This window comes from Streptomyces sp. NBC_00390 (genome assembly GCF_036057275.1).
Classification (GTDB): domain Bacteria; phylum Actinomycetota; class Actinomycetes; order Streptomycetales; family Streptomycetaceae; genus Streptomyces.
In genome coordinates this window covers 5,904,398-6,017,606 of record NZ_CP107945.1, presented here as the reverse complement: position 1 = coordinate 6,017,606, position 113,209 = coordinate 5,904,398, and the positions used below count along the sequence as shown (strand labels likewise).

Below are 113,209 nucleotides of genomic sequence, written 5' to 3'. Positions count from 1 at the left end.
CCTGTACGTCGAGGAGTCGGATCTGGTCGGCGGGCGCGGCGTTCAGTTGGGGGCTCCAGAGGAATCGTGGTGGGAGGACCAGGGGTCGGTGACCGTACGCGAGACATGGACCCGAAGGCCCCAGCCGTGCCGGTCGGAAATCTCGTCGAGCTGGGCGGCCGCCTGCTCGCACCAGGGCCATTCGGTGGCCCAGTGGGCGGCGTCGACCAGCCCGAGCGGTGAGTGCTGGGTGGCTTCGGAGACCGGGTGGTGGCGCAGGTCGGCGGTGAGGAACGCGTCGACCTCGGCGGCGCGCACGTGGTCGAAGAGACTGTCACCGGAGCCGCCGCTGACGGCGACGGTGCGTACGAGCAGGCCGGGGTCGCCCGCGACACGGATGCCGTGGGCGGTGGCGGGCAGCCGCTTGGCGGCGCGCGCGGCGAACTCGTCCAGCGTCTCGGGGTGGTCGAGCTCGCAGATCCGGCCGAGGCCGCGGCGGCCGCTCGGGTCCGTGGGGTCGGGCACCAGGGGCCGTACGACCCGCAGGTCGAGCGCACCGGCGAGGGCGTCGGAGACGCCGGGGTCGGCGGTGTCGGCGTTGGTGTGGGCGACGTGCAGCGCGATGTCGTTCTTGATCAGGGTGTGCACCACCCGGCCCTTGAAGTGGCCGGCGGCGACGGTGGTCGTACCGCGCAGATAGAGCGGGTGGTGCGTGACGATCAGGTCTGCGCCGAGCCGGATCGCCTCGTCGGCGATCTCCTGCACGGGGTCGACGGCGAACAGCACACGGGTGACCTCGGCATCGGGGTCGCCGCACACGGTGCCGACGGCGTCCCACTGTTCGGCCCGCTCGGGGGGCCAGAGGGCGTCGAGCGCGGCGATGACTTCAGACAGACGGGGCACGGAAGAAAGGCTACCGTTCCTTCGCGCCCCCATGGTCTGCGCGCCCCTGCCCGGTCCCGGGGCCGGTGTCCGCGGACGTCCGGGGCCCACACGGCGGCGGAGGTGTGCTCCGGTAAGGACCGGGGGCCGACTCCGGTGCGCCTGACCTCAGGCATCGGCTCACCCAGCCAGCACATCCGTCACCTCCCCCTCAGGCAAATCAGGGCATGGCCACCCTTATGTGTGAACAGGAGTGGCTCGCATTGTTCGGCAGGAAGTGCGATACCTAGCTTCGGTAGCTGGAGGTGACGATTCGATGACAGCCTGTGCCATCGAGGCCGCCGCGCGGGACACTGCGGCGGCGCGTACGGGAACGACGGGTACGGAACCTGCGAGCGCGGCACGCCCCGGGATCACGGTCACCGCGGACGGTACGTACGCGGCCCGGCTGGCCGGAACCGGCGAAGCGCTGTTCGCCGAGCGCTGGACACTCGACGGCCCCGAGCCGTACGCGGTGCCGCTGCCGATGGACCAGCCCGAGGAGCCCGAGGCGGATGTGCTGCCGATGGCGGACGGGCAGGTGCTGATCCGCCGCCGGGTCGCGGGCCGGCACACCTTCTCGCTGCTGTACCCGACCGGCCCCGGTACGGGCGAACGGCTTCTCGGCGGCCTCGAGTCGGCCCGGCTGACCCTGGTGCCGCCCTCACCCGACGGGGTGTGCGTCTACGCACTGACGCCGGGTGAGGCATCCACCGGCATCTGGCGGGTGGCGGGCGGGGCGTTCGGCCCCGAGCATGTGGCGGATGTGCCGGGCCACTGCTCGGGCGGCGTCTGGCTGGACCGCACGGGGCGCATGCTGGCCCTTGACCGCCGGCCGCCCGGCGGCGGCCCGGTGAAGGCGGTCGCCGTCGACCTGGAGCGCGGCGGCGAGGTGACACCGCTGCTGCAGATCACCCAGGACAGCCACGACCGGCTGCTGCTCGCCGACCCGGACAGCGGGCTGCTGGTGATCCGCTCCGACGCCCCCGGACCCGGCCAGGGCCGGCTGGGCTGGGGGGTGCTGGGCAGTCTGCTTCCGGTGCGCTTCCCGCCCTGCCTGTGGCTGCCGGACGCCGTGCTGACGCCGTTCGCCGTGCAGCCGGGACAGGTGCTCACCCCGGAGAGCTGCGCGGTGGCCCTGAGGATCGACGGGGCTGCTGGCAGCTGGCTCGGCGTATGGCGGCCCTCGGCCCGGCGCCTGCACCAACTGGCCCCACCGGAGGGCTGGTTGGCGGGTGGCGGGGTGGTCAGCCGCGAGGGCGTACTGCAACTGCCGTACACCACCGGGGCGGTGCCCTGCGGAGTGGCGCGGATGGACGCGTCGGACGTGCCCCTTCCCGCGGCGGCCGCAGCACCGGCACAGATGGAACGCGCAGGTGGGGAACCGTGCGACGGTGTCGGCAGTCCTGTTGTGTGCAGGCCGGTCCCCTTGCAGCAGGCCCCTCTCACCGACCACTCGGCCGGTGGATAGACTCTCCGCGGGGGCTACGCAACCGCACCGGCCGTGTGCCGACAGTGACGGGGTGCGTCTTGTTTGCCGGCCCCGCGACATGTCAGCAGCGATCACGACGGGGTGACTTCCCACATGTCTGAAGCCCGAACCGACACGACCCAGACGCGTCCGCAGGCAGCCGCTGCCGTGGCCGGCGCAAGGGTCGACGCCGGCCACGCAGGAAAGCACCGGGGCGGGGCGGCCGCGGTGGAGGACCTGACGACCGAGGCGCACGGCCGCCACCGCCGCCCGGTTCAGGCGGGCGACGCCGCCTGAGGCGTCGGTACGCGGAGATGAGCGAAGGGGCCGCACCCGGTGGACACCCGGGTACGGCCCCTTCGCCGCGCCGCGGCAACGGCCTCCGGCCGGGCCCACTGGATGTGCCCTCCAGTGCCTGTCCGGGCCTAGGTGCCCTGTCCGGGCGTGTTCGAGGATCAGCCTGCGGCGTCGGATGCATGGGGCCTCCCCAGGCCCGCCAGGCCGAGGCATGCGGTCTCCCCAGGCCCACCAGGGCCGAGACATGAGGCCTCCCCAGGCCCACCAGGGCCGAGGGGACGTATCGCAAGCCGGTAGGGGTACCCGCCCGGCCGGAGGCCGGAGGAGATCGCCCTCGTACCGGACGCACCTGGGCGACTCCGACAACACAGCGAGGTGCCGTAGCCGGGGGTACCTCCTGGAGGTCCCCCCGGACGGAGTCCTGGGGGAGAAGCTCTGGGGGAGCGTCGCAGGCCCGACAAGATCGCCCGGACCGGGCCTAGCCGCGCCTGAGCGCCAGGACTTCGGCCGCCGCGAAGGTCTCGTTCGCCGGCCGGTCCTCGTAGAACGGGGAGAGCAGCGCGTCGAGTTCGTTGTAGGAGAACGTCTCCTTCGCGGAGTCGAACTTGGCCGCCACCCTGGGGCGTTCGACGACCGCGACCATGCCCCCGTGGACCACCAGCAACTGGCCGTTGACGCGGGCCGCGGCCGGTGAGGCGAGGTAGCCGACCAGTGGGGAGACATGTTCCGGCGCAAGCGGGTCGAGTTGTCCGTCGCCCGGCTCGGTGCCGCTCCTGAACTCCGGAACGGCAGCGAAGACGTCTGCGGTCATCCGGGTCCTGGCCCGCGGGCAGATCACATTGGCCGTGACCCCGTACTTGGCCAGCGCCAGCGCGGTGGACGTGGTCAGACCGACGATCCCGCCCTTGGCCGCCGCATAGTTCGGCTGGCCGGCCGAGCCCGCGAGGAACGCCTCCGAGGAGGTGTTGACGATCCGGCCGTAGACCGGCCCGCCCGCCGCCTTGGAACGCTCACGCCAGTGCACCGAAGCGAAGTGCGTCGTGTTGAAGTGGCCCTTGAGGTGGACCCGGACCACCGAGTCCCACTCGGCCTCGCTCATCGAGAAGACCATCCGGTCGCGCAGGATGCCCGCGTTGTTGACCAGGATGTCCAGCTTCCCGAAGGTGCTGACCGCCAGTTCGACCAGGCGGCGGGCCGTGTCGAAGTCGGCGATGTCGCCGACGTGGGAAACGGCGCGTCCCCCCTCCGCGCGGATCTCGGCGGCGACCTCCTCGGCCGGGGCGGCCGAGGTCTCGCCGGAGCCGTCGCGACCCGGCCGGCCGTAGTCGTTGACGACGACCGCGGCGCCCAGCCGGGACAGTTCCAGGGCCTCGGCCCGGCCGAGGCCACGGCCGGCGCCCGTGACGATCGCCGACAGGCCCTCCAGTGGCAGAGACATACAAGTCCTCTCAGATCACGATGGGCCGGCTCAGAGCTCGATGCAGGTGCGCAGCGCCTCGCCCGTGCGCATCTGGGCCAGGGCGTCGTTGATCCCGGCGAGCGGTACGCGGTGAGTGATCAGGCTCTCCAGGTCGATGCGCCCGGCGCGCCACAGCGCGATGGCCCGCTCGTAGGAGCGCAGCACGTCCCCGCCGCCGTACATCGAGGGCAGGATCCGCTTCTCGTCGAAGAACAGCTCGAACATGTTGAGCTGAAGGAAGTCGTCCATCGCCCCCGCGCCGACGATGCACAGGGTGCCGCCGCGCCGGGTCGTGTCGTACGCGGTCCTCGCGGTCGCGGACCTGCCGACGACCTCGAAGACGTAGTCGAAGCCCTCGCCGGCGGTGATCCGCTGCTTGGCGTCGGCGAGTTCGTCCGGGGCGACCGCCTCGGTGGCGCCGAACCGCAGCGCCGCCTCGCGACGCGAGGCCACCGGGTCCACCGCCACGATCTGCGCCGCACCCTGGAGACGGGCGCCCTGGACGGCGGAGATGCCGACCCCGCCGCAGCCGATGACGGCGACCGACGAACCGGCGGCGACCTGCGCGGTGTTGATCGCCGCGCCCAGGCCGGTGGTGACGCCGCAGCCGATGAGGGCGGCGATGTCGAAGGGCACGTCCTGAGGGATGGGCACGGCGCAGCCGGCGTCGACGACGACCTCCTCGGTGAAGGTGCCGGTGCCGGCGAAGCCGAACACATCGCCGCCGGGGCGCTTGAAGTTGGGCGTGCCCGCGTTCATGAACCCGGCCAGGCACAGCTGCGTCTGGCCGCGCTTGCAGGCCGGACAGGTGCCGCAGGCGGGCAGCCAGCACAGCAGCACGCGATCGCCCTGCTGGACGCTCGTCACCCCGTCGCCGACATCGATGACCTCGCCGGCGCCCTCGTGCCCGGGGATGAAGGGCGCGGGCTGCGGCAGCACGCCGTTCATCGCGGACACGTCCGAGTGGCACAGCCCGGTGGCGCGGATGCGTATCTTCACCTTGCCCGGTCCGAAGCCCACCGCCTCGACGTCGTCGAGGACTTCGAGTTTGTCCTGGCCGATCTCGTGCACTACGGCTGCGCGCATGGTGCGGCTCTCCTCACATGGTCACGAATGGTCGACGATGGTGTCCGTGAGCACCGGCGCGTCGTCCCGCTCGACGGCGGTGACCGACGTGTGGACCGTGCCGTCCTGCTGCCACATCCGGATGCGCAGGGTCTCGCCCGGGAACACGATTCCGGCGAAGCGTGTGCTGTAGGCGCGGACGCGGGTGACGTCACCGCCGAGCAGGGTGTCGACGACCGCCTTGAGCGTCATCCCATAGGTGCACAGGCCGTGCAGGATGGGGCGTTCGAAGCCCGCCATCTTGGCGAACTCGGGGTCGGCGTGCAGCGGGTTCCAGTCGCCGGACAGGCGGTAGAGCAGTGCCTGGTCCTCGCGCACGGTGCGCTCGACGATCTTGTCCGGGGCGCGGTCCGGCGGCTCGAGCCGTACGGAGGGCCCGCGTTCGCCGCCGAAGCCGCCTTCGCCGCGGGCGAAGATCTCGGTGTCGCTCGTCCACAGCGGGCCGCCGTCGTCGACGGCCTCGGTACGCACGACGACGACCGCGGCCTTGCCCTTGTCGTACACGGCGGCGACGCGGGAGGTGGAGACGGCCGTGGCCTTGACGGGGAGGGGGCGGTGCAGCTCGATGCGCTGGCCGCCGTGGAGGACGGCGGCGAAGTTGATGTCCAGCCCGGGCGCGGCAAGTCCACTCGCGACGGCCATGCCCGCTCCGGCGACGGTGGCGAAGCTCGGCAGGACGTGCAGCGCGGACTCGAGGGTGTAGCGCAGCTCGTCGGGGTCGGTGGCGGGCGTACCGGCGCCGAGGCCGAGGTGGTAGAGCTGGATGTCCTTGTGGTCCCAGGCGATCTCTGTCCTGCGGGGTTCGGCGGCGAGGGCCCTTGCGGGATCAATGGGCATGGGGCTGCTGCTCCTCGATGAGTGGAAGACCTCGGCGCGGCCGTCCGCACCGTCGGCCGCACCGAGGTCGTACGGGACGGGCGCGCGAGCCCGTTCTAGAACGCGTTCTAGGCCGATGGCCCCTATGTATAACGCAGCCCTCATGACTTGTGAAGAAGGCTGACACTACGTCAGATACGCGTCGCGCGGCACCCGGGACATTTGTCACCGCCAGCTCCGTACAAGCGGATCTGCCGGGCCGCCCTCCGGCTCCGTAGCGTCATCACCATGACGAAGACGGAAAAGAACTGCGAGGGCACGGGCCGCTCCGGGCCGCCCAACGGGTTCGCACTGCTGCCATGGCTTCTGATGGGCATGGGCGCGGTCTCCAACCTCCTCCAGGGCGAGACCCCCAACCCGTGGATCGGCGCTGTCGGAGTGCTGGCCTTCAACTCCCTGTACGTCGCCATCGTGTTCCGGGCCTTCGACGGACGGCGCCGCGAGGCGCCCGCCACCTGGTGGCTGCTGACCGCGCTCGCCTCCGTCACCTTCGCCCTCGCCATCGGCTACGGCGGCGCATGGCTCCTCTTCTTCCCCCTGCTCGGCCTGGCCGTCGGATCCGTGCTGCGCGGCCGCCGACTGGTCCAGGTGGTCCTTCCGCTCTGCGTGGCCGTGGGCACGGTCGCGGGCGTGCGGGACGGCTGGGGCGCGGTCGACGTCGCGTACGGCACGTTCGTCTCCTCGATGGTGACCGCCGCGCTGCTCGCCCTGTCCGAGACCGTGCGGGAACTGCACCTCACCCGGCAGGAGCTGGCGCGCATCGCAGTGGACAGGGAGCGGCTGCGTTTCTCCCGGGACCTGCACGATCTGCTGGGCCACACGCTCTCGGTGATCGTGGTCAAATCGGAGGCCGCCCGCCGTATGGCATCGCACGACGTCGACGCGGCGCTGGCCCAGATCTCCGACATCGAGTCCGTCGGCCGGCAGGCACTGACGGAGATACGCGAGGCGGTCACGGGCTACCGAGAGGGCAGCCTGACCGCCGAACTGGACCGCGCCCGAGACATCTTGACCACGGCGGGCATCACACCGTCGATCCGCCTGGCAGGCCCCCTTCTGGAGCCGCAGACGGAGACTCTGCTGAGCTGGGTGGTCCGCGAATCGGTCATCAACGCCGTACGGCACTCCGGGGCATCGCACTGCGACATCTCATTGACCTCCGCGGCGGACCATGTCCACCTGGAGATCACGGACGACGGCCGCGGCCCGGGCCCCGGCCCTTCGGGCAGCGGTCTGCGGGGCCTTTCGGAACGGCTCGTCGCGGCGGGCGGCACGCTGGGAACGGGCCCCGGCCCGGCGGGAGGGTTCCGCGTGGTGGCACGGCTTCCGGTGGCATCACCGCAGGCGGAGCACGGGACGGAGCAGGCGGCGGCGGGCTGACCGGCGCGGGCGGGCGGCTGGGAGAGGTCACCCGGTCCGGTGAAAGCGGAGGAACCGCGTAACCATTCGGGCTCCACGCATGTCAGATATTCCGCCCACCCTCCGAGGTGGCCTGCACCGCGGATATCGGGGCATCTGCACGTCGGCTTCTCCGGCAGCCGGGACTGCGGCACCCCTACGTCTCGACGTCCCCCCTCCCCCGCCACGCCCCCGCGCCGACCCCCAGCAAGGACCTGAGCCATGAACACCCCAGCCCCTGGCCCGCGCACCACCGAGCCCGCCGGCTCCGTGTGCCCGGAGTCCCACCAGCACGTGTCCCACCAGCCCGAGCAGGTCTGATGTCCGCCGGCCGCGCCCTGGGCGCCCTCGTACCCCTCGTCTTCCTCACCGTGCTCGTCGCCGGGCTGGTCTGGTACGCCCGTAACCGTGACAAGGAGTAGTGCCTGGTCCGCCGCTCTTCTGCACTGTCCGACCTGGGCGTTGGCCGTAGCCTTGACGCGTGGAAGAAATGCCGCAGGACCAGCGCCCCACCACAAGCATCCGCGTACTCCTCGCCGAGGACCAGGGCATGATGCGCGGCGCACTCGCGCTGCTGCTCGGGCTGGAGGCGGACATGGAGGTGGTTGCGCAGGTGGGGCGTGGTGACGAGATCGTGGATGCCGCGCTCGTGGCGCGCCCCGATGTGGCGCTGCTCGACATCGAACTGCCGGGGCGCAGCGGGCTCGACGCCGCTGCCGATCTGCGCGACGAGGCGCCCGACTGCCGGGTGTTGATCCTCACCACCTTCGGGCGGCCCGGTTATCTGCGGCGCGCGATGGAGGCCGGGGCCGCCGGGTTCCTCGTCAAGGACGGGCCCGTGGAGGAGCTGGCCGCGGCGATCCGGAAGGTGCTGACGGGCGAGACCGTCATCGATCCGGCACTGGCCGCGGCCGCACTCGGCGCGGGGCCGAGCCCGTTGACCGCGCGGGAGCGCGATGCGCTCAACGCGTCGGTGGACGGGGCGACGGTCGCCGACATCGCGGCCGCGCTGCATCTGTCGGAGTCGACCGTACGGAACTACCTCTCGTCAGCGATCGGCAAGACGGGCAGCCGCAACCGCATGGAGGCGGTACGGGCGGCCCGTCAGCAGGGGTGGCTCTGACCGGCGTCAGGGAGCCGACTCCCGGGGCTTCTCGGGTATGCGGTCGAGGAGATCGGCGAGGACGTCCAGCGGCAGCGAGCCGCGGTGGACGTCGATGCGCCCGAAAGTGCCCTCGGGCAGCGGCGGGAACTCCGCCCCGTGCCGTTCCACGCCGAGCGCCGCCAGTCGCCCAAGAATGCGATCCTGGAATTCCGTGGGCCATATGAACGGGCAGACGACGTCCTTCGGGTCGTACACACACCACTGGAGCTCGTCCTCGTCGGTCGGCACGTCGAACCAGACCTTGCTCTCCTTCGCGGGGTCGGGCAGCGGGGAGCGCATCACGACGAGCGACCGGGCCCAGCGCACGACACTGCGCGACAGCACCCCGCCCGCTCTGGACGCGTCGAACGACATCGGCGGCCGGACGGCGAGATAGCCGATGCCCTTGGTCCGAGCGGGGCGCCTGGCGTCCTTGGCGACCACGTAGGACCGGTCCCCGTCCCACCGCCACAGGCGCCTGGACTCACTGATCCGCATGATCGTCAACTGCGGCTCCCGATCGCGCTTGTCACGCACGCGCACGATGTACAGCCCGCCCGGTGTCAGCTCCGACCACTTCATGGTGTCCCCCTCGGCCGGACGTGGCGCCGGCCCGGTTCTGCTCAGGTCCCGGCCAGGCTATCGGCGGCCTATGACAGTGCCCGGCCCCCGCCGGCGCCGGTTCGCGGCAGCCACAGCAGCATCAGCACCGCGGCGGCGAGCAGTACGCCCGTACCCGTACGGAAGGCCAGCGCATAGCCCTCCGCCAGCGCCTCGGGTCCGGTGCGGCCCGCGGTGCGCGAGGCGGCGACGGTGGTGAGGATCGCCAGGCCCAGCGCGCCGCCCATCGTGCGGGAGGTGTTGATCAGACCGGAGACCAGTCCCGCGTCGCCGGGGCCGGCGCTCGATGTGGCCAGCGTCGCGAGGGGAGTCATCGCCAGCCCGACGCCTGTCATCATCAGGATGCCGGGGCCTGCGATCGCCGTGAGGAAGCCGCCGTCGGCGGTCATCGTGGACTGCCAGCCGAAGCCCACCGCCGCGATCAGCGCACCGAGGACCGCGACATTGCGCGCGCCTCCCTTCGCCATCAGCCTCGGCGCGATCTTCGAGCCGAGGACGACGCTGAGCGAGCTGGGGATCAGGGCGAGTCCGGCCTCCAACGGCGTGTAGTCCAGCACGTTCTGGGCGTAGACCGTCATGAAGAACCACATGGCGAAGGACGCCGAACCGCACACCGTCATCGTCACGTTGGCAGCCGTGACCGCCCGGGAGCGGAACACCTTCAGCGGCATCAGCGGCGCCGCCGTCCTCGCCTCCACCGCGACGAACAGCCCCAGCAGCGTGAGTCCGCCGAGCAGCGGCAGCACCGTCGCGCCCGCCGTCCACCCCGACTCCTCGGTCTGCACGATGCCGTACGCGACGGCGGCCAGTCCGCCGGTGACCAGGACAGCGCCCGGCAGGTCGAGGCGGCGGCTCCCGCTCGCCCGGCCCTCGGTCAGCCAGGCCGCCGCGGCGACCAGCACCGCCGCGCCCACCGGCACGTTGATCAGCAGCACCCAGCGCCAGGACAGCAGATCGGTCAGCACTCCACCGACCAGTCCCCCGGCCGCGCCGCCCGCCGCGCCGACCGCCGCCCAGGTGCCGATCGCTCTGGTCCGCGCGGGCCCCTGCGGCACCGCGGCGGTGATGATGGTGAGCGTCGCCGGGGCGAGCACGGCCGCCCCGAGACCCTGTACGGCGCGGGCGGCCAGCAGCTGCCAGCCCTCCACCGCGAGTCCCCCGGCCACGGACGCGGCGGTGAACAGACCGAGCCCCACGAGGAACATCCGCTTGCGCCCGAAGATGTCGGCCGCCCGCCCGCCCAGCAGCATGAAGCCGGCGAAGGCGATCGAGTAGGCGTTCAGCACCCACTGCAGCCCGGTGGCGGACAGCCGCAGGTCGGCGCGCATGGACGGCAGCGCCACATTGACGACGGAGACGTCGAGCACGACGAGGAACTGCCCCGCGCACGCGGCAAGGATCGCCGCCCAGGTGCGCGGGGACCGCGCGGTGCCGGGCGACGGTGCGGGCATCTCGGTGTGCGGGCGGGCTTGGGCCATGGGTGTCATGGTCGCAGCCGTCGCACGGTCCTGACATCCGGATTCCGATGTACGGACGGGGCCCGGCGGTCCTAGGACCACCGGGCCCAGTGGTCCTAGAACCTCCGCAGCAGCGTCACCACGGCCGCCCCGCCGAGCCCGATGTTGTGCGCGAGCCCCACCCGGGCGCCGGCCACCTGCCGGGGCCCCGCCTCGCCCCGCAGCTGCCGCACCAGCTCGGCCGCCTGGGCAAGACCCGTCGCACCGAGCGGATGCCCCTTGGAGATCAGGCCGCCGGACGGGTTGACCACCCACCGGCCGCCGTAGGTCGTCGCCCCGCTCTCCACGAGCTTGCCGGACTCGCCGTCCGCGCACATGCCGAGCGCCTCGTAGGTCAGGAGCTCGTTGATGGAGAAGCAGTCGTGCAGTTCGACGACGTCCACGTCCTCGATGCCGAGCCCTGAGCTCTCGTACACGGCGCGGGCCGCCGCCCGTGACATGGGCTTGCCCACGGCATCGATGCAGGAGCCGGACGCGAAGGACTCCTCCGTGTCGGTGGTCATCGCCTGGGCCGCGATCTCCACGGCCTTGTCGTGCAGACCGTGCCGGACGACGAAACGCTCGGAGACGACGACGGCCGCCGCGGCCCCGTCGGAGGTGGGCGAGCACTGGAGCCTGGTCAGCGGCCGGTGGACGCTCTTCGCGGCCAGGATCTCGTCGACCTCGTACACGTCCTGGAACTGGGCGTCCGGGTTGTTCGCCGAGTGCCGGTGGTTCTTGGCTCCGACGGCGGCGAGCTGTGCCTCGGTCGTGCCGTAGCGCTCGATGTGCTCGCGCGCCGCGTTGCCGAAGATCTGGGCGGTGGGCGGGGTCGTCTCGAAGCCGTGGCGGGCCGCCATGACGGCGTAGTGGCGGGCGACGGGTGACGCCTTGAAGTCTCCCCCGTCCGCGCCGGACCCCAGGGAGCCGCGGGACATCTTCTCGAAGCCCAGCGCGAGTACGCAGTCGCAGGCGCCTCCCTCGACGAACTGCCGCGCCAGCATCAGCGCGGTGGCCCCGGTCGCGCAGTTGTTGTTGACGTTGAAGACGGGTACGCCGGTCAGGCCCAGTTCGTAGACGGCACGCTGCCCGGCGGTCGAGGCCTGGAAGCAGTAGCCGACGGGGACCTGCTGCACCTGCTCGTACGGGACTCCCGCGTCGGCGAGCGCCCGGGTGCCGGCCTCCCGCGCCATGTCCCAGTACTGCCAGTCCCGCGTCTCGGGCTTCTCGAACTTCGTCATCCCCACGCCGACGATGTACGCCTTCATCTCCGTGCTCCTTCAGTCTCGCGGCAGGCCGAGGATGCGCTCGGCGACGACATTGAGCTGGACCTGCGTGGTGCCGCCCGCGATGGTCAGGCAGCGCGACATCAGCAGCTCGTGCACGGCCCGTGCGCCCGCGCCCTCGCGCACCGCACCCGCCGGGCCGAGCAGTTCGAGGGCGAGTCCGGCGGTCTTCTGCTGGTGCGTGGTCTGGATCAGCTTGCGTACGGAGGCCCCGGCGCCCGGTTCGAGTCCGGACACCTGCTGCAGCGTGGTGCGCAGGCCGATGCAGGCGAGGGCATGTGATTCGGCAACAAGGGCGCCGATACGGGCGCGTTGTGCGTGGTCCAGGTCGCCGGCCCGGGCGAGCAGGGCCTCGATGCCGGTGGTGAAGGACATCTGGTCGGCCATGTGCACGCGTTCGTTGCCGAGCGTGTTGCGGGCGACGCGCCAGCCGTCCCCCGCCTGCCCGACCAGGGAGTCCGGCGGCAGCAGCGCGTCGTCGAAGAACACCTCGTTGAACAGCGACTCCCCGGTGATCTCCTTCAGCGGTCTGATGTCGATCCCCCGGGTGCCCGTCATGTCGACGACGAAGTAGCCGAGCCCCCGGTGTTTGGGGGCGTCGGGGTCGGTGCGGGCGAGCAGGATGCCGAAGTCGGCCGTACGCGCCGAACTCGTCCACACCTTCTGCCCGTTGACCCGCCAGCCGTCCTCGGTCAGTTCGGCCCGGGTCCGCAGGCTCGCCAGGTCCGATCCGGCGCCCGGCTCGGAGAACAGCTGGCACCAGCGCAGGTCGCCGCGGAGCGTGGGCAGCAGATAGCGCTCCTGCTGCTCCTTCGTGCCGTGGGCGAGGAGCGAGGGCACCACCCAGGCGGCGATGCCGAGGTCGCTCAGCCGCACCCCGGCAGCGGCCAGCTCCTGCTGGACGGCGAGCTGCTGGAGCGGGCCCGCGCCCAGGCCGTAGGGCGCGGGCAGGTGCGGGGCCGCGTAGCCGGTGGGCGCGAGGGCACGGCGTGCGGCAGACGGGTCCAGCCCGCGTACGGCACCGATGACGTCGCGTGCGGCCGCCCGGTGGGCGTCCGCCTCCTGTGGCAGCTCCAGGGTCAGCTCGCGGCGCGCCCCGGAGGCGGCGAGGGCGACGGCCCGGAGCCGGTGGGTGTCGCCCGGTCCCAGCAGCTGCCGTGCCACCAGGGCCCGCCGCAGGTACAGGTGCGCGTCGTGTTCCCAGGTGAACCCGATCCCGCCGAGCACCTGGATGCAGTCCTTGGCACAGCTGTACGCGGCATCCAGCGCGGCCGACGCGGCGAGGGCGGCGGTGAGAGACCGGACCTGCGGCGGGGCGGTGCCGGCGGCCCGCGCCGCGTCCCAGGTCAGCGCGCGGGCCTGCTCCAGCCGTACGAGCATGTCGGCGCACAGGTGTTTGATCGCCTGGAACCGCCCGATGGGCCGCCCGAACTGCTCGCGCACCGCGGCGTATTGGGCGGCGGTCTCCAGTGCGCGCGCCGCGACGCCGCACGCCTCCGCCGCGAGCAGCACGGACGCCAGGTCGTGCACGAGGTCCGGCTCGATGTCGAGCGTGTCCCGTACGAGCACCCCGGCGGCACTCACCTCGGCGGTGGGCCGGACCGGATCGGCGCTGTCGTGGGCGCGCACGGTCAGCGCGACGGCGTCGGCCACGGCCCAGACCGTGCCCTGCCCGGACATCGCGGGAAGCAGCAGCAGATCGGCCTGCGCCCCCGCGAGGACGGGCGGCGCGGTCCCGTCCAGCACGTAGCCGTCTTCGGCCGGTACGGCGGTGAGGCTGCCGGCCGTGAGGGCGACGGCCCCGGTCCGGGTCCCGTCGGCGAGCGTCGCGGCGAGCTCACCGCGCCCGGTGCGCCGCAGCACTTCGGCGGCGAGGACGCTCGGGAGATACGGCCCCGGCAGGAGACTCCGCCCGGTCTCCTCGACCACGACGGCCAGGTCGAGCAGGGTGCCGCCTCCGCCGCCGTGCTCCTCGGGCAGATGCACCCCGAGCAGCCCCTGCGCCGCGATCCCGTCCCAGTAGGCGGGCCGTCCTGTGGCCGAGGCGGGCACGTCCAGACACTTGCGCACATACTCCGGCGGCGCGGCCCGCTCCAGCCCGCCCCGTACCGCTTCGGCCAACTCCCTTTGTTCCTGCGTGATTCCGATGCCCATGCGCATCCCCAGGTCGATCGCGACGGATCGGGACGCGGGCAGAGTAGAACACGTTTCAATCTGATGGAAGGTCAGAAATACTGCGGATCTGCGGATGCGTTCAGGCGCCGGGGGTGTCCGGTCCCAGTGAGCCCCGCGAAGTCCGGGCACGGGTTGCGAGGGATCCCGCGAGGTCCCGCGTCACCTTGCGGACGAACCTGGCGTCAGGCCACCCGGTGTACCGGGGAGCAGTGATCATTGGCCTACTCGGCCGTCGATCCGCTCGCGCAGGAAGTCGGCGTGGCCGCAGTGCCGCGCGTACTCCGCGATCTGCGCCACCAGGACGTCGCGGAGCTGCTCGTCCCCACCGGGTTCGGGGCCGAGGTCGGAGGAGCCGGCGTTCCGGGTGCCGAGGTCGGTGACGCCGGCCAGGAACCGGTCGGCGAGTTCCACCTCTGCCCGCCACTGCCGCCAGGCGTCCTCCACGACCGCCGGGTCGGCGATCGCGCCGTTGAAGTCGCCGTCGCGGTCTTCGTCGGTGCGGTACAGCTTCGGCGCGTCCTCACCGGCCATCACCCGGCGAAAGCGCCGTTCCTCCTCGGTCAGGTGCCGTACCAGCCCGAGCAGGGACATCGTGGACGGCGGTACGGAGCGCCGGGCCATCTGTTCGGCGTCCAGGCCCGCGCACTTCATTTCCAGGGTGAGGCGGTAGCTGCGCAGGTGGTCGAGCAGGATGCTGCGTTCATCGACAGCTCTGACATCCGTCTCGCGCGGGTCGTCGTCCGGGTCGACCCACATGTCGGGATAGATGGTCGACCGCGTCCACCGGGTCACCGCTTCGTCGCCCGCGTGCTCATCCAAGTCCATGCGGGCATCATCACGGGCCTCGACACTGTCCACCACCAGATATCGGGCATCTGCGTCCGCCGGCGGCCGGCGCCGCGTCCCGCCTGAGCAGCGTCACCTCTCGCAAAGGTTCAGCAGGACAGGACATTCAGGCGCCGGGGGCGCCGCCCATGGCGCGGAGCATGCCCACGCCGCCGGTACGCCGAGGAGGGACACGACGGTGGACTTGCGGACCACCGCCTGCACGACGGCGGACAGTGTGAAGCCCAGGATCAGGGCCCAGGTGATCTCCCACGCCATGGACCCGGTGAGGGACAGGGCGTGCCGTACGGCGTCGAGTGCGGCATCCATGCCGCCGAGCTTCCCGTTACGGGGTGGCAGCTCCGCCCGCTGACACGAGGGTCCCCCGTATGGCGGCCCACGCCGCCCCGGCATCGCGTCAGACGACGCCCTCGGCCGCGGCTGCGACGAAGGCCGCGAAGGCGGCGGGGGTGGCGAGGAAGGCGGGGCCGTCGGGGTTCTTGGAGTCGCGGACGGCGATGTGGGGGGTGAGGGGGGCGACTTCGATGCAGTCGCCTCCGGTGTCGCCGCTGTAGGAGGACTTGCGCCAGGCGGCGGCGCCGAGGGGGGCGCACTCGATGCAGTCGCCGCCCGTGTCGGAGCTGTACGAGGACTTGCGCCAGGCGGCGGTGCCGAGGGGGGCGCACTCGATGCAGTCGCCACCCGTGTCGCCGCTGTAGGTCGACTTACGCCAGCATGCGCCCGTCAGGCCCAGGTTGGTGTCCATACCGTTCCTCCAGTACGCGGGCGATCAGTGCCGCGGAATCCTCCACGGAGAGCGCGGCGGCCTGCAAGTGATCGTAACGGAGTGAACCCTCCCTGAGAGCCGCCGGATTGGCCGTCATATGACCCTGGACGAAGTCCTCGGTGTAGACGAGGTCGGGGTCGTCCTCGAAGCGCAGCAGGTTGAACGTGCCCGGCAGTCCGGCATGCGCCCCGGTCTCGAAGGGAAGGATCTGCACCTTCACCCATTCCCGCCCGCGCAGCCCCAGCAGGTGGGCGAGCTGGTTCCGCATGACCTCGCGGCCGCCGATCCCCTGGTGCAGCACGGCCTCGCTGAGCACCACCCACATCAACGGCGGCGTCTCACGGTCCAGGATGCGCTGCCGCTCCATGCGCGCCGCCACCTTGGCGTCGAGGCCGTCCACCGACCGCACCCCGAGCACGGCGCGCGCGTACTGCTCCGTCTGCAACAACCCGTAGACCAACTGCGCCTGATACGTGGAGATGTACGCCGCCTTCGACTCCATCTCCGCATAGGGCTGGAACCAGTTCGGTAACTGGCTCCGCAGCACCAGCCCCACCAGCCGCGAGAACAGCCCGTCCGTCCCCAGCGCCGCGTCCACCCGCTCGCTGAAGTCCCGCGTCGGAACCTTCCTCGCCGTCTCGATCTGGCCGACCAGCGAGCCTGTACAGAAGATGATCGAACCCAGCTGCCCTTGTCTGAGGCCCGCCTCTTCCCGCCGGCGGCGCAGCTCGAAGCCGTAGTAGTCCAGCGGCGAGGCGCTGGGATCGAGGTCGCGAATGTGGACCATGGCGACGGTCACCCCCGTTGTGCTTCTGACTCGTCGCCGAGCGTAACCAAAGCGCTGCGCGCAGGTGATGTGAATCACGCAACCGACCTCGACCCCGGAAGCCACCCGCCCGTAGGGCACCATGGCCCAACCCGCACCACCCGCTCAGGAGGACCCACGCATGGCCGCCGCCACCCCGAAGCCCGAGATCCTCGCCGCCTTCGAGGCCGCCAAGGGGTTCATGCCCGTCGGCGAAGGGCTCGCCCTGTACGCCGCCGCAGCCGACGCGGGCACGCTCGGGCTGCCGCTGCTGGAGGTCGGGACGTACTGCGGGCGGTCCACGATCCTGCTCGCCGACGCGGCCCGCGAGGCCGGGACCACCGCGATCACGGTCGACCACCACCGGGGCAGCGAGGAGCAGCAGCCGGGCTGGGAGTACCACGACCCGACGGTCGTGGACCCGGAGGTCGGCCGCATGGACACGCTGCCCACGTTCCGCCGCACGCTGCACAAGGCGGGCCTGGAGGATCACGTGATCGCCGTCGTGGGGCGCTCCCCGCAGGTCGCGAAGGCATGGGGCGGCAAGGTCGGGCTGGTGTTCATCGACGGCGGCCACACCGACGAGCACGCCACGAACGACTACGAGGGCTGGGCCCCGCACGTCGCCGAGGGCGGGCTGCTGGTCATCCACGACGTCTTCCCCGACCCGGTCGACGAATGGACCGGCCAGGCCCCGTACCGCATCTACCTGCGGGCGCTGGAGTCCGGAGCGTTCACCGAGGTCTCGGCGACCGACTCCCTGCGCGTCCTGCGCCGCACGGGCCAGGGAATCTGAGCCACCGGGTCAGCGCCCGGCTAGCATCGCGAGCGTGTCGTACGACGAGAACCACAGCTCTGCCACCGGACCGCGCCGCTCCCGGCGCGGTCTCCTCATGGCCGCCGCACTGGTGCCCACGGCCTTGGTGGGCTGGCTGGCGTGGCAGGCGGTGAGCGGCCCCGGGGGAAGCGAGTCCCCCAAGGGGACGACGATCCCGACCACTGCGGGCAAGCCCGGTGACACCACGCCCCCGGCGTCCCCGTCCCCCACCCTCGTCGCCCCCACCTCCACCCCGGCGCCCTCGAAGGTCACGTCGGGGCCACTGGCCGGCAAGGTGGTCGTCATCGACCCCGGACACAACCCCGGCAATTTTCGCCATTCCCAGGAAATCAACCGTCTCGTGGACATCGGCACGAACAGCAAGGAATGCGACACAACCGGCACGGCCACGAATGCCGGGTACACCGAGGCCGAATTCACCCTCGATGTTTCACACCGCCTTCGCAAGCTCCTGGAAAAGCAGGGCGCACGGGTCGAATTCACCCACGACAACGACCGCCCCTTCGGCCCGTGCGTCGACGAACGAGCACGATTCGGCAACAAGGCCGAGGCCGACGCGGTGATCTCCATTCACGCCGACGGCTCGGCGGTCGGCAACCGCGGCTTCCATGTGATCCTCCCCGCCCTGGTCACGTCCGGCACCGCGGACACCTCGAAGATCGTGGGCCCCTCGCGCGATCTGGGCGAGCGGATCGTCGGAAAGTTCGTACGGGCGACGGGCAGCCAGGTCTCCAACTACGTGGGCGGCAACACTGGGTTGGACGTGCGCAAGGATCTCGGCGGTCTCAACCTGTCCGACGTGCCCAAGGTGTTCATCGAATGCGGCAACATGCGTGACCCCAAGGACGTTGCCCTGCTGACCGACCCGGGCTGGCGGCAGAAGGCGGCGCAGGGAATGGCGGACGGTATCAGCAGCTACCTCGGCCAGTGACGCGGTAACTGCGATACCCGGCAGACGGCCGGAACCGGCAGGCGATAGATTCACCTCTACGATGGGGAGTCACCCCCGAGCTCCACGTCCGTGCACACCGCCGCACAGGCGGCAGCGACGACCGCCCCGATGAGACGACGACGAAGGAATTACACGTGAACATCCGCTCCCTCACTCGAGGCGATGGCGTGGTGATCGGAGCAGCGGTGGTGCTGTTCATCGCCTCGTTCCTTGCCCTCAACAGCGTGGACTGCCCCTCGGGTGTCGACTGCTCGGACTTCGACAGTGCCAACGCCTGGGACTCCCTCAGCCTCCTGATGAGCATGTTCCTCTCGGGAGTCATCGGCGCAGCTCTGATCCTCGTGGGCCGCGGCATGCCGGGTCGCAAGGTTGCCGGCCTTGACCTCGGCCAGTTCGGTGTGGCCTTCACCGTGTTCGCGGTCTGGACGGCGTTCTGGACCATCATCGACATGCCCGGCGACGCGGGTGCAGGCATGATCCTCGGCCTGCTCTCCACCATCGCCCTCGCTGGCGGCGCCGTCGCCTCCCCGCTCGTGGCCGCTCTCAAGGCCCCCCTCGTCGGCGCCCCCCGCCCCGCCGCCCCGCAGCCCTACGGCGCGCAGCCGCAGGCCGGCGGCTACGGCTACCCGGGTGCCCAGCAGCAGCCCTACGGCGCCCAGCCTGGTGGGGCCCAGCCGTACGGCGGCCAGCCCATGGGCGGTCAGCCGGCTCCGGCCGCTCCCGAGCCGCAGCAGGGCGGTGCGCCCTCGGACTTCACGCCGTTCTGGTTCGCGGTGCCGGTGGCCCGTCCGCTGTACGGCGAGGACGGTTCGCCGAGCCCGATCGCCGAACTCGCCCCGGGTACCTGGTACCTCGCGGTGGAGCAGCGCGGCCCCGGCCTGGTGGCCCAGACGCAGGACGGCCGTCGTGGCGTCCTGCAGGACACCACGGGCATCCAGCGCGGCTGATCCCGCAGCGACACCTCACGGCCCCTCGCCCTTCCGGGCGGGGGGCCGTTGGCGTACCCTGACGCACCGTCAAAGGTGGCAAGCGGGAAGGACCGGCCATGCGACTCGGACTCGCGCTCGGCTACTGGGGCCGCGGCCCCGACCCCTCCCACCTCGCCCTGGCCCGCGAGGCCGAACGGCTCGGCTACCACTCGGTGTGGACGGCCGAGGCCTGGGGCTCCGACGCCTTCACCCCGCTCACCTGGATCGCCGCGCACACCTCGCGTATCCGGCTGGGCACGGCGGTGGCGCAGATGGCCGCCCGTACCCCGACCGCGACCGCGATGCACGCGCTGACGCTGGACCATCTGTCCGACGGCAGGATGATGCTGGGGCTCGGCCTGTCCGGGCCGCAGGTGGTGGAGGGCTGGTACGGCCGCCCGTTCCCGGGCAGTCCGCTGACCGCGACCCGTGAGTACGTCGACGTCATCCGCCAAGTCCTCGCCCGCGAGCGGCCGGTGGAGCTGTCGGGACGCTTCCACACGCATCCGTACGCGGGGGATGACGGCACCGGCACCGGAAAGCCGCTCAAGGCGATCACCCATCCGCTGCGCGCCGATCTGCCGCTGCTGCTGGGCGCGGAGGGCCCGAAGAACATCGCGCAGACGACACGGATCGCCGACGGCTGGCTGCCGTTGTACTGGTCTCCGTTGCGGACGGATGTGTACACGGCCTCGCTCGCCGACGTACGGGACGGTTTCATGATCGCGCCGATGGCCCGGGCCAGGGTCTGCGACGACATCGCCGAGGGCCTTCTGCCGGTGAAGGCGATGCTCGGCTTCTACATCGGGGGCATGGGGCATGCGAGCCGTAACTTCCACGCCGATCTGATGGCGCGCATGGGGTACGAGGCCGAGGCCCGCCGGATTCAGGAGCTGTTCCTGGCGGGCCGGAAGCAGGAGGCGGTACTGGCGGTGCCGGACGCCTTCGCGGACGAGATCTCGCTGGTCGGACCGCGTGAACGCATCGCGGAGCGGCTGGAGTTGTGGCGCAAGGGACCGGTCACGGATCTGCTGGTCACCGCCCCCGACCCGGACACGCTGCGGGTCCTCGCCGAGCTCAACAGCTGAAACGAACGCGTCATCCGCCGAGTTGGGACGTGGTCGGGATCCGGTCGGTGACCGTGGCGCCGGCGCTCCTGCCCGCTTCCTTCACACCGTTGATGACGGACTCGAAGGCACCGACGTCGGCCGCGCTCGCCTGGCCGCTGCGCAGCTTGGTGCCGAGCTCCTTCAGCGACTCGATGCCGGCGGTCAGCGGGGCGACGGCCTTGGAGAGGAGGGGGTCGGCCTTGGCGTTCGCGGTGGCGGCCTTGAGCCGGTTGTACGCGAACGTGCCCGCGAGACCGGCCTTGACCAGGGCGAAGGTGCGGCCCTCGGCGCCCTTCTTGAACTTGCCCTCGCGGTAGGGCTTCACGATCCACTGGTACGTCGCCCCGGCCGCGAGGCCCGCGTTGGCGACGAACCGGGTCTTCGCGAACTTCTGCGCCTCCGCCGACGCGGTGGGGCTCGCGGACGCGCCCGCGTCGGATCCGTCGCCGCCGCACGCTGTTGCCCCGCCGAACAGGGCGCAGCACAACATCAGCGCCACGAGGGCGCGGCGTATCGGTGCGTTCGGTGTACTGGGCACGGGCACGGCCGACCTCCGGGGCAGACTGCCTTCGAGGCTCTCCCCGGGGCCGCCGGAGTGCCACCTGGGTTCACCCGTACGGGTTTCACACGCGCACAAGCGGCAAGACGAGGGCCATGAGTACACGTCAAAGCAACGGATTGCTCGCGGCCAGAATCATCGTGGTCGTCGCGGACGTCATGGCCGTCATCATCGGCCTGTGGATTCTCATGTACCTGCTGGACGCCAACCGCGCCAATGCGCTGGTGGGCTTCGTGCAGGACTCGGCCCGCTGGCTGGCCGGTTGGTCGTACGACCTGTTCACCTTCGACGAGGCATGGGCGCGGGTGGTGTCCGGCTACGGTCTCGCGGCGGTCGTGTACCTGTTCGCGGGGCACGCGGTGGCGGGGCAGCTGCGGAGGCGGTAGCGGTAGGGGGTGCCTTCCCCCACCCCGCCCTCCCCCTACGGCCTGGCGGCCGTGGGAGGTGCCCCCACCCCGAACTGGGGCTCCGACCCAGACCCCGCGCCTCAAACGCCGGCGGGGCTGCATTTTGTCGGCGCATCCGGCAAAAGCAGCCCGTCCGGCGATTGAGGACACTCCCCCTACGCCCTGCGGGCGTGGGAGGTACCCCCACCTCAGGCCGTACGGGGGTCTGGGGGCTCGCCCCCAGTTCGGGGAGGGCGGGGTGGGGAACAAGCCCCGCGCAGCGGCCCCGCCCTACCGCACCGCCCCGGCTCAGCCCACTCCGCAGCAGTCCGGCGCCAGCCCCCGCGGCAGGCGCTCGCCGCCGAAGACCGCCGTCGTGGCCTCGTCGCCGCCCAGTACCGCGACCGCGAGCAGCAGCGAACCTGCCGTCCAGGTGGTCAGTTCCTCCGGCCACATCGCCTGGTTGCCCTCGAAGACGTACCCCGTCCAGTACATGCCGCCCTCGGCGCGCAGGTGCTGGATGGACTGGAGGATCTCCAGCGCCCGGTCGGACTCGCCCATCGCCCACAGCGCCAGTGCCAGTTCACAGCTCTCGCCGCCGGTCACCCACGGGTTGGGCAGGACGCACCGCACGCCGAGGCCGGGTACGACGAAGTCGTTCCAGCGCTCCTCGATACGGGTCGTGGCCGCGGCTCCCGTGACCGCGCCGCCCAGGACCGGGTAGTACCAGTCCATGGAGTAGCGGTCCTTGTCGAGGAAGCGCTCGGGGTGGTGGCAGATCGCGTGGGCGAGCGCGCCCGCGGCGAGCTCCCAGTCGGGCTGCGGCTCCTCGCGTTCCTCCGCGATCGCCAGTGCACAGCGCAGCGCCTGGTGGATCGAGGAACTGCCGGTCAGCAGCGCGTCGTTGACGGCCGTGCCGTCCGGCTCGCGCTTCCAGCCGATCTGGCCGCCGCTCTGCTGCAGCTCCAGCACGAACTCGACGGCGGCGTACACGACGGGCCACATGCGGTCGAGGAAGGCATCGTCGCCGGTGGACAGATAGTGGTGCCAGACGCCAACAGCGATGTAGGCGACGAAGTTGGACTCGCGACCGAGGTCGGTGGGCTCGTCGGCGTTGCCGTCGTGGTAGGCGGCGTACCAGGAGCCGTCCTCGTTCTGGTGCCGGGCCAGCCACTCGTACGCGCGGGCCGCCGCCTCGTGCTCGCCGGCCACGTCCAGGGCCATGGCGGCCTCGGTGTGGTCCCACGGGTCGAGGTGGTGCCCACGGAACCACGGGATCGCACCGTCGGTGCGCTGCCCGGCGAGGATGCCGGCGACGGTCTCGGCGGCCTGCTCGGCGGTCAGGACGCCGTCCAGCACGAGGTGTTCCGTCTTGGCCAGGTCCGTGGCCGACCGGGCCGGGGGCACGGCCGGCTGCTGTCCGGTGGACGGATTCCCCGGGGTGCTGCCGGGGCGGCGCGAGGTCGTCACGCGCCGACCTTCGGCAGGTGCGGCTTGGTCGCGTACGCCACGAAACTCTTGCCGATCAGGGGGTTCAGCGCCTGCTCGGCCACGCGCGTCGCCAGCGGCTTCTTCATGATGTCCCAGACCAGCAGCTTGTGGTACGCCCGCACCGGCAGCGCCTTGTCGTTGTCCACGCCGAAGGCGCACTTGAGCCACCAGTACGGCGAGTGCAGCGCATGCGCGTGGTGGGTGCCGTAGGGCTTCAGGCCCGCCTGCTTCATCTTGCCGAGCAGTTCGTCGGCCCTGTAGATACGGATGTGGCCGCCCTCGACCTCGTGGTACGCGTCGCTGAGCGCCCAGCAGATCTTCTCGGGGCCGTAGCGCGGCACGGTCACGGCGATCCGGCCGCCGGGCCGCAGGACCCGGACCATCTCCGCGAGCACGCCCTTGTCGTCGGGGATGTGCTCCATCACCTCGGAGATGATGACGACGTCGAAGGACTCGTCCGGGAACGGCAGGTTGAGCGCGTCGCCCTCCATCGCCGTCGCCGTCGCGCCCTCGGGGGCCTCACCGGCCTCCTTCATCGCGGCGAACCACTTGGCGACCTCGCGGATCTCCTCGCCGTTCTGATCCAGGGCCACGACCTGCGCACCGCGCCGGTAGCACTCGAAGGCGTGCCGGCCTGCGCCACAGCCCAGGTCGAGCACGCGGTCGCCCGGGGCGAGCGGGAAGCGGGAGAAGTCGACGGTCAGCACGGGGGTCTGCCTTCCTGAGGGGCGGAGCTGGGGGGTGCGGGCGGTTCAGCGGGTACGGGCGAGAGTGACGCGCCGGGAGGTGGCGATGGCCTCCCGATAGCGTTCCGCGGTGCCGATCGCGGCCTGCTTCCAGGTGAACCGTGACAGCGCCCGGGCGCGGCCCGCGGCGCCGAGCCTCGCCCGCAGGTCCGGGTCGGCCAGCAGCCGGCGCAGTGCGGCGGCCAGCGCTTCGGCGTCGCCGGGCGGCACCGCGAGGCAGGTCTCGCCGTCCGCTCCCGCGACCTCGGGGATCGCGCCACCGGTGGTGGCGACCAGCGGGGTGCCGGTCGCCATGGCTTCGGCGGCAGGCAGCGAGAAGCCCTCGTACAGCGAGGGCACGCAGGCGATCTGGGCGCTGCGCACCAGGTCGACCAGTTCGGCGTCCGAGATGCCCTTGACGAACCGGACGGCGTCGGCAAGGCCGTACCGCTCGATCAGCTGGGCCACCGGGCCGTCCTCGGCGCGCTTGCCGACGACGACGAGATGGGCGTCGGGGTTCTCGGTGCGCAGTTTGGCGAGCGCCTCGACCAGGAACACCAGCCCCTTGAGCGGGACGTCCGCGCTGGAGGTGGTGACGATCCGGCCGGGGACCTCGGCGACCGCCGGATTCGGCGAAAAGAGGTCGGTGTCGGCGCCGATATGGACGACGTGGATCCGTTCGTTCCGGACGCCGAGGTGGTCGACGATCTCCTGCTGCGAGGAGCCGGAGACGGTCACGACGGACGGCAGGCGGCGGGCGACCCGCTTCTGCATCCGGGTGAAGCCGTACCAGCGGCGCACGGAGGCGCGGCGCTTCCAGTCGGCCGCCGCGTCCAGGTCCAGCTGCCGGTCGACGGTGATCGGGTGGTGGATGGTGGTGACCAGCGGTGCGCCGAGGTCGCCGAGCAGTCCGTAGCCGAGGGTCTGGTTGTCGTGGATGACGTCGAACGCGCCGCGGCGGGCCCGCAGATGCCGGCGCGCCCGCAGCGAGAAGGTCAGCGGCTCGGGGAAGCCGGCGGTCCACATGGTGGCGACCTCGAGCGCGTCGATCCAGTCGCGGTACTCGTCGCGCCCGGGGGTGCGGAAGGGGTCCGGACTGCGGTACAGGTCGAGGCTCGGCAACTCGGTAAGCGGAACGCCCTCGTCGAGCACGGGGTAGGGCTGCGCGCCGATCACCTCGACGTGGTGGCCGAGGCGCGCGAGCTCGCGCGACAGATGACGGACGTAGACGCCCTGGCCGCCGCAGAACGGGTTCCCCTTGTAGGTCAGCAGAGCGATGCGCAGCGGTGCGTCATCGCCGCCGGACGTGCCCGCACGGGGGCCGACCTCTATGGCCTCTGCGGTCACCCACGGCCCCCTTCTCACTGCGTTTTCGCCGGAGCGTAATAGCTCACGGTAATCTAGAACAAGTTTCAGACTTGATCGGCCGGAGGCTTTGAATCTACCGGCAGGTAGCGCGACTGTGACCGGCGGATCAGGTGATTCGCGCCACGGCGGGAGCCCCTGCCATGCTGTGCGATCCGGAATCGTCCAGGGAACAGGACACATGACTGCGGAAGCCAGGTCGGCAGGGCCCACATCAGCGCCCCTGACAGAACGGCAAGAGGCGCGCCGCCGTCGCATCCTGCACGCCAGTGCCCAGCTGGCGAGCCGGGGCGGCTTCGACGCGGTGCAGATGCGCGAGGTCGCCGAGTCGTCGAGCGTCGCCCTCGGCACGCTCTACCGCTACTTCCCGTCCAAGATCCATCTGCTGGTCGCCACCATGCAGGACCAGCTCCAGCACATGCACACCACGCTGCGCAAGCGCCCGCCGGCCGGGGAAAGCGCGGCGGAGCGGGTCGCCGAGACGCTGATGCGGGCCTTCAGGGCACTGCAGCGCGAGCCGCATCTCGCGGACGCGATGGTGCGGGCGCTGACCTTCGCGGACCGCAGCGTGAGCCCCGAGGTGGACACGGTCTCGCGGCAGACCACGGCGATCATCCTGGACGCCATGGGCCTGGAGAACCCCACGCCCGAGCAGCTCTCGGCGGTGCGGGTGATCGAGCACACCTGGCACTCGGCGCTGATCACCTGGCTGTCGGGGCGGGCGTCGATCGCCCAGGTGAAGATCGACATCGAGACGGTGTGCCGCCTGATCGACCTGACGGCTCCGCCGCCGGCCGCGCCGGGCGCGACCGCGAGGGGACGCAGCCGCGCGTAGCCGGCGCCCTACGACTTCTGCTTCTTCGCCAGTTCCTCGTTGATCGCCTTCTCGCACTCGGCGCTGTTGTCCGAGGCGTTGAACATGATCACCAGGAACGTGTCGGCCCGGCCGTGGGAGCTCGCCGTCAAAGTCCAGCCGCTCTTGCGCATGGACGTGATGACCGACGTCTTCTCCTTGTGTTCCCGGGTCTGCTTCCAGCCGCCCTTCTCCAGGGCCGCCAGCGTCGCGTCGTAGGACTTCTGCGGGTCGGCGGCCTTCTTGACATCCGGGAGCCAGGAGACCGCGCACTTCTTGAGGGAAGCCGGGACACCCTCCGACGGCTCCTCGGTGAAGCCTGCCGCCGTGGCCGCGTCCTCGATCTCCTTGGCGGCCGCGGCGGCGTCCAGGCTCCCGCCCGCTTCCGCCGGAGCGGCGGACGAACCGGAGCGCGACGTCCCGGGCTTGTCGTCCTTCGCACCGCTGCATCCCGCCAGCAGAAGCACCACACCGGCGGCCGCGGCCGCCCACCTCGCCTTGCGCACAGATCTCCCGATTCACATCGCGCACGGGCCCCCTGCCCGCGCGGCCGAGGGAGCAGTCTGTCACGGATGATCGCGCGGGCATTCGCACAGGCCGACTCCGGGCGGTGGGGGACGATGGAGCGACGGTGGAGCGGACGGTGAACCGGACCGGACCGCGCGGCCGACCGCGGGGCTAGGCCCTGTCCGGGCGATCTTGTCGGGCCCGCGGCGACAGCTACGGCACCTCGCTGTGTTGTCGGAGTCGCCCAAGTACGTCCAGTACGAGGGCGATCCTCCGCCTTGCGATGCACCGCATCTGACGCCACAGGCTGATCCTCGAAGATCGCCCGGACAAGGCCTAGTCCTCGGGCGGGAAGACCGGCTCCCCGCTCGCCAGCAGGGTGATCATGATCGCCTCGACGGGGCAGTTCTCCGCCGCGGCGAGGATCTTCTCGTTGGCGTCCGCGACGTCGGCCTGCGGGCGCGACTGCCGGGCGGTGTCCAGCCGGAACCCGTCCGGCGCATGGCCCACGCACATGCCCGAGCCGATACAGACACCCCGGTCCACCTCGACGTGCCAGCGGTCCCCCATCACTGCGCCCCGTAGCCGGCGGGCAGATGGATCATCTTGTGCTCCAGGTACGAGCCGTACCCCTCGGGCCCGAACTCCCGCCCCAGACCGGAGTTCTTGTACCCGCCGAACGGCCCGAGCATGTCGAGGCTGAACGTGTTGACGTTGTACGTCCCCGTCCGCACCCGGCGCGCGAAGTCGATGCCGTGCTCCACGTCGGAGGTCCACACGCTGCCGCTGAGCCCGTACTCGGAGTCGTTCGCGATCGCGGCCGCCTCGCTCTCGTCCCCGTACGGCAGCAGACAGATCACCGGCCCGAAGATCTCCTCGCGGGCGATGCGCATCGTGTTGTCCACGCCGCCGAAGAGCGTCGGCTCGACGTACCAGCCGCGTTCCAGACCTGCGGGGCGGCCGCCGCCGGCGAGTACCTTGGCGCCCTCCTCCTGGCCGATCCCGATGTAGTCCAGCGAGCGCTGCTGCTGACGGGCGGCGACGAGCGGGCCGACCTGGGTCGCCGGATCCAGCGGGTCGCCGACGACCAGCGCCGAGGCGGCGGCGGCGAAGGCCTCGGCGATCTCGTCGTACCGGCTGCGCGGCGCGAGGATACGGGTCTGGGCCACGCACGCCTGCCCGTTGTTCATCCACGCCGCCGGGACGATGCCGTCCACGGCCGTCCGCAGATCCGCGTCGGGAAGGATCACGGCGGCCGACTTGCCGCCGAGCTCGAGGGTGACGCGGGTGAGGTTGCGGGAGGCGACCTCCATGACGCGCTTGCCGGCCGCGACCGAGCCGGTGAAGGAGACCTTGTCGACGCCGGGGTGCCCGACCAGGTACTCGCTGACCTCGCGGTCCGCCGGGAGGATGGACAGCACCCCCTCGGGCAGCCCGGCCTCCTGGGCGATCTCGCCGAGGATGTACGCGTCCAGGGGCGATTCGGGCGACGGTTTGAGGACCACGGTGCAGCCCGCGAGCAGCGCCGGACCGAGCTTGGCGGCGGCGGTGAACTGCGGGACGTTCCACGGCACGACGGCGGCGACGACCCCGACGGGCTCGCGGCGCACCAGGATCGGGCCGAGCACGCCGTCACGGCGCTCCTCGTGCGCGAAGCCGCGTGCGACGGTGATCGCCGAGTCCCACACCATCATGGCGCCGAGCGCCTGGGCGAGAACGCTCCAGGAGTAGGGGGAGCCGTTCTGCGAGCTGATGGACCTGGCGATCTCCTCATGGCGTACGGCGATCGCGTCCTTGATCCGGCTGACGACGGCGATCCGCTCGTCGAGCGTCGCGCGCGGCCAGGGCCCCTCGTCGAAGGCCTTGCGCGCGACGGCCACCGCCCGGTCGACATCCGCGCGCGAGGCGTGCGGGACGCGGCCGATGACCTGCTCGGTGTGGGGGGAGACCACCTCGATGGCGTCGCCGCCGAGGGGGTCGGTCAACTCTCCGCCGATGAACAGTTTTCCGTGGTCGATGAGCTCGGTCATGACTGCTGCCTCCCGCTGGGCCGCACTATCTGACACTGTTTCAGAACTGAAGAACTGATACCAGTTCTAGTTGAAGGAGTCCACGGCAAGAACGAAATGGCCCCCGACCAGTGGTTTCCCGCCGGGCAGGGCTACGCGAGCAGCACGGGGCCGTCATGACCGTGCCACAACCGCGCCAGATCGGGCGGGGAGCCACGGGGGAACCGCGGTCGCCGACAGTGCGCGCAACCCGCCTCCGTCGAAGTCGACATGCCGCAGGTCGGGCATCAACTCGCCCCACATCGCTCCCAAAGCGAGTGTCACAGATTCACATCCCGCCAGGGATATTCTCGGCGGGACAGCATCTCGTCGGGGGGACCGGGGTATGAACACGCCCACGCCGCATGGCGCTGGAGGCTTCCTGGTCTTCGGTGTCGCGTTGGCCGCCGCCGTCCTCGTCACCGTGTGGTGGGGATTCGCAGGGTTGGGTACCGAGGACTTCGGGAGCAACTGCCACTTCTACTTTGGCGAAACCGGACCGCAAGCCGAGCACTGTCACCGAGTGAACGACCGGGCGGAGGCATGGCTCCCCTGGCTGGTGTCCGTCGCGTGGACCAGTGCGGTTCTGAGCCTCTTCCTGCCGCGTCGGTTTCCTCCCGGGCGGCGCACGGCCGCCGGCCTCGCTGTTGCCTGCCTGGTCGTCGCCGTGGTGCTCGGGGTCCATGCCATGGCCGTCTCCACGCCGTTGAGCAGTGAGCCAGCCGTACAGCAGCGGAGTACAGCAACCAGCATGACGGCAGCCGACCATCAGCAGCTCCAAGCGGCCGAGTAACCAACCGAGAAGACCTCAGCGACCGCCCCGCCGGTAGTTCGGGACGAAGAGCAGACGTGCCAGATGCGTGCCAGAACGGGCGGGCAGTTGTGATCAGGCCGGTGCTTCCCAAGCTCACAGCGCGGGTTCGACCCGTCACCCGCTCCAACGATGAAGGCCCAGGCCAGGGGCATGATCCCCGACCCGGGCTTTTGTGTTGTCCAGACCCGTCCAGGGTCTGTGCACCAGTCTGGCAGCGCGCGCATCTGCAGCCGCCCCAGCTGCTGCAGCAGTCTGCCCTCCGGGCCGGCGGGGCACCTGTGGCGTCCACGGAGTCGATCGGCTGGGTTCGGGCGGAGTGTTCACCTGCCCTGCAGTGACCCGTCCCGGCCTCAGAAGCCTGGGGCATCTGAGTGTCCGTCACGCGATCTCGACTCTCCGGCCGGCGGGGACACTCGACCCCGCCGGCGTCATGAGTTCACGGACTGCACGATTCTGCGGACACGCTCTGGTGCCGGTGTTGTTATGGGGTGTTGTCGGCGCAGACGGCGTAGGGGGTGACGGTGATGTCCTGTGTGGTGGGGTTGGTGAAGGAGACCAGCCAGGTGTCGTTGACCGGTTTGCTGGTGAGGTTGCTGGGTGCGGGGCCGGTGAGTTCGAATCCGCCGCCGGTGATGACGCTGCCGACGGGGCAGGCAGCTGTCGAAGCGGGGACTAGTGCCACCGCCACCCCGGCGGGGTCGGTGCCGACGGGGACCGTGGCGGTGACCGTGTTCGTGCCCGTGTCGATCACCGACACATTGCTCGAACTGCCGTTGGTGACGTAGGCGAAGGTGCCGGCCGGGTTCACCGCCACCCCACTGGGGAAGGTGCCGACGGGGACCGTGGCGGTGACCGTGTTCGTGCCCGTGTCGATCACCGACACATCGTTCGAATTGAGGTTGGTGACGTAGGCGAAGGTGCCGGCCGGGTTCACCGCCACCCCGAAGGGGCTGGTGCCGACGGGAACGGTGGCGGTGACCGTGTTCGTGCCCGTGTCGATCACCGACACATCGTTCGTGCTTTGGTTGGTGACGTAGGCGAAGGTGCCGGCCGGGTTCACCGCCACCCCACTGGGGTTGGCGCCGACGGGGACCGTGGCGGTGACCGTGTTCGTGCCCGTGTCGATCACCGACACACTGTTCGAACCGAGGTTGGTGACGTAGGCAAAGGTGCCGGCCGGGTTCACCGCCACCCCGGTGGGGAGGCTGCCGACGGGGACGGTGGCGGTGACCGTGTTCGTGCCCGTGTCGATCACCGACACACTGTTCGAACCGAAGTTGGTGACGTAGGCAAAGGTGCCGGCCGGATTCACCGCCACCCCGAAGGGGGCGGTGCCGACGGGGACGGTGGCGGTGACCGTGTTCGTGCCCGTGTCGATCACCGACACATTGCCCGAACCGCCGTTGGCGACGTAGGCGAACGTGCCGGCCGGATTCACCGCCACCCCATTGGGGCCGGTCCCGACGGGGACCGTGGCGGTGACCGTGTTCGTGCCCGTGTCGATCACCGACACACTGTTCGAATTGAGGTTGGCGACGTAGGCGAAGGTGCCGGGATCGGCAGCTGCGGGCGTGGCCGCCGCGACCGGGAGGGCCAGGCCGGCCAGCACCACAGCCACCGCGGCAACGCGGGCCCGTACCCGCACCCACCACAAACCCTCACGCCTGCGGCGCGGCACCGCAGCCGACTCCCGCGGCACCTCAGCGACGGCAACACCCGACATCAAGACCTCCTCAGCACACCGCACCGCACTACTCGACCCGACCCCGACCGGAATCCCTGACAGGAAAACGACACGACAATCCGCAACCGAACGACACAGCTCACCCACACCAGGCATCGGCGAACCGTGCCGACGCTAACCCCGGCGAACGGCAGCAGCCACGCTCAACCGTGCGACACCCCCCGCATTCCGCCGGATGGTGCCCCGCCAGGTGACGCAGACATCCGAAGCGGCGCGGAAACAGGAACGTCGAGGCCGACGCCGGAGCCGCGCCCGGCGGAGCGGAGCCGGGGCTTGATGAAGTAGGGCAGGATCTACCCCGCTCGGATCCGCCGCTTGCCGTAGAGGCCGCGGACGCCAGGGCACCAGAGGTGTCCGGACTGTCCGGACAGAGCTCCGACCCGCGAGAACCACCCGGACACTCGGAACAGGGGCTGTCCGGGGTGTCCGGTTGCAGACGGCTGCACCATGGCCATCCGAGCCCTGCGAGTGGTCCGCCGCTCCGCGGTCAAGGCCCGCACCCAGACCCTCAACCAGATCCGCACCCTCATCGTCACCGCACCCGGCCCCGTCCGCGAACGACTGCGCACCCTGCACACCGCCGAGCTGATCAGGCACCTGGCCCGTTCCCGCCCCGGCGCGGACCCCAGCGACCCGGCCTGCGCGGTCCGCACCGCCCTGCGACGCCTGGCCCGCCGTTACCAGCACCTCAGCGAGGAGACGCCGACGCCGAACTGGAGCCCCTGGTTGCCCAGGCCGCCCCCTGGTCGCCCTACCCGGAGTGGGCACCGAGACCGCCGCCCATCTCCTGATCATCGCGGGCGACAACCCCGACCGGCTGAAATCGGAAGCGTCCTTCGCGCACCTGTGCGCGGCCGCACCCGTCCCCGCCGGCTCGGGCCGCACCCACCGACACCGCCTCAACCGCGACGGCGACCGACGGGCCAACCACGCCCTCCACATGATCGCCCTGGTCCGCATGCGCTACGACAACCGCACCAAGGAATACGTCGACCGCCGCACCGCCGAAGGGATGTCGAAAAGAGACATCCTGCGCTGCCTCGAACGCTTCATCGCCCGCGAGGTCCACCAACACCTCGCCCGCCCAAGTCCCATGCCCAAGAAGCTCCTTCAGACCACTTGACGGTCTATAGGAGCTTCATCAACGACGCCGGACAGCAGCAGCCGCAAGTAGCCCGCGACGACCACGCGTCCTGCGTCTTCCAGTGTCGTGACGCCCGTCTGATCGAACTTACAAAGCAGATGTCGGCGGCGGCCCGCGTGCCAGATCCGTGCCAGATCGAGCGGTCAGCCACGGTCAATCGGAGCATCTGGGAGCGCAAACACCCGTCAGCAGGCCCGGCGTCGTTGTACATCTGTTGACCAGCAGGAACCGGCTCGCGGTCAGTGCCAGGCTTACAAAGCAGCGGTCAGTTGCACGCTGCACAGCAGGGCGGGTTGGCGGTCAGCCAGGCGTCACGCCGGACGCGACAGACACGGCGCCTGGTCAGCCAACTCGACATGCTCGGCCATCAAGTGCCCCTCCAATCCGCGGAACCGGCCTGAACTGCGGTGTCGGGGGATTTTCGGATCAGACTCCACCGACCTCGGTGTCTGCGCTACACCACTCGGAACTGAGGGATGCTCCCAGCCGGGCAGACCATCACTTCATCGGGGCCGTGCAGCACGAGTGCCCGGCCGCCGTTCTCCATCAGGTATTGCCTCAGCTTTTCTCCCAGGTCCATGCGGAGGCCGTCACCCGTCAGGTTCTGGTCCGGTTCCAAGGAGAGCCATGGCTCCTTGAATGCGGTGATGCGGGTTACCTCGAGGTGTCGGCCATCGGCCATCAGGGCTGTTACAAGTGCTTGGCTCATGTGCTCCACTCTGTCCTCCGAGGCAGCTCTGCGCCCATTTGGCTGAGCCAGCCGGCGTACGGAGGCGCCGTGGCGCGAGGCAACGTACAGCAGCGAATGCAGCATCTACAGCAACCGACGGCGACCGACAACGGCCACAAGCCCACGGCTGACCAGCCCGGGAGACCTCAGCGACCTCCCCGCCGGTGGTTCGGGACGAGAGGCGCAGCCCGTGCCTTACGGCAGCCAAGCGCAGCAAACCAGCGAGCGCACCCGAACGTCAGCCGCCGTCACGCCGGTAGTTCGCATCGAGACGCACACGGCGCAGCACCCCCGGTCGGGCCGTCTCTGCGGGGGTGCTCAGCGATGACCAACGACGACAACCGTCGACAGCGCATCCACGGCTCAGGCGATCGATCGACAACTCAGGCCCTGGTCAGGAACCTGGCGCGTCACTTCTAGGTCCACGGCAAGAACGAAATAGCCCCCGACCAGTGGTTTCCCGCTGGTCGACCGGCTCGGCGCATCCTTCCTCAGGCACGCAGACGGCGCCGCCTGGACCGAGTTGGGAGCATGCCCAGACCTTCCTGCCGACGGCAGCGGCCCACCGCATTGCGCAGCGCCTCTCCGTTGACGTTGCCGTCGACCAGTGCCGTCACACCATGCCGAAGCCCCGCCAGGAGACACCTGACGGGGCTTCGGGTGCATTTGCGAATTGCACCCTCGGCTGTTCAGACCCCGAACATCAGAGCATCTCTGCCCATCTCGTAGATCTCGATCGCACCAGGAGAATGCTCCGTGAACTCCTCCCAGAATCCGGGCGATTGCCAGGCAGCAGGAGCAATCGTGAGCGATCCGTCCCACTCGACCGACGTCGTCCACGACGGATGCATGGTGCGATCGACTACTTCAAAGAGCCGTGAGTCGAAGAGGGGTGGAAGCTCACCCCTGCGAAACTCGATCCTGAAGTAGTTCGGACCCTCCGTCTGGCAGTACACCTCAAGGACCACATACACCTGCCCTTGACGCAAGGCATCCGCCCCCTGGCGAACGCTCTGCTCATGGCCTTGGGTGCCGGTGAATCTCACTTTCACGAGGCGCTCCCTCTGCGGTTCATGACGACCTTGTAGTCAAAGTCGTACATGACCTCGCCCGACACTCGATTCCTGTAGTAGTGCACCTGAAAGTCGCCGTAGGGCCCTTGGTGAGTCTCGGTGCTGTACTTGCCCCACTGCGAAGCCCCTCCGCGTTCTGCGAATCGCGCCTGAAGACCCTTGTTCCCCATTTTCGTTCCAGGCATCACCAACCTGGAACCCGCAATCGCATCCGGCGTCAACTCTCCACTCCGAGTGAACGGCGAGTTCGCTGACTCCAATCGCAGCTTCTGCGCGAGCTTCTCCCCTTGGAGAGAGCCAGATGGAACATAACAGTTGCTGTTGTGAACCAGGACCGGCGTCTGGCCCGCCAGTACATAGTACGAGTGGACATCGCTGACCGTGAGGTCGTGCGTGCGCTGCCGGCCCCGCTGGTCGAGGACTGCGGTCACCGGGAGGGGCGAGCCCGTCGAGCTGCGCAGTTCGTCGCCGACCCGGACATCCTCGGCGTCCGTCCACCGGTTGGCGTCCGCCAGCCAGAACGGATGGTTGTCGGTAGCTGTGATGGTGGCGGGACCTCGGTCGGTGGTGACGGTGAGCCGCGTGAAGTCCTTGTCGTCCTCGGTGGTGATCACGTTGGTCACCGGCCGTGCCGATGTGAGCCGGCGGTCCGGTTCGGTGGCGACCACTCGGTCCCCGACGCGGATGTCTTCGATGGCCCGGTGGGTTCCGTCGGCGAGGAGGACCTGTGTGCCGGACGGGAAGCTGTGGGGCTTCGCACAGTTGGCGGCGTCCCGTTCCCACCGCACCCAGTCGACGAGTTGCTTCACCTCCACGGCCGCCAGGGCGCGGGCGTCGATCAGGGTGTTGGCTCGAAGCGGAATGCTGTAGCGGACCGGCCTCCCGCCGCCGGCCCGGGACTGGGCCTCGGCCTGGGCCTTGTACTTCGCGGCGACCGAGGTGTAGACCGCTCCGGCGCCCGGGTCGGAACAGGTCAGCGTGCCGGAGACGCTGTTGCCGGTGACCGGGAAGGTGCCGCGTCGGCTGGTGCACCGGCCGGCGGACTGGCCGCCGATGGAGAAGTCCGCGCTCAGGACGGCGGTGACCTCGCCCTTGGTGATGCGCCCCTTCGCCCTGCTGGAGACCTGCCCGGTGAACCTCTGGTTGGCGGTGCAGCCCGACGAGCCGCAGTTCATGTCCCCCGAACCGTCGAGGCTGAAGTTGATGCCGTGGTCGCTCGCGTCCTTGAGTTGCCCGGTGTGAGCCAACAGGGTCTTGAACATCGCGTCCACGGCAGCACCGACGACCGGAGTCAGGTCCATCCCCTCGGAGTCGCCCGCTGCCAGCGGCCCGGTGGTCACCCGCGGGATCTCGGTCGCCGTCTCCCCGTTCCGGACCTTGTCGACCACCTCGGACAGGTCGTAGGGCTCCAGACGCAGCACCCGGTACGGCTCCTGCTTGGTCACCAGCAACCGGCCTGCCGAGGTGTCGACCCCGAGCGCGGGCGTCCCCTCCACGGTCAGGGGGCGCTGCCGTGAGTCGTCCGCCGACGGTGCCTCGTCCACCTCGCCCAGGGCCTTCGACAGCACCTCCGCCAAGCCGGACGGGGTTGGCATGCGCTTCAGCGCGTCGCCCAGGAGTTGGGAGCCGTCGTCCATCCCGAGCATCCACTCGCTGGGAGTCTTCGTACCGGGCTCGACGTCCGGGCCTGGGGAGGGATCCTCCTGCCACCGCATGAAGGTCTTGCCACCGACGTGAAGGACGTCCCGGCCGTGCTTTTCGTTACCGGAGCCCGTGGTGCCGAACTGGCTTCCGCCCGCGGTGACAGTGATCTCGTTCTCCGTGATACCGGCGAACGACGTGTCCTGGTAACGCAGCCCGGGAGCCTGGGCCAACGCGTCGACGGCCCGTATGAACGGCTTCAGGTTCCGCTTGGCCACCCTCTCGCCGGCGTCGGAGTCGGAGTCGTTCCCCCACGCCAGCAGCCCGGCCACCAGCGCCAGGACCAGCGCCCCCGCCCCGCCGAGGAGCAGCATGCGCTGACGTCCCGTCAGCACTTGGAGCCTCAGCATCCACGGACGACGCACGGGAGCCGGGGGGTGAGCAGGCGGTGGCGGCACGAACGCCGCACCTGACGGCGGCCGGCCCTCGGGGGATCCGGCCCGGCGCGACGCCATCAGTCGGCCCGCACGAAGCTGAGCAGGACACCGGTGCCGAGCCACGGCTCGACCCCACAGCACTGCCAGCCCGTGCCCTCAATGGCCCTGATCACTTCGTCCACTCCGCGGTCCATCCGCTTGACGGCCCGTTTCCCGTACACCGGCCGATTGAGGAAGAGCTGCACCGTGTGCGTCGTCATCCCCGCTTCCCGCGCCTTGCGGGCCTCTCGGGCCAGGCTCCACAGGTGGCGCCGCTTCATGCTCGTCATGTGATACCTCCGTGTCGTCTCGGCGGGACGGACCCCTGCCAGGTCCTCCCACACGGCGTGATCGGCGACCGCGCACACCGCCGCGTTCCGGCTGGGCAGGTCGGTGGCGACCAGGACGTGACGGCCGTCGTGCCGCCGCGCCCGGGCGCTCCAGGCACCCGCGCCGCCTTCGACCCGGCCGACGACCGGACCGCCGGCAATGCAGATCCGGCAGCTGCCGTCGGCCAGGCCGTACAGAACGAGGCCGCAGCGGCCCAGGAGCAGCGCAACCTCAGGGGTCATGGCACCTCCGTGGGCCGGGCGCGCGGCGCCGGGTCGCAGGCCGCGGCGTGCGGTGCCGCCCCCCGTACGGCACCGCAACGCCGCGGTTCCTGCGCTGACTTGCCAACGGTGGTGGACGCCGCTGCAATAGCGATGAAATTCTGATGATCCGTGATGACCCAGGGGGTCGGATGGCCATGGGGGCGCTGCCGGAGGAGCTGCACATCGCGTTACTCGGCCCGGTGCAGGCACGGCGCGGCGGCCGGGAGGCGTCCATCGGCCCGGCCCGCCGGCAGGCGGTGCTGACGGCGCTGGCGCTGCGCGGCGGCCGGCTGGTCAGCCACGAGCAGTTGATCGACGGAGTGTGGGGCGAACGGCCGCCGCGGACGGGCCGGCGGGTCCTGCCCAGCTACGTGTACGCGCTGCGGCAGGCCCTTGACGTGCCGGGTGCGGGGCAGGACGAATCGGTGATCCGCGGCGGGTCGGGCGGCTACCGCTTGGCCGCACCGGTCCGCCTCGACACCGCGCGCCTGGCCGAACTCGCCGCGGGGACAAGCCGGCTGCTGGACTCCGGTGACCCATCGGGGGCGCTGGCCTCCGCTGAGCAGGGCCTGCGCCTGTTCCGCGGGGAACCGCTCGCGGGGCTGCCCGGCCCGTTTGCGCTCGGGGAACGGCAGCGGCTGCTGATCGAGCGCCGGTCCTTGCAGCAGCAGCGGCTGGAGTGTCTGCTGCGGCTCGGCCGCGGCAGCGAGGTCCTCGCAGACCTGGCTTCCCCGGACGCCGCTCATCCGCTGGACGAGCAGGTGCTGGCGCTGAGGATCCGGGCGCTGTACGGCACGGGCCGGCAGGGCGAGGCGCTCGCCGCGTACGAAGGGCTGCGGCGGCGGTTGCGACAGGAGTTGGGGACGGCACCGTCCGCGGCCCTGCGGGACCTGCACGCGGCAGTGCTCCGTCACGACGACACGGCCGTGGTCGGCGGCTCGGCCACCGCCGACAGCTCTGTCGTCCCGGACGCGGCACCCGCCTCGATGGCCCCCGTGGCAGCTGCCTCGCGGCGTCCCCGGACATCGCCGCCGCCGGTGTCCGCGCGGGTCCGGCCGCATCGCACGGTGAATGAACTGCCTGGAAACGCGGGTAAGTTGGTCGGCCGTCTCGCGGAGGTCGCCGCACTGACCGCGCCCGCCCCCCAGGACGCCGTCACCGTCGCGACGGTGGACGGGCCTGCCGGGGTCGGAAAGACGTCGCTGCTGGTGCACGCGGCGTGGACGCTTCGCCCCCAGCACCCGGACGGCGTCCTCTTCCTCGATCGGCTCACGCACCACTCACCGGCGGCCGACCGGCCTTTGACGAAGCGGCTGCTCCAGCGGCTGCTGCGCACGCTCGGCATGGCCGACGCGGACGTGCCCCAGGATCGCGACGACCTGATCGCCTCATGGCGCGACGCCACCAGCGGGCTGCGGCTGCTGCTCGTGCTCGACGACGTGGGAAGCGCCGCGCAGGTGCGGCCACTGCTGCCTGCCGGTCCGGGCAGCCGCGTGCTGGTGGCGGGACGGCGCAGGCTGACCGGACTGGACGCGGACCGGTGCGTGACCCTGGACCCACTGCCGGCCACCGACTCGATCGGTCTGCTGCGCCGGCTGATCGGCGAGGCGCGCACCGACGCCGACCCCGAGGCGGTCACCGACCTGGCGCGGCTGTGCGGGGGCCTGCCGCTGGCCCTGCGGATCGCGGGCGCGCGGCTGCAGCACCGGCCGTCGTGGTCGCCGGCCCACCTGGCGGCGCGGATGGCAACGGAGGAGCGGCGGCTGGGCGAGCTGAGCGCCGGGGACCGCAGCGTGGAGGCCGCTTTCCACATGTCCTACGAGCAGTTGAGTGAGGCCCGGCAGCGGGCGTTCCGGCTGCTCGGGCATGCGCCGACGCCTGAGTTCGACGCGTGGACGCCGGCGGTGATGCTCGGTGTGGGCGTCGACGAGGCGGAGCTCGTGCTGGAGGAGCTGTACGACGCGAGCCTGGTGCTGCAACCCGGCCCCGGGCGGTATCGCCTCCACGACCTCGTGCGGGTCCACGCCCGGAAGCTGGCCGACGCCCGGCCCGAGGAGACGGCGCAGGCCCGCCGGCAGGTACTGGAGCTGTATGTGCAGGCGGGCCGGCTCACCGGTGACGACGGCCGGGCACCGGACGGGGCCCCGCAGCGGTTCGACTCCGCGCGGGACGCGGCGCGATGGCTCGACGGGGCGGGGCCGGACCTGGCGGACGTGCCGGGGTATGCGGTGGCGCACGGCGAGGACATTCTGGCGACACAGCTGGGGGTGGCGCTGCGGGACTACTTCCTCCACCACGACCGCTACGACGAGGGACGTGCGGCGCTGACGACGGCGCTGCAAGCCGCGGAGCGGACCGGGGACCCTGCGCTGCGGGTCCTGGTGACGGCGTCGCTCGGGCTGCTGGACTACCAACAGGGCCGGACCGCGCAGGGTGGGGACTGGTTCCGGCAGGGGCTGGAGTGCGCCCGCGAGAGCGGCGACGAGACATTGGCGGCCCAGCCTCTGCTCGGTCTGGCCATCCAGGACTTCCTGCCGGGGCGGTACGACGCGGTGGCGGCCACCACCGACGAGGTGCTGCCGGTCCTGGAACGGGCCGGCGACGAGTGGGGAGTGTCGCTGGCGCTGGCGATGCGGTCGATGAGCCGCTTCATGCGGGGGGAGGTGCAAACAGCGTTTGCCGACGCGCGGGCGGCGCTCGCCGCGGCGGAGCGCAACGGCCGCCCGATGCCGATCAGTCAGCGCCTGCTCTCCCTTGCGGACGGGCATGCGGCGCTCGGCGAACGGGCGGAGGCGCGGGCGGTGCTGCTGCGGGGTGAGGAACTGCTGCGTGAGGCCGGCGACCCGCTGTTGCTGGCGTTGACGCTGACACGGCTGGGATCGGTCGCGGACGACCTTGCGGAGGCGGAACGCCGCCATCGCCAGGCGCTGGCGCTGCACGCGGGCATCTCGCGGCGTTCGGAGCCGCACCGCACGCGGCTCGAGATGGAGATCCGCCGCCGCCTGGGTCAGTCGTACGCGGCGGCAGGAGCGGCGGCACGGGCACGACGGGAGTTCCGTGCGGCACTGGCCCTGGAGCGAGCGGCAGAACACCCGCAGCTGCAGGAGCAGTTACGGGCTTCGCTGGCGGAGGTGGACAGTGAGTGGGCCGGTGTCACCGGCGGGACGCCGGGCGTCACCGGCCGGTAACTGCGCGCAGGTTCCCGGCCGGTGCGGCCGAGGACCCGAATGGTGGAACTTCGACGGAGACTGCGGCAGGCCGGCCGGAGCCGGTTCACCCCTTGCGGACATTTCCGCAAGGGCTTCCCTGCGGCGCCCCCGCACGCCATCCTGACGGTGCATCAGTTCCACGTGACCACAGGGGGGCAACGGGCGTGCCGTCGACGAAGGACGAAGCGGGACACGAGCCGAGAGGCGAACGGACGAGCGCGCCGGAAGGCCGTTCCTCCACCACCCGGACGACCGACCCCCACGTGACCGACCACGGCGGTGGCGTGCGCTCCCTCCGGGTGCCCATTCCGGACAACCCCCTCGGGCACACCCTGGTCCATCTGCTCGACACCGACCGCGGACCCGTCCTCATCGACACCGGCTGGGACGACCCCGCGTCCTGGGACACCCTCACCGCCGGCCTGACCGCGTGCGGCACCTCGGTCGCCGAGGTCCACGGTGTCGTCGTCACCCACCACCACCCCGACCACCACGGCCTGTCCGGGCGGGTCCGGGAGGCGTCCGGCGCCTGGATCGCGATGCACGCCGCCGACGCCATGGTGGTGCGCCGCACCCGGGAGGCCGAGCCGGGGCTGTGGCTCGACTACCTGGCCGACAAGCTCACCCGCGCCGGCGCCCCCGAGGAGCACACCGCCCCGCTGCACGCCGCCCGCGCCGCCGGGCACACGGGCAGCCTCCCCGGGCTGCGCGCGGCCCTGCCCGACCGGGAGATCGTCCCTGGCGAGCTGCTCGGCCTCGCCGGCCGCAGGCTGCGCGCCCTATGGACCCCCGGCCACACCCCCGGCCATGTCTGCCTGCACCTCGAGGAGACCCATCCGGCCCGGCTCGCCGGCAACGGCCGGCTCTTCTCCGGCGACCATCTCCTCCCCGAGATCACCCCGCACATCGGCCTGTACGAGGACCCGGACGACGCCACCGTCACCGACCCCCTCGGCGACTACCTCGACTCGCTCGAGCGCATCGGCCGCCTCGCCCCCGCCGAGGTGCTCCCCGCGCACCAGCACGCCTTCACCGATGCGGCCGGCCGGGTCAGGGAGCTGCTCGTCCACCACGAGGAGCGCCTGGCCGGCCTGCTCGCCCTGCTGGCGCGGCCGCTCACCCCGTGGCAGGTCGCCGAGCGGATGGAGTGGAACCGGCCTTGGGACGAGATCCCCTACGGCTCGCGCAACATCGCGGTCTCGGAGGCGGAGGCCCATCTGCGCAGGCTCGTGAAGCTCGGCCGCGCGGAGGCGGTGCCGGGCAGCGCACCCGACCTGTACGTGGCGTCCGAACCGTGACCTTGCCCTGTGACCTGCGCCCCGCCGCCGCCCGGTGACCGGCCGGTACAGTAACCATGTCGTCATCATGCCCGTACGGGGGGAAGCCGGTGCAAATCCGGCACTGACCCGCAACCGTGAGCCGCCGTCACCGGCGGTGAGTCGGAATGCCTCGTACGCGTTCATGACCGGCTCGTGCCCACCGGGACCCGCCCGGTGGCCGGCACCGTCGAGGGATACGGAGCCGAGCCTGGTGCCTCAGTGTGCCTGCGCCCGGCCCTGAAGCAGGAGAGGCACCACCCGCCATGACCACCGTTCGCCGCTGCGCAGCAGCACTCGCCGTCTCCGCCGTGCTCGGACTGGCGGTGGTACCGGCCGCCTTCGCCGCGCCGAGCCCCACCCCGTCCGCCGCGCTGCCGTCCGGCCTGTACGGCACGGGCGACCCCACGTACGACGGTGTCTGGCGGCAGTCGCTGGCGCTGCTCGCCCAGGACACGGCCGGTTTCGTGCCCGCCGAGGCGGCCGTGGACTGGCTGACCGGGCAGCAGTGCGCGGACGGCGGCTTCCCCTCGTACCGTGCCGACGCGGCGAAGGCGTGCGACGCCAAGCTTCCGCTGGACACCAACGCGAGCGCCGCCGCCGTGCAGGCGCTCGCCGCGCTCGGCGGGCAGGACGCCGCCGTGGACAAGACGGTCGGCTGGCTGAAGTCCGTACAGAACAAGGACGGCGGCTGGGGCTACAACCCGGGCGGGGCCTCCGACGCGAACTCCACCTCCATCGTCATCGGCGCGCTCGCCGCGGCCGGTCTGGGGCCGGCCGACGTGACGTCGAAGGGCGGCAAGACTCCGTACGACGCGCTCCTGACGTTCGCCAAGCCGTGCGGCGGCAAGGACGGCGGGGCGTTCGTGTACCAGGTCAAGAGCCCCGGCATCGTCGCCGACTCCACCGCTGCCGCGGTGCTCGGCGCGCACGGCAAGGGCCTCGTCGTGACGGCGGGCACGAAGGACGGCAAGGGCACGGCCTGCGAGAAGGCGACGACGATCGAGGGCGCGGCCCACAACGGTGCGGCGTACCTCGCGAACGGGCTTGCCAAGACCGGGTACTTCAACACGCCGCCGATGCCGGGCGCCGAGGACTCGGCGCCCGAGCCGGACTTCGGGAACACGGCGGACGCGGTCGTCGCACTGACCGCACAGGGCCTGACCGAGCAGGCGAAGAAGCCGCTGACGTGGCTGGAGCAGAACGCTTCCGCCTGGGCCAAGGAGAGCGGCCCCGCCGCCTATGCCCAGCTGATCTTCGCGGCTCACGCGGCCGGCGCCGACCCGGCCGACTTCGGCGGCCAGAACCTGGTGACCGCGCTCAACGCGACGGGCCCCGCGCCGAAGAAGGCGTCGCCGTCGCCCGCCCCCTCCTCGCGTGACGAGAAGAAGGGTGAGGAGTCCGAGTCCCTGTCCATGTGGTGGATCGTGGGCGCGATCTTCGTCGCCAGTGTCGGCGCCGGCTTCCTGATCAGCGGCCGCAGGAAGCCGCGGCAGTGATGCGCACGCGTTTCCTGGTGCTCGTGCTCGGCGCCGTCCTCACGGTGCTGAGCGCTGCGCCCGCACAGGCGGCCGGCTACCGCTACTGGTCGTTCTGGCAGAGCAGCGGGGCGAAGTGGACGTACGCCACCGAGGGCCCGGCCACGGCGCAGCCCGCCGACGGGTCCGTGAACGGGTTCCGGTTCTCGGTGAGCGAGGACAGCGGGGACTCGGCGCAGCCGCGCCGGGGCCCGGACTTCGCGGCGATATGCGCGAAGACCCCGGCGAAGGCCGGCACGAAGCGGATCGCGCTCGTCATCGACCCCGGCACGGCGGGCGACGCCCCTCAGGGCGAGGCCCCGCCCGCGCTGCGCACGGCGTGCGCGCAGGTCGCAGACGGCGCGACGAGCGCGGAGGCGCTCGCGGCGGTGGCGAAACCGCTGCGCTACAACAGCCAGGCGCTGCTGTGCGCGATCTCCGGCTACCCGAAGTCGGGCTGCGGCGAGCAGGTCTCGGCGCAGGAGCCCCCGTCACGGGATGCGAAGGACGACTCGGGCGGCGGCCCGTCGCTCGGTGTCGTGGCGGGCATCGCGGCGGTACTGGGTCTGGGCGTGGCGGCACTGTGGCAGTCCCGCCGCCGGCGCACCCCATGACGCCTGCGCCTGCCCCAAGGCCGCACGACCCGTCCGGCCCGGCGCGCCGGGCCGCGCAGCGCGAGGCCGTTTCCACCAGCGGGCGCGTCGCGGATGCACTTCCGCCCGCGGCCGACAGCTCGGCCGGGCGCACGCGGCGCGCAGGCACGAGCCGCTCCTCCTCTGCCGGGACCTGGGTCGGCGGCTACCCGGGCGGTCGTCTCCTCGGCCGGCTGCGCGCGCCCGAGGCCACTCGCAGCAACGCCCTGCATGCCGGGGCCTGGTGGGTGTGGGCGCTCGGGCTTGCCGTGGGCGCGTCGCGGACCGCGAATCCGCTGCTGCTCGGACTGCTCGTCGGCGTCGCCGGGTACGTCGTGGCGGCCCGCCGCACCGACGCTCCCTGGGCCCGGTCCTACGGTGCGTTCGTCAAGCTCGGGCTGTTCGTCATCGCCGTCCGCGTGGTCTTCTCCGTCGCGCTCGGCTCCCCCATCGCGGGCACGCACCCGCTGCTCACGCTTCCCGAAGTGCCCTTGCCCGACTGGGCGCAGGGGGTACGGATCGGCGGGCGCGTGCACGCGGAGCAGCTGGTGTTCGCGCTGTACGACGGGGCCAAGCTCGCCACTCTCCTCATCTGCGTCGGCGCCGCCAACGCCCTCGCCAACCCCGCCCGGCTGCTCAAGTCCCTTCCCGGCGCGCTGTACGAGGCCGGCGTCGCCGTCGTCGTCGCCATGACCTTCGCACCCAACCTGGTCGCCGACGTCTTCCGGCTGCGCACCGCACGCCGGCTGCGCGGCCGCCCCACCGGAGGCATCAGGGCCGTCGCACAGATCGCCCTGCCGGTGCTGGAAGGCGCGCTGGAGCGTTCGGTCGCGGTCGCCGCGTCGATGGACGCGCGCGGCTACGGGCGCACCGCCGAGGTCCCGCCCGCCGTACGCCGCACCACCACCGTCCTCACTCTCGGCGGGCTGCTCGGTGTGTGCGCGGGCTCGTACGGACTGCTCGCGGCGGCGGGCGCCGCCTACGGGGTGCCGCTGCTGATCACCGGGCTCCTCGCCGCCGTCGCGGGCCTGCGGCTCGGCGGCCGCCGCTCCGTACGCACCCGCTACCGACCCGACCGGTGGGGCGTACGGTCCTGGCTGGTCGCCGCCTCCGGCGTGGCGGTCGCGGCCCTGATGATCCAGGCGAACGTCCAGGACCCGCAGGCGCTGCACCCCGGCGTCGTACCGCTCATCGCCCCGACACTGCCGCTGTGGCCCGCGCTGTCCGTGCTGATCGGCCTGCTGCCGGCGTTCGTCGCCCCCGTACCCACCGCTCCCGCAGGACCCGAGGAGTCGACCCCGTGATCCGCTTCGACGATGTGTCGGTGACGTACCGCGACGCCGGCGCGCCCACGATCAGCGGCGTCGATCTGACCGTGCCCGAGGGCGAGTTGGTGCTGCTCGTCGGACCGTCGGGAGTCGGCAAGTCGACTCTGCTGGGGGCCGTCTCCGGGCTGGTCCCGCATTTCACGGGCGGCACGCTGCGCGGCCGGGTCACGGTCGACGGCCGCGACACCCGCACCCACAAGCCCCGCGAACTCGCCGACCTCATCGGCACGGTGGGCCAGGACCCGCTCGCGCACTTCGTCACCGACACGGTCGAGGACGAGCTCGCGTACGGCATGGAGTCGCTGGGCCTCGCCCCGGACGTGATGCGCCGACGGGTCGAGGAGACCCTGGACCTGCTGGGCCTGGCCGACCTGCGCGACCGCCCGATCGCGACGCTCTCCGGCGGCCAGCAGCAACGGGTCGCGATCGGCTCGGTGCTGACCCCGCACCCCAAGGTGCTCGTCCTCGACGAGCCGACGTCCGCGCTGGACCCCGCTGCGGCGGAGGAGGTGCTGGCGGTGCTCCAGCGCCTGGTCCACGACCTCGGCACGACGGTGCTGATGGCCGAGCACCGTCTGGAACGGGTGGTGCAGTACGCGGACCGGGTGGTGCTGCTCCCGGGCCCGGGCCTGCCCCCGGTGACCGGCGCCCCGGCGGAGATCATGGCGCAGTCGCCGGTGCATCCGCCGGTGGTGGCGCTGGGCAGGCTGGCGGGGTGGGATCCGCTGCCGCTGTCGGTGCGGGACGCGCGGCGCAGCGCGGGTGCGCTGAGGGAACGCTTGGAGGGCGTCGCTCCGGGAGACGTCATACCGGGGGCCGTGCCTTCCGGGGCCACGCCGCAGGCCCCTGCCCGTCCGGCCGACGGCTCGCGGGCAGCGGCTCCGCCGGCCGTCGGCGCGTCGGCCCAGGCCCCGGCTCCCGCCCCCGGGAGCACGTCCATACGTGCCCGGGCGCGCTCGGGGTGGCTCTTCAGGCGGCGGGCGGCCTCGCACGACGCCGCACCCGCGACCGACGCGCAGTCGCCGGAAACGAGCGGCCCGGTCGGCGGCCGGATCGCCACCGTCACCCGCCTCGCCGTCCGCCGGGCCCGCATCGAGGCCCTCCGTGACGTGACCCTCACCGTTGCCCCCGGCGAGACCATCGCCCTCATGGGCCGCAACGGGGCCGGGAAGTCCACCCTGCTCTCCTCACTCGTCGGCATGGTCGAGCCCACCTCCGGCAGCGTGACCGTCGGCGGCCGCACACCCCACCGGACGGCGCCCCGCGAGCTGATCCGGCAGGTCGGGCTCGTGCCGCAGGAGCCGCGGGACCTGCTCTACGCGGACACCGTCGGCGCCGAGTGCGCCGCCGCCGACGCGGACGCCGGCGCCGAGCCCGGATCGTGCCGCGCGCTCGTCGGCGAGCTGCTGCCCGGCGTGCAGGACGCCATCCACCCCCGCGACCTCTCCGAGGGGCAGCGCCTCGCCCTCGCCCTGGCCGTCGTGCTGACCGGCCGCCCCCCGCTGCTCCTGCTCGACGAGCCGACCCGAGGCCTGGACTACGCGGCCAAGGCCCGCCTCGTCTCCGTACTGCGGGGCCTGGCCGACGGCGGCCACGCCATCGTGCTGGCCACCCACGACGTGGAGCTGGCGGCCGAGCTCGCCCACCGCGTGGTCATCCTGGCCGACGGCGAGATCGTCGCCGACGGCCCGACGTCCGAGGTCGTCGTCTCCTCCCCCGCCTTCGCACCCCAGGTCAGCAAGATCCTCGCTCCTCAGCCCTGGCTGACCGTCTCCCAGGTCAGGGACGCGCTGTGAGCACACGAACGCGTCCCGTCCGCCTCGGCCCCCGCTCGATCGCCGCGCTCGTCCTCATCACCGCGATCGGGGTGATCGCCTTCGGCTGGCCGCTGCTCGCGGACCCCGGTGCGACGGTCACCGCACATGACGAGGACGCCCCCTGGCTGTTCGCCGCCCTGCTGCCGCTCCTCGTCGGCGTCGTCGTCGCGACGATCGCAGACACCGGCATGGACGCCAAGGCCGTGGCGATGCTCGGGGTGCTGGCCGCGGTCGGGGCCGCGCTCAGACCGCTCGGCGCGGGCACCGCGGGGCTTGAGCCCATGTTCTTCCTGATGGTGCTCAGCGGCCGGGTTCTCGGTCCCGGCTTCGGCTTCGTGCTCGGCGCGGTCACCATGTTCGCGTCCGCGCTGCTCACCGGCGGGGTGGGGCCGTGGATGCCGTTCCAGATGCTCTCCATGGGCTGGTTCACCATGGGCGCCGGGCTGCTGCCCGGACCGGAGCGGCTGCGCGGTCGTGCGGAGCTGCTGATGCTCGCCGCGTACGGGGCGGTCGCGGCCTTCGCGTACGGCACGGTCATGAATCTGCAGGGCTGGACGTACATCGGCGGGCTGTCCTCCGGGATCGCCTTCGACGCCGATGACCCGGTGCAGGAGAACCTGGTGCGTTTCCTCGCCTACTGCCTGGCGACCTCGCTCGGCTGGGACCTGGGGCGGGCGGTGCTCACCGTCGCCCTGACCCTCACCCTCGGCGCCACGCTCCTGAAGGCACTGCGCCGCGCCACCCGCCGTGCCGCCTTCGAGGCCCAGGTCACATTCGAGGCCCCGAAACCCTCCTCTGAGGGGTGAGGCACCCCACAGGGCCCAGGCCCCCGACGATCGGACCTAGTAGTCGGAGCAGGGGGCCGAAAGGCCCCTCAAAACACCCTCCGACCTGGCGAAAAGCACTACATACACCATTTGGGCCTTAGACCCCTCCTACCCCGTTCGCCTCGTATATACGGGTGAGCCCGGTCACGGCGCGAGCTCCGCCGCCCCGGCTACAACTGTTCTCGTCGCAAGGGAAGCAGGGCCTCGAAGCCCAGCACACGAGCCCGGCTCGGCCCGCCCCTCGCGACAGAACCGACCCCGAACGTTAGGCATCACCTTGTCCCGCTCGCTGATCACCCGCTTCACTGCCCGCAAGAAGTCCGTCGTCGCCGGTACCGCCGTGCTCCTCGGTGCGGCCGGTGCGGTCATGGGGACGACGTCGACGGCCTCGGCCGCGACCGCCACTCCCCAGCAGATCGCCAAGCAGATGATGCCCGCCACGCAGTTCCAGTGCTTCGACAAGATCGTGGAGCACGAGTCGAACTGGAACCACACGGCGTCCAACCCGTCCTCCGGCGCCTACGGCCTGGTCCAGGCCCTGCCCGGCGGCAAGATGGCCTCGGCCGGCGCCGACTGGAAGACCAACCCCAAGACGCAGATCAAGTGGGGTCTGGAGTACATGAACGAGCGCTACGGCAGCCCGTGCGGCGCCTGGAACTTCTGGCAGGCCAACCACTGGTACTAAGCCGCCGGTAACCCTTCGAAGGGGCCCCGCAGCGATACGTCGCTTCGGGGCCCCTTCGCCTTCCGTGGCCCTCCTCGAAAGCGTGCTGACGAAACAGGTGACCGGACGGATCAGGAATCGAGAAGCACCGGTGCCGAGCCACGGCTAGCGTGACCGCCATGGAGACGGAGACCGCGAAGGCGGTCCCGCCCAACGGACGGAGACACGAAGAGCATGGCCACGAGGACGAACCCGCAGTCGCCTGCGCCGCACACTGCCGACAGCCACGGCCTGATCCGCGTGCACGGCGCGCGCGAGAACAACCTCAAGGACGTCAGCATCGAGATCCCGAAGCGCCGGCTGACGGTGTTCACCGGAGTCTCCGGGTCGGGCAAGAGCTCGCTGGTGTTCGACACGATCGCCGCGGAGTCGCAGCGGCTGATCAACGAGACCTACAGCGCCTTCGTGCAGGGCTTCATGCCGACGCTGGCGCGGCCCGAGGTCGACGTACTCGACGGACTGACGACCGCGATCATCGTCGACCAGCAGCGGATGGGCGCCGACCCCCGCTCCACGGTCGGCACCGCCACCGACGCCAACGCGATGCTGCGCATCCTCTTCAGCCGACTCGGGAAGCCGCACATCGGCCCGCCCAGCGCGTACTCCTTCAACACCGCCTCGGTCCGGGCGAGCGGCGCCATCACCGTGGAGCGCGGTGCCAAGAAGACGGTGAAGGCGACCTTCAACCGTACCGGCGGCATGTGTACGCGCTGCGAGGGCCGGGGCTCGGTCTCCGACATCGACCTCACCCAGCTCTACGACGACTCCAAGTCCATCGCCGAGGGCGCGTTCACCATCCCCGGCTGGAAGTCGGACAACGTGTGGACCGTGGGGATCTACGCCCAGTCGGGCTTCCTCGACCCGAACAAGCCGATCCGCAGCTTCACCGAGAAGGAGATGCAGGACTTCCTCTACCGCGAGCCGACCAAGGTGAAGGTCAACGGCGTCAACCTCACCTACGAAGGCCTGATCCCCAAGATCCAGAAGTCGTTCCTGTCCAAGGACAAGGAGGCGATGCAGCCGCACATCCGGGCGTTCGTGGAGCGGGCGGTCACCTTCACCACCTGCCCCGAGTGCGAGGGCACCCGGCTCAGCGAGGGGGCCCGGTCGTCGAAGATCAAGCAGATCAGCATCGCCGACGCCTGCGCGATGGAGATCCGCGACCTGGCCGAATGGGTCCGCGGCCTCAAGGAGCCGTCGGTGGCACCGCTGCTCACGGCGCTGCAGCACACACTCGACTCGTTCGTGGAGATCGGCCTCGGCTATCTGGCGCTCGACCGGCCGGCGGGCACGCTGTCGGGCGGCGAGGCGCAGCGCGTCAAGATGATCCGTCACCTCGGCTCCTCGCTCACCGACGTCACCTACGTCTTCGACGAGCCGACGATCGGACTGCACCCCCATGACATCCAGCGGATGAACGACCTGCTGCTGCGGCTGCGGGACAAGGGCAACACGGTGCTCGTCGTGGAGCACAAGCCGGAGACGATCGCCATCGCCGACCACGTCGTCGACCTCGGTCCCGGCGCCGGTACGGAGGGCGGCACCGTCTGCTTCGAGGGCACCGTCGAGGGGCTGCGGGCCGGCGGCACCGTCACCGGCCGCCATCTCGACGACCGGGCCGCCGTCAAGGAGACGGTGCGCAAGCCCACCGGCACGCTGGAGATCCGCGGAGCGACGGCGAACAACCTACGAGACGTCGACGTCGACATCCCGCTCGGTGTGCTGACGGTCGTCACCGGCGTCGCCGGCTCCGGCAAGAGCTCGCTCGTGCACGGGTCGATCCCGGCCGGCGAGGGTGTGGTGTCGGTGGACCAGAGCGCGATCAAGGGCTCGCGACGGAGCAACCCGGCGACGTACACCGGACTGCTCGACCCGATCCGCAAGGCGTTCGCGAAGGTCAACGGCGTGAAGCCGGCGCTGTTCAGCGCCAACTCCGAGGGCGCCTGCCCCACGTGCAACGGCGCCGGCGTCATCTACACCGACCTGGCGATGATGGCCGGCGTCGCCTCCCCGTGCGAGGACTGCGAGGGGAAGCGGTTCGAGGCATCGGTGCTCGAATACCACCTCGGCGGCCGGGACATCAGCGAGGTGCTCGCGATGTCGGTGACCGAGGCGGAGGAGTTCTTCGGCGCCGGAGAGGCGCGCACGCCGGCCGCGCACAAGATCCTCGAGCGGCTCGCCGACGTCGGGCTCGGCTACCTCACCCTCGGCCAGCCGCTCACCACGCTGTCCGGCGGCGAGCGGCAGCGGCTCAAGCTGGCCACGCACATTTCCGAGAAGGGCGGCGTCTACGTCCTCGACGAGCCGACCACGGGCCTCCACCTCGCCGACGTCGAGCACCTGCTCGGCCTGCTCGACCGGATCGTCGACTCCGGCAAGTCGGTCATCGTCATCGAGCACCACCAGGCGGTCATGGCGCACGCCGACTGGATCATCGACCTCGGCCCCGGCGCCGGCCACGACGGCGGCCGGCTCGTCTTCGAGGGCACACCCGCCGAACTCGTCGCCGCCCGCTCCACCCTCACGGGCGAACACCTCGCGGCCTACGTCGGCACCTGACGAGGCACTCGGGGACACCGCGAGCACCACGGCGTTGCTAGGATCGCCGACCCATGGACGCGACCGCACGACACGAGATGATCGCCGTCCCGCCGGGGAAGGTGACACTGTCGGACCGGCGGACGCAGCGCAGTTGGGCGGTCGAGCTCGCGCCGTACGAGCTCGCGGCGTCCCCGATCACCCAGGCGCGGTACGCGGAGGTCACCGGCCGGCAGCCGAGCAGCGCACAAGGCGACCGGTTGCCGGTCGAGGGCGTTTCGTGGCTGGACGCGGTCCGGTTCTGCAACGCCCTGTCCCAGCGCGAGGGGTTGACGCCCGCGTACCGCCTTCATGCCGACGCCGAGGGTGTCGAGTGGGACGCGTCCGCCGACGGGTACCGGCTACCGACCGAGGCCGAGTGGGAGCACGCATGCCGTGCCGGTACGGCCGGCGCGCGGTACGGGCCGCTCGACGAGATCGCATGGCACCGCGGCAACTCGCAGGAACGGATTCACGACGTGGGCGGCAAACAGCCCAACGCGTGGGGCCTGTACGACATGCTGGGCAATGTCTGGGAGTGGTGCTGGGACATCTACGACGCCGAGGTCTACGACACCTATCGGGTGCTGCGTGGCGGTGGCTGGTTCGACGAGCACTGGAGCTGCCGGGCCTCGGTACGGCGCCGCAGCCACCCGACCTTCCGGATCGACGACGTGGGATTCCGCGTCGCGCGATTCATCCACCAGCCCGGTTTCCGGGGGTGCACCCGAAAGCATGGCCGCTGGGGGCCGTCGGGGTCCGGCAGCTCGAAATATCCGAAAGGTCAGTGGCACCAACCTCACCAATGCCACAGTTGGGTGTGACGTGGACAACGATCGCGCCACTCATCGGCGTTGTACTCGGCGGGCTGATGTCACTGCTGGCCCAGCACTCGGTAGGACGCGCGTCGGAGCGGGCCGAGGCGCGCCGCAGCGTTCGCGAACTCGCTGAGGCGCGCCGCAACGAGCGCCTCACCCATCTCATCGATTTTCTGTCTGCGGTGCAGGAGGCCGAGCGGGTCGCCGTGGACCGCTATCACCACAACATGACCGACGAGCAATGGCAGGAGCGGGCACGCCAGATCATCGACAGGGTGTGGGTGACGCAGAAGACGATCCACGTACTGTGTGCGTCCGAGGTCAATGACGCGGCACGTGGCCTCGCGTTCGCCGTACAGAAGGTGATCAGGGACGGCCCCGACGACCCGGGAGAGCCGCAGGACGAGAAGGTCTGGGCGCACATACGTCCGAGCCGGCGGGCGTTCCTTGATGTCGTGCGCACCTACCTGACGTGAAGCCGGCTTCGGTCCGGGTGAGCTTGGCGGGAAGGCGGCACCCGCTCACCGCACCACTGACACCGCGGCGCATGCACGACCCATGTCCGGCCCGCTTCGCTCACAGCCGCTGAATGATCGTGCCCGTGGCCTGCGCCCCGCCCGCGCACATCGTGATCAGCGCGAACTCCTTGTCCCGGCGCTCCAGTTCGTGCAGCGCCGTGGTGATCAGCCGGGCCCCGGTCGCGCCCACCGGGTGGCCGAGCGCGATGCCGCCGCCGTTCACGTTGACCTTCTCCAGGCCCTGCTCGAAGACCTGCGCCCAGCTCAACACCACTGACGCGAACGCCTCGTTGACCTCCACCAGATCGATGTCCCCGAGCGACATCCCCGCCTTGCCGAGCACCGCGCGGGTGGCGTCGACGGGACCGTCGAGGTGGTAGTGCGGATCGGCGCCGACCAGCGCCTGGGCGACGATCCGGGCGCGCGGCTTCAGCTTGAGCGCCCGCGCCATCCGCTTGGACGCCCACATGACGGCGGCGGCACCGTCGGATATCTGTGAGGAGTTCCCGGCGGTGTGCACCGCGGTCGGCATGACCGGTTTCAGCCCGGCCAGCGCCTCCATCGAGGTGTCACGCAGCCCCTGGTCCCGGTCGACGAGCCGCCACATGCCCTGACCGGCCGCCTGCTCCTCCTCCGTCGTCGGCACCTGCACCGCGAACGTCTCGCGCTTGAAGCGCTCCTCGGCCCAGGCGGTCCCCGCCCGCTCCTGCGAGAGCAGCCCGAGCGAGTCGACGTGCTCCCGGGTCAGTCCGCGACGGCGCGCAATGCGTTCCGCGGCCTCGAACTGGTTGGGCAGATCGACGTTCCACTCGTCGGGGAAGGGTTTGCCGGGGCCGTGCTTGGACCCGCTGCCGAGCGGTACGCGCGACATGGCCTCGACACCGCAGCTGATCCCGATGTCGATGACTCCGGCCGCGATCATGTTGGCGACCATGTGGCTCGCCTGCTGGGAGGAGCCGCACTGGCAGTCGACGGTGGTGGCCGCCGTCTCGTACGGCAGCCCCATCGCGAGCCACGCGGTGCGCGCGGGGTTCATGGACTGTTCGCCGGCGTGCGTGACGGTGCCGCCGACGATCTGCTCGACGCAGTCGGCGTGGATGCCGGTGCGGCCGAGGAGTTCACGGTAGGTCTCGCCCAGCAGATAGGCGGGGTGAAGGTTGGCGAGCACACCCCCGCGCTTGCCGATGGGGGTGCGTACGGCTTCGACGATGACGGGTTCCGCGGCCATGAGCTCGTCCTCTCCTCCGCGCGGCCGTGGGGCGTCCCGGCGCCCACAGGGCCGAACTGGCGAACTAGTACGCGTTCTAGTTCCTCTAGCAGTCTCCGAGGTGCTACCCCCGGTACGCAAGGGGCGTGCACGCCTCTTGCTGCACCCCTCGCAGGCAACAGTTCCGACCGTGGCCCTTGCTACTTGTAGAACTCGTTACTACCTTTCGGCCAACTTCTGATGGGCCGTCAGACCTGAAGTTGGAGCTGCCGATGTCCTGCCCCCATCTGCCCGAAGGATTCGACTTCACCGACCCGGACCTCCTCCAGGCCCGCGTCCCCCTCCCGGAGTTCGCCGAGATGCGCAAGACCGCCCCGGTCTGGTGGTGCACCCAGCCCGCCGGCATCTCGGGCTTCGCCGACGAGGGGTACTGGGCCGTCACCCGGCACGCGGACGTCAAGCACGTCTCCACGCACCCCGAGTTGTTCTCCTCGAACACCAACACCGCGGTCATCCGCTTCAACGAGACGATCAGCCGCGACCAGATCGAGGTCCAGAAGCTGATCATGCTCAACATGGACCCGCCGGAACACACCCGCGTCCGCCAGATCGTCCAGCGCGGCTTCACCCCGCGCGCCGTGCGCTCCCTGGAGGGCGCACTGCGGCGGCGCGCCCACGCGATCGTGGAAGAGGCCGCGGCCGCCGGGGCGAAGAACGACGGCACCTTCGACTTCGTCACCGACATCGCGGTCGAACTCCCCCTCCAGGCCATCGCCGAACTCATCGGCGTACCCCAGGAGGACCGCACCAAGATCTTCGACTGGTCCAACAAGATGGCGGCATACGACGACCCCGAGTACGCCATCACCGAGGAGGTCGGCACCGAGGCGGCGATGGAGATCGTCTCGTACGCCATGAACCTCGCGGCGGCGCGCAAGGAGTGTCCGGCCAAGGACATCGTCAGCCGACTGGTGGCGGCGGAGGGCGAAGGCAACCTGTCCTCCGACGAGTTCGGCTTCTTCGTGATCCTGTTGGCGGTGGCCGGCAACGAGACCACACGCAACGCGATCAGCCACGGAATGCACGCCTTCCTGACCCACCCCGACCAGTGGGAGCTCTACAAACGCGAACGCCCCGGGACGACGGCCGAGGAGATCGTGCGCTGGGCGACCCCGGTCGTCTCCTTCCAGCGGACGGCCACCGAGGACGTGGAGTTGGGCGGCGCCCGCATCAAGAAGGGCGACCGGGTCGGGCTGTTCTACTCCTCGGCCAACAACGACCCCGAGGTGTTCGAGTCGCCGGACCGCTTCGACATCACCCGCGACCCGAACCCGCACCTGGGCTTCGGGGGCGGCGGCCCGCACTTCTGCCTCGGCAAGTCGCTGGCGGTGATGGAGATCAACCTGATCTTCAACGCGATAGCCGACGCCCTGCCGGACCTGCGCCTGGCGGGCGACCCGCGCCGGCTGCGCTCGGCATGGCTGAACGGCATCAAGGAACTGCGGGTCACGACCGGTTGACCGCACAGACCGAGGGAGGCAGGGGCCACCTCATCCCACGCCCCCGTGCCCCTGCCTCCCGCGGGACCGGGCCTCGGTGGCCCGGCCGCATCCCCGCTCGGTGGTGTGCGACCGTCCGGCCCGTCCGGGGAAGCGCCGGCGAGTACGCGGGGCGATCGGGCCCGGGTGGTGACCTGGCGGCGGCTGCCCCGTCCCTGGGCCACAGCACTGATTGCCGGGGCCGTGCCCGTGCATGCGCCATGGGCGCTCACCGCGTGGTGGACCCCCTACCAGCGACCGGACTTCGTGTACTACCCCCTGGAATGCACGTCCCGGGCACCCGCGCTCCCTGGCGTGCCGCGCGGAGCTCCACCGGCCCGGTCGCGCGGGTCGTCGGTCGCCGCGGCGGCGAACAGTCCCTTGTCGGCCGCGCGCCAGCCGGCGCGCAGATGCGCCGACGCGGTGGTGTCCACCTCGTGCACACGGGACGCGCGCACGACGACCCGCAGGGCGATCAGGCCGCGGTCGCCGTCGCCCAGCACCGGGTACCCGGCACGCAGCTCCTCGTCGCCGGGCATGTGCGGCTCGTCGTCGGACCTGCCTGCCCGTGACACGCCCGCCAGGCGGCGCAGGATCCCCTGCCGCAGGGCCGACGCGCAGTCGGGCCAGAGCTCGTCGGGACTCAGGGGGTTCACGAACTCCATGCCCAGCGCCTCGCCCTCGAGGGGCTCGAAGTCGACGGTCACCCATGCGAAGCCGCCCATGCAGCTCGCCGCCATGTAGCGGACCTCGACATCACGGCTCGCCTCGGCCGGAAACCGCACGGCACACCTGCCTTCCCCACCCAGGACAGCCCTTCGCCGTCGACGGGACTGCAGCATGCCACCCGCCGCGCGGTGCGGGCACCGAGGCCCGCGATCGTGCGGGGATTCTTCCGCCGGTCCCGTACAGGGCTGCCATGATCGACGGCGGGAATCCGGGTCCGCTTCGGGCGTAGCTCGCCCGCACCCGTCAGGCCGGCGAGCGCAACCGGTCCAGTTCGCTGCCGATCGCATCCCGCAGCACGTCATGCTGCGGACCAAGTCTGAACTGCTCGTCGGTCCACCTGTCACGCGGATAGAGCCACACCGGCGCACCCACCGCATCGGCCGGCTCCCACTCGAACCTCGGCCAGACATGCGCGTGCAGGAACGGGTCCGTGTTTCCCAGGATCTCCAGATTGACCCTGCGGAACGCCGGGTCAAGACGCCGACAGGCCCGCTCGACCGCCTCGCCGAGCTGGTCCATCCCGGACAGGAACGACAGCCGCTTGGACCTCGGCAGGTCCGAGAGCCGCTGCACATTCGGTTCATCCACGAGGAGAACCGAGTAGCCCGGCAGGAACTGAACGTCCCCGATCACTGCGAACCCCGACTCCAACCGTCGCAACACAGTCGGGTTCTCGCCCCTCAGAGCAGCCCCGATCCGATCCATCCGCCACTCACCGGTCATGGCCCGAACCTACGCGCAGGTGATCAAGGACCGACCGAGTGGGGTGACGAGCGGTCTCGGCTGCGGCGGGCAGGTCTCGGGAGGCGCGGCGGCCCGGCTCGGGCCACGATGGAGGCATGGCGTATCCAGATACCTTTGAGCTCGTGTTTGCGTCCGCCACGGAGTACGACGTGGTCATCGTCCGGCGCACCGAGAGGTCAGGAGCCGGCGGCTACCCGATCTACGAGGACGACTCCGGAATCGTGCGTGCGGAGATCAGCGACCAGGGCGAGGTGCGCATGCTCGCGAGTGGCGGCCACCAGGCACTTGAGACACCGGTGACCGCGCGGCAGCCCAGCTAGAACCGGACTGCTCCACGAGGGCGTGGCGTGGTCTACTGCGCGAGCCACTCCGCCTGGAGCTGGGGAGCCACGTTGGTCTCTCCCGTGAACAGCCAGGTCGAGGTGGCGTCACTCCCGGTGGTCTGGAAGACCCTGAGGGAGATCACGTCACCGGCATTCAGCTGAACAATCGTTGACACGTCCTGCGAGGTGCCGAAGCCGACCGGGGCGTCCGCGGTGTCCTGCCCGTCAAAGGCGACGACACTGCCGTTGACGGAGATACGAAGCTGACGCTGCCCCTCGTCATTCGGAGTGAAGTTCCAGAGGATCCTTCCCTTGAGGAGGTAGCGCCCGGCGGTGTTGACCACCAGAGTCGAGTTCGCCGAGTCGAACATCGTGTCCGTGTCGTAGGCGGCGCCACTGAAGGTGATCTGGGTCTCGACGTTGGTCGGGATGGTCTGGGATTCGGCGCCGAAGATGCTCGCGCCGACATTGACCGTGGGCCCGGCAGGCCCCGTGGCCCCGGTCGATCCCGTCGGGCCGGTCGGTCCTGTCGCACCCGTCGCACCCGTCGCACCCGTCGCACCCGTCGCACCTGGGTCACCCTGCGCGCCCGTGGGGCCCGTGGGACCCGTCGCACCTGGGTCGCCCTGCGCGCCTGTGGGACCTGTGGGGCCCGTCGGACCCGGGTCACCCTGCGCTCCTGTGGGACCGGTCGCACCCGTCGGACCGGTGGGACCCGTCGGACCCGGGTCGCCCTGCGCACCCGTGGGACCGGTCGCACCCGTGGGTCCCAGGTCACCCTGCGCACCCGTCGCGCCTGTCGGGCCCGTGGGACCGGTCGCACCTGGGTCACCCTGTGCACCCGTGGGACCCGTCGCACCCGTGGGTCCCGTCGGACCTGTCACACCCGTTGGTCCTGTCGCCCCCGTCACACCCGGGTCACCCTGCGCGCCCGTGGGTCCCGTCGGACCCGTCGCGCCTGTCGGGCCCGTGGGACCGGTCGCACCTGGGTCACCCTGTGCACCCGTGGGACCCGTCGCACCCGTGGGACCCGTCGCACCCGTGGGTCCCGTCGGACCTGTCACACCCGTTGGTCCTGTCGCCCCCGTCGCACCCGGGTCACCCTGCGCGCCCGTGGGACCTGTCGGACCCGTCGCGCCGGTCGCGCCCTTCGGGCCCCTCTTGCACTTGTCCTTGCCGCCGCGGTCCGCCCCGTCCCTGCACTTGTCGTCTCCACCGCCCGGGCCGCTCGACACGCTCACGCGTTCGCCCATGCTCTGAGCCGCGACCGCGACCGGACTGCCGAGCCCGGCCGCCAGGACCAGCGCGAGTGAGGCGATCGCACCGCCCGCGGTCCAGTTGACTCGCCGAGGCAGCGGTCCCAGTCGGGACCCTGTCCTGTTGGCAGGGCTCATGTACGCGCTCCTCGATTCGACCGGTCGGGGACTCCAGTCCGATCCCAAGGGCGAGCTTGGCCCGCGCACAGCCGATCGGTCGTCACACCCGGTCGGCACGCGCTGATTATCAATAACTCGGAGTAATCGGCAGATGCAGGTGGGTGCCTGTCCTCCGCTGACCCGCACTCGGGGCGCGCTTCGGATCCAGTTAGATCTCTCCGTGCGCGGCGGCCGCGACGAAGGCGGCGAACGCGGGGCGCGAGAGGTGGAGGGCGGGGCGCGTGATGTCCTTGGAGTCGCGGACGGCGACGACGTGGGGGGTGGCTGCGCACTCGATGCACGAGCCGCCCTGGTCGCCGCTGTAGCTCGACTTGCGCCAGGCGGCGCCGTTGAGCGGGGCGCACTCGATGCACTCGCCGCCCTGGTCGCTGCTGTAGCTCGACTTACGCCATTGTGTGCGACTCCCCATAGCGTTCCTCCATGACATCCCGGATCAGCTCCGCCGAGTCCTTGATGGAGAGGGCTGCGGCCTGCAGGTGATCGTAACGGAGCGAACAGTCCCTGACCTCTTGTGGGTTGGCACTCGAATAGCCGCTGCCGTACCGCTCGGTATAGAGGATGGCTGGGTCAGCCGCGAACTGATAGAGCGTGAAGGAGCCGGTCAGTCCGGCATGCGCCCCCGCCTCGTACGGCAGCACCTGAACATTGATCCGCGGGTCCTCCTCGTAGGTCAACAGCCGTGCCAGTTGCCCCCGCATGACCTCCGCCCCGCCGATCTTCTGGTGCAGCGCACCCTCTCCGAGGATCGCCCACAGCACCGGCGGCTCGTCCTTCTCCAGGATGGCCTGGCGCGCCAGCCGGACCGCCGTGCGGTCGTCCAGGCCGCTCCGGTCCATCGTTCCGAGCACTGCGCGGGCGTAACCCTCCGTCTGGAGCAGGCCGTGCACCATGTGCGTCTGGAAGGTGCAGATCTCCGCAGCCCGCGCCTCCAACTCCGCCACCTGTTGGAACCACGCTGGCAGTTGACTCCTCAGCACCAGCCCCAGCAGTCGGGACAGTAACCCGTCCGTGCCCAGCGCCGCGTCCACCCGCTCACTGAACTCCTGCGTCGGCAGCTTCCGGGCCGTCTCGATCTGGCCCACCAACGATCCCGTGCAGTAGACGATCTCCCCGAGCTGCCTCTGCGTGAGGCCCGCCGCCTCCCTGAACCTCCGCAGCTCGAACCCGTAGTAGTCCAGCGGCGACGCACCCGGATCCAGGACGTTGATGTGGGTCACGCGTACCCCCTCCTGCTCAACTCCCGTCCACTCCGGGACGGGTTGCATTCGCGGTGTAGCCGAGCGTAGTCGTCCCAGCTCACGCTCGTGCCGTGAACAACGAGATTCCCCAGTACGGTATGCGCCTCACCGCCGGCGCCCACTCCGCCCGCCATGTGCGCCGGATCGTCCGCAGCTACCTGCTCCTGTGGGGCCTGGCCGAGTCGGCCGACTCCGTCGAGCTCGCCGTCACCGAGCTGCTCGCCAACGTCGTGCGTCATGTACCGGGCCGGCACTGCGGGTTGCTCGTCCTGCGGCACCCGGAGGGCGTACGCGTCGAGGTGTCGGACGGGTCGTCACAGGTGCCCGTCCTCCGGTGCGCGGACGCCGGCGACGAGTCCGGGCGCGGGCTGGCGCTGCTCGATGCCGTAGTCGACAAGTGGGGCGTGGACAGCCGGGGCAAGGCAGGCAAGACCGTGTGGTTCGAGGTGGCTCAAGTGGCGGAAACCTCCCACGCGGTGGATCCTGACTGAACGCGACGATCCACTCCGGGGGCACGGGCACTCGCTCGTGCCCCCGGGCGTCCACCTGCGGTTACACGCCCCCGGCCGGGACCTTCTCCGTCTCGCGGGCGGTCTCCACGGCCCTCGCCGCCGGGACCGCCTGCGGCGGGATCCGGAGCTGTCGGCGGCCCGCCAGCAGGTACGTCAGGCCGAAGCCCGCGCCGACGACCGCCGCGCCGCCCGCCGCGTCCAGGACCCAGTGGTTGGCTGTGGTGACGATCGCGCACACGGTGGCCAGGGGATGCACGAGCCCCAGGAGCTTCATCCACAGCTTGGGGGCGAGCATCAGGACCACCAGCCCGCACCACAGCGACCAGCCGAAGTGCAGCGACGGCATCGCCGCGTACTGGTTGGTGACGGCCGTCATCGCCCCGTAGTCCGGGTTGGCGAGGTCCTGCGGGCCGTGCACCGTGTCGATGAAGCCCATGGCGGGCATCAGCCGCGGCGGGGCCAACGGGTAGAGCCAGAAGCCGAGCAGGGCCAGCACCGTGGCGAAGGCCAGCGAGGTGCGGGCCCAGCGGTAGTCCGACGGGCGGCGGACGTACAGGACACCGAGGATGCCCAGCGGCACCACGAAGTGGAACGACGTGTAGTAGAAGTCGAAGAACGCCTCCGCCCACCCGCTTTTGATCACTGCCTGGTTGGCCCAGTACTCGATGTCGATGCCCAGTGCCCGCTCGATCGAGAGGATCTCCCGGCCGTGTTCCTCGGCCGCCGCCACTCCGCCGGTCGCCGCGGCGCGGATGTGCGAGTAGGCCGAGTAGCCGACCCGGATCACCAGCAGTTCCAGCAGCAGGTTCGGGCGGCTGAGGACCCGGCGCCAGAACGGCAGCAGCGGCACCCGGGCCCAGCGCGCGGCGACCGGCTCCGCGTACTCGGTGGGCACGGGCCGGCGGAAGTACGGCGAGGTCAGCGGCAGGAACGGCACCGCGCAGGCGGCCGCGAGCGCAGCGATGAGCAGCGCGTTGTCGCGTACGGGGTACAGGAAGCCCACGTTGGGCAGCAGCATCTTGCCCGGCAGGGTCATGGCCAGGATGACGAGTACGGGCCACAGCATGCGGTCGGAGGCACGTTTGCCGACGCGGCCGACGATCGCGAGCAGCACCCACAGCAGCTGGTGCTGCCAGGCGGTGGGCGAGACGGCGACCGCGACGCAGCCGGTGAGGGCGACGCCGAGGAGGAGCTGGCCGTCCTGGGTGCAGCGGACGGCGCGGCGCAGGCCGACGAAGCAGACGGCGGCGGCGAGCAGCAGGTAGAGGGCGATCTCCAAGGGGCCCTCGAGGCCGAGGCGGAGCAGCGCGCCGTGCAGGGACTGGTTGGCGAGGCTGTCCGGGCGTGCGCCGAGGCCGGCGCCGGCGACGTGGTGCACCCAGTAGGTCCACGAGTCGCTGGGCAGCGCGGCCCAGGCGAGCGCCGAGAGGGCCGTGAAGGTGCCACCCGCGGCCACGGCGGCGCTGCGGCGGCCGGTGAGCCACAGCAGCGGTGCGAAGAGCAGGACGGTGGGCTGGAGGGCCGCGCCGATGCCGATGAGGATGCCGGAGGGTCTCTCACCGCGTACGGCGAAGCAGCCGACCAGCACGAGCAGGACGGGGATGATGCTGGTCTGGCCGAGGTGGAAGCTGTTGCGGACGGGCAGGGACAGCATCAGCAGGCTGATGGCGACGGGGGCCGCCAGCAGGGTGCTGCGGCGGGACACGGGGATGGGCAGGGCGCGGGCGGCGACCAGGCCGAGCAGGACGACGAGCAGCAGGGTGCCGAAGGTCCAGGCGACGCCGAGGCTCTGCTCGGCGGAGCGTGCCAGGGGTTTGAGCACCAGACCGGCGAACGGGGTGCCGGTGAATCTGCCGGCGTCGTACAGGGATCCCGTCACCTTCAGGACGCCGTTCTCACCGATCCAGGTCTCCAGGTCGGTGAGGCGTTCACCGGGGGGCCGCCGCAGCACCGCTGCCGTCTGGCGTACGGCGAGTACGGCGGCGACGAGCCACAGGGCGGCTCGTGCCGCACCCATCCTCGTGTCCCTCGTCGCTGTTCCGCGCACGCTGTGTTCCGCGTTCGCCACGTCGCGCCGCGCCTCCCACCGTTGTGTCGTCCGTGTGGTCCCGCTTGGTGCCCTCTTCCGTCACCGGGCGTCCGTAGAGCGTCCCACTGCCCCGTGAGGAAGACTCAGGTAACTGCCTCTTCGCCTGAGTGTCACCCCGCTACTTTCCGATATTTGCCGCCCGGTCTCACCCGGACGGCGTAAACCGGGCGGGAACCGCCAGGTCAGCGGTGCCGTCCGAGAAGGCATGCGGGGGAACATACAAGAACAGGCGGCCGCCGATCCCTACGACCGGCCGCACGGCCGGCCACGACAGCGGGTGCTGCTGGTGGTGCTGGCGCTGCTCGCGCTGCAGATCGGGTCGCTGATCAGCCCGGCGTACGCGTGCGGCTGCGGGGCGATGGTGCCGGGAGCGCAGTCCAGGATGACCGTCGATCACGAGACGGCGGTGGTCGACTGGGACGGCCGCAGGGAACAGATCGTCATGCGCTTCACGGTCGACTCGGACGCGCCCGAGGCCGCCTGGATCATGCCGGTGCCCGGGCGGGCCGAGGTGGAGCTCGCGGAGAACGCGCTCTTCGACGAACTGGCGGAGATCACCGCTCCGGTGCACCGCGAGAGGTCCTACTTCTGGCCGCGCGACGGTGACTGGCCGCTCGGCTCGGTCTATGCGGACGGCGCGGCCGCCGCCCCGCTGCCCGGGAAGGCTGCGGGGGTCGGGGTGGTTGGCCGCGAGCAGCTGGGTGACTTCGATGTCGCACGGCTGACGGCGACCGACCCGGACGCCCTGCGGGGGTGGCTCACCGAGAACGGCTTCCGGCTGCCCGACGGTCTGACGGCGGACCTGGAGCCGTATGTGCGCCAGGGCTGGGAGTACGTGGCGGTGCGGCTGGCGCCCCGCGAGAAGGGCGCGGTTCTGCGGGGCACGCTCGATCCTCTGCGGCTGGCGTTCGCGAGCGACCGCCCGGTCTATCCGATGCGGTTGTCGCGGCGGGCCGAGAACTCCCAGGCGCTGTCGCTGTTCGTGCTGGCCGGGCACCGGATGGAGCCGCGCAGCGCGATCGGCGGGGACGAGCCGGAGGTGACGTACGCAGGGGAGGTCGGGCCGTACGGGGCGGTCGGCGAGCTCACCGGCGGGAAGGAGCGCTTTCTGACCGCCTTCGAGCAGGACTTTCCCCGGCCGGAGCGGATCAACGGCGACCACGAACTGCGGGCGGCGGACTCGGACGCGTCGTTCAGGCGGGTGGTGTACGACGACGAGCTGCTGACGGTCGCGGGCATGCCGGTGTGGCTGATGACGATCGGCGCCGCGGTGGCGGCGGCCGCGACGGCCGTGGTGCTGCGGGTACGGTCGCGTCGGCGCAATGCCGTGCCGCTGTCGGCGGCCTGAACTAGGTTGGGCCGTATGACTCTTCCGTCCTCTCTGGACCAGTGGAACGCGGTGGCCGGCTACATCACCGAGCGGCTCGTGCCCGCGGACGACGTGCTGACGGCGGCGCTGGAGGCGAGCGAGGCCGCAGGGCTGCCGTCCATCGCGGTCTCACCGAACGAGGGCAGGCTGCTGCATCTGCTGGCGAAGGTGCAGGGCGCGCGCACGGTGCTGGAGATCGGCACGCTGGGCGGCTACAGCACGATCTGGCTGGCGCGTGCGCTGCCCGAGGGCGGCAGGCTGATCTCGCTCGAGTACGACCCGGCCCACGCCGACGTGGCCCGCGCCAACATCGCACGGGCGGGTCTCGACAAGATCGCCGAGGTCAGGACGGGTGCGGCGCTGGACACGCTGCCGCGGATGGCCGCGGAGCCGGGGGCGGGCCCGTTCGACATGTTCTTCATCGACGCGGACAAGCAGAACAACGCGCGCTATGTGGAGTGGGCGCTGCGCCTGTCGCGCCCCGGCAGCCTGGTCATCGTCGACAACGTGGTGCGTGACGGCAAGGTGGCGGACGCGGTGTCGAAGGATCCGGCGATCATGGGCACCCGGGAGATGTTCGACCTGATCGCCGCCGAGCCCCGGCTGGAGGCGACGGCCGTCCAGACGGTGGGTCCGAAGGGCTACGACGGCTTCCTGCTGGCGCGCGTGGTGTCCTGACACGGGTTCACCCCGGGCGCGGGACCGGGCATGCGGTGCGAGGAGTACGACCTGTCGGCCGACGCGGACGTCACCCGGCTCCGCGACGAGGTGGGTGGCGGGGCGGTACGAGGACCATGGACGGCGTGAACTGCCCCCATAGACTCGGCCCATGACGACCGTTGCTGTGGTGGGTGCCGGAGCGGTGGGCGGCGTGGTGGCTGCCCGACTGGCCGCGGCGGGACATGTCCGCGTGACAGCTTGCGTGCGCTCACCACTCGGCGGTATCCGTGTCGACCGGCCCGACGGCACCGCGGAGAGCCTGCCGGTCGACGAGGCATCGGACCCCGGGCAGGCGTCGACGGCCGACTGGGTGGTGCTGGCGACCAAGGCCCACCAGACGGCCGGTGCCGCGCGGTGGCTCGAGCGCCTCTGCGGTCCCGGCACACGGGTCGCGGTCCTGCAGAACGGCGTCGAGCACGTGGAGCGGGTGTCGCCGCTGGTGGGTGAGGCCCGAATCCTGCCGGCCGTCGTGGAGATCTCGGCCGAGCCGCTCGGACGCGGGCACATACGGCTGTTCGGTCCCCCGCGGATCGTGGTGCCCGAGAGCGAGGACGGCAATGCCTTCGCGGCTCTGTGCAAGGACACCGGCATCATCGTCGAGCAGACGGACGACTTCCTGACCGCGGCCTGGACCAAGCTGTGCCTCAACGTCGCCAACGGCGCCATCACCGCGGTGACCACGCGCCGGATGCCCGTCTTCACGAATCCGCGTGTCGCCCGGCTGGGCCGCGCGCTGGTCGAGGAGGCGCGTCTGGTCGGCAGTTCGCTGGGCGCGCGACTGCCTGACGACCTCGCCGACCAGGTCATCGAGCGGCTTCTCGCCATGCCGGCCGAGTCGGGCAGCAGCATGCTCTGGGACCGCCTCGCAGGCCGGCCGCTCGAATTCGACGCCCGTAACGGCGCCGTCGTGCGCGCGGGGGCACGGGTCGGCGTTCCCACCCCGCACAACGACACCGTCACCGCGCTGCTGGAAGCGATCAGCGAGGTGGGCGAGCGAGCCTCGTAGCCGCCCGGCGCCGACCGTCCCTGAGGGCGGCGGCCTTCCGGGCGTGGCCCGCGCCGGTATCGCCGTGCGGCTCGCGATGGGGATTCAGGGCAGCCTCAGCGTGATGAAGGGGATGGTGTCACCCGGAAGCACGTACCTCTCGACCTCCTCGAATCCCTGCGCCTGCGCGAACCGCAGCCCGTCGGGGTTGGATGCCAGGACGATCGTTTCGATCACCTTCGCGCCGAGCGTTCGCGCGTGGGCCAGCCCTCGTGCGTAGAGCTCCTTGCCGAAGCCCTGGCCGCGGTGGCCGGGGAGCACCCGGGCGATCACGGTGGCGGTGGACGTGTCGCCCGTGGGCGGACGCACCGTCGTGCAGCCCACGGGAACGTCGCCGAGATACGCGACCTCCAGGTGGTTGCGCCCGACACGCTCACGCACGTCGTCGAGGGACAGGGGATCGGTGGGGATGATCACGTTGTGGACGTGCTGCCAGTCCTTGAGCATCGCGTCGCCGGCGGCCTGTTCGATACGGAGGTCGGTCATCGCAGCAGGAAACCGCGCACACCATGGGGCGTCAACTGGGAATCGTCCTGCGGCGTTTGATGCGAGGGATGTAGGAGACTGCAGGTAAGTCGTCGAAGGCCGGGCGCAGAGCCGGGCCCGATGTTTCCTGAGCTGATGTTCCCTGAGAGGTGTCACGTGCCCAGCGTGGTAAAGATCAACGTCCTGTCCGTGCCCGAGGAGCAGCGTGAGGTCCTCGAGAAGCGATTCGCCTCGCGTGCCGGGGCCGTGGAGAGTTCCGACGGCTTCGAGTGGTTCGAGCTGCTGCGGCCCGTCGAGGGCACCGACCAGTACCTCGTGTACACCCGGTGGCGCGACGAGGAGTCCTTCCAGGCCTGGATGGAGGGGCCGATGAAGGCCGCGCACCAGGGTGGCGGCGAGGGTGAGCGGCCCAAGCCCGCCGCGAGCGGGTCCACGCTCTGGTCGTTCGAGGTGGTGCAGCAGGCGGCCCCCAAGCAGGCCTGACGTTCCCGGTCATCACGCGCCTCCGGCCATCAGCGCCGGGGGCGCGCTGCTGTCCACCCGCGGGCGGGCGACGGCGGGGACCGCAGGGGGGACTCGACTCGTCCGTACGGCCTCATTCGCGGGAGTCGAGCAGACGCAAGCTGATCACGGCACTTAGCGTGCCCTGCGGCGATCATCAGCGCCGCGGCGATTCCCGGCCCTGAGAGGGCATCGATCGCCGCCTTCATCCGGAGCACGGGAAGCACTTCGGTGCCGTGCACTGCAGGAGGTCTTGATGTCGGGTATCGCAGTTCGGGGGGCGTCGCCGCAGGAAAGTACGGGGCGAAGTCGCGGGGGCGGGGGTACGTGGTGGGTCATGGTGCGGGCCTGGGTGGCGGGGTTGGCGGTCCTGGCCGGCCTGGCCGTCCCGATCGCCGTGGCCACGCCGGCCGCCGCGCAGACCGGCACCTTCGCCTACGTCGCCAACAACGTCGCGGACACCGTGTCAGTGATCGACACCGCCACCAACACCGTCGTCGGGGACCCCATCCCCGTCGGCGACGGCCCCTTTGGCGTGGCAGTCACCCCGGACGGCACCCGCGTCTACGTCACCAACAGCCAAGCAGACACCGTGTCAGTGATCGACACCGCCACCAACACCGTCATCGGGGACCCCATCCCCGTCGGCGACGGCCCCTTTGGCGTGGCAGTCACCCCGGACGGCACCCGCGTCTACGTCACCAACAGCCAAGCAGACACCGTGTCAGTGATCGACACCGCCACCAACACCGTCATCGGGGACCCCATCCCCGTCGGCAACAACCCGTTCGGCGTGGCGATCACCCCGGACGGCACCCGCGCCTACGTCATCAACCTCTTCTCGAACGACGTCTCGGTCATCGACACCGCCACCAACACCGTCACCACCACCATCCCCGTCGGCGACGCCCCCCAGGGCGTGGCGATCACCCCGGACGGCAACTTCGTCTACGTCAGCAACTCGGGCTTCCCCGGCACCGTGTCCGTGATCGACACCGCCACCAACACCGTCACCACCACCATCCCCATCGGCATCACCCCCAAGGGCGTGGCGATCACCCCGGACGGCAACTTCGTCTACGTCGCCAGGCTCAACAACCTGGTGTCGGTGATCGACACCGCCACCAACACCGTCACCACCACCATCCCCGTCGGCGACCTCTCCCAACAGGTGGCGATCACCCCGGACGGCACCCGCGCCTACGTCACCAACCTCGACTCGGACAACGTCTCGGTCATCGACACCGCCACCAACACCGTCACCACCACCGTCCCCGTCGGCGACGGCCCCATCGGCGTGGCCATCGGGACCGTCACCACGGAGCGCACCCCGACCAAACTGACACTGAAGCTGGAGAAGAAGAAAGGGAAGGACACCCTGGACGCCCTGGGAGGCAACCACGGTCTCACCCTCAAGGCCAAGCTGACCGCCGAGGGCCAGCCGCTGGAAGGCAAGGACATCACCTTCACCAACGCCGTCCTGCTGTGCACCGACACCACCGACGAACGCGGCAAGGCCACCTGCAAGGTCCCCGGCAAGCAGGCCAAGGACACCTGCTACACCGCCGCCTTCGCCGGTGACGGCACCTACGAGCCCTCCACCGCCACCGTCTGCAAGAAGGACGACCACGGCAAGCCCGGCCCCTGGTCGGCACAGCTCGACCCGAGCGACGTCCATGACCTGGTGCAGTCGGCCATGGCCTCGGCGGGCTTGCCGGACTGAGACGGCCGGTATTCGTCCGCCGAGAGCGCTTCGACGTCCGGGCGCCGCTTGACGTGAAGGAGCCCCTCCAGCACTTGTTGGAGGGGCTCCTCTGCTTCCTGCTGCCCGCCGCCGACGGGCGCGAGTACCTCGACCGGCCGATGGCCCTTGTCCGCCCCCGACCACCCGGCGGAACAAATCACTGGCCGAACCCGCTCGGCCTCGGCTAGAGAGAGTCCCCATGACCACCTGGACTCTTGCACCCGAGGCCTACGACTCCCCCGACGCGAGCACCCTGCGCCGCGCGTACTACGCCGATGTCGCGAGCAGCTACTGGAAGCGGCCCGCGACCGACGCGGAGGTCGACGAGGGACTGGCCGGCGACGGTGCCGAGCAGCTCACCCCGCCCACGGGCCGGTTCGTCGTCGGCCGGTACGGCGGCGAGGCGGCCGCCTGCGGCGGGTTCCTGATGCTGGATGCCGAGCGCGCCGAGCTCACCCGGGTGTTCGTACGGCCCGAGTTCCGCGGGCACAAGGGCGCCGGTCTGCTGATGGATCTGCTGGAGGAGGAGGCCAGGGCCTTCGGTGCGCGGCGCATGGTGCTGAACACGCGCCTGGACCTGCTCGCGGCCCGCGCGCTGTATGCGCGGCACGGCTACGCCGAGATACCGGCGTACTGCACGGGGCCGTACATGGACATCTGGTACGGCAAGGATCTGTCAACTTCTCGGCCGTAAACGACCGAGCTTGTTGGCTCAGTCGTCTATACCTTGTTGCGCTCCGGACTGCCCCCTACGACAGGGCGGTCACGGGTCGCATCTACCAGCCAGGGAGAGGTTAAACCCTTTGTGGTACGGGTCCGTTGACGAGAACCCACGCCGAGCGGGCGCGGTTGCGCACGTTGACCCCGGCGACGTGATCGGCGGGACCAGCGAGCCCGCACCGACGACAGGAGAAGGTGTCCCGGGTGGGACGGTTGTGCCTCACCGTGTGCCCGCAACGCGGGCACATCTGCGAGGTGTAGCGGGCGTCCACCGCGATCACCGGCACTCCGGCCCGCTGGGCCTTGTACCGGAGGTGTTGTTCGAGCTGGTGGAACGGCCAGGAGGAGAACGTGGCCCGCTGGTCGCGGGAAGGCCGTACCCGGTCACGGATGCCGCTCAGTTCTTCGAGGGCAATCCCGCGTCCGGTGCGTTGTGCGACGGCCACGATCTCCTTACTGATCTTGTGGTTGACGTGCGCTGCGTGCCGGGCCTCGCGCTTGCCCCGCCGCTTGGCGCGCCGGGCGGCGGAGCGGGTCTGCTTCGCCTGGAGTTCGGCGCGCTTACGGGCGTGCCACCGCCGGAAACGGCCAAGACGGCGGCCCTGGTAGTTGTCCCCATCGGAAGTAGTGGCGAGGTTTGCAATGCCCCGGTCCACGCCGATCCAGTCCACCGGGTTGGTGCTGAGCGGCGCTTCGGGGACCTCGCACGTGGCGATCAGGAACCACATACCGTCCCGGTGGACAAGATCCGACTCGCCTCGCCGGTACTTCGCCAGCATCGCCAACCGGCCGGAGTGCCCGGTGTACCTGATGCCCTTGATCCGCCCGGCCACGGCCCAGATGCTGACAGTCTGCGCGTCGTGCTGCCACGACAGGATCCGGTCGTCATACGGCTGGGCCGCATCCGGACGGAAGGCAATCGGTTTCGACTCCGCACGCCTGCGCCGCTTCGATCCCTCGGGGCCGAGGTTCCCGGCCCGGATGTTCGCACGCAACGTCGTGTAGGCGTCCACGACCTTCCTCACCGTGCGGACCGCCGGTTGGGCAGCGAGCCCGAACTCGGCCTTGAGACGGGCGTAGACCAGCTTCTGCAACTCATTGCGGGACGTGGTGCCCGTCTCGTACGCCACCACCGATGCGGCATCGGCCGCCCGGTTGCACGCGGGCAGGGGTCGCAGCCAAAACCGTCGCCGCCTCGAGCGACGGCAGCAGCTTCACCTGCACCACGATCTTCACCCCTCCAACCTAGCCCCGACCACTGACAACACCCGAAAGCACAGGTCACGGCAGATATGCAGAGAACTCAACCGCTTCGCGGCTCCGTTCCAAGGAGCCATTCCTCCCCGGCCTGAAGGCCAGGGCATCCTGGGAGAAATCAGGTGAACCGGCGCTGAGCCGTCAGTCGCGGTGCTCGTGGCGGTGGTGGTGAGGAGCGGCGTGATCCCGCTCGGGCGGCGGACCGTGGGGCCGTTCGCCGTCCGAGCCGCACAGCTCTCTGTTGAGTTCGTGCACCAGCTGAACCAGGTCGGTCGGGCGCTCCGGGCCCCACCAGTCGCCCAGCAGTTGTGCCAGCGACTCCTCGCGGGCCTGCGACAGCCGCGTGGCCGCCTCGTCGCCGCGGTCGGTGAGGAGCAGGTCGAGGCCCACGCGGCGGGCGTATCCCCTGCCCTCGACCTGGCGGGCAGCCTCCATGATGGCGCGCAGCGGTACGGGCGTGGCCTCGGCGAGGCGGGACGGTTCCACCATGCCGTGGCGCTTGATGCGCAGCAGCAGCCAGCTGGACGCGGGCAGCAGGTCGTAGCCCGCCTTCTCGGTGATCTTCTCGTAGATGTGCTGCCGTCCCTCGCGCGAGCCGAGCACCGACAGGGCCCGGGCGACCTCGTCGTGCGAGGAGCGTTCGACGGGGTTGGAGGCCAGGGTCTGGGTGGTGTCGGGTGCGGTGACCGAGCCGCGGAGCTTGTCCTCCTTGAGGAACCAGGTGAAGACGAAGGCGATCAGGACGACAGGGACGGCGTAGAGGAAGACGTCCGTGATGGATGTCGAGTAGGCGTGCAGTACCGACGACCGCAGCGACGGCGGCAGTTCGGCGATGGCACGCGGGTCGGCGGCCAGCTCCGCGGCGTCGGCGCCGGGCGGCACCCGCTGTCCGGCGAGCGCGTCGGTGAGCCTGTTCTCGAGGCTGCTGGTGAAGACGGTGCCGAAAACAGCGACGCCGAACGAGGCGCCGATGGAGCGGAAGAACGTCGCGCCCGAGGTGGCGACGCCCAGGTCCTCGTAGCTGACGGCGTTCTGCACGACGAGCACCAGCACCTGCATGACGAGTCCGAGTCCCGCGCCGAAGACGAAGAAGTAGATGCTCATCTCCCAGGTGGTGCTGGTCTCCTCGAGCTGGTGCAGCAGGAACAGGCCGAGCGCGGTGACGGCGGTCCCCGCGATGGGGAAGACCTTCCAGCGGCCGGTGCGGCTGACGATCTGGCCGGAGGCGGTGGAGGTGACCAGCAGGCCGAGCACCATCGGCAGCAGGTGCACACCCGACAGGGTCGGCGAGACCCCTTGGACGACCTGCAGGAACGTCGGCAGGAAGGTCATCGCGCCGAACATCGCGAAGCCGACGATGAAGCTGATGACGGCGACGAGGCTGAAGGTCCGGACACGGAACAGCTTCAGCGGCAGCACCGGTTCGGCGGCCCGCCGTTCGACGGCCACGAAGGCGACGAGCAGGACGACCCCGAGCACGGCGAGCACGATGATCTGCGCCGAGCCCCAGGCCCAGGTGGTTCCGCCGAGCGAGGCGACGAGGACCAGGCAGGTGGCGACCGACGCGAGGAGGAAGGTGCCGAGGTAGTCGATGGTGTGCCGGGTCCGCCGTTTCGGGATGTGCAGGACGGCGGCGACGACGAGCAGCGCGACGACGCCGATGGGCAGGTTGATGTAGAAGACCCAGCGCCAGCTGAGGTGTTCGGTGAACAGGCCGCCGAGCAGCGGGCCGAGGACGCTGGTCGCACCGAACACCGCACCGAACAGGCCCTGGTACCTGCCGCGTTCGCGCGGTGGCACGATGTCGCCGACGATCGCCATGGACAGCACCATGAGCCCGCCGCCGCCGAGGCCCTGGAGGGCGCGGTAGCCGATGAGTTGCGGCATGTTCTGGGCCATGCCGCACAGGGCGGAGCCGATGAGGAAGATGACGATGGCGGCCTGGAAGAGCTTCTTGCGGCCGTACTGGTCGCCGAGCTTGCCCCACAGCGGGGTGGCGGCCGTCGCGGCCAGCATGTACGCGGTGACCACCCAGGACAGGTGGTTCAGACCGCCGAGTTCGCTGACGATGGTCGGCAGCGCGGTGGCGACGATGGTCTGGTCGAGCGCGGCGAGCAGCATGCCGAGCAGCAGGGCCCCGATGGCGACGAGGACGGTGCGCCGGTCCTGGCCCTCGCCGGGGGCCGGACTCACCTCCGGAGTGCGCGCTTCCTGAGCCATGCAGGCCTCCTCGGGCTGCTCGCGCGGTTGTTACCCGTTCTCCCATCGTGGTCGTTCTGCTCTGTTATGGCCTGCCGAGTGGGGGGTGGGGCCGCAGGGCCCGGACGGGGCGCTGCATAATCGCTGGCATTCCAAGGGGAGGGGACCGGCGATGACCGGACAGGCATGCCCGCGGTGCGGCACGCCCGGGAGAGCGGACGGCCCGGCGGCGTCCGGCTGCGGCTGCGGCGGGCGCATGGGGGATGCGCTCGGGGCGGAGTGGCAGGAGCAGGCCGGAGCGACGGAAGGCTTCGATCCGCTACGGATCCGGCCGTATGTGACCTGGGAGGTCACGGGCACGGGCGGCAGCGGTTCGGCCGGACCGCCGCCCGCGCCGATGGCGCCGCACCCCGCCCCGGTGCAGGTGCCGCCCTATGCGGCCCCTCCCGGGCCGCTGCCCGACCTCGCGGGCGTGGACGACACGGACACGCAGGAACTGGAGCTGGTCACCGTCGGGGGTGCGGGGCACCGGGCCGAGCCCGCGCGCAGCCGGGCACTCACCGGGCTGATGGCAGGCGCGGCGGCGGTGGCGGTGGCCGGGACCGTGGCGTTCGCCGCCGGGCTGTTCTCAGGTGACGGGGAAGGCGAGCGCGCGTTGCCGGACTCCACCAGGAACGCGACGAGCGTCAGCATCGGGCCGGACGCGCCGTCGGCGTCGGCGTCCCCCACCGGGTCCGCCTCACCATCCGCCTCGGTTTCCACGTCCGCTTCCCCCTCGGCATCGACATCGGCCTCGGCCTCGGCGTCCGGCAAGCCGTCGCCGACCGGTCCGTCGGTGGGTACGGCTCCGGGCGGCTCGACCCCGGGCCGCCCCTCGGTCTCCCCGTCTCCCTCGACCGTGCAGGCCACCGACTCCGAGGACGGGAGGTCGGGGCGGCGCACGCTGCGGCCGGGGGACAGCGGGCCCTCCGTCGAGGAGCTGCAGCGGCGGCTGGACCAGCTGCGGCTGTACGAAGGCCCGTTCGACGGGGAGTACGACGCGGACGTCGAGGAGGCGGTACGGCGCTACCAGTGGGCCCGCGGCATCGACCGCGACCCTGAGGGCGTGTACGGGAGGGACACGCGCCGGGCGCTGGAGTCGGAGACGTACGAGCCCTGACGCACGGCCCGGCAGGGGCGGCGCTGGGGCGGGTCCGTGGGGGCGGGGTGGCCCTTCCGCTCTGGTTTTTGTATCGTGGAGGAACAAAGTGGTTCCGCCCGTGTTCCCTGACCGGCGGGCGGAGCCGCTCTTGTTCGCCATTCCCGCGCCCTGGAGCAGCCGATGTCGGCCACCACCCCGCTCGTACTGACCGCCCGCGCCCTCCTGCTGGACATGGACGGCACCATCGTCAACTCGGACGCCGTGGTGGAGCGCTGCTGGCGCGCCTGGGCGGTGGAGCACGGGCTGGACCCGGACGAGGCCCTCAAGGTCGTCCACGGCCGGCAGGGACACGCCACCATGGCGGCACTCCTGCCGGACCGCCCCATGGAGCAGAACCTGGCCGAGAACCGGACGCTGCTCGCCCAGGAGACCGCCGACACCGACGGTGTGGTCCCGGTCGCCGGCGCCGCTGCCTTCATGGCCTCCGTCGCCGCCCTGCCGCACGCCCTGGTGACCTCGGCCGACGAGGCGCTGGCCCAGGTCCGGATGACCGCCGCCGGACTGCCGATGCCGCGGGTGCGGGTGACCGCGGAGCGCGTCGGGGCGAGCAAACCGGACCCGGAGGGCTTCCTGAAGGGTGCGGCCGAGCTGGGCTTCGCCCCGGGCGACTGCGTGGCCTTCGAGGACTCCGAGGCGGGCATCACCGCGGCCCATGCGGCTGGGATGCCTGTGGTCGGCGTGGGCCCGCGGGCCGCGGCCTTCGCGCCGGACGTGCACGTACCGGACCTGACCCGCCTCGCAGTGACCGCACACGCGGACGGCACGATCGAACTGCGCGTCGCCGACCCGGCCGCCTGAGCCGGTGCCCGGAGGGGGCGTGCGACCACGCCCCCTCCGGCCAGCGCCGTCCGTCAGGCCCGCCCCCGGCTCGGGCCGAGCGGCAGCAGGTGCCGTCGCACCGTCGGCCTCCGCAGTCAGGTTCACGCGTGCAGATGCGGGCCAGGGCCGCGAGGCTCAGCCGGCGAGCGCCTCGTAGAGGCTGAATCCGGCCAGCGCCAGCATCAGGCAGGCCGCGACCCTGGTGATCAGCCGCAGCGGGACGTACTGCATCAGCGTCCGGCCACCGAGGATGCCCATGCCGGCGACCGCCCACAGGGCCAGCACCGCGCCGAGCCCGACGGAGACGGGGCTGTCGTAGCGGGCCGCCAGATTGGCCGTCATGATCTGGGTCAGATCGCCGAACTCGGCGACCAGGATGAGCATGAAGCCCGCCCCGGAGACCTTCCAGAAGGACTGGTCCGCCGGGGCCTTGATGTGCTCCTCCTCGCCGTCGCTCTTCTTCAGCAACAGCATCAGCGCGCCCGCGAGGAAGAGCAGGCCGACCACCGCCTGGACGAGCCGGTGCGGCAGCAGGGTCAGCACACTGCCCGCCGCGATGGCCAGGGCGACATGGACGGCGAAGGCGGCGGCGACTCCGGCGAAGACGTAGGAGGCGCGGTAGCGGGTGCCCAGCATCAGACCGGCGAGCGCGGTCTTGTCGGGCAGTTCGGCGAGGAAGACGACGCCGAACGTGATCGCCATGACGGTGAAGCTGATCATGGATGGGGGTCCTCAATCGGTCGGGCACCGCCCTGCCGAGAGTCCTGAGCGTTTCAGGGGTCGCTTCGGCACGGCAGCGCCATGAATACATGCATGGACACTGCGGCCGAAGGTCTCGCCGGCAGCCTCACAAGGCCGCCTCCGGGCGCCGGCCGGGCGCGAGGCCCAGCAGTATGTCGACGGTCCGGCGAAGAGCTACTCCCCTTCTGACTCCGTACAGCGTACGTGAGCATCCCGCCGGGGGTGGCACGGGTGTGGGCGAGCACACCTCCCGGACGGCCTGGGCGGCGTCCACCCGGCCAGGGTCCGGGCAGCCCTGCCCGCGCGGGCGCCCGGACGTCAGGACGTCAGGCCCTTCTCCTCGCCGCCGTCCCGGTGCAGCCGTCCCCGGGTCACCAGCTCCAGCACCAGTGCGACCGCCACGGCCTGCACCGCCATCAGCGCGACGAGCACGAACAGCTGCACCGCGCCCGCCTCCAGCGGTGACGCCCCGCCCAGCAGCATCCCGACGAACGCGCCGGGGAGGGTGACCAGGCCCACCGTCCGGGTCTGGTCGAGACCCGGCAGAAGTGCGTCGGACGCGGGCTCGCGCGCCACCTCCATCCGCGCGTCACGGTCGGCGAGGCCGAGCGCCATGCCCGCCTCCACCTCGCCCCGGCGCAACTCCAGCTCGTCCAGGGCACGGCGCCCGCTCAGCACGGTCGCGGTGAGCGCGCCGCCGATGAGGATCCCCGTGACCGGGATCAGCGCGATGCCCTTCACCGGGACCAGACCGGTGAGCAGCAGGGTGGCGACGACCGGCAGCACACCCACGGCGATCGGCACACCGGCCCACCACCAGGTGCCGTTACGGGTGATGCGCCGGCCGGCAGTGCGCACGGCGACCGCGTACATCAGCAGCAGGAAGGCGAGCAGCAGCGGCACCGCCTTGACCACCCACCCGATAGCCAGGGAGACGGCGGCGAGTTGCACGGCGGCCCGCACACCGGCGACAGCGATCTCGCGGGAGCGGCCCAGGCGGGCGAGCGCGGCGACGGTCGCCGCAAGGGTCAGGAGGGCGGCCAGGACCGCCCCGAGGGTGAGGTTCACCGGCAGCAGCACCCGGCAACCCTACGACGGTGAAACATTCGTGCCGGTGTGTCAGAACGTGCGGGGAACACACGCGCACGTCTTGATGTGACGTGCCCATGTCGCCACCCTGTTACCTGGCGCCCATCCCCGAGAAACCTGGCGCCGCCAGCATGGCCACGCCCATCGGGGCACCTCCCACGCCACAAGGGCGAGGGGGAGGCCAAGCACCCCCACCGCAGAGGAGTTCACATGTCCCGCGTCTACGCGCGTCGAATCCGCCGAATAGCCGTGCTCGCCGCTGCATCCGCCCTGGCCACCACCGGTCTGCTCGCCACCGCTCCCGCCGCCCAGGCCGCGCCGCCCACCCCCGTCAGCGCCGCCACCGCCCGTACGTACCTCAGCCAGCTGACCGTGGCTGCCGAGGGCTCCACCACCGGCTACAGCCGGGACCTCTTCCCGCACTGGATCACCCAGTCGGGCGCCTGCAACACGCGCGAGGTCGTCCTCAAGCGCGACGGCTCGGGCGTCGTCCAGGACTCCAGCTGTGCCGCGACCAGCGGCAGTTGGTACTCGCCGTACGACGGCGCCACCTGGTACGCCGCCTCCGACGTCGACATCGACCACATCGTCCCGCTGGCCGAGGCCTGGCGCTCGGGCGCCAACAGCTGGACCACCTCGAAGCGGCAGCAGTTCGCCAACGACCTCACCCGGCCGCAGCTGATCGCCGTCACCGACAACGTCAACCAGGCCAAGGGCGACAAGGACCCGTCCGAGTGGCTGCCGTCGGTCACCTCGTACCGCTGCACCTACGCCCGGATGTGGGTGCACACGAAGTACTACTGGGGCCTGAAGGTCGACTCCGCCGAGAAGAGCACGCTCCAGTCGATCCTGAACGGCTGCTGACTCCCCCGATCCGGTCCTGACCAGCTGCGGACACGCAGAATTCGCGTGGAACCGGCCCGCCTCTCTCCGTCGTTCCGTACCGTACGGAGCGACGGAGAGGGGCACACATGACCGGGCTTCGCCTGGGACCGCTGCTGCGGTACGTGGACTGGGAGTCCGGCGACCACGCGACCGTCTGGATCGAGGCGGACCGGCCGTGCACGGCCGAGGTCCGCTGCGCGTCCGGAGCGCATGGCTCGGCGCACACGTTCCAGGTCGCCGGGCATCACTACGCGCTGATCCCCGTGCGGGGGCTGACCCCCGGCTCGACGACCGAGTACGAGGTGCTGCTCGACAGCCGCCGGGTCTGGCCGCAGGCCGACTCCCCGTTCCCGGCGAGCACGATCCGTACCCCCGCGCCGGCCGCCGACGCCGCACAGATCACGTTCGGGTCCTGCCGCTGGGCGACGTCGCCCGCCGACGAGCGCGACCCGATCGGCCCCGACGCGCTGGACACCCTCGCCACGCGGCTGGCCGCCGACCCCGGGGCCGAACGGCCGGACGTCCTGCTGCTGCTCGGCGACCAGGTGTACGCGGACGAGACGTCGAAGGCGACCCGACGCAGGATCGACGCACGCCGCAATCCGCAGGAAGCCCCCGGCTTCGAGGTCGCGGACTACGAGGAGTACACCTGGCTGTACGACGAGTCCTGGCAGGACCCCGAGGTCCGCTGGCTGCTCTCCACCGTCCCCAGCTGCATGATCTTCGACGACCACGACGTGATCGACGACTGGAACACCAGCGCCGCGTGGCTGGCGGACATGCGGGCGACTCCCTGGTGGCGGGAACGGATTCTCAGCGGGCTGATGTCCTACTGGGTCTACCAGCATCTGGGCAACCTCTCCCCGGCCGAGCTGGCCGAGGACCCGCTGTACGCCGCGGTGCGCGCCACACCCGACGGGACCGACGCGCTGCGGCACTTCGCGGCCCAGGCCGCCGCCGAACCGGCCGCCGCCCGCTGGAGCTACCGCCGCGACTTCGGCCGGACCCGGCTGCTGATGGTCGACAACCGCGCCGCCCGGGTCCTCGACGAGCAGAACCGCGCGATGCTCGACGAGGAGGAGGCCCGGTGGCTGCGCGACCAGGCGTTCCAGGCGCCGGGCTCGTACGACCACCTCCTCGTCGGCTCCTCGCTGCCGTGGCTGCTTCCCCAGCTGATCCATTCCGCGGAGGGGTGGGTCGCGGCGCTGTGCCGCGGAGAGCGCGGGGCGCGCTGGGCGGGATTCGGCGAGGATCTGCGCCGCCGCTCCGACCTGGAGCACTGGGCGGCCTTTCCGTCCTCGTTCCAGAAACTGACGCGGCTGATCGCGGAGGTGGGCAGCGGGCCGGACGCGCCCGCGACGGTGTGCGTGCTGTCGGGCGATGTGCATCACGCGTACATCGCGGAGCCGAGGTGGCGGGCGAAGTGGCGGCACCCGGACGCGGAGGCGGACGGGCAGTCCGGTGTCGCGCCGCCGCATGCCCGGGTGTTGCAACTGACCTGCTCGCCCGTGCACAACTCGATCCCGCTCGTGATACGGCTCGGTTTCCGGTTCGGCTGGAGCCGGGCCGGACGGTGGGTGGGGCGTGCGCTGAGACGGCACGGCCGCGTGACCAGGCCCCTTGTCAGCTGGCGCAGAACGGGCGGGCCGTGGTTCGGGAATCAGCTCATGACGCTGACCCTGCGCGGACGTTCGGCGTCACTGCGTCTTGACCAGGCACAGAAGCAGGCGAATCGGGACGTACGCGGCGCGGGTGCGCGACTGGTGACCGTGGACGAACGGGATCTGACGCCGAACCAGGGGCGGGGGCCGGCGGCAGCGGACCGCGACGGCGCCCGCAGCGGCGGCTGAATTCCGGCCAGACCCTTCGACTCCCGGGGCGACGGGGGCATGATGAGGCGGACGATCCGCTTCCTCATGCGCCCCACGCCATGTGCTCCACGCTCCACACGCACCCCACATGCCCCGGGAGTCAGTGTTTTGTCCGCAGTTTCCCCCGCAGCTCCTCCCATATCTCCCCGCGCGCATTCCTCCGCAGCCATCGCTCTGGTCGGTGCGGGTCCCCGCGGCACTTCGGTGCTCGAACGCCTCTGCGCCTCGATTCCCGAACTGGCCCCCGACACTGTGCTGACGGTGCATGTCGTCGACCCCGCACCCGCCGGTCCCGGCCGGGTGTGGCGCACCGACCAGTCCACCGAACTGCTGATGAACACGGTCGCCTCACAGGTCACCGTGTTCACCGACGACAGCGTCGGCTGCGAGGGACCGATACGCCCGGGGCCGAGCCTGTACGAGTGGGCCGCGGCCCACGCCGACGAGCGGCTCGGGCCCGACGACTATCCGACGCGTGCCTGCTACGGGCGCTATCTGCGGTGGGCGTTCCGCACGGCCGTGGACAACGCCCCCGCCACCGTGGCGGTCCTGGTCCACCGGGCCCGCGCCGTACGCCTGGAGGACGACCGGGACGCACCGCACGGTGAGCCCGCACCGCGCCAGACCCTCGTCCTGGACGACGGGGCGGTGCTCGGCGGACTGGCCGCGGTGGTCCTCGCCCAGGGGCATCTCCCGGTGGTATGCGGTCAGTCCACCGCCCATCTGGCCGACTACGCCGCCCGCCGTCCGCGCCTGCGCCACTTCCCGCCCGCCAACCCCGCGGACCTCGACCTCTCGGCCGTCGCGCCCGGTGAAGCGGTGCTGCTGTGCGGCCTCGGGCTCAACTTCTTCGATCACATGGCCCTGTTGACGACCGGCCGGGGCGGCTCCTTCACCCGGCCGCCCGGCGGTGGCACGCTGGTCTACCGGCCGTCGGGGCGCGAGCCGCGGCTGTACGCGGGGTCCCGGCGCGGTGTTCCCTACCAGGCGCGCGGCGACAACGCCAAGGGCGCGTCCGGACGTCATGAACCGCTGCTGCTGACCCCCGAGGCGATCTCGGCCTTCCGCAGGCGGACCGAGGCGGGCGATCCGCCGGACTTCCTGGCGGAGATCTGGCCCCTGGTCGCCAAGGAGGTGGAGACGGTCCACTACGAGGCCCTGCTCGCCGCAGGCAGGGGCGGCGCGGCGCGCGGCTTCCGGTCCCGGTTCCTCGGCGCGCGGCACGGCAGCGCGGAGGAGGCCGCCGTACTGGACGCGTACGGGATCCCCGGTACCGACCGGTGGTCGTGGGAGGCGATCTCGCGCCCGGCCGCGCACAAGGTCTTCGCCTCCCGCGCCGACCACCGGGCCTGGCTGGTCGGCAGGCTACGCCGGGACGTGGCGCAGGCCGCGCTGGGCAATGTCGCCGGACCGCTCAAGGCCGCGCTGGACGTGCTGCGCGATCTGCGCAACGAGCTGCGGCAGATCGTGGACCACGGCGGGCTCTCCGGCATCTCGCGCCGTGACCATCTGGACCGCTGGTACACGCCGTTGAACGCCTTTCTCTCCATCGGCCCACCGCGCCGCCGCATCGAGGAGATGACGGCGCTGATCGAGGCCGGGGTGCTGGAAGTGGTCGGGCCGCGTACGCAGATCGGGACGGCGGACGGCGTGTTCACCGCCGAGTCGCCCGATGTGCCGGGCTCGGCGGTGAGGGCGACCACCCTCATCGAGGCCCGGCTGCCGGAGCCCCGCCTGCGCAGGACCACCGACGAACTGCTCGGGCGGCTGCTGAAGACCGGCCAGTGCCGGCCGCACACCATCGACGGCTACGAGACGGGAGGGCTGGATGTCACCCCCCGTCCGTACCGCCTGATCAACCGGCAGGGGCGGGCGCACGCACGGCGGTTCGCGTTCGGGGTGCCGACCGAGGGGGTGCACTGGGTCACCGCGGCCGGCGCCCGGCCGGGTGTCGACTCGGTGACTCTGTCGGACGCCGACGCGGTGGCGCGGGCCGTGCTCGGCACGGTCACGAACGGTGAAGACCGGACGGCAATCCGCGAAAACCCGAATGTTGAACTTGCAAGTATCTATTAGGGCTGCCTAACCTGGCGCCCTCGGTGCACGTCCCCAACCGAAGGAGTCCCCATGGCCGCGCCCTCGCTGCCCTCCCGTCTCAACCAGGCCCAGCCTTATGTGCTCGGCCTGTTCCGGATCGTCGTCGGGCTGCTCTTCGCCTGCCAGGGCGCCGCCTCGCTCTTCGGCGTCCTCGGCCGCGACTCCGTGCCGTCCGGCACCTGGCCCTTCTGGTACGCCGCGGTGATCGAGCTCGTCGCCGGCGTGCTGATACTGGCCGGAATCGGCACCCGCAGCGCCGCGTTCCTCGCCTCGGGCGCCATGGCGTACGCGTACTTCACGGAGCACCAGTCGAAGGCGCTGTTCCCGCTGCAGAACGACGGCGAACTGCCCGTCATGTTCTGCTGGGCGTTCCTGCTGCTGGTGTTCACCGGTCCGGGCGCCCTCGCACTGGACAAGCTGTTCGCCTCGCGCGGCGAGGGCTCGGCGCGGCAGGACGGCAGGGACCAGGCGCCCGCGGCCACTGCCTGATCCGCGTCCGCATGCAGTACGCCCGGCCCCCTGTCCAGGAGGGGCCGGGCGTGTCGTCCGTCCGTTCGAACATGGCCGATACGTGCGACGTCGTCCGCCCCTGCCGATCTCACCGTGTCCCCCCGGCGTACGCTGTGCAACTGTCGCTGAAACGGGGAGTCAAGGTGTTCGAGAGTGTGGGGTCGCTGCTCGGCAGTCCATGGATCTATGCCGTGATCGGGCTGTCCGTCCTTCTCGACGTCTTCGTTCCCGTGCTGCCCAGCGGAGTTCTGGTGATCACTGCCGCCACCGCGGCAGCCGCCGGGTCGACGGCCGGCACCGCGGCCGCCGCCGCGGCCGTGGCGGGAACGGCCAAGCAGGTACCGCAAGAGGTCCCCTCGCTGCTCGCCCTCGTCCTGTGCGCGGCGACCGCGTCCGTACTCGGCGATCTCGTCGCCTACCGGCTCGCCTGGCGGGGCGGTGACCGCCTGGACCGGGCCATCGCACGCTCACGACGGCTGACCCGGGCGCAGGAACGAATCGGCGTGGCACTGAGCCGCGGCGGCGGCGCGCTGGTGGTGATCGCGCGCTTCGCACCGGCGGGCCGCTCGGTCGTCTCGCTCGGCGCGGGCGCCTCGCACCGCAAGGTGAAGGAGTTCCTGCCGTGGTCGGCCCTGGCCGGGGTGGCCTGGGCGGGCTACAGCGTGGGGCTCGGCTACTTCGGCGGCCAGTGGCTGGGCGCGACGTGGATCGGCGTGGCCGTCTCGGTCCTGGCGCTGTTCGGGGCGGGCTCGGTGGCGGCGTATGTCATGCGGCGTCCGGCTCAGGCTGCCGATCCGGCCGCTTAGCGGGCCCGGACCCGCGCACTTCCAGGCCTTCGAGCAGCTTGCGGGTCGCCTCGGCGATCTCGTCGACGGCCTCGTCGAACACCTCGCGGTTGTGCGCCGCGGGGGCACGGAATCCGGACACCTTGCGGACGAACTGCAGGGCTGCGGCTCTGATGTCCTGCTCGGTGGCCTCTTCGGGGAGCACGGGCGGACGGAGGGTCTTGATGCTGCGGCACATGACTTCAGTGTGCCCTGCCCTCGGGCGGGCGGCGGGCCGGTCCGCGTCCTCGGGCTGAGCCCGGTCCCCCGGGTCCGACGCCTTCGGGGCACGCCCGGGTTCCCGGTCCGCGCCCGGTCCGCGTGCCCTCAGGCGGGGCCGGCCTCCACGGCCCGGGTGGTCCGGCCGTGCACGATCAGCATGGTCGCCACCGCTGCGCCCAGGAGCACCAGGGCGACCAGCGCGGGCATCAGGACCACGACCGCGCCCGCGGCCAGGCAGACCAGCCCGCCGGCGATCAGGACAGTGGGGACTCGCCCGGTGGTGCGCAAGATGATGGCTGCGGAGCCGAGGAGGAAGATGCCCACCCCTCCGGTGAGCGCCCAGGCCACGACTCCGTGGAGCGGCTCGGACAGGCTGTAGTGCCCGGAGTCGGCGACCTGGGTCAGGACCTTTTTCATGCCCAGTGCGCAGAGCACGACGCCGGCGACGAGCGGCAGGTGCAGGAACGTGTACACGTCGCGAGCCAGCCGGGTGCGGTCGTCGCCGGTGAGAGCGGACAGCCGGTGCTCGGCCGCTTCGCCGACCTGACGGAAGTACAGCCGCCACAGTCCGGCGACGACCAGCAGGCCGGCGGCGGCAGCGACGATCACGGGTACGTCGACGGGCAGGCCCGAGACGCCCACCCCGATGGCGACGATCGACTCACCCAGCGCAATGATCACGATGAGTCCGTGCCGCTCGGCGAAGTGCCCCGGCGAGACGACCCGCCAGCCCGAGGAACCGGTGATGTAGATCCCGCCGTAGTCGATGGCGACCGCGCCGAGCCAGATGAGCACCTGGGTGAGGCCCGTGAAGGCGCTGCCGACCAGCAACAGCACGAACGGCGGGGCCACGGACAGCAGCGCGGTGCGCCGCAGCGTCGCGTGCAGCGCCCGGTCGCCCGGGCTCGCCAGCCAGTAGGTGACCAGGTGCAGCATCCGGACCGCGCCGTAACAGAGGACGAACAGCAAAGGTGCGGGAAGGCCGCCTTCGGCATCCGCGAACACCCCCGGCACCGTCAGCGAGACGATCAGCACCACGGCCATCACGGCGACCAGGACACCGAACAGTGAGCCCGTGTCGGCCCTGACCACATTGCCCAGCCAGGCGAAGCAGCACCAGCACCACCACAGCAGGGCCAGCACCACCATTCCGCCGACCAGCCTCAGGATCGACGGGCCGGCCGCCATCAGCGCGGTGACCTGGGTGATCGCGTACACGAAGACCAGGTCGAAGAACAGCTCGGCCGGAGTCACCCGATGACTGTCGTCGGTGGCGATCATCCGGGACCGGTCCCTGCCCGTCGTCACAACTCTCCCCCTTCACACCCCTGTTGGTGATGCTCCCCCGGTCGAAGATCTCATGTCGTGCCCTTCCGGTGTGCGAGGTCGGCGAGAGTCGTGGACGGCCGTGCCCGAGCGGCGGCGACGCACGGACCCGCGTACGGGCCACGGCCCGCGGGAGCGGTGTGAGCGTCCCCACCCCGGCCGCGGGCTCCGCCGGGCCATGGGGCCAGTAGAGTGCGGCTCGATCTTCTCCCGATGCCCGAGGTACTTCGTCAGTGATCCCCGCACCGCCCTCACCAGCCGTCATCGTCGTCGGGATCGGCGCCGACGGCTGGCCCGGTCTCCCGGGGAGCGCGCGTGAGGCACTGCTCGACGCCGAGGTGATCGTGGGCGGCACACGGCAGTTGGAGCTGCTGCCCGCCGACTGCGCGGGTGAGCGGGTGGCCTGGCCCAGCCCGCTGCGGCCCGCCGTAGCCGGTCTGCTCGCCGCCCGTGCGGGGCGGCGGATCGCCGTACTGGCCAGCGGGGACCCGATGTTCTACGGCATCGGCCGCACGCTCACCGAGGAGCTGGGCCGGGACGCGCTGCGGGTGCTGCCGCACCCGTCCTCCGTCTCGTACGCCTGCGCCCGCCTCGGCTGGCCCGTCGAGGACACCGAGGTCGTCACACTCGTCGGGCGCCCCACCGCACAGCTCACGGCCGCGCTGCACCACCGCCGCCGGGTCCTGGTGCTGAGCGCCGGGGCGGCCACCCCCGCAGAGGTCGCGGCGCTGCTGCGCGACCGCGGGTTCGGGCCCAGCCGTATGCGGGTGCTCGAACAGCTCGGCGCGGAAGGTGAGCGCCATGTCGAGGGCGTCGCCGGGACATGGGACGAGCCGGCGGGCGACGCCCTGAACGTCATCGCCGTGGACTGCCGCCTGGCCGAGGGCGCGCTGCGGCTCTCCGCCGCTCCTGGACTTCCCGACGAGGCGTACGAGCACGACGGCCAGCTCACCAAGCGCCATGTCCGCGCCGCGACCCTCGCCGCGCTCGCCCCCGCCCCCGGCGAACTGCTGTGGGACATCGGCGGCGGCTCCGGCTCCATCGCCATCGAATGGATGCGCACGCACCGCTCCTGCCGCGCGATCACGGTCGAACGCGACGCCGTGCGCGCCGGGCGCATCGCCCGCAACGCCGAAGCGCTCGGCGTCCCCGCCCTGCGCGTCGTCGGCGGCGCCGCACCCGCGGCGCTGGCCGGACTGCCCGTGCCCGACGCGGTGTTCATCGGCGGTGGGCTGACCGTGCCCGGCCTGCTGGACGCCTGCTGGGACGCGCTGCCCGAGGGCGGGCGTCTGGTCGCCAACACGGTGACGCTGGAGTCCGAGGCGCTGCTGGCCGAACGCCGCCGGTCCTCGGGCGGCGAGCTGGTGCGGCTCTCCGTCGCGCACGCCGTACCCGTGGGCGGGTTCACCGGCTGGCGCCAGGCCATGCCCGTCACCCAATGGTCCGTCACCAAGACTGGAGAGATGCCATGACCGTGTACTTCATCGGGGCGGGCCCCGGCGCCGCCGACCTGATCACCGTGCGCGGGGCGCGGACGCTGGCATCGTGCGGGGTGTGCCTGTACGCGGGGTCACTGGTGCCGACCGAGCTGCTGGCCGAATGCCCGCCGGACGCACGCCTCGTGGACACCGCGCAGCTCGATCTCGACGCGATCACCGCGGAGTTGGTCCGCGCGCACGAGGAGGGCCACGACGTGGCCCGGCTGCACTCGGGCGACCCGTCGGTCTTCAGCGCGGTCGCCGAGCAGATGCGGCGGCTGGACGCGGCCGGGGTTCCGTACGAAGTCGTCCCCGGCGTACCGGCGTTCGCCGCCGCGGCGGCGGCGCTGAAGCGGGAGCTCACGGTCCCGACCGTGGGCCAGACCGTCATCCTGACCCGCATCGCCCAGCAGGCGACCCCCATGCCGGAGGGCGAGGACCTGGCGACGCTGGGCCGCAGCGGGGCACTGCTGGTACTGCACCTGGCGGCACGGTACGTGGACCGGGTGGTCGACGAGCTGCTCCCGCACTACGGGGCCGACTGCCCGGCCGCGGTCGTGGCGATGGCCAGCCGCCCCGACGAGCTGATCCTGCGGGGCACACTGGAGGACATCGCGTCCCAGGTAAAGTCGGCGGGAGTGGTCCGCACGGCGGTGATCCTGGTGGGCCGCACCCTGTCGGCGTCCCAGTTCAGGGACAGCCACCTGTACTCGGCGGAGCGCGACCGCCACGTGTGCTGAAAGCTCGGGGCGGGGTGCGCTCCTGAGCGTGGCCCGGCCAGGGCCGGCGATGCCCCGGGGCGGACCGGCGTTTCCCGGGCGCGGCCCGGACCGTGCCGGCAACGCCCCGGGGCAGGCGGGCGCCTCTCAGGCGTGGCGAGCCCGGGACGTGTGGCCTTCCTCGGAAGCCGGACTCAGGAGACTCTGTCGGCCATTCCGCCGCCGCCGGTGCCTACCCCGCCGCGCGGCTTGGTTGCGGAGAACGGGGGCGTGTCCTGCTGGCACGTGGTTCCGGCCGGGGGGAGGGTGCCGTCGATGAGGTATCGGCTCTCGTGCTCGTTGACGCAGCTGCTGGGGTTGACCAGCGCGGTGTGCCCGTAGCCGCTGTTGGTGAGCAGGCGGGCGTTGGCCAGTTCTCTGGCCATGGCCTGGGCGCCCGAGTAGGGGGTGGCGGGGTCGTAGGTGGTGCCGACCAGCAGAATGGGGTGCGCCGTCGGCTTGTTCCACGGGCCGCGATACCTGTTGGCCATCGCGGCGGCCGGCCAGGCGGCACATCCCTCGGCGGCCCAGGCCCAGAAGCGTCCGGCGTCGCCCGCACGGGGCGCGCTCGCCTCCTCCGCTGCGTGGTAGGCAGCGGGGTCACGCGGATTGGGGCTGTCGCTGCAGAACACCGCACCGGCCTGTTCATCGCCCAGGTACGGATTCGGGTTCGGGACCGGTGGTCCGGGCGGAAAAACGGCCGGCTCCGGAACGCGGCCCTGCCACAGGGTCTGAAGCCTGCCGGCGAGGCCCGTCCATCCCTGGACCTGGTAGAGGCTGTTCACGACGTCACCGACCGTACGGCCGTAGGTCCACGCGCCCGCGGGCTGCTTCCGGAGCCGCTGCATCAGCTGGTCGAACTTCTCCCGGGTTGCTTTGGGGCTGCCTGCGGAAAAGGCGCATCGGGCGGTGGTGATGGACCCGCAGTGGGCGAGGAACTTGTCCAGGACCGCTGCCGCGCCGCGGTCCGCGCCCATGCGCAGGAAGGTCGGGAGCCGGGAGTCGTCGCCGGAGGCATGGGTCCAGACCTGCGGGTCGACATTGCTGTCGAAAACCATGGCGCGGACCTTGTCGGGGAAGAGGTTGGCGTAGGTGGCGCCCAGGAACGTGCCGTAGGAGATCCCGAAGTACGAGAGTTGTTCGTCGCCCACCGCCTGGCGGAGCTGCTCGAGGTCGCGCGCGGTGTCGGCGGTCGACACATGGCGCAGCAGTTCGGGGTCACGCTGCTCACAGCGCCGGGCCAGATCCTTGTACGCGGCGGCATAGGCCGTCCGCTCCCGTTCGCCCACCGGGAAGCCTGCCGGCTTGCTCGCGGCCCAGGCGTCGGCTTCTTCGCGATTCGCGAAGCAGTTCATGGCGGTGCTGCTGCCGATCCCGCGGGGGTCCCAGCTGACGATGTCGAACCGCTCCCGCACCTCGCGCGGGAAGAACTCGTAGTTCTGTGGCATCTGCACCGTTCCGGGGCCGCCGGGGCCGCCGGGGTTGAAGAACAGGGTGCCGATACGCCGTCCGGGGCCGGTCGCCTTCCGCTTGATGACTGCCAGCTCGATGGTGCGACCGCCGGGGTTGAGGTGGTCCAGCGGCACCTTCGCGGTCGCGCAGTCGAACGGACTGCCCTGGATGCAGGGTTTCCAGTCCAGCTTCGGGGCGGGCACCGAAGGTGACGGCCCGCCGGCCACGGCGAGGTCCGGCCCGGTGAACACCGTCGAGCAGATCACCGCCGCGGCGAGGGCCGCTGTCTGACGCCGGCGGCCCGCCGGGGATCCGGGTATGGGGGGTATGTGCATACTCCGTCCTTCCTCATTCGTGGCTGAGTGCCCGATGGCGGCTTCGCGGCTGAACCCCCGAGGCCGCCGATGCCCTGGACGTCGCCACGCATCCGCATCAACACCACCGCGGCCCGACACGGAGCGCCAGCCAACCGCGGCCGAATGCGCGGCGCTCTGGGGCGTGGCGTTTCCCGGAAATTGCGGTGTCCCTTCGGGGTGGCGTTGCCTCAGCCACCGGCGCCTGGCCCGGGAGGGGACGCGCAGGGGTCGTGTCCGGGACGTAAGGCGTCGTAAGTCCTGAGCGACGCAAGTCCCGGGAAAGCAGTCCCGGACACGAGCCCCGGAGCGGCCCGACACCACACACACGGACCCGTCCGCACCCGGGCGCCAAGGCCCGCCCCGAGGGCGCAGCGCTCACGGCCCGGACAAGCCCGGGGAAGCCACCCCGAGAGCGCAGCGCTCACGGCCCGGACGAGCCCGAGACCATGGCCCGGTCCGCCGCCCGCCCAAGGGAAGCCTCACTCCAGTGCGCCGCCCGGCCGAGGGGACGAGCGGCCCACCACCGTGCCGGCCCGGTCGATGCAGATCACGTCCACCGTCACCGGCGCGCCCCGCAGCACCCCCAGCGCCTGGTCGCGGGCCTCGGCCGCCACCAGGTCGCCCAGGGGGACGCCCGCCGCGCGGCACAACTGGAGTGCGGCGAGGCCCGTATTGGCGGTCGACACCTCCGCCGCGAGCGCCTCGTCCGCGCCGCCCGCCCTCGCCAGATCCGCGAGGAACGCCTTGTCGACCTGGGAGCGCGCCGAGTGCAGGTCCAGGTGCCCGGCCGCCAGCTTGGACAGCTTGGCGAAACCGCCGCAGATCGTGAGCCGGTCGACAGGATGGCGCCGCACGTACTTCAGGACCGCTCCCGCGAAGTCGCCCATGTCCAGCAGCGCGTCCTCCGGCAGGCCGTACACGGACATGACGGTCCGCTCCGAGGTCGACCCCGTACACCCCGCGACATGCGTGCGCCCGGCCGCGCGGGCCACGTCCACGCCCCGCCGGATCGAGTCGATCCACGCCGAGCAGGAGTAGGGGACGACGATCCCCGTCGTACCGAGGATGGAGAGCCCGCCCAGGATGCCCAGCCGGGGGTTCCATGTGGAGCGGGCGATCTCCTCGCCGTGGTCGACGGAGACGGTGATCTCGACGTCGCCGCTGCCCCCGTGCCGCCCCGCGACCAGGGCGACATGATCGCGCATCATCTGGCGCGGAACGGGATTGATGGCGGGCTCACCGACGTCCAGCGGCAGCCCGGGCCGGGTGACCGTGCCCACACCCGGTCCGGCCCGGAAGACGACGCCCGAGCCCGGCGGGAGCAGCCGGACCGTGGCCCGGACCAGGGCACCGTGCGTGACGTCCGGGTCGTCGCCCGCATCCTTGACGATGCCCGCCATGGCCTCGCCGCCGGACAGGGACTCGGACAAGGACTCGCATGCCAGGGCGAAGGCCGGCGTCTGCCCCTTCGGCAGCGTGACGGTTACCGGGTCGGGGAACTCCCCGGTGAGCAGCGCGGTGTACGCGGCGGTGGTCGCAGCGGTCGCGCACGCCCCGGTCGTCCATCCGTGCCGCAACCCCGTGTGCTTGAGTTGGGCGTCGCGACCGCCGCCCGTTTCCGGACTCATGGACGAACTCATGGATGGACCTCGATGCACGTACTGATTCTTGGCGGGACGACCGAGGGACGTCGGCTCGCGGAGATCCTGTACACCGCCGGTACACGCGTCACGAGTTCGCTCGCAGGCCGGGTGGCCAGTCCCCGGATGCCCCAGGGCGAGGTCCGCGTCGGCGGCTTCGGCGGTGCCGAGGGCCTGGCCCGCTGGCTGCGGGAGCACCAGGTGGACGCGGTCATCGACGCCACCCATCCTTTCGCCGGAACGATCAGTTTCAACGCGGCCGGAGCCGCCGCCGAAGCCCATGTTCCCCTGCTCGCGCTGCGCCGGCCGTCCTGGGCTCCGGTGCGGGGAGACGACTGGCACCCGGTCGCCTCCCTGGCCGAGGCCGCAAGGACCGTCCCGGCGCTGGGCGGCCGGGTGTTCCTGACCACGGGCCGGATGGGCCTCGCGGCCTTCGCCCACCTCGACGGACCGTGGTTCCTTCTGCGGTCGGTGGACGCGCCCGAGGCTCCGTGCCCGCCCCGGATGGAGGTGCTGCTGGACCGCGGTCCTTTCACCCTCGACGGAGAACGGGAGCTGCTGCGCCGCCACCGCATCGACGTCCTCGTGACCAAGGACAGCGGCGGGTCCGCGACCGCTCCGAAGCTGAAGGCCGCGCGCGAGGCCCGCATCCCCGTGATCGTGGTCCGCCGCCCGCCGGTACCGGCCGGGGTCCCACAGGTGGCCACCCCGGAAGAGGCGGCCGCCTGGCTGGAGAGCTACTCGGGGTAGCGGCGCGGGGTCCAGACGATCTCCTCGCCGTCGCCGCGCCGGACCACCTGGGTCTGCGACGACCCGATCAGCAGGATCGTGCGCATGTCGACCTGTGCCGGGTCGAGATCGCCGAGCCGCACGATCCGTACGCTCTCCTCCGGCCCGCCCACATCGCGCCCCAGCACCACCGGCGTGTCCGGAGCCCGGTGCTCGAGGAGCAGTTCACGGGCCTTGCCCACCTGCCAGGTGCGGCTGCGCGAGCCCGGGTTGTACAGCGCGAGGACCAGGTCCGCCGAGGCGGCCGCGCGCAGGCGTTCGGCGATCACGTCCCAGGGCTTGAGCCGGTCGGAGAGCGAGAGCACCGCGTAGTCGTGGCCGAGCGGCGCACCTGCCTTGGCGGCCGCGGCGTTGGCGGCGGTGACACCCGGAAGCACCCGTACCGGCACGCCTTGGTACTCCTCCTGCGAGGCGACCTCCAGGACGGCGGTCGCCATCGCGAAGACGCCCGGGTCGCCGCCCGAGACGACCGCGACGCGCCGCCCCCGCCGGGCGAGATCGAGGGCGAACTCGGCGCGCTCGGACTCGACCTTGTTGTCGGAGCCGTGCCGGATCTGGCCGGGCCGGACCGGGACACGGTCGAGATACGTCGTGTAGCCGACGAGTTCGTCGGCGTCCGCGAGCGCGCGGCGGGTCTCGGGCGTGAGCCACAGGGGACCAGCGGGGCCGGTGCCGACGACCACGACCTCGCCCGTGTCCGGGACGGGACGCGGGTTGGCGATCCTGCTGGGCACCACGGCGACGGAGAAGTACGGCACCGACTCCGGGTCGATGCCGGCGAGTTCACCGGTGCGCTCACCGCTCATCGTGGCGCGCTCGACGTACCGGGCCTCCTCCAGGCGCCCGGAGGCATCCATCGCCCGGCGCACGGCCGGGAACGTACGGCCGAGTTTCATGACGACCGCCGAGTCGGTCGCGGCGAGCCGTGCGGTCAGCTCCTCCTCGGGCAGCGTGCCCGGAATGACGGTGAGCACTTCCTCGGCCTCGCACAGCGGCGTACCGAGCCGGGCGGCCGCGGCGCTGATGGAGGTGACGCCGGGGACGACCTCGGTCGGATAGCGGTGCGCGAGCCGCTTGTGCATGTGCTGGTAGGAGCCGTAGAAGAACGGGTCACCCTCGGCGAGCACCGCGACCGTGCGCCCGGCGTCGAGGTGTTCGGCGAGACGGGCCGCGGCCTGTTCGTAGAAGTCGTCGAGCGCGCCCCGGTAGCCGCCGGGATGGTCGGTCGTCTCCACCGTGATCGGGTACATCAGGCGCTCCTCGATGTGGTCGGGGCGCAGATGCGGGGCGGCGATGGAGCGGGCGATGGAACGGCCGTGGCGGGCACAGTGGTACGCGATCACATCGGCCTCGGCGATGATCTGCGCGGCGCGCAGGGTCATCAGGGACGGGTCGCCGGGGCCGAGCCCGACTCCGTACAGCCGGCCGGTCGTCTGGTTCTCGCTCACTATTCCGCCTCGCTCGCGATCGCGTTGACGGCGGCGGCGGCCATGGCGCTGCCGCCGCGCCGGCCGCGCACCACCAGGTGCTCGAGCCCCAGGGGGTGGGCGGCGAGCGCGTCCTTGGATTCGGCGGCGCCGATGAAGCCGACCGGCACGCCGATCACGGCGGCGGGGCGGGGTGCGCCCTCCTCGATCATCTCCAGGAGGCGGAAGAGGGCGGTGGGCGCATTGCCGACGGCGACGACGGAGCCTTCGAGGCGGTCGCGCCACAGTTCGAGGGCGGCGGCGCTGCGGGTGGTGCCCATCTGTGCGGCGAGTGCGGGGACCGACGGGTCGGAAAGGGTGCAGATCACGTCGTTGTCCGCGGGCAGCCGCTTGCGGGTGACGCCGCTGGCGACCATCTGCGCGTCGCACAGGATCGGCGCACCGGCCCGCAGCGCCTGGCGGGCCCGGATCACGACATCCGGGGAATGGGCGAGGTCGCGTACGAGATCGACCATCCCGCAGGCGTGGATCATGCGGACCGCGACCTGGGAGACCTCGGCGGGCAGGCCGGCGAGGTCCGCCTCGGCGCGGATGGTGGCAAAGGACCGGCGGTAGATCTCCGCGCCGTCCTTCTCGTACTCGAACACTGTGCTCTCGCTCACTTGGTGGGTCGGTGGGAGTCGTCGGGTGGGATGCGCCGCGCCGCCTCGAGGGCGTCGGCGAGTCGGGAGACGGGGACCGTGTGCCGCTCGGGCAACCGGGTTCCTCGTACGGAGATGTCGTAGCCGTCGCCGGTGGCCACCGCGTCCACCCAGACGCCGTGGGGGTGGCCGCAGCGCCGTTCGCAGCCGGACCAGTACACGGGCAGCCCGCCCGCCCCGGCGGCGGCGAAGGCGGCGGCGTCGGAGCGTACGTCGGCGAGGGACTTGGCACAGCCCGGCCGTCCCGTGCAGGCGCCGGTGCCGAGCCACGGGGAGTCGGCACCGGTGACGAGCCCGGCGCCGGCGAGGGCCCGTAGTTCGCGGTCGGCGTCCGGGGATACGAGTCCGGGGACGACGACGCCGCGCCACGGTGTCACACGCAACTCGCCCGTGCCGTACCGGTCGGCGGTGTCGGCGAGCATCCGCCACTGTGCGACGGTGAGCCGCCCGAGGGGGGCGAGGACGGAGAGCGCGACGGTGTCGCGGCCGCGGCGCACGAGGCCGGGCACGGGCACGGCCGGGGCGCCGGGACCGGTGGCGGAGGCCCTTCCGCCGACGCCGGTGACGTGGGGCGCCCTCGGGCCGGCGCTGTCTTCAGGGACGGTGACCGGTGCCGCGACGCCGGGATCTGCGCCCCTCGCGGCCGGGAGCGCCGTGCCGGCGGCGACCGGGACATCACCCGCTCGGGACGGGTCACCGCCGTCCGCGCCCGCCTCGGACCGGTTGTCCCCGTCCCCAACCGCGCACGCTCCGGACGGGTCACCACCGTCCACAACCGCTTGGGACCTGTTCCCGCGGCCCGCGCCCGTCTCGGACCGGTTGTCCCCGTCCGCGCACGCTCCGGACCGGCTGTCGCCGTCCGCAACCGCCTCGGACCGGTCACCGCCGTCCGCGCACGCGGCGTCCGTCGTGCCGCCGTGCTGCGCCCCCGCCCCCGCCGTCGTACCGCTTCCACCGCCGCGGGCCGGGTCCGCTCCCCCACCCGTCACGGGCCGGGCCGCGATCCCCGCTGCCGCCGCCCGCCGGGCCAGGTCAGCGGCCTCCACCACGTGCTCCGGCGGCAGTTCCCGTACCCGCCAGGCGCGCGTGCCGCTCGCGTCCACGGCGTCGAGGAATGCCTCGGCGGCGAGCAGCAGCGCGCGGGCGCCGTCCTCCGCCCGTACCCGCAGGCCTGCCTCCCCGGCCGTCACACGGACGTGTGACCCGTCCGGCTCTGCGAGCAACATCACATCCGCACCGAGCCCCGTGAGGTCCCCGCGGCCGTCGTCGAGCGCGAACAGGAAACGGCCCGACAGCTGTGCCGCCCGCTCGCTCGCGCACAGCAGCAGGTCCAGCTGCCGTACCAGCGGCTGCACATCGAGATGCCCTGCTTCGTCCAGCCCGGACAGCGGGGACGCGACCACATTGCGGATGCGCTCGTGGCGGGGCGCCGGCAGCAGGCCCGCCCCGTCCAGCAGCGCCGCCAACTCGCCCCCGCAGGAGGCGTTCAGGCCCCGCAGCTGGAGGTTGCCCCGGGAGGTGATGTCCAGCCCGCCGTCACCGAGCCGCTCGGCCGCGTCCGCCAGCGTGTACGCCTGCGCCGCGCTCAGCACGCCCGCGGGAATACGTACCCGCGCCAGCGCACCGTCGTCAGCGGTGTGCAGACGCAGGGCGCCGGGGCAGGCATCACCGCGGTCCCGTATGGGGGTTTCACCCAGGTCCGGGCGGTTCGAGGGGGCCGATGGCATGGCGGCGAGCATACCGACCATCACACAACCTTCCTGCTCCCGGCGGCGTGACGGCCCTTACTATGCTCTTCGGCGGGCCATGAGGCCCGTCACCGCCGAAGACGGCGTCAGGGGAGGAAGCCCGGTGAGATTCCGGCGCGGTCCCGCCACTGTGAACCCGGCAGCAGCCGGGTGAGCCAGGAACTCCCGCCGTCCTCCACCGCCCGGGGCGCGGAAACCCCGAGGAAGGCAAGACGCCGCATGATTCTGCTTCTGTCGACGTCCGACACCGACCTGCTCAGCGCACGTGCCGCGGGCGGCCCGGTCCCCTACCGGTTCGCGAACCCGGCGCGCCTCACGACCGAAGAACTGCCCGCCCTGCTGGAGGGCGCCGACCTCGTCGTCGTCCGCCTCCTCGGCGGACTGCGCGCCTGGCAGGACCGCATCGACGTGCTGCTCGCCCAGGACCGCCCGGTGGTCGTCCTCACCGGTGAACAGGCCCCCGACGCCCAGCTGATGGAGGCCTCCACGGTCCCCATCGGCATCGCGGCCGAGGCCCACGCCTATCTCGCCCACGGCGGCCCCGCGAACCTGGAGCAGCTGGCCCGCTTCCTGTCCGACACCGTGCTGCTCACCGGCCACGGCTTCGAACCGCCGGCCGCCGCGCCCACCTGGGGCCGGCTGCAGCGCACCCCGCGCAGCGAGAACACCGGCCCGCTGATCGCGGTGCTCTACTACCGGGCCCACCACATGAGCGGCAACACCGCCTTCGTGGACGCCCTGTGCGGCGCCGTCGAGGACGCCGGCGGTCGCGCCCTGCCGCTGTACGTGGCTTCCCTGCGCGCCCCCGAGCCCGAGCTGCTGGAGCAACTGCGGTCCGCCGACGCCCTGGTGACCACCGTGCTCGCGGCGGGCGGCACCCGTCCTGCCGACGCCTCCGCGGGCGGCGACGACGAGTCGTGGGACGCGGGCGCGCTGGCCTCCCTCGACGTACCGATCCTGCAGGCGCTGTGTCTGACCGGCTCGCGTTCGGTGTGGGCCGAGAACGACGAGGGCCTCTCCCCGCTGGACGCCGCGAGCCAGGTCGCCGTCCCCGAGTTCGACGGCCGTCTGATCACGGTGCCGTTCTCCTTCAAGGAGATCGACGAGGACGGGCTGCCCGCCTACGTGGCCGACCCCGAGCGGGCCGCCCGGGTCGCCGGAATCGCCGTACGCCACGCCCGGCTCCGCCACATCCCGAACCGCGAGAAGCGTCTCGCGCTCGTGCTGTCGGCGTACCCGACCAAGCACTCCCGTATCGGCAACGCGGTCGGTCTGGACACCCCCGCCTCCGCCGTGGCCCTGCTGCGCCGGCTGCGCGAGGAAGGCTACGACTTCGGCACCGATGAGGTGCCCGGCCTCGCGTCCGGTGACGGCGACGAGCTGATCCACGCGCTGATCGAGGCGGGCGGCCACGACCAGGACTGGCTCACCGACGAGCAGTTGGCGCGCAATCCGGTCCGCATCCCGGCGGCCGACTACAAGCGCTGGTACGCCGATCTGCCCGCCGAGCTGCGGGAGGCGGTCGAGGAGCACTGGGGTCCGGCGCCGGGCGAGATGTTCCTGGACCGCAGCCGCAACCCGGAGGGCGACATCGTCCTCGCGGCGCTGCGCCGCGGCAATCTGCTGATCCTCATCCAGCCGCCGCGCGGCTTCGGCGAGAACCCGATCGCGATCTACCACGATCCCGATCTGCCGCCCTCGCACCACTACTTGGCCGCCTATCGGTGGATCGCGGCGGCCGCGACGGACGGCGGTTTCGGCGCGGACGCCATGATCCACCTGGGCAAGCACGGCAACCTGGAGTGGCTGCCGGGCAAGAACGCGGGCCTGTCCGCGGCCTGCGCCCCCGACGCCGCGCTCGGCGACCTGCCGCTGATCTACCCCTTCCTGGTCAACGACCCGGGCGAGGGAACCCAGGCCAAGCGCCGGGTGCACGCGACGCTCGTCGACCACCTCGTGCCGCCGATGGCGCGTGCCGAGTCGTACGGCGACATCGCCCGGCTGGAGCAACTGCTGGACGAGTACGCGCAGATCTCGTCCATGGACCCGGCGAAACTGCCCGCGATCCGCGCACAGATCTGGACCCTGATCCAGGCGGCGAAGCTCGACCACGACCTGGGGCTCGACGACCGCCCGGACGACGACGGCTTCGACGACTTCCTGCTGCATGTCGACGGCTGGCTGTGCGAGGTCAAGGACGCGCAGATCCGCGACGGCCTGCATGTGCTGGGCGGCGCCCCGACCGGGCCCGAGCGGGTCAACCTGGTCCTGTCCATCCTGCGCGCCCGCCAGATCTGGGGCGGTACGCAGTCCCTGCTCGGGCTGCGCGAGGCGCTGGGCCTGGACGAGTCGGCGGCGACGCGGGTCGCGGCGGACACGGTCGAGGAACAGGCCCGTGCCCTGGTCGAGGCCATGGAGGCCGCGGACTGGGACCCGGCGGCGGTCCCGGCGGAGGACGGCGACCAGGTCGCCGCGATCCTGCGCTTCGCGGCCCTCGAGGTGGTCCCCCGCCTGTCCCGTACCACCGACGAGATCACCCACGCGGTGCACGCGCTGAACGGCGGTTTCGTCCCGGCCGGCCCGTCCGGGTCCCCGCTGCGCGGCCTGGTCAATGTGCTGCCGACCGGCCGCAACTTCTACTCGGTCGACCCGAAGGCCGTCCCGTCACGGCTTGCCTGGGAGACCGGCCAGGCCCTCGCGGACTCGCTCCTCGCGCGCTACCGCACGGACAACGGCGAGTGGCCGACGTCGGTGGGCCTGTCCCTGTGGGGCACGAGCGCGATGCGCACGGCGGGCGACGACGTCGCCGAGGCGCTGGCGCTGCTTGGCATCCGCCCGGTCTGGGACGACGCCTCGCGCCGGGTGACCGGCCTGGAGCCGGTCCCGCTCGACGAGCTGGGCCGCCCGCGGGTGGATGTGACACTGCGTATCTCGGGCTTCTTCCGGGACGCGTTCCCGCACACGATCGGGCTGCTGGACGACGCGGTGCGCCTGGCGGCCTCGCTCGACGAGCCCTCCGACGCCAACTACGTCCGCGCCCACACCCAGGCCGACCTGGCCGCGCACGGCGACGAACGCCGGGCGACGACCCGTATCTTCGGCTCCCGCCCCGGTACGTACGGCGCGGGCATCCTGCAGCTGATCGACAGCCGCGACTGGCGCACGGACGCGGACCTGGCGGAGGTCTACACGGTCTGGGGCGGCTACGCCTACGGCCGCGAACTGGACGGCAGGCCGGCCCGCGAGGAGATGGAGACGGCGTACAAGCGCATCGCGGTCGCCGCGAAGAACACGGACACGCGCGAGCACGACATCGCTGACTCGGACGACTACTTCCAGTACCACGGCGGCATGGTGGCCACGGTCCGCGCGCTGCGCGGCACGGCCCCCGAGGCGTACATCGGCGACTCGACCCGCCCTGAGACGGTCCGCACGCGCACGCTGGTCGAGGAGACGTCCCGCGTCTTCCGCGCCCGCGTGGTCAACCCGCGCTGGATCGAGGCGATGCGACGCCACGGCTACAAGGGCGCCTTCGAACTCGCCGCGACCGTGGACTATCTGTTCGGCTACGACGCGACGACGGGCGTGGTCGCGGACTGGATGTACGACAAGCTCACCGAGGCGTACGTCCTGGACCCGGTGAACCGCGCCTTCCTCCAGGAGGCCAACCCCTGGGCGCTGCACGGCATCGCGGAGCGCCTGCTGGAGGCTCAGTCGCGAGGGATGTGGGAGAAGCCGGACCCGGCGGTGCTGGAGGCGCTGCGGCAGGTGTTCCTGGAGACGGAGGGCGACTTGGAGGACGACGACGCCTGACGTCCCCGTCCCGTGAGTGACGTGCGAAGGCACCCCCTGCTGCGAGTCCGGCGGCGGCGGGTGCCTTCGTCGTATTCCAAACGCGTTGACAGGCGGCGGAGCACCTGCCTGTAATGGGGCGCGTGTCGCGTGACTCCGGCCGGAGAGCTGTGGGCAGGCCGGTGATCGGGCGGCACCCTGACCAAGGGACCCAGCCATGAGTTCACACTCCGCGCCGGACGCCTGATCCACGCGCGCTGCGCGCGTCCTCCCTTGCCCGCTCCCGCGACTGCCCTGTTTGCGGCTGCCCTCTTCTGCGGTGTGACACCGCTGGGCCGTACCGCTGTTCGTACCGCTGGGCCGTACCGCTGGGTGCTGCGCGCCGAGGGACCACGCGCGCCCCTGCGCTGCCTTCACCGCATCCCTACGCTCCGAGGAGTTCAAACACCGCATGCCCATGTCTTTCAACCAGTCCGTCATCGAGGAGTTCCGAGCCAACGAAGGCAGGGTCGGCGGCCCTTTCGAAGGCGGCGACCTGCTCCTGCTGACCACCACCGGCGCCACGTCGGGTGCGCAGCACACCACTCCGGTCGGCTGTGTACGCCACGACGGCCTGCTGCTGATCGTCGCGTCCGCCGGCGGAAGTGACCGGAACCCGGCGTGGTACCACAACCTGCTCGCTCACCCGCTGGTCCGAGTCGAGCTCGGCACCGAGGAGTTCGGAGCGATCGCTGTTCCGGCGGAGGGCGCCCGCCGTGACCTCCTGTTCGAGGCGGCGGTGCGCACGGCACCCGGGTACGCCGAGTACCAGGCCGGAACCGGCCGGACGATCCCTGTCGTCGTCCTGGAACGCGTCGAGTCCCCCGCCCCGAAGGAGATCAGCACCCTGGCGGACAAGCTGATGGAGGTCCACACATGGCTGCGCGGCCAGCTGGACCACGTACGCAGAGAGACCGAGGCCCACTTCGCGGCCCGGGCGGCACACGAGGGACCCGGCGAACCACCCGCACCGGGTCTCGGTCTCCAACTCCGGCAGCACTGCCTGGCGTTCTGCGAATCGCTGCAGTTCCACCACACGGCGGAGGACGCGCACCTGTTCCCCGGCCTCGCGGACCACCACCCGCACCTGCGGGACACGTTCGAGCGCCTGCGCGAGGAGCACCTCACGGTCGCGCGTATCAACGGCGAACTGCTCGCCCTGCTGTCGGAGGTCACGACAGCGGACCCCGACCGTTTCCGCGCCGAACTGGCCCGCATGTCGGAGGAGTTGACGCAGCACTTGGCCCACGAGGAGGAGTCGCTGCTGCCGCTCCTGTCGGAGATCCCGTTCCCGCCGGTGGGGGGAGAGGCGTGAGAAACACGCGTTCAAGAGGGCCGAGGGGCTTCCGGTCATGCCGCCAGGAGATACCTGGCGGTTGCTGCCGACGGAGTGCCCATGTCACGCACCGCTCACCATGTACGCCCTTCCCGGGGGACCGTCACTGACCACAATGCGCCCGGCAGCCCCTGGCACTCCGTGGTGATCTACGACCTCCGCTACAGCGCCGCCGTTCTCGCCGAGGCGGCACGCGCGGCCGCCAGGCCCCGCCCGCAGCGGGTACGCCGTGCGGTGAGCGTCCACGTCTTCCCGCGCCACAACAGGGACCGTGGTGTCGCCCGCGAGTCCGCAGTGGAGGAACGCCGGGCCCGGCAACGGCTCCGGGCCCGGACCGGCCTGCTGCGACGACTGGTGAACTCCGCCGGCGGCACCCTCCGGCCGGACACGGCGGACACGGTGGACATCCCACCGGCGCACCATCGGCACAGCTCGATCTGGCACGCCTGAGCCGGAGGACCGAACCGCGGCCTGACGCCGTACGCGTACGTCAGCGACCGGTCACAGGGCCTGGAGCGGGTGCGCAGGAGCTACGGACTCAGTGTTTCGCGCGGACACGGCCACGCAGCGCGCGGCCGTGTCCGCGCGCACGCCTCACGCTGCCGGGGAGTCGGCGCGGCCCGGCCGCTGCGAAGCCCAGACGAGTGCTGGAACGCCGAGCATCAGCGCCGTACCGCCGTAGGTCACGGCGGACCGCATGTCGGAGCCCGAGAGGAAGAGCGCGCCGGCGAGCTGGGTACCGAGACAGACCGAGAGCAGGAGCTGAGCGTAACCGAACAGTCGCGGCCTGATGATGTGCTTCCGCTGGTTCGGCAGCATCCAGCCGGTCCGGACCGCGGCGACTCCGCTGACGGCCACGAGCACCGCCAGGACAGCAACCGGAATTCCCACATACAGATTCATCAGACCGTCCCTGGCACCTGGGCCCCGAACGGGCCGAACGCCGCGAAGCATGACACGACCGGTCCCCCGACGGCCAGCACTCCTACCGGGAGTAACGGTGCACCTGCCGTACGTGGCCACCACAAGTCCCCACGATCAAGCAAGTCGGCGAAGACCGGCGCGACCGCAGGTCCCGTCGGCCCGCTGTGGCAGGACGCCACGATTCCGCCGCGTCGGCAGCCCCCGGTGACTACCATTCGCGGCATGCATACGGGGGAATTGCTCGGCTCCGGCCGCACAGCCGACGTGTTCGCGATCGACGACCGATGGGTCCTGCGCCAGTACCGGGACGGCGGGGACGCTGCTCCCGAGGCCGCCGTCATGTCCTACCTCGCGGACCACGGCTACCCGGTTCCCCGCCTCCGGCGGCCAACGGCTCACGGGGCCACGGCAGTTGCCCGTACCCGCCTCGAGATGCAGCGCCTGACCGGGCCTTCCATGGTCGAGGCACTGGAACAGGGCGCGATCACCCCCGAAGCAGCGGGCGCGATGCTCGCCGATCTGCTGCGCCGGCTGCACGCCATCCCTGCCCGCCTCTCGGCCGACCCCGCGGAACCGTCTCCTCCACCTCGATCTGCATCCGGAGAACGTGATGCTCATGCCGGACGGCCCGGTGGTGATCGACTGGAGCACCGCCGATGAGGGACGCCCGGGACTCGACTGGGCCATGTCGGCCCTGATCCTCGCCGAGGTCGCCATCGCTCCCGTCCCGGTGGCCGAGGGCGCCCGAATCGGCCTGACCTCGCTGCTCCGGCACGCAGACCCCGAAGTCCACCTGGGAGACGCCGGGTCCGGCCACCTCGCCCGAGCCCGTACGAGACGAGCCGCCGACCCGAACCTGACCGAGTCCGAAGTGCGTCTTCTCGGCGACGCCGTGGCGCTGGTGCACGAGGTGGAGGCGGGCATCAGGCGGTGACGCGACGCGTCACGCCATCAATCCCGGTGCATGCGCCGACCCCACCGGGAGACACTGCACCGATGAGCGCCGATGCATCCCGCAGAACTCCCCAGGAACAGGCCCTTCGCCATGTCGCGTCACGGTCGTCCGGCACCCCGATGGACCCGGCGCTTCGCGTGACGCTCAATTTCCACCCGGACCGGACGGTGCGGGACAAGCCGATCCTGCATGCGCTCGACGAGGACGGCGTCTATCTCTCCCAGTTCGTGACCAGGACGAGCAACGGCGGGCTGACCGCTCACCCCGGAGGTGACCGCTGGCGCTGGGAGAGCCGTATCTTCGGAGGCGCGTACGACGACGCGCCCGCCCACGCCCGGCCCGTCTACGGGGCACTGAACTTCCGCCACAGACCGTTCGGCGGAGCACCTCGCTTCGGCTCCGCGCACTTCCGCCTGAGCGCCGAAACCCTGGGACGAGCGTCCTTCTGTTACCCGGACAGCTTCCTGGAACCGTCGGACTTCGGCGTCGCGGCCCGTATGTCCCTCGTCGAACTCGCCGAGGCCGACAGCCAGGACGCCCTCGACGACTACATCGAGGCGCAGATTCACGGCCCGGTCGTCCTCTGCCGCGACGTGGAGGCGCTCGTCCTGGATCCCTGCTACCGCGGCACGGCCGTGGACGCCGCAGCCCGTGACCTTCCCTGCCCGGTCGAGTGGCACCCCGGCTTCCGCCTCGATGTCGCCGAGCTGCAACTCCACCCCGAGTACCGCGGCCAGGAGTACGTCGACCTGGGCACGGAGATCGCGGTGGACGGCCGCCTTGACGCTCGCACCATCGGCGACGCCGCCCGCTCCGGCCGTTACGACGAGCAGGCGCTCAAGCGGGTGTGGCACTGTGTGGCGCGCTTCGGCACGACGGCGTACGCCGCTGACGAAGCGCGGAGCGGGCCGGCGAACGAAGGGGCAGGCGCTCGATGAACTCTCTCGTCACCGGGGCAATGGGGTGCAGGCGAACATGTGCCAAGCACCTCGACAACTGCGCTACGAGTAAACGGAGTTCATCGGACTGCCGGCAAGTGCGCATCGACCATCATGCGTGAGCCCCTGGTCACGAACCCTCGTCACAGTCACCGAGATCCGTTACGCGGACCAGAGGAGCCTTTCCAATTGGTCGGCATGCCCTCATCCGGTCTCAGCTGGATCCTTCAGCGGCCCGACCCCACGCATTCACGTTCAGGAACGCGCCGGGACGACAAGTTCGCGGCCACGGTAGAACGCTTCCTGCTCCCCGACGATGCACGGAGCCATGGCTTCCCGCCGCCGCGCCTCTGCCTCCGAGGCTCTCCAGGCGTCGCACGCTTCCTTGGATTCCCAGAACGAAACCCCGATGATCTCCTGCCCGTCCTCGGACCAGTACGCGTAGGCGCGGCGCATGCCCTCAGGGTGGGAGGCCGGCCGCCAAGCCCTCTCGAAGTCCTCCAGCATTCCCGGCTTGATGCGGCGCGTTGTCATCCAGACGAAATGCTCCTCCATCATGGCCTCCTCCGGATCACGGCCTCCTCCGGACCGCCTCCCCCACTCGACGGCGCTCTCAGACCACCGTAGGGTCACGGACCCGATCCCGCCTCTGCGAGCGGGTGCCGCGAGGCGACGTGCAAGGACTTCACGCAGCTCAGCGGCGTTCTGTCGGCGCTTCCGAGCATCGAGGAAGCGAATTCCCGGGCAGTCTGACGGACCGCCTCACCAGGAAAGCAGCCGCCGGTCGGACAGCTGCCGTACCGGGCCGGCAGCACTGCGTGGCAGCCTGGGCAACGCTGTTCGTGGAACGTGAGGACGGAGCCGGCGCTACGCGGTCCGCGTCACGTGCGCCCTGCGTCCCTCTGCGCCCGAGCTCGGCCGAAGAACCACGTGCCCAGGCCGACCAGTACGGCCACCCCGAGCGCATACACCGGCAGCCACAGGGTCGTAGTGGCCGCCAGGCAGTCGGCGACGGCGGTACGGCGGTGGATGTCCTGTGCGTAAGCGAGGACGGGACGCTCGCGACCGGCAAGGTTCGCCAGTGATTCCTCCACACGTACGCTCTCGTACCTGCCCAGCTCATGGCACCCGCGGCGGGTGCCCGGCATCGGAAACAACCACGCCCAGCGCTGCAGCATCGGAGCCAGCGTGATCGCGACGCACAGGCCCACAACGAGCGAATACGCCGCCAGGTTTGCGACGTACGCAGAGCGGAGGCCAGGCGTCCACGCCGGCAGGCGATAGAAGCAGAAGATCAGCGCAAGAAGCGTCAGTCCGATGTATGTGGCGAACCACTGCCAGGAACCCTGTGCCAGTGCGACTGTCAGCACGGCGGCGAGCCCGATGCCGATGACTCCCGGCTGAGCAGGGGCGGCGCGACCGCCCGGGTCGAGGTGTTTCCGGCCTCCTTGAGGGCTGAGGTCGTCCACGGTCTGTCCCTCCTGCTTCCGAGGCCACCAGTGTGCGGGCACACCGCGCCCTGGGCCCGACACCGTGCCGGACCGGCCGAAAGCCCCGCCTGGTTGGCGGTACCACCCGTGTGAGCTGCGCATTCCGGCACCGCCGCCACTGAAGATGCGGCGGGCTTCTGACCGGACCCACGATCGCTTCGGCCGACCTCGCCACGGAGTGGTTCCTGACCGGCCGTCATCGGTCGTCCTTGGCCACCGCCGAGCGACATCGGACGGCCCGGAGAGGCCCGGGGTTGGACCGCCGGCCAACAAGCGGAACGTGGTCGCACGGACGCTGCTCGGCGTTCATTCGGCCCAACCCGTACGTTGCCGTCCGGCGGCGCTCTGAACAGCGTCGGGACCGCAGCTTCCGAAGCCGACCAACATCAGAGCGGAGGTACTTGGGCGGAGCTGAGTACTTGCGCTCTGGTCGGGGCATGGGCTGAGCCGGAACGGTGGGGCCATGCAACAACGACTGATGAAACTCGTTCTCCAGCTGTCGACGATCCTCGGGCTGGCTGTGGTGACGCCGGCGGTCTGGGCTGCCTGGCTGGGCTGGGACCAGCATCGTGACGTGCAACCTGACGGCACGACGACCGGCCCGTACGAGGCGTGGCAAGTGATCGGACTGGTGCTGACTCTGCTGGGGCCGCTGTACTGGGCGGCATCCCGGCGCCACCTCGCAGGCGCTGTGCTCGGCATCCCGATCGGCCTGACGGTTGCCGCCTATTACGACTGGTCGGACGACTCCAGCGGCCTCTTCATGGTCGGGGTGGGGATGGTCATGGTGGGGAGCCTCGTTGTGACCGCCGCCGTTTCCGCCGTGATCGCCCATGTGAAACGAGAAGGCCCTCCCGACGGTCGCCGCTGAGCAGGGTTGCGGCGCCCTGCTGTTGCTCCGAGACGCGCAAGACGTGCTATCACCTGGCATGCCTGCGTGACTGCGGCCTCGTCGTCGCCGTGCCCGACGGACGCCGCACCCGCTACGAGCTGGCCGACGAACGTCTCGGCCACGCCCTCGACGACCTGCGCACCGCCGTGCTGGCGGTCGAGGCCGACAGGACCTGCCCGGACGCGGAGACGAAGTACTGCTGCTGAGATGACTGCGATGTCCCTCGGTCCGTCCCCGGCCCGCCGCGACGCCCTCGCCAAGCGCATACGCCTGCTGGTCGCCGCGACGATCGCCTACAACGTCATCGAAGCGGTTGTCGCCCTCACCGCCGGCACGCTCACCGCTGGTGTGTTCCAGCGCCGTTGATGTCAGCCGTGGATGTCAGACCGCTCTCTGGTCGGGTCGTTTTCTGCACCAGCGCCGGTACCGGTCGCGGCGCTGGCCCCCGTCAGATAGTCGAGCGTGGGGTCGGGCGGCCCGCATCGAAGGATCGCCTCTACTGCTGGCCACACCTCGACCGGTACGGGGTAGCACAGGAGCATCCAGGGGTCGTCAGCGTCCGGTTTGATTACTTCGCGAAGCTGTATGACCTGCTCGCGGCTGATGGGGTGCTCGGTGCGCAACAGCTCGCCCGTCTTGCTGTACCCCTCCAGGGCCCAGACGGCCTCGGGTTCTTCTGTAGACATCCACTGATCGTATGGCGTGCACCTGCCCCGAGTTTGGGAATAACCGTGCAGCAGTCCCGAGGAACGAACAAGGCCCAGGCTTCCGGCTTACTAGGGAGTGTTCTGAGTTGAGATCACGGGATCGGTCATTCCCGCTCCAGGAGGGTGCTGGCTGCGGTAGACCGGTCGCGTGACTCCTGGTGATCTGACCGATGCCGAGTGGAGTTGATCGAGCCGCACCTGCCGCTGGGGCGTTCGGACCGATCCCTGACCTGCGTAGCTATCCGCCTGCAACCTTTTCCCCCGTCCGACTGTCTCCTGATCATCAACCGCTCCTGTCTCTGTGGTCCTGAGAAATCAATCGGCACAGGAGCGGTCGCACAGAATCATCAGGAGACACTTCATGCGCATTCGCCCCGCAGCCTGCGCGGCACTCCTCGTGGCGTCCCTCGCCCCCGTCCTCACGGCACCTCCCGCCAGCGCGGCGGCGGCCAGGTACGCGGACGACTTCAACGGCGACGGCTACCGCGACTACGCCAGCTACACCTACGAGCAGTACAGCAAGGGCGGCGGCGTCCGGATCACCTTCGGTACCGCCTCCGGACCCGGCACCCAGACCCAGTTGATCACCCAGGACAGCCCCGGTGTCCCCGGCGCCGACGAGACGGAGGACCAGTTCGGCGACGTCCGGGTGCCCGCCGACTTCAACGCCGACGGATACGGGGACCTCGCCGTGTCGGTGTCGCGCGAGGACGTCGACGGACGCACGGACGAGGGCGGCGTCGTCATCCTGTGGGGAAGCGCGACCGGCCTCTCGGGTGGCACCGCGATCCCCAACGCCGGCGCCAAGGTGTCGAACGCCCGCTTCGGCCGCGACCTCGCCGCCGGGGATTTCAACGGGGACGGCAAGAAGGACCTGGCCGCGATCAGCGGGAGCAAGGCCTACGTCTACCGCAGCATCACGCGCACCGGTGTGGCAGGCTCGGTCACCAGCCACGACAAGACGACGAGATTCGCGCCCACGTCCCTGGTCTCGGGCAACATGAACGGGGACTCCAAGACCGATCTGGTGATCATCGGAATCACCGACGAGCCCGACAACTTCGGCACGGACGCGTGGTTCATCAAGGGCGGCTCCCCGCTCAGCGCGGGCAAGACCCTGCGCCTCGTCACGAACTACGGCGACCCCAGCGAGGCGGTGATCGCCGACTTCAACAAGGACGGCTACGGGGACCTCGCGGCGGGCAGCCAGATGTACAACAACTACCAGGGCCGGGTGTCCATCTGGCACGGCTCCTCCACCGGCCCCGCTACCGCCGTCCGTATCACGCAGGCCACCACCAACGTCGCCGGCACCCCAGAGTCCGGCGACCTGTTCGGCTCCTCCGTCTCGGCCGCCGACATCAACGGCGACGGCTACAAGGACCTCGCGATCGGCGTCTACGGAGAGAAAATCAGCCAGGAGACGACCGAGGGCGGCGTCCACGTTCTGCGCGGCAGCGCGAGCGGGATCACCGGCACCAACTCCCAGTGGCTCGCCCGCAACACCGCCGGCGTCCCCGGCGACGTCGCATGGAACGACTGCTTCGGCGAGCCGGTCCGCCTCCGCGACACCAACCGCGACGGCAAGGCCGACCTCTACGTCGGCGCCATCAATGGCTCGCTGCGCTTCCCCGGTACGTCGTCCGGCGTCACCACGACCGGTGTGACCGACGCCGACACCGAACTCATCTGGGGCATGCTCCAGTAGGCCCGGCCTCCCGCCCAGCTGCCTGGGGTTCGCCTTGTTCGTACGAGTGCGCCCGCGTCGTGGCCGCTCGCGCAGTTCCCCGCACATTCCCGCTCCAGGAGGGTGCTGGCTGCGGTAGACCGGTCGCGTGACTCGTGGTGACCTGACCGATGCCGAGTGGGAGTTGATCGAGCCGCACCTGCCGCTGGGGGCGTTCGGACCGATCCCTGACCTGCGTAGCTATTTCAACGCGGTGATGTGGCGGTTCCGTACCGGCAGCCCCTGGCGGGATGTGCCGGACAGCTACGGCTCCTGGTCGACGATCTACGACCGGTTCCGGATGTGGGCGCGTGACGCGGTCTTCCAGACCCTCATGGCCGCGATGATCGCCGAGGCAGCGGCCCGCGACGATGTCGATCTCAGCCTGGCCAGTGTGGACTCGACGGTTGTCCGCGCGCATCACCATGCGGCGGGCATGGTGGTCGACCCGGAACTCCTTGAGGATCTGGAGAAGGCCGTGGCGGAGGAAAAGGGGCTGCAGCAAAGGGGCAAAACGACCCCGTAGGAGACGGGTCCGCGGACATGGAGGATCCCGAGCGGGACCAGCGCCGGGCCGTGCGCCGACGCCGCAGGGCCCGGCTGCGGGCCGCCGAACTGGGCCGCTCCCGGGGCGGGCTAACCAGCAAGGTCCACCTCGCCGTTGAGCGGCGCTGCCGTCCGCTGTCCATCATCCTCACCCCCGGTCAGGCCGCGGACAGCCCGCGTTTCATCCCCGTCCTCAAGAAGATCAAGGTCCGCGGCCGGGCCGGCCGTCCCAGGACCAGGCCGGACGCAGTGGCCGGCGACAAGGCTTACTCCTCCCGCGCCAACCGTGCCCACCTGCGCAGACGCAACATAAAGGCGGTGATCCCGGAGAAGGCCGACCAGGCCGCCAACCGCAAGAAGAAGGGACACTCCGGCGGCCGCCCGGTCAGCCACGACGCCACGCTCTACAAAGATCGCAACACTGTCGAGCGAGCCATCAACAAGTTCAAGGAGTGGCGGGGGCTGGCCACCCGCTACGACAAGACACCCGAGAGCTACGCCGCCGGGCTCCACCTGCGCGGATCCATCCTCTGGTTACGCAGCCTGCCAGCCCTCCCGTGATCCCAACTCAGAACAGGCCCTAACGGTGACCTGGGCCTTGTCGTGCTTCCTACTGGTGGGCGCGGACGGTTTCGAACCACCGGCATGTGCTTTGTAAGCCTGGCGCCGCACGCGATACGTCGTTGCTGGTCGTCACTGCGGTCGCGATGCCGACTCTCTCAGCAGGCACTCGAGCCGCTACAGGCTCCGAGTGACGTGGTTGACTGCTCGATCTGGCACGAATCCGGCACGCAGGCCGACATCCGCCCGGCCCTCGTCGTCGGTCCACGAACAGGCCACGAAGATTCGGGCTGCTGCGCTGCCCTTGGGAGCTTCGTGATCCGCGTGCCGGCCCACCGGGTGACTCACTACGCAGCCATGACGCCATCGAGCATGGCCGAGCGGCGGTCGGGCCAGTGGCTCCCGAAGTGTCTGGGCCGCAGGTCTCACCGAGATGTGCAATCTGGCTGCGATGGGATGAGTAGCCGTTGATCGCCTACCAGTACGATGCCTTGTCCATCAGCCCTGGGGAGGACGTATGACCGCCGACGTATCCGTGCAGTTCACGTACACGGTGACACTGCGGGAGATATCCGACGGGTTGAAACTTCAGATGCGGCACAGTCCGGTTGGCCGGTGGGGTTGTCGCGTCCTGTGCGTCGTGGGCATCTTCCTCGGCCTGGTGATCGCGATCAACGTTGCGGCCAAGGGCATCGACTCCCCTGCCCTGGGGGTACTGCGGTTCATTGTGACCGTCATCGTCATCATGATCGCGTTCCGCTGGCTGATGGCTCTGGGCTTGCTCGGATACGCCAGGCACCTGGGCGAACATCGCGTCACGGTCGACCGATCAGGGATCGGCACTGTGTCCGAGCGCCATACGAACCACACAGGTTGGGAGTTCTACGGGCGCTGCATCGAGGGGCGCCGGGTCTTCGTGCTGCTCACCCCAGACGTATGGGGCGCCGGAGTGCTGATACTGCCCAAGCGCGGCTTGAGCACGCCGCAGGGCGCGGAACGCATGCGGGAGTTGCTCGCCGCCGCACCGATCGACCAGCACTCAGTCCGGGCCGCGCGGAAGAACGGCTCTGGCCGGCCGGAAGAGGGCCCAAGTAGCGCGGAAGCGGTGCGTGGTGCCTAAATCGGTCTGGGCAATACAAAGGCCTGGATTGGGGGTCATGTCGCTGACTTAGGCCTTAGCCGTTAGAGCCGGTGACGGGAATCGAACCCGCGCTCCGAGCTTGGGAATCACCTTCTGCAACCGATATGGCTCCTGATCAGGCTCAACGGGCGCTGGGTCCAAGCCTGGCTGCGTGCTCCAGCACCCGCCATTGACCGTGGTTCCCCGCCTCGTCGGGCACGCACCGGGCACGGAGCCAATGACATACGGAGCGGAGCGGCCGCTCTCGGGCTGGGTGTGTCACGCCGTCGCTCTGCGTTGCTCCTCCAAGCAATCGAGAGGCGGGGAGCGGTACGCACTGGCACACTGCGCGCATGTCGAATTCGTACGCGCAGCCGATCCTGAGGACTGGGGACCTGACTGAGGCGCTCCGAGTGGTCCGGCTGCTCCTGGAGCTGGCTGAGACCAGCAGCGTAGAGGTGGACTTGGAGGCTGTTGCCCGGACGCCCCAGGAGTTGAAGAGACTGGCCGAAGTTGTACCGGAGGCTGACTGGTGGGCGTACGGACCCGGCAGGTCAGGTTCATCACGCGAGGGCGGAACCGCCGCTGACTGCCTCCCCGTGTTCCTGTCCGACTGGTGTCGGCCGATCCACATGGCGGAAGTGTTCCTGGCCGCCGCGGGAACCGCTTCAGCGATGGTCCGCTGGGACTTCAACGGATGGCCGGCAGCGCCAGAAGTCAATCTCGAACGGGGCGGAACCCGGGGCGCGTACGTCACGCTGGCGACACATGCCCATGACCTGTACCTGTATGAGCCCGCTGACGTTCACACCGTGTTCGTCCACGTCAAACAGTACGAGGCCGAACGTGCGCCGTGGCTGGCCGCCCAGGTCGGCTTGCGGGTGATCGGCGAGCTGGCCATGGCACCGCTCTGACTGAGTGCGAGAAGGCCGCCCGAACCATGGCGCCTGAGTGGCACGGCGATAGACATGGCAAAGCTGTGGCCTGGGAGGAAAATCCGAACCTGCTACCCCCGATCTAGGAGTGAGGTGGGGCGAGCTGGGCCGTGACCTGCGGCAAGACGACTTCCGCGGAACCTGGCTGTTGCCCCTTCCGGCCACCGGAGTCCCCCGTGATTCCCCGCCCGATCTGGCGCAGTTGTGGCACGGGCCGACCCTCACGACACCAACCATCGGCAGGGCGGTCATTGAGATCTGGTGGGCTGCCCGGCCAGCTCCTCAGGTGCCCTGAAGGTCTGCTGCGGTGTCGGCGCGGTTGCTGTATTCCGCGGCTGTACTTCACGCCCAACGCCCGCGCCTTAGGAGTGCGGTGGAGCCGACTGGTCCTCTCGCTGCGAGCTATGGCAGTGCCGCACACTTCTCCCATGCGTGTTGAGAACAGTGCCCAATCCCTCGTCATTCGCCTCGGCGTGACCGCGCTGGCGTTGGCTACATCGCCGGTGCTGTTGCTCGTCGGAGGGCCGCTCCGCCGGCAGTACCTCCGCCATGCCTACCGAGACGACACCCGAGCCTTGGTGTGCAAGGAGGAAGGCTGGGTCAGACCCGCATACTTCGTGGCGACCAACTCAGTCCTACGACTCCTGTGCTGGCCCACCGAGCAGCTGCTCAGACGGCTCGCGTAGCCCAACGAGTCACACGACTGGACTAAGTGCGTTGTGGCTAACCGGATTTCGTTCGAGGCGTGCGGCGCGGGTGATCATCTGGACAGAGGTACGGGTGCGGTCGCGGGCATGAAAGAACGGGCCCCTTGGTAGTGACGCGGTTACGACACCAGCACGACCAAGGAAGCCCGTTGCCCGATCAGTTGAGCAGTACCACTGTGCCTGCGTCCACCGCGGTCACCCCTGCGTGTGACTGCTACGTGCACCGGTTCGGTTCGATCGCTCCGGGGCTGCGGGCAGGCTGCTATCCCAGTGACATGACGGATGCGGAGTGGGCCGAGGTCCGCTCGGCGATGCCGGTTCCGGCCTGGCTGCTGAAGCGGGGCGGGCGTCCGGAGGCGTACTGCCACCGCGAGATACTCGACGCGGTGCGCTACCTGGTCGACAACGGCGTGAAGTGGACGGCCATGCCGGTCGACTTCCCGTACTGGCGGGCGGTCTACGACTTCTTCCGCCGCTGGCGGTCCTACGGCTACGTGCGTGAACTGCACGAACGCCTGCGACGTTCGGCGAGGGAACGCTCGGGCCGCAACGCCGAGCCCAGTGCGGGAATCATCGACAGTCAGTCGGTGGACGCCTCCGAGACCGTCGGCGAGGACAGCCGCGGATACGACGGCGGCAAGTCACGTGACGGCCGCAAGCGTCACATCCTGACCGACACCGAGGGCCTGCTCCTGGAGGTCACCGTGACCACGGCCGATGTGCACGACTCCAAGGCCGCCCCCGCACTACTGGAGACGTTCATGGACCAGCCCGGCCGGCTGCTGAAACTGGTGTGGGTCGACAGTGCCTACCAGGGTCCGGCGCTGGCCAAGGCGTTCGCCCGCCACGGAGTCCGGACCGAGGTCGTGCGCCGCTCCGACGGACAACGCGGATTCGTCGTCCTGGCCCGCAGGTGGGTCGTGGAGCGCACGCTGAGCTGGCTGGCCCGCTCACGCCGCCTCAACCGCGACCACGAACGCCGCCCCGACCACCACACCCAGATGGTGTGGTGGGCCGCCGTGATCAGGCTGTCCCGGCGCCTGGCCGCAGACGCTCCGCGCTGGCCGGAGAAACGCCCCGCCCGACTGCTGCGGGCACGGGCATGAACCGTCCGTCCTTCGCCCGCACCAGCCAGCCCCGCTTCTCCAGCACGTAGGCACGGTGCCGGATCCTCTCCACCTCGTTCTTGATCTCCGCCTCCCGGCCCACCGCCCGCGTCAGCTCCACCCCGTTCACCGGCCCCGAAGCAGCCACCACCGCGGCGAACACCTCCCGGTACAGGCCGCTGAGCACCTCCTCGCCCATGCCCGACCGCCACACCGGCGGCCGCTCGCCATGCCCCGCGCCGGGGCCGCCCGATCCCACGGCAGCAGCCATCCCACCACCGGACAGCACGGAAACCGGCGTATTCACCGCGCCCTCCCCGGCCAGCACCGACACGAGCTCCTCACGCCCCACCCGGGCCCGCTCGACCCGCTCCCGCGCGGCATCCACCTCCGCCTGAGCCTGCTCCAGGACCTCCGTCCAGGACTCCAGATCCTGCCTCGCCCGCGCCTCACGCTGTTCCATCAACCCCAGCACCGACGGCATCGCACCCTCCTCGATCCACAACAAGCCGTCCGCTGCCTGCCCCTACCCCTCCGCGATCATGCCCCGCACACGACGAAGCCCCTGCTCATCGAACAGGGACTCCCTTTGCCACAACGCACTAAGTGACACCCGCTTCAGGAGTTCGATCCGCCGCCGCTGGATCGGGGCTGGCCAGGCGTTCCAACTTTCGAAGTAGGTCGGTTGGAGCTGCTGGTGTCTGTCCTCGTTGATGTCAGCCGGTGATGTCAGAGGACTGGGTGCTCGTGAGGCAGGGGAGGCCGGACCATGGGGATGCGTCGCGTGTCGCTGGCCCCGGTGTCCTTGAAGTTCTGCCGGGCCTCGGTGAGGCTCAGTCCGTGGTTAGGTCCGCCTCGTACCTCGTTCGCGTCGTGATCATCCTGGCCGTCGTCCTCCCAGAAGCACACGGGGCAGATTTCGTACCAGCCTCGTTCGCTCAACGTCACGTAGCGGCAGCACGGGCAGGCGTACGGCCCGTCGGCACGGTCTCTGCGGACATTGGTAAATGGCGTCACGGGTGCATCCTGCTCTCTTGCTGCCGGACCTCCGCGACCCCATTGACACAGCCGTGGTTGCTGAACTCCGGTGCGGTACAACACGCCCGCTACCACCGCTTTAGGAGCGTGGTGGGGCGACTTGCTTACTGACCTGCGAGAGCGCTACTTGGCTTGGTAACGGTCTGAGCGGCCGTCAGGCACCCCCATTCCCCGTGATTCCCCGCTGCTTCTGGCACACCTGTGGCACGGGCTGACCTCTCGATGCGAACTACGGGCGGGGCGGCCGTAGATGTGGAGGTGCTGGACGGCTCGCTGCGCCGATACGGGACTATGTTCACGATGATGCGCAAGAACTTGTCGTAAGGGGCGCTCGGGTGGCGGTGGAAGTGTGGGGACCGGTCTTTTCACTCGCGGGTGCCGCCCTCGGCGGTGGCTTGACGGCGCTCTCCCAGCGTGCCACGCAGCGGTCAGCTGAACGGTCGGAGGAACGCCGACAGGCAGTGGCCACCGCCGAGGCTCGCCGGGCAGAACAGATGCAGACGATCAAGGAATTCATCGCGTGCGCCCAGGATGCCGAACGGGCGGCCTACAGCCGTCCCGAGGCGTGGGGCGATGACGAAGGCTGGAGAGACCGGGCCTCGGCCGCCATGACCAGCCTCTGGGTCGCTGAACGGCATCTCG

General features: G+C 71.0%; 105 protein-coding genes, 4 pseudogenes and 2 riboswitches (2 of these 111 cut by a window edge). Of the genes and pseudogenes, 59 read left to right on the top strand and 50 right to left on the bottom strand.

The window, feature by feature from the left end; genetic code table 11:
- Together OHS70_RS26520 and OHS70_RS26515 are read right to left on the bottom strand one after the other, a co-directional pair.
- Nucleotides 1-46, bottom strand: partial view of a zinc ribbon domain-containing protein gene (locus OHS70_RS26520; protein ID WP_328405920.1) — the beginning only. The gene continues 698 nt to the left of window position 1, outside the view; the window shows 46 of its 744 coding nt (coding positions 1-46); the start codon lies at nt 44-46; the stop codon falls past the left edge of the window.
- The gene (locus OHS70_RS26515) at nt 43-882 is read right to left on the bottom strand and encodes a Nif3-like dinuclear metal center hexameric protein (protein WP_328401251.1); all 840 of its coding nucleotides are present in this window, start codon (nt 880-882) and stop codon (nt 43-45) included. Before OHS70_RS26515 ends, OHS70_RS26520 begins: the two co-directional genes overlap by 4 nt.
- A 295-nt stretch (nt 883-1,177) precedes the next feature.
- On the opposite strand from OHS70_RS26515, the gene OHS70_RS26510 reads away from it, so the two are divergent.
- Both OHS70_RS26510 and OHS70_RS26505 read left to right on the top strand, forming a co-directional pair.
- Nucleotides 1,178-2,371 carry a hypothetical protein gene (locus OHS70_RS26510; protein WP_328401249.1) on the top strand — a complete coding sequence of 398 codons (1,194 nt, stop codon included), beginning with the start codon at nt 1,178-1,180 and terminating at the stop codon, nt 2,369-2,371.
- A gap of 114 nt (nt 2,372-2,485) precedes the next feature.
- On the top strand, nt 2,486-2,668 hold the full coding sequence (locus tag OHS70_RS26505) for a hypothetical protein (RefSeq protein WP_328401247.1): 183 nt from the start codon (nt 2,486-2,488) through the stop codon (nt 2,666-2,668).
- Between the two features lie 478 nt (nt 2,669-3,146).
- Here OHS70_RS26505 and OHS70_RS26500 read toward each other — a convergent pair whose 3' ends face one another.
- Genes OHS70_RS26500 through OHS70_RS26490 form a run of 3 tightly spaced genes read right to left on the bottom strand, consistent with a single transcriptional unit; the run spans nt 3,147 to nt 6,089 of the window.
- Nucleotides 3,147-4,106, bottom strand: coding sequence for a 3-oxoacyl-ACP reductase (locus tag OHS70_RS26500; protein ID WP_328401245.1), 960 nt, complete (start codon nt 4,104-4,106; stop codon nt 3,147-3,149).
- A gap of 30 nt (nt 4,107-4,136) precedes the next feature.
- Nucleotides 4,137-5,213: a Zn-dependent alcohol dehydrogenase gene (locus OHS70_RS26495; protein ID WP_328401243.1), complete on the bottom strand. Its 1,077-nt coding sequence runs from the start codon at nt 5,211-5,213 to the stop codon at nt 4,137-4,139.
- A gap of 21 nt (nt 5,214-5,234) precedes the next feature.
- On the bottom strand, nt 5,235-6,089 hold the full coding sequence (locus OHS70_RS26490; RefSeq protein WP_328401241.1) for a MaoC/PaaZ C-terminal domain-containing protein: 855 nt from the start codon (nt 6,087-6,089) through the stop codon (nt 5,235-5,237).
- Between the two features lie 267 nt (nt 6,090-6,356).
- On the opposite strand from OHS70_RS26490, the gene OHS70_RS26485 reads away from it, so the two are divergent.
- Both OHS70_RS26485 and OHS70_RS26480 read left to right on the top strand, forming a co-directional pair.
- Entirely contained in the window at nt 6,357-7,508 is a 1,152-nt protein-coding gene (locus tag OHS70_RS26485; RefSeq protein ID WP_328401239.1) for a sensor histidine kinase, read from the top strand.
- A 508-nt stretch (nt 7,509-8,016) separates the two neighbouring features.
- Entirely contained in the window at nt 8,017-8,649 is a 633-nt protein-coding gene (locus tag OHS70_RS26480; RefSeq protein WP_328405918.1) for a response regulator transcription factor, read from the top strand.
- Between the two features lie 6 nt (nt 8,650-8,655).
- Here OHS70_RS26480 and OHS70_RS26475 read toward each other — a convergent pair whose 3' ends face one another.
- From OHS70_RS26475 to OHS70_RS26440, 8 genes are all read right to left on the bottom strand, one after another.
- On the bottom strand, nt 8,656-9,252 hold the full coding sequence (locus OHS70_RS26475) for a hypothetical protein (RefSeq protein ID WP_328401238.1): 597 nt from the start codon (nt 9,250-9,252) through the stop codon (nt 8,656-8,658).
- Nucleotides 9,253-9,320: 68 nt separating this feature from the next.
- Complete coding sequence (locus OHS70_RS26470) at nt 9,321-10,769, bottom strand: MFS transporter (protein ID WP_328401236.1); 1,449 nt, start codon at nt 10,767-10,769, stop codon at nt 9,321-9,323.
- 95 nt (nt 10,770-10,864) lie between these two features.
- Nucleotides 10,865-12,055 (bottom strand): lipid-transfer protein, encoded by a 1,191-nt coding sequence (locus tag OHS70_RS26465; protein ID WP_328401234.1) that lies wholly within the window; start codon nt 12,053-12,055, stop codon nt 10,865-10,867.
- Between the two features lie 12 nt (nt 12,056-12,067).
- Nucleotides 12,068-14,227: an acyl-CoA dehydrogenase gene (locus tag OHS70_RS26460; protein ID WP_328401232.1), complete on the bottom strand. Its 2,160-nt coding sequence runs from the start codon at nt 14,225-14,227 to the stop codon at nt 12,068-12,070.
- 234 nt (nt 14,228-14,461) lie between these two features.
- Nucleotides 14,462-15,073, bottom strand: a complete 612-nt coding sequence (locus OHS70_RS26455; RefSeq protein WP_328401230.1) for a DinB family protein — start codon at nt 15,071-15,073, stop codon at nt 14,462-14,464.
- A gap of 93 nt (nt 15,074-15,166) precedes the next feature.
- A complete protein-coding gene (locus OHS70_RS26450; protein ID WP_328401228.1) occupies nt 15,167-15,403 on the bottom strand; it encodes a permease in 237 nt (78 codons plus the stop codon).
- Between the two features lie 88 nt (nt 15,404-15,491).
- Complete coding sequence (locus OHS70_RS26445) at nt 15,492-15,839, bottom strand: DUF397 domain-containing protein (protein ID WP_328401226.1); 348 nt, start codon at nt 15,837-15,839, stop codon at nt 15,492-15,494.
- A complete protein-coding gene (locus OHS70_RS26440) occupies nt 15,799-16,647 on the bottom strand; it encodes a helix-turn-helix domain-containing protein (RefSeq protein WP_328401224.1) in 849 nt (282 codons plus the stop codon). Before OHS70_RS26440 ends, OHS70_RS26445 begins: the two co-directional genes overlap by 41 nt.
- Nucleotides 16,648-16,807: 160 nt before the next feature.
- Between OHS70_RS26440 and OHS70_RS26435 the strand changes: the two genes are divergently transcribed.
- The 4 genes from OHS70_RS26435 to OHS70_RS26420 all read left to right on the top strand — a co-directional run bounded on the left by OHS70_RS26435 (nt 16,808) and on the right by OHS70_RS26420 (nt 20,511).
- Nucleotides 16,808-17,461, top strand: coding sequence for a class I SAM-dependent methyltransferase (locus tag OHS70_RS26435; RefSeq protein WP_328401222.1), 654 nt, complete (start codon nt 16,808-16,810; stop codon nt 17,459-17,461).
- A 34-nt stretch (nt 17,462-17,495) separates the two neighbouring features.
- Nucleotides 17,496-18,434, top strand: coding sequence for an N-acetylmuramoyl-L-alanine amidase (locus OHS70_RS26430; RefSeq protein ID WP_443062661.1), 939 nt, complete (start codon nt 17,496-17,498; stop codon nt 18,432-18,434).
- A gap of 155 nt (nt 18,435-18,589) precedes the next feature.
- Nucleotides 18,590-19,402 (top strand): hypothetical protein, encoded by an 813-nt coding sequence (locus OHS70_RS26425; protein WP_328401220.1) that lies wholly within the window; start codon nt 18,590-18,592, stop codon nt 19,400-19,402.
- Between the two features lie 98 nt (nt 19,403-19,500).
- Entirely contained in the window at nt 19,501-20,511 is a 1,011-nt protein-coding gene (locus OHS70_RS26420; RefSeq protein ID WP_328401218.1) for an LLM class F420-dependent oxidoreductase, read from the top strand.
- Nucleotides 20,512-20,521: 10 nt separating this feature from the next.
- Here OHS70_RS26420 and OHS70_RS26415 read toward each other — a convergent pair whose 3' ends face one another.
- Complete coding sequence (locus OHS70_RS26415; RefSeq protein WP_328405914.1) at nt 20,522-21,022, bottom strand: hypothetical protein; 501 nt, start codon at nt 21,020-21,022, stop codon at nt 20,522-20,524.
- A 164-nt stretch (nt 21,023-21,186) separates the two neighbouring features.
- On the opposite strand from OHS70_RS26415, the gene OHS70_RS26410 reads away from it, so the two are divergent.
- Entirely contained in the window at nt 21,187-21,477 is a 291-nt protein-coding gene (locus OHS70_RS26410; RefSeq protein ID WP_328401216.1) for a hypothetical protein, read from the top strand.
- 309 nt (nt 21,478-21,786) lie between these two features.
- Here OHS70_RS26410 and OHS70_RS26405 read toward each other — a convergent pair whose 3' ends face one another.
- From OHS70_RS26405 to OHS70_RS26395, 3 genes are all read right to left on the bottom strand, one after another.
- Nucleotides 21,787-22,857: a prenyltransferase gene (locus OHS70_RS26405; RefSeq protein ID WP_328405912.1), complete on the bottom strand. Its 1,071-nt coding sequence runs from the start codon at nt 22,855-22,857 to the stop codon at nt 21,787-21,789.
- A gap of 86 nt (nt 22,858-22,943) precedes the next feature.
- Nucleotides 22,944-23,675, bottom strand: coding sequence for a class I SAM-dependent methyltransferase (locus tag OHS70_RS26400; protein WP_328401214.1), 732 nt, complete (start codon nt 23,673-23,675; stop codon nt 22,944-22,946).
- A 45-nt stretch (nt 23,676-23,720) separates the two neighbouring features.
- Nucleotides 23,721-25,040: a glycosyltransferase family 4 protein gene (locus OHS70_RS26395; RefSeq protein ID WP_328401212.1), complete on the bottom strand. Its 1,320-nt coding sequence runs from the start codon at nt 25,038-25,040 to the stop codon at nt 23,721-23,723.
- Between the two features lie 199 nt (nt 25,041-25,239).
- On the opposite strand from OHS70_RS26395, the gene OHS70_RS26390 reads away from it, so the two are divergent.
- Nucleotides 25,240-25,893 carry a TetR family transcriptional regulator gene (locus tag OHS70_RS26390; protein ID WP_328401210.1) on the top strand — a complete coding sequence of 218 codons (654 nt, stop codon included), beginning with the start codon at nt 25,240-25,242 and terminating at the stop codon, nt 25,891-25,893.
- 8 nt (nt 25,894-25,901) lie between these two features.
- On the opposite strand, the gene OHS70_RS26385 is transcribed toward OHS70_RS26390, so the two are convergent.
- The 3 genes from OHS70_RS26385 to OHS70_RS26375 form a co-directional block, all read right to left on the bottom strand.
- Entirely contained in the window at nt 25,902-26,417 is a 516-nt protein-coding gene (locus OHS70_RS26385) for a hypothetical protein (protein ID WP_328401208.1), read from the bottom strand.
- 337 nt (nt 26,418-26,754) lie between these two features.
- The gene (locus OHS70_RS26380; RefSeq protein ID WP_328401206.1) at nt 26,755-26,988 is read right to left on the bottom strand and encodes a ferredoxin; all 234 of its coding nucleotides are present in this window, start codon (nt 26,986-26,988) and stop codon (nt 26,755-26,757) included.
- Nucleotides 26,988-28,448: an aldehyde dehydrogenase gene (locus OHS70_RS26375; RefSeq protein WP_328401204.1), complete on the bottom strand. Its 1,461-nt coding sequence runs from the start codon at nt 28,446-28,448 to the stop codon at nt 26,988-26,990. Before OHS70_RS26375 ends, OHS70_RS26380 begins: the two co-directional genes overlap by 1 nt.
- A gap of 364 nt (nt 28,449-28,812) precedes the next feature.
- On the opposite strand from OHS70_RS26375, the gene OHS70_RS26370 reads away from it, so the two are divergent.
- Nucleotides 28,813-29,259 (top strand): hypothetical protein, encoded by a 447-nt coding sequence (locus OHS70_RS26370; protein ID WP_328401202.1) that lies wholly within the window; start codon nt 28,813-28,815, stop codon nt 29,257-29,259.
- A gap of 502 nt (nt 29,260-29,761) precedes the next feature.
- Here OHS70_RS26370 and OHS70_RS26365 read toward each other — a convergent pair.
- Nucleotides 29,762-31,003: a beta-propeller fold lactonase family protein gene (locus OHS70_RS26365; protein WP_328401200.1), complete on the bottom strand. Its 1,242-nt coding sequence runs from the start codon at nt 31,001-31,003 to the stop codon at nt 29,762-29,764.
- Nucleotides 31,004-31,784: 781 nt separating this feature from the next.
- Here OHS70_RS26365 and OHS70_RS26360 point away from each other — a divergent pair.
- Nucleotides 31,785-32,147: a transposase gene (locus tag OHS70_RS26360; RefSeq protein ID WP_328401198.1), complete on the top strand. Its 363-nt coding sequence runs from the start codon at nt 31,785-31,787 to the stop codon at nt 32,145-32,147.
- A 475-nt stretch (nt 32,148-32,622) separates the two neighbouring features.
- Here OHS70_RS26360 and OHS70_RS26355 read toward each other — a convergent pair whose 3' ends face one another.
- The 4 genes from OHS70_RS26355 to OHS70_RS26340 form a co-directional block, all read right to left on the bottom strand.
- Nucleotides 32,623-32,877 (bottom strand): hypothetical protein, encoded by a 255-nt coding sequence (locus OHS70_RS26355; RefSeq protein WP_328401196.1) that lies wholly within the window; start codon nt 32,875-32,877, stop codon nt 32,623-32,625.
- A 710-nt stretch (nt 32,878-33,587) separates the two neighbouring features.
- Nucleotides 33,588-33,950 carry a hypothetical protein gene (locus OHS70_RS26350; protein WP_328401194.1) on the bottom strand — a complete coding sequence of 121 codons (363 nt, stop codon included), beginning with the start codon at nt 33,948-33,950 and terminating at the stop codon, nt 33,588-33,590.
- Nucleotides 33,947-36,022, bottom strand: a complete 2,076-nt coding sequence (locus tag OHS70_RS26345; protein WP_328401192.1) for a Hint domain-containing protein — start codon at nt 36,020-36,022, stop codon at nt 33,947-33,949. The genes OHS70_RS26350 and OHS70_RS26345 overlap by 4 nt, the downstream gene beginning before the upstream one ends.
- A 104-nt stretch (nt 36,023-36,126) precedes the next feature.
- Complete coding sequence (locus tag OHS70_RS26340; protein ID WP_328401190.1) at nt 36,127-36,660, bottom strand: hypothetical protein; 534 nt, start codon at nt 36,658-36,660, stop codon at nt 36,127-36,129.
- Between the two features lie 170 nt (nt 36,661-36,830).
- On the opposite strand from OHS70_RS26340, the gene OHS70_RS26335 reads away from it, so the two are divergent.
- The 11 genes and pseudogenes from OHS70_RS26335 (at nt 36,831) to OHS70_RS26285 (ending at nt 51,922) form a co-directional block, all read left to right on the top strand.
- The gene (locus OHS70_RS26335; protein WP_328401188.1) at nt 36,831-39,869 is read left to right on the top strand and encodes an AfsR/SARP family transcriptional regulator; all 3,039 of its coding nucleotides are present in this window, start codon (nt 36,831-36,833) and stop codon (nt 39,867-39,869) included.
- Between the two features lie 284 nt (nt 39,870-40,153).
- Nucleotides 40,154-41,188: an MBL fold metallo-hydrolase gene (locus OHS70_RS26330; RefSeq protein WP_328401186.1), complete on the top strand. Its 1,035-nt coding sequence runs from the start codon at nt 40,154-40,156 to the stop codon at nt 41,186-41,188.
- A 50-nt stretch (nt 41,189-41,238) separates the two neighbouring features.
- A riboswitch (cobalamin riboswitch) is annotated at nt 41,239-41,398 on the top strand.
- A 74-nt stretch (nt 41,399-41,472) separates the two neighbouring features.
- On the top strand, nt 41,473-42,705 hold the full coding sequence (locus OHS70_RS26325) for a prenyltransferase/squalene oxidase repeat-containing protein (RefSeq protein WP_328401184.1): 1,233 nt from the start codon (nt 41,473-41,475) through the stop codon (nt 42,703-42,705).
- The gene (locus tag OHS70_RS26320) at nt 42,705-43,337 is read left to right on the top strand and encodes an SCO2322 family protein (protein WP_328401182.1); all 633 of its coding nucleotides are present in this window, start codon (nt 42,705-42,707) and stop codon (nt 43,335-43,337) included. The genes OHS70_RS26325 and OHS70_RS26320 overlap by 1 nt, the downstream gene beginning before the upstream one ends.
- A complete protein-coding gene (locus tag OHS70_RS26315; RefSeq protein WP_328401180.1) occupies nt 43,334-44,659 on the top strand; it encodes an energy-coupling factor transporter transmembrane component T in 1,326 nt (441 codons plus the stop codon). Before OHS70_RS26320 ends, OHS70_RS26315 begins: the two co-directional genes overlap by 4 nt.
- A complete protein-coding gene (locus tag OHS70_RS26310) occupies nt 44,656-46,479 on the top strand; it encodes an ABC transporter ATP-binding protein (RefSeq protein ID WP_328401178.1) in 1,824 nt (607 codons plus the stop codon). The genes OHS70_RS26315 and OHS70_RS26310 overlap by 4 nt, the downstream gene beginning before the upstream one ends.
- The gene (locus OHS70_RS26305) at nt 46,476-47,306 is read left to right on the top strand and encodes an ECF transporter S component (protein ID WP_328401176.1); all 831 of its coding nucleotides are present in this window, start codon (nt 46,476-46,478) and stop codon (nt 47,304-47,306) included. Before OHS70_RS26310 ends, OHS70_RS26305 begins: the two co-directional genes overlap by 4 nt.
- Before the next feature lie 298 nt (nt 47,307-47,604).
- Nucleotides 47,605-48,012: a transglycosylase SLT domain-containing protein gene (locus tag OHS70_RS26300; protein WP_328401174.1), complete on the top strand. Its 408-nt coding sequence runs from the start codon at nt 47,605-47,607 to the stop codon at nt 48,010-48,012.
- Between the two features lie 213 nt (nt 48,013-48,225).
- A complete protein-coding gene (locus tag OHS70_RS26295; RefSeq protein WP_328401172.1) occupies nt 48,226-50,610 on the top strand; it encodes an excinuclease ABC subunit UvrA in 2,385 nt (794 codons plus the stop codon).
- Between the two features lie 53 nt (nt 50,611-50,663).
- Nucleotides 50,664-51,329, top strand: a pseudogene (locus OHS70_RS26290) (formylglycine-generating enzyme family protein); the annotation flags it as partial.
- Nucleotides 51,330-51,448: 119 nt separating this feature from the next.
- Nucleotides 51,449-51,922 carry a hypothetical protein gene (locus OHS70_RS26285; RefSeq protein ID WP_328401170.1) on the top strand — a complete coding sequence of 158 codons (474 nt, stop codon included), beginning with the start codon at nt 51,449-51,451 and terminating at the stop codon, nt 51,920-51,922.
- A gap of 100 nt (nt 51,923-52,022) precedes the next feature.
- On the opposite strand, the gene OHS70_RS26280 is transcribed toward OHS70_RS26285, so the two are convergent.
- Complete coding sequence (locus tag OHS70_RS26280) at nt 52,023-53,192, bottom strand: steroid 3-ketoacyl-CoA thiolase (RefSeq protein WP_328401168.1); 1,170 nt, start codon at nt 53,190-53,192, stop codon at nt 52,023-52,025.
- Nucleotides 53,193-53,443: 251 nt separating this feature from the next.
- On the opposite strand from OHS70_RS26280, the gene OHS70_RS26275 reads away from it, so the two are divergent.
- Nucleotides 53,444-54,691, top strand: a complete 1,248-nt coding sequence (locus OHS70_RS26275) for a cytochrome P450 (RefSeq protein ID WP_328401166.1) — start codon at nt 53,444-53,446, stop codon at nt 54,689-54,691.
- 290 nt (nt 54,692-54,981) lie between these two features.
- On the opposite strand, the gene OHS70_RS26270 is transcribed toward OHS70_RS26275, so the two are convergent.
- Nucleotides 54,982-55,494 (bottom strand): hypothetical protein, encoded by a 513-nt coding sequence (locus OHS70_RS26270; RefSeq protein WP_328401164.1) that lies wholly within the window; start codon nt 55,492-55,494, stop codon nt 54,982-54,984.
- 187 nt (nt 55,495-55,681) lie between these two features.
- A complete protein-coding gene (locus tag OHS70_RS26265) occupies nt 55,682-56,161 on the bottom strand; it encodes an HIT family protein (RefSeq protein WP_328401162.1) in 480 nt (159 codons plus the stop codon).
- Nucleotides 56,162-56,277: 116 nt separating this feature from the next.
- Here OHS70_RS26265 and OHS70_RS26260 point away from each other — a divergent pair, with 116 nt between their 5' ends.
- Nucleotides 56,278-56,502 (top strand): DUF6296 family protein, encoded by a 225-nt coding sequence (locus tag OHS70_RS26260; protein WP_328401160.1) that lies wholly within the window; start codon nt 56,278-56,280, stop codon nt 56,500-56,502.
- Between the two features lie 32 nt (nt 56,503-56,534).
- Here OHS70_RS26260 and OHS70_RS26255 read toward each other — a convergent pair whose 3' ends face one another.
- The 3 genes from OHS70_RS26255 to OHS70_RS26245 all read right to left on the bottom strand — a co-directional run bounded on the left by OHS70_RS26255 (nt 56,535) and on the right by OHS70_RS26245 (nt 59,158).
- Complete coding sequence (locus OHS70_RS26255; RefSeq protein WP_328401158.1) at nt 56,535-56,876, bottom strand: hypothetical protein; 342 nt, start codon at nt 56,874-56,876, stop codon at nt 56,535-56,537.
- 1,213 nt (nt 56,877-58,089) lie between these two features.
- Nucleotides 58,090-58,350, bottom strand: a complete 261-nt coding sequence (locus tag OHS70_RS26250) for a DUF397 domain-containing protein (RefSeq protein WP_328401156.1) — start codon at nt 58,348-58,350, stop codon at nt 58,090-58,092.
- Entirely contained in the window at nt 58,325-59,158 is an 834-nt protein-coding gene (locus OHS70_RS26245) for a helix-turn-helix domain-containing protein (RefSeq protein WP_328401153.1), read from the bottom strand. Before OHS70_RS26245 ends, OHS70_RS26250 begins: the two co-directional genes overlap by 26 nt.
- Nucleotides 59,159-59,277: 119 nt before the next feature.
- Between OHS70_RS26245 and OHS70_RS26240 the strand changes: the two genes are divergently transcribed.
- Entirely contained in the window at nt 59,278-59,670 is a 393-nt protein-coding gene (locus OHS70_RS26240; protein ID WP_328405910.1) for an ATP-binding protein, read from the top strand.
- Nucleotides 59,671-59,731: 61 nt separating this feature from the next.
- On the opposite strand, the gene OHS70_RS26235 is transcribed toward OHS70_RS26240, so the two are convergent.
- Nucleotides 59,732-61,759: a bifunctional glycosyltransferase 87/phosphatase PAP2 family protein gene (locus tag OHS70_RS26235; protein ID WP_328401151.1), complete on the bottom strand. Its 2,028-nt coding sequence runs from the start codon at nt 61,757-61,759 to the stop codon at nt 59,732-59,734.
- Between the two features lie 226 nt (nt 61,760-61,985).
- On the opposite strand from OHS70_RS26235, the gene OHS70_RS26230 reads away from it, so the two are divergent.
- The 3 genes from OHS70_RS26230 (at nt 61,986) to OHS70_RS26220 (ending at nt 64,875) form a co-directional block, all read left to right on the top strand.
- A complete protein-coding gene (locus tag OHS70_RS26230) occupies nt 61,986-63,128 on the top strand; it encodes a DUF2330 domain-containing protein (protein ID WP_328401149.1) in 1,143 nt (380 codons plus the stop codon).
- Nucleotides 63,129-63,143: 15 nt separating this feature from the next.
- Nucleotides 63,144-63,827 (top strand): O-methyltransferase, encoded by a 684-nt coding sequence (locus OHS70_RS26225; protein WP_328401147.1) that lies wholly within the window; start codon nt 63,144-63,146, stop codon nt 63,825-63,827.
- Between the two features lie 151 nt (nt 63,828-63,978).
- Entirely contained in the window at nt 63,979-64,875 is an 897-nt protein-coding gene (locus OHS70_RS26220) for a 2-dehydropantoate 2-reductase (RefSeq protein ID WP_328401145.1), read from the top strand.
- An 84-nt stretch (nt 64,876-64,959) separates the two neighbouring features.
- Here the strand turns inward: OHS70_RS26220 and OHS70_RS26215 are convergent, their stop codons facing one another.
- Nucleotides 64,960-65,400, bottom strand: coding sequence for a GNAT family N-acetyltransferase (locus OHS70_RS26215; RefSeq protein WP_328401143.1), 441 nt, complete (start codon nt 65,398-65,400; stop codon nt 64,960-64,962).
- A gap of 156 nt (nt 65,401-65,556) precedes the next feature.
- Here OHS70_RS26215 and OHS70_RS26210 point away from each other — a divergent pair, with 156 nt between their 5' ends.
- The 4 genes from OHS70_RS26210 to OHS70_RS26195 all read left to right on the top strand — a co-directional run bounded on the left by OHS70_RS26210 (nt 65,557) and on the right by OHS70_RS26195 (nt 68,339).
- Nucleotides 65,557-65,883 carry an antibiotic biosynthesis monooxygenase family protein gene (locus OHS70_RS26210; protein ID WP_328401141.1) on the top strand — a complete coding sequence of 109 codons (327 nt, stop codon included), beginning with the start codon at nt 65,557-65,559 and terminating at the stop codon, nt 65,881-65,883.
- Between the two features lie 355 nt (nt 65,884-66,238).
- Entirely contained in the window at nt 66,239-67,624 is a 1,386-nt protein-coding gene (locus OHS70_RS26205) for a beta-propeller fold lactonase family protein (RefSeq protein ID WP_328401139.1), read from the top strand.
- 74 nt (nt 67,625-67,698) lie between these two features.
- Nucleotides 67,699-67,833 (top strand): hypothetical protein, encoded by a 135-nt coding sequence (locus OHS70_RS26200; protein WP_328401137.1) that lies wholly within the window; start codon nt 67,699-67,701, stop codon nt 67,831-67,833.
- Between the two features lie 11 nt (nt 67,834-67,844).
- Complete coding sequence (locus OHS70_RS26195) at nt 67,845-68,339, top strand: GNAT family N-acetyltransferase (protein ID WP_328401135.1); 495 nt, start codon at nt 67,845-67,847, stop codon at nt 68,337-68,339.
- Nucleotides 68,340-68,439: 100 nt separating this feature from the next.
- Here OHS70_RS26195 and OHS70_RS26190 read toward each other — a convergent pair whose 3' ends face one another.
- A complete protein-coding gene (locus tag OHS70_RS26190) occupies nt 68,440-69,498 on the bottom strand; it encodes an RNA-guided endonuclease InsQ/TnpB family protein (protein WP_328401133.1) in 1,059 nt (352 codons plus the stop codon).
- A gap of 265 nt (nt 69,499-69,763) precedes the next feature.
- Complete coding sequence (locus tag OHS70_RS26185) at nt 69,764-71,842, bottom strand: MDR family MFS transporter (protein WP_328401131.1); 2,079 nt, start codon at nt 71,840-71,842, stop codon at nt 69,764-69,766.
- Nucleotides 71,843-71,993: 151 nt separating this feature from the next.
- Between OHS70_RS26185 and OHS70_RS26180 the strand changes: the two genes are divergently transcribed.
- A complete protein-coding gene (locus OHS70_RS26180) occupies nt 71,994-72,980 on the top strand; it encodes a peptidoglycan-binding domain-containing protein (protein ID WP_328401129.1) in 987 nt (328 codons plus the stop codon).
- 162 nt (nt 72,981-73,142) lie between these two features.
- Nucleotides 73,143-73,820, top strand: a complete 678-nt coding sequence (locus OHS70_RS26175; protein ID WP_328401127.1) for an HAD-IA family hydrolase — start codon at nt 73,143-73,145, stop codon at nt 73,818-73,820.
- 156 nt (nt 73,821-73,976) lie between these two features.
- Here the strand turns inward: OHS70_RS26175 and OHS70_RS26170 are convergent, their stop codons facing one another.
- Together OHS70_RS26170 and OHS70_RS26165 are read right to left on the bottom strand one after the other, a co-directional pair.
- Complete coding sequence (locus OHS70_RS26170) at nt 73,977-74,561, bottom strand: TMEM165/GDT1 family protein (RefSeq protein ID WP_328401125.1); 585 nt, start codon at nt 74,559-74,561, stop codon at nt 73,977-73,979.
- 339 nt (nt 74,562-74,900) lie between these two features.
- Nucleotides 74,901-75,662, bottom strand: coding sequence for an ABC transporter permease (locus OHS70_RS26165; protein ID WP_328401123.1), 762 nt, complete (start codon nt 75,660-75,662; stop codon nt 74,901-74,903).
- 219 nt (nt 75,663-75,881) lie between these two features.
- Here OHS70_RS26165 and OHS70_RS26160 point away from each other — a divergent pair, with 219 nt between their 5' ends.
- The 5 genes from OHS70_RS26160 (at nt 75,882) to OHS70_RS26140 (ending at nt 81,840) form a co-directional block, all read left to right on the top strand.
- The gene (locus OHS70_RS26160; protein ID WP_328401121.1) at nt 75,882-76,535 is read left to right on the top strand and encodes an HNH endonuclease family protein; all 654 of its coding nucleotides are present in this window, start codon (nt 75,882-75,884) and stop codon (nt 76,533-76,535) included.
- A gap of 107 nt (nt 76,536-76,642) precedes the next feature.
- Nucleotides 76,643-78,406 (top strand): alkaline phosphatase D family protein, encoded by a 1,764-nt coding sequence (locus tag OHS70_RS26155; protein WP_328401119.1) that lies wholly within the window; start codon nt 76,643-76,645, stop codon nt 78,404-78,406.
- A 129-nt stretch (nt 78,407-78,535) separates the two neighbouring features.
- The gene (locus OHS70_RS26150) at nt 78,536-80,503 is read left to right on the top strand and encodes an FAD/NAD(P)-binding protein (protein WP_328401117.1); all 1,968 of its coding nucleotides are present in this window, start codon (nt 78,536-78,538) and stop codon (nt 80,501-80,503) included.
- 51 nt (nt 80,504-80,554) lie between these two features.
- The gene (locus OHS70_RS26145; RefSeq protein ID WP_328401115.1) at nt 80,555-81,013 is read left to right on the top strand and encodes a DoxX family protein; all 459 of its coding nucleotides are present in this window, start codon (nt 80,555-80,557) and stop codon (nt 81,011-81,013) included.
- Nucleotides 81,014-81,177: 164 nt separating this feature from the next.
- A complete protein-coding gene (locus OHS70_RS26140) occupies nt 81,178-81,840 on the top strand; it encodes a DedA family protein (protein WP_328401113.1) in 663 nt (220 codons plus the stop codon).
- On the opposite strand, the gene OHS70_RS26135 is transcribed toward OHS70_RS26140, so the two are convergent.
- Together OHS70_RS26135 and OHS70_RS26130 are read right to left on the bottom strand one after the other, a co-directional pair.
- Nucleotides 81,800-82,057 (bottom strand): DUF2277 domain-containing protein, encoded by a 258-nt coding sequence (locus OHS70_RS26135; protein WP_328401111.1) that lies wholly within the window; start codon nt 82,055-82,057, stop codon nt 81,800-81,802. The genes OHS70_RS26140 and OHS70_RS26135 overlap by 41 nt on opposite strands.
- 128 nt (nt 82,058-82,185) lie before the next feature.
- The gene (locus OHS70_RS26130) at nt 82,186-83,388 is read right to left on the bottom strand and encodes a low temperature requirement protein A (protein WP_328401109.1); all 1,203 of its coding nucleotides are present in this window, start codon (nt 83,386-83,388) and stop codon (nt 82,186-82,188) included.
- A gap of 251 nt (nt 83,389-83,639) precedes the next feature.
- Between OHS70_RS26130 and cbiE the strand changes: the two genes are divergently transcribed.
- Entirely contained in the window at nt 83,640-84,878 is a 1,239-nt protein-coding gene (cbiE, locus tag OHS70_RS26125) for a precorrin-6y C5,15-methyltransferase (decarboxylating) subunit CbiE (RefSeq protein WP_443062660.1), read from the top strand.
- A complete protein-coding gene (gene cobM, locus OHS70_RS26120; RefSeq protein ID WP_328401107.1) occupies nt 84,875-85,624 on the top strand; it encodes a precorrin-4 C(11)-methyltransferase in 750 nt (249 codons plus the stop codon). Before cbiE ends, cobM begins: the two co-directional genes overlap by 4 nt.
- 173 nt (nt 85,625-85,797) lie before the next feature.
- Here cobM and OHS70_RS26115 read toward each other — a convergent pair whose 3' ends face one another.
- Entirely contained in the window at nt 85,798-87,429 is a 1,632-nt protein-coding gene (locus OHS70_RS26115; RefSeq protein WP_328401105.1) for an alpha/beta hydrolase, read from the bottom strand.
- 500 nt (nt 87,430-87,929) lie between these two features.
- The gene (locus OHS70_RS26110; RefSeq protein WP_328401103.1) at nt 87,930-89,078 is read right to left on the bottom strand and encodes a cobalt-precorrin-5B (C(1))-methyltransferase; all 1,149 of its coding nucleotides are present in this window, start codon (nt 89,076-89,078) and stop codon (nt 87,930-87,932) included.
- 24 nt (nt 89,079-89,102) lie between these two features.
- Here OHS70_RS26110 and OHS70_RS26105 point away from each other — a divergent pair, with 24 nt between their 5' ends.
- Nucleotides 89,103-89,840, top strand: a complete 738-nt coding sequence (locus OHS70_RS26105; RefSeq protein ID WP_328401101.1) for a cobalt-precorrin-6A reductase — start codon at nt 89,103-89,105, stop codon at nt 89,838-89,840.
- Here the strand turns inward: OHS70_RS26105 and OHS70_RS26100 are convergent.
- The 3 genes from OHS70_RS26100 to OHS70_RS26090 are packed head-to-tail and all read right to left on the bottom strand — an operon-like array spanning nt 89,828 to nt 93,734.
- Nucleotides 89,828-91,327 (bottom strand): precorrin-2 C(20)-methyltransferase, encoded by a 1,500-nt coding sequence (locus OHS70_RS26100; protein ID WP_328401099.1) that lies wholly within the window; start codon nt 91,325-91,327, stop codon nt 89,828-89,830. The two genes, OHS70_RS26105 and OHS70_RS26100, sit on opposite strands and share 13 nt — an antisense overlap.
- Nucleotides 91,327-91,968 (bottom strand): precorrin-8X methylmutase, encoded by a 642-nt coding sequence (locus tag OHS70_RS26095; RefSeq protein ID WP_328401097.1) that lies wholly within the window; start codon nt 91,966-91,968, stop codon nt 91,327-91,329. The genes OHS70_RS26100 and OHS70_RS26095 overlap by 1 nt, the downstream gene beginning before the upstream one ends.
- Complete coding sequence (locus OHS70_RS26090) at nt 91,965-93,734, bottom strand: nitrite reductase (protein ID WP_328401095.1); 1,770 nt, start codon at nt 93,732-93,734, stop codon at nt 91,965-91,967. The genes OHS70_RS26095 and OHS70_RS26090 overlap by 4 nt, the downstream gene beginning before the upstream one ends.
- A 56-nt stretch (nt 93,735-93,790) precedes the next feature.
- A riboswitch (cobalamin riboswitch) is annotated at nt 93,791-93,939 on the top strand.
- Between the two features lie 35 nt (nt 93,940-93,974).
- Here OHS70_RS26090 and cobN point away from each other — a divergent pair.
- The 3 genes from cobN to OHS70_RS26075 all read left to right on the top strand — a co-directional run bounded on the left by cobN (nt 93,975) and on the right by OHS70_RS26075 (nt 99,372).
- A complete protein-coding gene (gene cobN, locus OHS70_RS26085) occupies nt 93,975-97,568 on the top strand; it encodes a cobaltochelatase subunit CobN (protein WP_328401093.1) in 3,594 nt (1,197 codons plus the stop codon).
- 430 nt (nt 97,569-97,998) lie between these two features.
- Nucleotides 97,999-98,901: a nitroreductase/quinone reductase family protein gene (locus OHS70_RS26080; protein ID WP_328401091.1), complete on the top strand. Its 903-nt coding sequence runs from the start codon at nt 97,999-98,001 to the stop codon at nt 98,899-98,901.
- Nucleotides 98,902-98,982: 81 nt separating this feature from the next.
- A complete protein-coding gene (locus OHS70_RS26075; RefSeq protein ID WP_328401089.1) occupies nt 98,983-99,372 on the top strand; it encodes a hypothetical protein in 390 nt (129 codons plus the stop codon).
- 144 nt (nt 99,373-99,516) lie between these two features.
- Here the strand turns inward: OHS70_RS26075 and OHS70_RS26070 are convergent, their stop codons facing one another.
- Complete coding sequence (locus OHS70_RS26070) at nt 99,517-99,825, bottom strand: hypothetical protein (protein ID WP_328401087.1); 309 nt, start codon at nt 99,823-99,825, stop codon at nt 99,517-99,519.
- Nucleotides 99,826-100,068: 243 nt separating this feature from the next.
- Here OHS70_RS26070 and OHS70_RS39145 point away from each other — a divergent pair, with 243 nt between their 5' ends.
- From OHS70_RS39145 to OHS70_RS26060, 3 genes are all read left to right on the top strand, one after another.
- Nucleotides 100,069-100,506, top strand: coding sequence for a phosphotransferase (locus OHS70_RS39145; protein WP_443062659.1), 438 nt, complete (start codon nt 100,069-100,071; stop codon nt 100,504-100,506).
- A complete protein-coding gene (locus tag OHS70_RS39140; protein ID WP_443062658.1) occupies nt 100,463-100,780 on the top strand; it encodes a hypothetical protein in 318 nt (105 codons plus the stop codon). The genes OHS70_RS39145 and OHS70_RS39140 overlap by 44 nt, the downstream gene beginning before the upstream one ends.
- A 62-nt stretch (nt 100,781-100,842) precedes the next feature.
- On the top strand, nt 100,843-101,739 hold the full coding sequence (locus tag OHS70_RS26060; RefSeq protein WP_328401085.1) for a DUF3626 domain-containing protein: 897 nt from the start codon (nt 100,843-100,845) through the stop codon (nt 101,737-101,739).
- Between the two features lie 255 nt (nt 101,740-101,994).
- On the opposite strand, the gene OHS70_RS26055 is transcribed toward OHS70_RS26060, so the two are convergent.
- Nucleotides 101,995-102,273 carry an antibiotic biosynthesis monooxygenase family protein gene (locus OHS70_RS26055; protein WP_328401083.1) on the bottom strand — a complete coding sequence of 93 codons (279 nt, stop codon included), beginning with the start codon at nt 102,271-102,273 and terminating at the stop codon, nt 101,995-101,997.
- A 347-nt stretch (nt 102,274-102,620) separates the two neighbouring features.
- Nucleotides 102,621-103,208, bottom strand: a complete 588-nt coding sequence (locus OHS70_RS26050) for a hypothetical protein (protein ID WP_328401082.1) — start codon at nt 103,206-103,208, stop codon at nt 102,621-102,623.
- A 484-nt stretch (nt 103,209-103,692) separates the two neighbouring features.
- On the opposite strand from OHS70_RS26050, the gene OHS70_RS26045 reads away from it, so the two are divergent.
- The 3 genes and pseudogenes from OHS70_RS26045 to OHS70_RS26035 form a co-directional block, all read left to right on the top strand.
- The gene (locus tag OHS70_RS26045; RefSeq protein WP_328401080.1) at nt 103,693-104,100 is read left to right on the top strand and encodes a hypothetical protein; all 408 of its coding nucleotides are present in this window, start codon (nt 103,693-103,695) and stop codon (nt 104,098-104,100) included.
- A 50-nt stretch (nt 104,101-104,150) separates the two neighbouring features.
- Nucleotides 104,151-104,327: pseudogene (locus tag OHS70_RS26040) on the top strand (ArsR/SmtB family transcription factor); the annotation flags it as partial.
- A 1-nt stretch (nt 104,328) separates the two neighbouring features.
- Nucleotides 104,329-104,466 (top strand): annotated as a pseudogene (locus tag OHS70_RS26035) (cation transporter); the annotation flags it as partial.
- Between the two features lie 23 nt (nt 104,467-104,489).
- On the opposite strand, the gene OHS70_RS26030 reads toward OHS70_RS26035, so the two are convergent.
- A complete protein-coding gene (locus OHS70_RS26030) occupies nt 104,490-104,807 on the bottom strand; it encodes a DUF7683 domain-containing protein (protein WP_328401078.1) in 318 nt (105 codons plus the stop codon).
- 382 nt (nt 104,808-105,189) lie between these two features.
- Here OHS70_RS26030 and OHS70_RS26025 point away from each other — a divergent pair, with 382 nt between their 5' ends.
- From OHS70_RS26025 to OHS70_RS26000, 6 genes and pseudogenes are all read left to right on the top strand, one after another.
- Entirely contained in the window at nt 105,190-106,536 is a 1,347-nt protein-coding gene (locus tag OHS70_RS26025) for an FG-GAP and VCBS repeat-containing protein (RefSeq protein WP_328401076.1), read from the top strand.
- Nucleotides 106,537-106,663: 127 nt separating this feature from the next.
- Nucleotides 106,664-107,661: pseudogene (locus tag OHS70_RS26020) on the top strand (IS5 family transposase).
- A 517-nt stretch (nt 107,662-108,178) separates the two neighbouring features.
- Entirely contained in the window at nt 108,179-108,781 is a 603-nt protein-coding gene (locus OHS70_RS26015) for a YcxB family protein (protein WP_328401074.1), read from the top strand.
- Between the two features lie 353 nt (nt 108,782-109,134).
- A complete protein-coding gene (locus OHS70_RS26010; protein WP_328401072.1) occupies nt 109,135-109,695 on the top strand; it encodes a hypothetical protein in 561 nt (186 codons plus the stop codon).
- A 449-nt stretch (nt 109,696-110,144) separates the two neighbouring features.
- On the top strand, nt 110,145-110,402 hold the full coding sequence (locus tag OHS70_RS26005) for a hypothetical protein (protein WP_328401070.1): 258 nt from the start codon (nt 110,145-110,147) through the stop codon (nt 110,400-110,402).
- Nucleotides 110,403-110,698: 296 nt separating this feature from the next.
- A complete protein-coding gene (locus tag OHS70_RS26000) occupies nt 110,699-111,529 on the top strand; it encodes an IS5 family transposase (RefSeq protein WP_328401068.1) in 831 nt (276 codons plus the stop codon).
- On the opposite strand, the gene OHS70_RS25995 is transcribed toward OHS70_RS26000, so the two are convergent.
- A complete protein-coding gene (locus OHS70_RS25995) occupies nt 111,447-112,013 on the bottom strand; it encodes a hypothetical protein (protein ID WP_328392304.1) in 567 nt (188 codons plus the stop codon). The genes OHS70_RS26000 and OHS70_RS25995 overlap by 83 nt on opposite strands.
- Before the next feature lie 245 nt (nt 112,014-112,258).
- Entirely contained in the window at nt 112,259-112,546 is a 288-nt protein-coding gene (locus OHS70_RS25990; RefSeq protein WP_328401066.1) for a CPCC family cysteine-rich protein, read from the bottom strand.
- A gap of 356 nt (nt 112,547-112,902) precedes the next feature.
- On the opposite strand from OHS70_RS25990, the gene OHS70_RS25985 reads away from it, so the two are divergent.
- Nucleotides 112,903-113,209 carry the 5' portion of a hypothetical protein gene (locus tag OHS70_RS25985; RefSeq protein WP_328401064.1) on the top strand. The gene runs 164 nt beyond the window's last position, so 307 of the gene's 471 nt are visible here — the first part of the coding sequence; its start codon is at nt 112,903-112,905; its stop codon lies off the right edge, out of view.

Excerpts from the sequence above, each read along its gene's own strand:
- OHS70_RS26510 (WP_328401249.1), top strand. The coding sequence starts at position 1,178 with ATGACAGCCTGTGCCATCGAGGCCGCCGCGCGGGACACTGCGGCGGCG.
- OHS70_RS26505 (WP_328401247.1), top strand. The coding sequence starts at position 2,486 with ATGTCTGAAGCCCGAACCGACACGACCCAGACGCGTCCGCAGGCAGCC.
- OHS70_RS26500 (WP_328401245.1), bottom strand. The coding sequence starts at position 4,106 with ATGTCTCTGCCACTGGAGGGCCTGTCGGCGATCGTCACGGGCGCCGGC.
- OHS70_RS26495 (WP_328401243.1), bottom strand. The coding sequence starts at position 5,213 with ATGCGCGCAGCCGTAGTGCACGAGATCGGCCAGGACAAACTCGAAGTC.
- OHS70_RS26490 (WP_328401241.1), bottom strand. The coding sequence starts at position 6,089 with ATGCCCATTGATCCCGCAAGGGCCCTCGCCGCCGAACCCCGCAGGACA.
- OHS70_RS26485 (WP_328401239.1), top strand. The coding sequence starts at position 6,357 with ATGACGAAGACGGAAAAGAACTGCGAGGGCACGGGCCGCTCCGGGCCG.
- OHS70_RS26480 (WP_328405918.1), top strand. The coding sequence starts at position 8,017 with ATGCCGCAGGACCAGCGCCCCACCACAAGCATCCGCGTACTCCTCGCC.
- OHS70_RS26475 (WP_328401238.1), bottom strand. The coding sequence starts at position 9,252 with ATGAAGTGGTCGGAGCTGACACCGGGCGGGCTGTACATCGTGCGCGTG.
- OHS70_RS26470 (WP_328401236.1), bottom strand. The coding sequence starts at position 10,769 with ATGGCCCAAGCCCGCCCGCACACCGAGATGCCCGCACCGTCGCCCGGC.
- OHS70_RS26465 (WP_328401234.1), bottom strand. The coding sequence starts at position 12,055 with ATGAAGGCGTACATCGTCGGCGTGGGGATGACGAAGTTCGAGAAGCCC.
- OHS70_RS26460 (WP_328401232.1), bottom strand. The coding sequence starts at position 14,227 with ATGGGCATCGGAATCACGCAGGAACAAAGGGAGTTGGCCGAAGCGGTA.
- OHS70_RS26455 (WP_328401230.1), bottom strand. The coding sequence starts at position 15,073 with ATGGACTTGGATGAGCACGCGGGCGACGAAGCGGTGACCCGGTGGACG.
- OHS70_RS26450 (WP_328401228.1), bottom strand. The coding sequence starts at position 15,403 with ATGGATGCCGCACTCGACGCCGTACGGCACGCCCTGTCCCTCACCGGG.
- OHS70_RS26445 (WP_328401226.1), bottom strand. The coding sequence starts at position 15,839 with ATGGACACCAACCTGGGCCTGACGGGCGCATGCTGGCGTAAGTCGACC.
- OHS70_RS26440 (WP_328401224.1), bottom strand. The coding sequence starts at position 16,647 with ATGGTCCACATTCGCGACCTCGATCCCAGCGCCTCGCCGCTGGACTAC.
- OHS70_RS26435 (WP_328401222.1), top strand. The coding sequence starts at position 16,808 with ATGGCCGCCGCCACCCCGAAGCCCGAGATCCTCGCCGCCTTCGAGGCC.
- OHS70_RS26420 (WP_328401218.1), top strand. The coding sequence starts at position 19,501 with ATGCGACTCGGACTCGCGCTCGGCTACTGGGGCCGCGGCCCCGACCCC.
- OHS70_RS26415 (WP_328405914.1), bottom strand. The coding sequence starts at position 21,022 with ATGTTGTGCTGCGCCCTGTTCGGCGGGGCAACAGCGTGCGGCGGCGAC.
- OHS70_RS26410 (WP_328401216.1), top strand. The coding sequence starts at position 21,187 with ATGAGTACACGTCAAAGCAACGGATTGCTCGCGGCCAGAATCATCGTG.
- OHS70_RS26390 (WP_328401210.1), top strand. The coding sequence starts at position 25,240 with ATGACTGCGGAAGCCAGGTCGGCAGGGCCCACATCAGCGCCCCTGACA.
- OHS70_RS26380 (WP_328401206.1), bottom strand. The coding sequence starts at position 26,988 with ATGGGGGACCGCTGGCACGTCGAGGTGGACCGGGGTGTCTGTATCGGC.
- OHS70_RS26375 (WP_328401204.1), bottom strand. The coding sequence starts at position 28,448 with ATGACCGAGCTCATCGACCACGGAAAACTGTTCATCGGCGGAGAGTTG.
- OHS70_RS26370 (WP_328401202.1), top strand. The coding sequence starts at position 28,813 with ATGAACACGCCCACGCCGCATGGCGCTGGAGGCTTCCTGGTCTTCGGT.
- OHS70_RS26365 (WP_328401200.1), bottom strand. The coding sequence starts at position 31,003 with ATGTCGGGTGTTGCCGTCGCTGAGGTGCCGCGGGAGTCGGCTGCGGTG.
- OHS70_RS26355 (WP_328401196.1), bottom strand. The coding sequence starts at position 32,877 with ATGAGCCAAGCACTTGTAACAGCCCTGATGGCCGATGGCCGACACCTC.
- OHS70_RS26345 (WP_328401192.1), bottom strand. The coding sequence starts at position 36,022 with ATGCTGAGGCTCCAAGTGCTGACGGGACGTCAGCGCATGCTGCTCCTC.
- OHS70_RS26340 (WP_328401190.1), bottom strand. The coding sequence starts at position 36,660 with ATGACCCCTGAGGTTGCGCTGCTCCTGGGCCGCTGCGGCCTCGTTCTG.
- OHS70_RS26335 (WP_328401188.1), top strand. The coding sequence starts at position 36,831 with ATGGCCATGGGGGCGCTGCCGGAGGAGCTGCACATCGCGTTACTCGGC.
- OHS70_RS26325 (WP_328401184.1), top strand. The coding sequence starts at position 41,473 with ATGACCACCGTTCGCCGCTGCGCAGCAGCACTCGCCGTCTCCGCCGTG.
- OHS70_RS26320 (WP_328401182.1), top strand. The coding sequence starts at position 42,705 with ATGCGCACGCGTTTCCTGGTGCTCGTGCTCGGCGCCGTCCTCACGGTG.
- OHS70_RS26315 (WP_328401180.1), top strand. The coding sequence starts at position 43,334 with ATGACGCCTGCGCCTGCCCCAAGGCCGCACGACCCGTCCGGCCCGGCG.
- OHS70_RS26295 (WP_328401172.1), top strand. The coding sequence starts at position 48,226 with ATGGCCACGAGGACGAACCCGCAGTCGCCTGCGCCGCACACTGCCGAC.
- OHS70_RS26280 (WP_328401168.1), bottom strand. The coding sequence starts at position 53,192 with ATGGCCGCGGAACCCGTCATCGTCGAAGCCGTACGCACCCCCATCGGC.
- OHS70_RS26275 (WP_328401166.1), top strand. The coding sequence starts at position 53,444 with ATGTCCTGCCCCCATCTGCCCGAAGGATTCGACTTCACCGACCCGGAC.
- OHS70_RS26265 (WP_328401162.1), bottom strand. The coding sequence starts at position 56,161 with ATGACCGGTGAGTGGCGGATGGATCGGATCGGGGCTGCTCTGAGGGGC.
- OHS70_RS26260 (WP_328401160.1), top strand. The coding sequence starts at position 56,278 with ATGGCGTATCCAGATACCTTTGAGCTCGTGTTTGCGTCCGCCACGGAG.
- OHS70_RS26255 (WP_328401158.1), bottom strand. The coding sequence starts at position 56,876 with ATGTTCGACTCGGCGAACTCGACTCTGGTGGTCAACACCGCCGGGCGC.
- OHS70_RS26250 (WP_328401156.1), bottom strand. The coding sequence starts at position 58,350 with ATGGGGAGTCGCACACAATGGCGTAAGTCGAGCTACAGCAGCGACCAG.
- OHS70_RS26240 (WP_328405910.1), top strand. The coding sequence starts at position 59,278 with ATGCGCCTCACCGCCGGCGCCCACTCCGCCCGCCATGTGCGCCGGATC.
- OHS70_RS26230 (WP_328401149.1), top strand. The coding sequence starts at position 61,986 with ATGCGGGGGAACATACAAGAACAGGCGGCCGCCGATCCCTACGACCGG.
- OHS70_RS26225 (WP_328401147.1), top strand. The coding sequence starts at position 63,144 with ATGACTCTTCCGTCCTCTCTGGACCAGTGGAACGCGGTGGCCGGCTAC.
- OHS70_RS26220 (WP_328401145.1), top strand. The coding sequence starts at position 63,979 with ATGACGACCGTTGCTGTGGTGGGTGCCGGAGCGGTGGGCGGCGTGGTG.
- OHS70_RS26215 (WP_328401143.1), bottom strand. The coding sequence starts at position 65,400 with ATGACCGACCTCCGTATCGAACAGGCCGCCGGCGACGCGATGCTCAAG.
- OHS70_RS26205 (WP_328401139.1), top strand. The coding sequence starts at position 66,239 with ATGGTGCGGGCCTGGGTGGCGGGGTTGGCGGTCCTGGCCGGCCTGGCC.
- OHS70_RS26195 (WP_328401135.1), top strand. The coding sequence starts at position 67,845 with ATGACCACCTGGACTCTTGCACCCGAGGCCTACGACTCCCCCGACGCG.
- OHS70_RS26185 (WP_328401131.1), bottom strand. The coding sequence starts at position 71,842 with ATGGCTCAGGAAGCGCGCACTCCGGAGGTGAGTCCGGCCCCCGGCGAG.
- OHS70_RS26180 (WP_328401129.1), top strand. The coding sequence starts at position 71,994 with ATGACCGGACAGGCATGCCCGCGGTGCGGCACGCCCGGGAGAGCGGAC.
- OHS70_RS26175 (WP_328401127.1), top strand. The coding sequence starts at position 73,143 with ATGTCGGCCACCACCCCGCTCGTACTGACCGCCCGCGCCCTCCTGCTG.
- OHS70_RS26170 (WP_328401125.1), bottom strand. The coding sequence starts at position 74,561 with ATGATCAGCTTCACCGTCATGGCGATCACGTTCGGCGTCGTCTTCCTC.
- OHS70_RS26160 (WP_328401121.1), top strand. The coding sequence starts at position 75,882 with ATGTCCCGCGTCTACGCGCGTCGAATCCGCCGAATAGCCGTGCTCGCC.
- OHS70_RS26155 (WP_328401119.1), top strand. The coding sequence starts at position 76,643 with ATGACCGGGCTTCGCCTGGGACCGCTGCTGCGGTACGTGGACTGGGAG.
- OHS70_RS26145 (WP_328401115.1), top strand. The coding sequence starts at position 80,555 with ATGGCCGCGCCCTCGCTGCCCTCCCGTCTCAACCAGGCCCAGCCTTAT.
- OHS70_RS26135 (WP_328401111.1), bottom strand. The coding sequence starts at position 82,057 with ATGTGCCGCAGCATCAAGACCCTCCGTCCGCCCGTGCTCCCCGAAGAG.
- cobM (WP_328401107.1), top strand. The coding sequence starts at position 84,875 with ATGACCGTGTACTTCATCGGGGCGGGCCCCGGCGCCGCCGACCTGATC.
- OHS70_RS26115 (WP_328401105.1), bottom strand. The coding sequence starts at position 87,429 with ATGCACATACCCCCCATACCCGGATCCCCGGCGGGCCGCCGGCGTCAG.
- OHS70_RS26110 (WP_328401103.1), bottom strand. The coding sequence starts at position 89,078 with ATGAGTCCGGAAACGGGCGGCGGTCGCGACGCCCAACTCAAGCACACG.
- OHS70_RS26105 (WP_328401101.1), top strand. The coding sequence starts at position 89,103 with ATGCACGTACTGATTCTTGGCGGGACGACCGAGGGACGTCGGCTCGCG.
- OHS70_RS26090 (WP_328401095.1), bottom strand. The coding sequence starts at position 93,734 with ATGCCATCGGCCCCCTCGAACCGCCCGGACCTGGGTGAAACCCCCATA.
- cobN (WP_328401093.1), top strand. The coding sequence starts at position 93,975 with ATGATTCTGCTTCTGTCGACGTCCGACACCGACCTGCTCAGCGCACGT.
- OHS70_RS26080 (WP_328401091.1), top strand. The coding sequence starts at position 97,999 with ATGCCCATGTCTTTCAACCAGTCCGTCATCGAGGAGTTCCGAGCCAAC.
- OHS70_RS26075 (WP_328401089.1), top strand. The coding sequence starts at position 98,983 with ATGTCACGCACCGCTCACCATGTACGCCCTTCCCGGGGGACCGTCACT.
- OHS70_RS26070 (WP_328401087.1), bottom strand. The coding sequence starts at position 99,825 with ATGAATCTGTATGTGGGAATTCCGGTTGCTGTCCTGGCGGTGCTCGTG.
- OHS70_RS39145 (WP_443062659.1), top strand. The coding sequence starts at position 100,069 with ATGCATACGGGGGAATTGCTCGGCTCCGGCCGCACAGCCGACGTGTTC.
- OHS70_RS39140 (WP_443062658.1), top strand. The coding sequence starts at position 100,463 with ATGCCGGACGGCCCGGTGGTGATCGACTGGAGCACCGCCGATGAGGGA.
- OHS70_RS26060 (WP_328401085.1), top strand. The coding sequence starts at position 100,843 with ATGAGCGCCGATGCATCCCGCAGAACTCCCCAGGAACAGGCCCTTCGC.
- OHS70_RS26055 (WP_328401083.1), bottom strand. The coding sequence starts at position 102,273 with ATGACAACGCGCCGCATCAAGCCGGGAATGCTGGAGGACTTCGAGAGG.
- OHS70_RS26045 (WP_328401080.1), top strand. The coding sequence starts at position 103,693 with ATGCAACAACGACTGATGAAACTCGTTCTCCAGCTGTCGACGATCCTC.
- OHS70_RS26030 (WP_328401078.1), bottom strand. The coding sequence starts at position 104,807 with ATGTCTACAGAAGAACCCGAGGCCGTCTGGGCCCTGGAGGGGTACAGC.
- OHS70_RS26025 (WP_328401076.1), top strand. The coding sequence starts at position 105,190 with ATGCGCATTCGCCCCGCAGCCTGCGCGGCACTCCTCGTGGCGTCCCTC.
- OHS70_RS26015 (WP_328401074.1), top strand. The coding sequence starts at position 108,179 with ATGACCGCCGACGTATCCGTGCAGTTCACGTACACGGTGACACTGCGG.
- OHS70_RS26010 (WP_328401072.1), top strand. The coding sequence starts at position 109,135 with ATGTCGAATTCGTACGCGCAGCCGATCCTGAGGACTGGGGACCTGACT.
- OHS70_RS26005 (WP_328401070.1), top strand. The coding sequence starts at position 110,145 with ATGCGTGTTGAGAACAGTGCCCAATCCCTCGTCATTCGCCTCGGCGTG.
- OHS70_RS26000 (WP_328401068.1), top strand. The coding sequence starts at position 110,699 with ATGACGGATGCGGAGTGGGCCGAGGTCCGCTCGGCGATGCCGGTTCCG.
- OHS70_RS25995 (WP_328392304.1), bottom strand. The coding sequence starts at position 112,013 with ATGCCGTCGGTGCTGGGGTTGATGGAACAGCGTGAGGCGCGGGCGAGG.